General features: G+C 67.8%; 110 protein-coding genes and 2 pseudogenes. 61 read left to right on the top strand and 51 right to left on the bottom strand.

Annotation, left to right across the window (positions count from 1 at the left end):
- Positions 1-70: 70 nt before the first annotated feature.
- Positions 71-1,180 (bottom strand): lycopene cyclase family protein, encoded by a 1,110-nt coding sequence (locus ACFXHA_RS33050; RefSeq protein WP_379363088.1) that lies wholly within the window; start codon positions 1,178-1,180, stop codon positions 71-73.
- 92 nt (positions 1,181-1,272) lie between these two features.
- Here ACFXHA_RS33050 and ACFXHA_RS33045 point away from each other — a divergent pair, with 92 nt between their 5' ends.
- Positions 1,273-2,214 (top strand): hypothetical protein, encoded by a 942-nt coding sequence (locus ACFXHA_RS33045; RefSeq protein WP_379363086.1) that lies wholly within the window; start codon positions 1,273-1,275, stop codon positions 2,212-2,214.
- Positions 2,215-2,297: 83 nt separating this feature from the next.
- Here the strand turns inward: ACFXHA_RS33045 and ACFXHA_RS33040 are convergent, their stop codons facing one another.
- Positions 2,298-3,062, bottom strand: a complete 765-nt coding sequence (locus ACFXHA_RS33040) for an SDR family oxidoreductase (protein WP_379363084.1) — start codon at positions 3,060-3,062, stop codon at positions 2,298-2,300.
- Positions 3,063-3,276: 214 nt separating this feature from the next.
- Between ACFXHA_RS33040 and ACFXHA_RS33035 the strand changes: the two genes are divergently transcribed.
- Both ACFXHA_RS33035 and ACFXHA_RS33030 read left to right on the top strand, forming a co-directional pair.
- On the top strand, positions 3,277-4,755 hold the full coding sequence (locus tag ACFXHA_RS33035; protein ID WP_379363082.1) for a radical SAM protein: 1,479 nt from the start codon (positions 3,277-3,279) through the stop codon (positions 4,753-4,755).
- 6 nt (positions 4,756-4,761) lie between these two features.
- Positions 4,762-6,174 carry a hypothetical protein gene (locus tag ACFXHA_RS33030; RefSeq protein ID WP_379363080.1) on the top strand — a complete coding sequence of 471 codons (1,413 nt, stop codon included), beginning with the start codon at positions 4,762-4,764 and terminating at the stop codon, positions 6,172-6,174.
- 38 nt (positions 6,175-6,212) lie between these two features.
- On the opposite strand, the gene ACFXHA_RS33025 is transcribed toward ACFXHA_RS33030, so the two are convergent.
- From ACFXHA_RS33025 to ACFXHA_RS32985, 9 genes are all read right to left on the bottom strand, one after another.
- On the bottom strand, positions 6,213-6,836 hold the full coding sequence (locus ACFXHA_RS33025; RefSeq protein ID WP_379363078.1) for a hypothetical protein: 624 nt from the start codon (positions 6,834-6,836) through the stop codon (positions 6,213-6,215).
- 123 nt (positions 6,837-6,959) lie between these two features.
- Entirely contained in the window at positions 6,960-7,637 is a 678-nt protein-coding gene (locus ACFXHA_RS33020; protein WP_379363076.1) for a tRNA-dependent cyclodipeptide synthase, read from the bottom strand.
- Between the two features lie 16 nt (positions 7,638-7,653).
- The gene (locus ACFXHA_RS33015; protein ID WP_379363074.1) at positions 7,654-8,472 is read right to left on the bottom strand and encodes a bifunctional allantoicase/(S)-ureidoglycine aminohydrolase; all 819 of its coding nucleotides are present in this window, start codon (positions 8,470-8,472) and stop codon (positions 7,654-7,656) included.
- Positions 8,473-8,581: 109 nt separating this feature from the next.
- The gene (locus tag ACFXHA_RS33010; protein ID WP_379363072.1) at positions 8,582-8,983 is read right to left on the bottom strand and encodes a VOC family protein; all 402 of its coding nucleotides are present in this window, start codon (positions 8,981-8,983) and stop codon (positions 8,582-8,584) included.
- A gap of 95 nt (positions 8,984-9,078) precedes the next feature.
- On the bottom strand, positions 9,079-10,275 hold the full coding sequence (locus ACFXHA_RS33005) for a lipase family protein (protein WP_379363070.1): 1,197 nt from the start codon (positions 10,273-10,275) through the stop codon (positions 9,079-9,081).
- A 243-nt stretch (positions 10,276-10,518) separates the two neighbouring features.
- Positions 10,519-11,496 (bottom strand): helix-turn-helix domain-containing protein, encoded by a 978-nt coding sequence (locus ACFXHA_RS33000; RefSeq protein WP_379363068.1) that lies wholly within the window; start codon positions 11,494-11,496, stop codon positions 10,519-10,521.
- Positions 11,497-11,581: 85 nt separating this feature from the next.
- Positions 11,582-11,863 (bottom strand): hypothetical protein, encoded by a 282-nt coding sequence (locus tag ACFXHA_RS32995; protein ID WP_379363067.1) that lies wholly within the window; start codon positions 11,861-11,863, stop codon positions 11,582-11,584.
- 11 nt (positions 11,864-11,874) lie between these two features.
- A complete protein-coding gene (locus ACFXHA_RS32990) occupies positions 11,875-12,102 on the bottom strand; it encodes a hypothetical protein (protein ID WP_379363065.1) in 228 nt (75 codons plus the stop codon).
- A gap of 95 nt (positions 12,103-12,197) precedes the next feature.
- The gene (locus ACFXHA_RS32985) at positions 12,198-13,757 is read right to left on the bottom strand and encodes a GMC oxidoreductase (RefSeq protein ID WP_379363063.1); all 1,560 of its coding nucleotides are present in this window, start codon (positions 13,755-13,757) and stop codon (positions 12,198-12,200) included.
- Between the two features lie 302 nt (positions 13,758-14,059).
- Between ACFXHA_RS32985 and ACFXHA_RS32980 the strand changes: the two are divergent.
- From ACFXHA_RS32980 to ACFXHA_RS32890, 19 genes and pseudogenes are all read left to right on the top strand, one after another.
- Positions 14,060-14,827: pseudogene (locus ACFXHA_RS32980) on the top strand (DUF1932 domain-containing protein); the annotation flags it as partial.
- A gap of 27 nt (positions 14,828-14,854) precedes the next feature.
- A pseudogene (locus tag ACFXHA_RS32975) lies at positions 14,855-15,241 on the top strand (winged helix-turn-helix domain-containing protein); the annotation flags it as partial.
- A 36-nt stretch (positions 15,242-15,277) separates the two neighbouring features.
- On the top strand, positions 15,278-15,652 hold the full coding sequence (locus ACFXHA_RS32970; protein WP_379363061.1) for a hydrogenase maturation nickel metallochaperone HypA: 375 nt from the start codon (positions 15,278-15,280) through the stop codon (positions 15,650-15,652).
- Positions 15,610-16,425 (top strand): hydrogenase nickel incorporation protein HypB, encoded by an 816-nt coding sequence (gene hypB / locus ACFXHA_RS32965; RefSeq protein ID WP_379363060.1) that lies wholly within the window; start codon positions 15,610-15,612, stop codon positions 16,423-16,425. The genes ACFXHA_RS32970 and hypB overlap by 43 nt, the downstream gene beginning before the upstream one ends.
- Before the next feature lie 117 nt (positions 16,426-16,542).
- The gene (locus ACFXHA_RS32960; RefSeq protein WP_379363455.1) at positions 16,543-17,598 is read left to right on the top strand and encodes a hydrogenase expression protein HypE; all 1,056 of its coding nucleotides are present in this window, start codon (positions 16,543-16,545) and stop codon (positions 17,596-17,598) included.
- A gap of 13 nt (positions 17,599-17,611) precedes the next feature.
- Complete coding sequence (locus ACFXHA_RS32955; RefSeq protein WP_379363058.1) at positions 17,612-19,408, top strand: nickel-dependent hydrogenase large subunit; 1,797 nt, start codon at positions 17,612-17,614, stop codon at positions 19,406-19,408.
- Between the two features lie 26 nt (positions 19,409-19,434).
- Positions 19,435-20,364 carry a NifU family protein gene (locus tag ACFXHA_RS32950; RefSeq protein WP_379363057.1) on the top strand — a complete coding sequence of 310 codons (930 nt, stop codon included), beginning with the start codon at positions 19,435-19,437 and terminating at the stop codon, positions 20,362-20,364.
- On the top strand, positions 20,361-20,996 hold the full coding sequence (locus ACFXHA_RS32945; protein WP_379363055.1) for a DUF5947 family protein: 636 nt from the start codon (positions 20,361-20,363) through the stop codon (positions 20,994-20,996). Before ACFXHA_RS32950 ends, ACFXHA_RS32945 begins: the two co-directional genes overlap by 4 nt.
- Positions 20,993-21,643 carry a DUF6084 family protein gene (locus ACFXHA_RS32940; RefSeq protein WP_379363053.1) on the top strand — a complete coding sequence of 217 codons (651 nt, stop codon included), beginning with the start codon at positions 20,993-20,995 and terminating at the stop codon, positions 21,641-21,643. Before ACFXHA_RS32945 ends, ACFXHA_RS32940 begins: the two co-directional genes overlap by 4 nt.
- Positions 21,643-22,968, top strand: coding sequence for a hypothetical protein (locus ACFXHA_RS32935; RefSeq protein WP_379363051.1), 1,326 nt, complete (start codon positions 21,643-21,645; stop codon positions 22,966-22,968). The genes ACFXHA_RS32940 and ACFXHA_RS32935 overlap by 1 nt, the downstream gene beginning before the upstream one ends.
- A 15-nt stretch (positions 22,969-22,983) precedes the next feature.
- The gene (locus ACFXHA_RS32930; RefSeq protein ID WP_379363050.1) at positions 22,984-23,103 is read left to right on the top strand and encodes a DUF6893 family small protein; all 120 of its coding nucleotides are present in this window, start codon (positions 22,984-22,986) and stop codon (positions 23,101-23,103) included.
- 21 nt (positions 23,104-23,124) lie between these two features.
- Positions 23,125-23,583: a hydrogenase maturation protease gene (locus tag ACFXHA_RS32925; RefSeq protein WP_379363048.1), complete on the top strand. Its 459-nt coding sequence runs from the start codon at positions 23,125-23,127 to the stop codon at positions 23,581-23,583.
- A gap of 3 nt (positions 23,584-23,586) precedes the next feature.
- On the top strand, positions 23,587-23,829 hold the full coding sequence (locus ACFXHA_RS32920) for a HypC/HybG/HupF family hydrogenase formation chaperone (RefSeq protein ID WP_379363046.1): 243 nt from the start codon (positions 23,587-23,589) through the stop codon (positions 23,827-23,829).
- 59 nt (positions 23,830-23,888) lie between these two features.
- A complete protein-coding gene (gene hypF, locus ACFXHA_RS32915) occupies positions 23,889-26,138 on the top strand; it encodes a carbamoyltransferase HypF (protein ID WP_379363453.1) in 2,250 nt (749 codons plus the stop codon).
- 16 nt (positions 26,139-26,154) lie between these two features.
- Positions 26,155-26,496: a HypC/HybG/HupF family hydrogenase formation chaperone gene (locus ACFXHA_RS32910; RefSeq protein WP_379363045.1), complete on the top strand. Its 342-nt coding sequence runs from the start codon at positions 26,155-26,157 to the stop codon at positions 26,494-26,496.
- Positions 26,493-27,605: a hydrogenase formation protein HypD gene (gene hypD, locus ACFXHA_RS32905; RefSeq protein WP_379363043.1), complete on the top strand. Its 1,113-nt coding sequence runs from the start codon at positions 26,493-26,495 to the stop codon at positions 27,603-27,605. Before ACFXHA_RS32910 ends, hypD begins: the two co-directional genes overlap by 4 nt.
- Positions 27,598-28,668, top strand: coding sequence for a hydrogenase expression/formation protein HypE (hypE, locus tag ACFXHA_RS32900; protein WP_379363041.1), 1,071 nt, complete (start codon positions 27,598-27,600; stop codon positions 28,666-28,668). The genes hypD and hypE overlap by 8 nt, the downstream gene beginning before the upstream one ends.
- An 85-nt stretch (positions 28,669-28,753) precedes the next feature.
- Positions 28,754-29,458, top strand: coding sequence for a DUF6390 family protein (locus tag ACFXHA_RS32895; RefSeq protein ID WP_379363039.1), 705 nt, complete (start codon positions 28,754-28,756; stop codon positions 29,456-29,458).
- Positions 29,455-30,585, top strand: a complete 1,131-nt coding sequence (locus tag ACFXHA_RS32890) for a HoxN/HupN/NixA family nickel/cobalt transporter (protein ID WP_379363038.1) — start codon at positions 29,455-29,457, stop codon at positions 30,583-30,585. Before ACFXHA_RS32895 ends, ACFXHA_RS32890 begins: the two co-directional genes overlap by 4 nt.
- Here ACFXHA_RS32890 and ACFXHA_RS32885 read toward each other — a convergent pair.
- The 3 genes from ACFXHA_RS32885 to ACFXHA_RS32875 are packed head-to-tail and all read right to left on the bottom strand — an operon-like array spanning position 30,524 to position 34,668.
- Complete coding sequence (locus ACFXHA_RS32885) at positions 30,524-31,963, bottom strand: serine/threonine-protein kinase (protein WP_379363036.1); 1,440 nt, start codon at positions 31,961-31,963, stop codon at positions 30,524-30,526. The genes ACFXHA_RS32890 and ACFXHA_RS32885 overlap by 62 nt on opposite strands.
- Before the next feature lie 4 nt (positions 31,964-31,967).
- Complete coding sequence (locus tag ACFXHA_RS32880; RefSeq protein ID WP_379363034.1) at positions 31,968-33,200, bottom strand: hypothetical protein; 1,233 nt, start codon at positions 33,198-33,200, stop codon at positions 31,968-31,970.
- Positions 33,187-34,668 carry a serine/threonine-protein kinase gene (locus ACFXHA_RS32875; RefSeq protein WP_379363032.1) on the bottom strand — a complete coding sequence of 494 codons (1,482 nt, stop codon included), beginning with the start codon at positions 34,666-34,668 and terminating at the stop codon, positions 33,187-33,189. Before ACFXHA_RS32875 ends, ACFXHA_RS32880 begins: the two co-directional genes overlap by 14 nt.
- A 215-nt stretch (positions 34,669-34,883) precedes the next feature.
- Here ACFXHA_RS32875 and ACFXHA_RS32870 point away from each other — a divergent pair, with 215 nt between their 5' ends.
- The 3 genes from ACFXHA_RS32870 to ACFXHA_RS32860 are packed head-to-tail and all read left to right on the top strand — an operon-like array spanning position 34,884 to position 37,567.
- Entirely contained in the window at positions 34,884-36,272 is a 1,389-nt protein-coding gene (locus ACFXHA_RS32870) for an MDR family MFS transporter (RefSeq protein WP_379363030.1), read from the top strand.
- Entirely contained in the window at positions 36,269-36,859 is a 591-nt protein-coding gene (locus tag ACFXHA_RS32865) for a TetR/AcrR family transcriptional regulator (protein ID WP_379363028.1), read from the top strand. Before ACFXHA_RS32870 ends, ACFXHA_RS32865 begins: the two co-directional genes overlap by 4 nt.
- A gap of 18 nt (positions 36,860-36,877) precedes the next feature.
- Complete coding sequence (locus ACFXHA_RS32860) at positions 36,878-37,567, top strand: sensor histidine kinase (RefSeq protein WP_379363026.1); 690 nt, start codon at positions 36,878-36,880, stop codon at positions 37,565-37,567.
- Positions 37,568-37,687: 120 nt separating this feature from the next.
- Here the strand turns inward: ACFXHA_RS32860 and ACFXHA_RS32855 are convergent, their stop codons facing one another.
- Entirely contained in the window at positions 37,688-37,918 is a 231-nt protein-coding gene (locus ACFXHA_RS32855; protein ID WP_379363025.1) for a hypothetical protein, read from the bottom strand.
- A gap of 196 nt (positions 37,919-38,114) precedes the next feature.
- Between ACFXHA_RS32855 and ACFXHA_RS32850 the strand changes: the two genes are divergently transcribed.
- From ACFXHA_RS32850 to ACFXHA_RS32840, 3 genes are read left to right on the top strand one after another with little or no spacing between them, the layout of a single operon-like run.
- A complete protein-coding gene (locus tag ACFXHA_RS32850; RefSeq protein ID WP_379363023.1) occupies positions 38,115-39,353 on the top strand; it encodes a hypothetical protein in 1,239 nt (412 codons plus the stop codon).
- A 55-nt stretch (positions 39,354-39,408) separates the two neighbouring features.
- Positions 39,409-40,065 carry a hypothetical protein gene (locus tag ACFXHA_RS32845; RefSeq protein ID WP_379363021.1) on the top strand — a complete coding sequence of 219 codons (657 nt, stop codon included), beginning with the start codon at positions 39,409-39,411 and terminating at the stop codon, positions 40,063-40,065.
- Between the two features lie 3 nt (positions 40,066-40,068).
- Positions 40,069-40,413 (top strand): hypothetical protein, encoded by a 345-nt coding sequence (locus ACFXHA_RS32840; RefSeq protein ID WP_379363019.1) that lies wholly within the window; start codon positions 40,069-40,071, stop codon positions 40,411-40,413.
- Here the strand turns inward: ACFXHA_RS32840 and ACFXHA_RS32835 are convergent.
- From ACFXHA_RS32835 to ACFXHA_RS32820, 4 genes are all read right to left on the bottom strand, one after another.
- Entirely contained in the window at positions 40,404-42,347 is a 1,944-nt protein-coding gene (locus ACFXHA_RS32835; RefSeq protein WP_379363017.1) for a hypothetical protein, read from the bottom strand. The two genes, ACFXHA_RS32840 and ACFXHA_RS32835, sit on opposite strands and share 10 nt — an antisense overlap.
- Positions 42,329-43,336: a protein phosphatase 2C domain-containing protein gene (locus tag ACFXHA_RS32830; protein WP_379363015.1), complete on the bottom strand. Its 1,008-nt coding sequence runs from the start codon at positions 43,334-43,336 to the stop codon at positions 42,329-42,331. Before ACFXHA_RS32830 ends, ACFXHA_RS32835 begins: the two co-directional genes overlap by 19 nt.
- A gap of 8 nt (positions 43,337-43,344) precedes the next feature.
- A complete protein-coding gene (locus ACFXHA_RS32825) occupies positions 43,345-44,016 on the bottom strand; it encodes a VWA domain-containing protein (protein WP_379363013.1) in 672 nt (223 codons plus the stop codon).
- 156 nt (positions 44,017-44,172) lie between these two features.
- Positions 44,173-44,502 (bottom strand): response regulator transcription factor, encoded by a 330-nt coding sequence (locus ACFXHA_RS32820; RefSeq protein ID WP_379363011.1) that lies wholly within the window; start codon positions 44,500-44,502, stop codon positions 44,173-44,175.
- Positions 44,503-44,651: 149 nt separating this feature from the next.
- On the opposite strand from ACFXHA_RS32820, the gene ACFXHA_RS32815 reads away from it, so the two are divergent.
- The 3 genes from ACFXHA_RS32815 to ACFXHA_RS32805 all read left to right on the top strand — a co-directional run bounded on the left by ACFXHA_RS32815 (position 44,652) and on the right by ACFXHA_RS32805 (position 48,030).
- Positions 44,652-45,395, top strand: a complete 744-nt coding sequence (locus ACFXHA_RS32815) for a response regulator (protein WP_379363009.1) — start codon at positions 44,652-44,654, stop codon at positions 45,393-45,395.
- Between the two features lie 65 nt (positions 45,396-45,460).
- Positions 45,461-46,903, top strand: coding sequence for a phenylacetate--CoA ligase family protein (locus ACFXHA_RS32810; RefSeq protein ID WP_379363007.1), 1,443 nt, complete (start codon positions 45,461-45,463; stop codon positions 46,901-46,903).
- On the top strand, positions 46,900-48,030 hold the full coding sequence (locus ACFXHA_RS32805) for a ThiF family adenylyltransferase (protein WP_379363005.1): 1,131 nt from the start codon (positions 46,900-46,902) through the stop codon (positions 48,028-48,030). The genes ACFXHA_RS32810 and ACFXHA_RS32805 overlap by 4 nt, the downstream gene beginning before the upstream one ends.
- 74 nt (positions 48,031-48,104) lie before the next feature.
- Here ACFXHA_RS32805 and ACFXHA_RS32800 read toward each other — a convergent pair whose 3' ends face one another.
- A complete protein-coding gene (locus ACFXHA_RS32800) occupies positions 48,105-48,512 on the bottom strand; it encodes a hypothetical protein (protein ID WP_379363003.1) in 408 nt (135 codons plus the stop codon).
- A 193-nt stretch (positions 48,513-48,705) separates the two neighbouring features.
- On the opposite strand from ACFXHA_RS32800, the gene ACFXHA_RS32795 reads away from it, so the two are divergent.
- The 13 genes from ACFXHA_RS32795 (at position 48,706) to ACFXHA_RS32735 (ending at position 63,403) form a co-directional block, all read left to right on the top strand.
- The gene (locus tag ACFXHA_RS32795) at positions 48,706-48,861 is read left to right on the top strand and encodes a hypothetical protein (protein WP_379363002.1); all 156 of its coding nucleotides are present in this window, start codon (positions 48,706-48,708) and stop codon (positions 48,859-48,861) included.
- A gap of 61 nt (positions 48,862-48,922) precedes the next feature.
- Positions 48,923-51,553, top strand: coding sequence for a hypothetical protein (locus ACFXHA_RS32790; protein ID WP_379363000.1), 2,631 nt, complete (start codon positions 48,923-48,925; stop codon positions 51,551-51,553).
- The gene (locus ACFXHA_RS32785; protein ID WP_379362998.1) at positions 51,550-52,866 is read left to right on the top strand and encodes a hypothetical protein; all 1,317 of its coding nucleotides are present in this window, start codon (positions 51,550-51,552) and stop codon (positions 52,864-52,866) included. The genes ACFXHA_RS32790 and ACFXHA_RS32785 overlap by 4 nt, the downstream gene beginning before the upstream one ends.
- Positions 52,863-54,326 (top strand): hypothetical protein, encoded by a 1,464-nt coding sequence (locus ACFXHA_RS32780; RefSeq protein WP_379362996.1) that lies wholly within the window; start codon positions 52,863-52,865, stop codon positions 54,324-54,326. Before ACFXHA_RS32785 ends, ACFXHA_RS32780 begins: the two co-directional genes overlap by 4 nt.
- Positions 54,323-55,729: a CHAT domain-containing protein gene (locus ACFXHA_RS32775; protein WP_379362994.1), complete on the top strand. Its 1,407-nt coding sequence runs from the start codon at positions 54,323-54,325 to the stop codon at positions 55,727-55,729. Before ACFXHA_RS32780 ends, ACFXHA_RS32775 begins: the two co-directional genes overlap by 4 nt.
- 226 nt (positions 55,730-55,955) lie before the next feature.
- On the top strand, positions 55,956-56,528 hold the full coding sequence (locus ACFXHA_RS32770; RefSeq protein WP_379362992.1) for a hypothetical protein: 573 nt from the start codon (positions 55,956-55,958) through the stop codon (positions 56,526-56,528).
- 3 nt (positions 56,529-56,531) lie between these two features.
- The gene (locus ACFXHA_RS32765) at positions 56,532-57,686 is read left to right on the top strand and encodes a hypothetical protein (RefSeq protein ID WP_379362990.1); all 1,155 of its coding nucleotides are present in this window, start codon (positions 56,532-56,534) and stop codon (positions 57,684-57,686) included.
- Positions 57,683-59,521: an AAA family ATPase gene (locus ACFXHA_RS32760; RefSeq protein ID WP_379362988.1), complete on the top strand. Its 1,839-nt coding sequence runs from the start codon at positions 57,683-57,685 to the stop codon at positions 59,519-59,521. Before ACFXHA_RS32765 ends, ACFXHA_RS32760 begins: the two co-directional genes overlap by 4 nt.
- Positions 59,518-60,177, top strand: a complete 660-nt coding sequence (locus ACFXHA_RS32755; protein WP_379362986.1) for a 4Fe-4S cluster-binding domain-containing protein — start codon at positions 59,518-59,520, stop codon at positions 60,175-60,177. The genes ACFXHA_RS32760 and ACFXHA_RS32755 overlap by 4 nt, the downstream gene beginning before the upstream one ends.
- Before the next feature lie 17 nt (positions 60,178-60,194).
- Positions 60,195-60,665, top strand: a complete 471-nt coding sequence (locus tag ACFXHA_RS32750; protein ID WP_379362984.1) for an FHA domain-containing protein — start codon at positions 60,195-60,197, stop codon at positions 60,663-60,665.
- Positions 60,665-61,420 carry a PP2C family protein-serine/threonine phosphatase gene (locus tag ACFXHA_RS32745; RefSeq protein WP_379363451.1) on the top strand — a complete coding sequence of 252 codons (756 nt, stop codon included), beginning with the start codon at positions 60,665-60,667 and terminating at the stop codon, positions 61,418-61,420. Before ACFXHA_RS32750 ends, ACFXHA_RS32745 begins: the two co-directional genes overlap by 1 nt.
- On the top strand, positions 61,413-63,173 hold the full coding sequence (locus tag ACFXHA_RS32740; RefSeq protein ID WP_379362982.1) for a serine/threonine protein kinase: 1,761 nt from the start codon (positions 61,413-61,415) through the stop codon (positions 63,171-63,173). Before ACFXHA_RS32745 ends, ACFXHA_RS32740 begins: the two co-directional genes overlap by 8 nt.
- A 95-nt stretch (positions 63,174-63,268) precedes the next feature.
- The gene (locus ACFXHA_RS32735) at positions 63,269-63,403 is read left to right on the top strand and encodes a hypothetical protein (protein WP_379362980.1); all 135 of its coding nucleotides are present in this window, start codon (positions 63,269-63,271) and stop codon (positions 63,401-63,403) included.
- Here the strand turns inward: ACFXHA_RS32735 and ACFXHA_RS32730 are convergent.
- A complete protein-coding gene (locus ACFXHA_RS32730) occupies positions 63,393-63,860 on the bottom strand; it encodes a DUF4383 domain-containing protein (protein ID WP_379362978.1) in 468 nt (155 codons plus the stop codon). The two genes, ACFXHA_RS32735 and ACFXHA_RS32730, sit on opposite strands and share 11 nt — an antisense overlap.
- A 101-nt stretch (positions 63,861-63,961) precedes the next feature.
- Here ACFXHA_RS32730 and ACFXHA_RS32725 point away from each other — a divergent pair, with 101 nt between their 5' ends.
- Positions 63,962-64,522, top strand: coding sequence for a TetR/AcrR family transcriptional regulator (locus ACFXHA_RS32725; protein WP_379362976.1), 561 nt, complete (start codon positions 63,962-63,964; stop codon positions 64,520-64,522).
- Here the strand turns inward: ACFXHA_RS32725 and ACFXHA_RS32720 are convergent.
- From ACFXHA_RS32720 to ACFXHA_RS32660, 13 genes are read right to left on the bottom strand one after another with little or no spacing between them, the layout of a single operon-like run.
- Positions 64,442-65,434 (bottom strand): hypothetical protein, encoded by a 993-nt coding sequence (locus ACFXHA_RS32720; protein ID WP_379362974.1) that lies wholly within the window; start codon positions 65,432-65,434, stop codon positions 64,442-64,444. The genes ACFXHA_RS32725 and ACFXHA_RS32720 overlap by 81 nt on opposite strands.
- Positions 65,419-66,681 carry a TetR/AcrR family transcriptional regulator gene (locus tag ACFXHA_RS32715; RefSeq protein ID WP_379362972.1) on the bottom strand — a complete coding sequence of 421 codons (1,263 nt, stop codon included), beginning with the start codon at positions 66,679-66,681 and terminating at the stop codon, positions 65,419-65,421. The genes ACFXHA_RS32720 and ACFXHA_RS32715 overlap by 16 nt, the downstream gene beginning before the upstream one ends.
- Entirely contained in the window at positions 66,678-67,556 is an 879-nt protein-coding gene (locus ACFXHA_RS32710; protein WP_379362970.1) for a hypothetical protein, read from the bottom strand. Before ACFXHA_RS32710 ends, ACFXHA_RS32715 begins: the two co-directional genes overlap by 4 nt.
- Before the next feature lie 29 nt (positions 67,557-67,585).
- Entirely contained in the window at positions 67,586-68,761 is a 1,176-nt protein-coding gene (locus tag ACFXHA_RS32705) for an MCE family protein (protein WP_379362968.1), read from the bottom strand.
- Complete coding sequence (locus ACFXHA_RS32700) at positions 68,758-69,882, bottom strand: MCE family protein (protein ID WP_379362966.1); 1,125 nt, start codon at positions 69,880-69,882, stop codon at positions 68,758-68,760. The genes ACFXHA_RS32705 and ACFXHA_RS32700 overlap by 4 nt, the downstream gene beginning before the upstream one ends.
- Positions 69,879-70,982, bottom strand: coding sequence for an MCE family protein (locus tag ACFXHA_RS32695; RefSeq protein ID WP_379362964.1), 1,104 nt, complete (start codon positions 70,980-70,982; stop codon positions 69,879-69,881). The genes ACFXHA_RS32700 and ACFXHA_RS32695 overlap by 4 nt, the downstream gene beginning before the upstream one ends.
- Entirely contained in the window at positions 70,982-71,995 is a 1,014-nt protein-coding gene (locus tag ACFXHA_RS32690; RefSeq protein ID WP_379362962.1) for an MlaD family protein, read from the bottom strand. The genes ACFXHA_RS32695 and ACFXHA_RS32690 overlap by 1 nt, the downstream gene beginning before the upstream one ends.
- Complete coding sequence (locus ACFXHA_RS32685) at positions 71,992-73,014, bottom strand: MCE family protein (RefSeq protein WP_379362960.1); 1,023 nt, start codon at positions 73,012-73,014, stop codon at positions 71,992-71,994. Before ACFXHA_RS32685 ends, ACFXHA_RS32690 begins: the two co-directional genes overlap by 4 nt.
- Positions 73,011-74,411 (bottom strand): MCE family protein, encoded by a 1,401-nt coding sequence (locus ACFXHA_RS32680; protein ID WP_379362958.1) that lies wholly within the window; start codon positions 74,409-74,411, stop codon positions 73,011-73,013. Before ACFXHA_RS32680 ends, ACFXHA_RS32685 begins: the two co-directional genes overlap by 4 nt.
- 8 nt (positions 74,412-74,419) lie before the next feature.
- Positions 74,420-75,283, bottom strand: coding sequence for an ABC transporter permease (locus tag ACFXHA_RS32675; RefSeq protein WP_379362956.1), 864 nt, complete (start codon positions 75,281-75,283; stop codon positions 74,420-74,422).
- Position 75,284: 1 nt separating this feature from the next.
- Positions 75,285-76,154: an MlaE family ABC transporter permease gene (locus ACFXHA_RS32670; RefSeq protein WP_379362954.1), complete on the bottom strand. Its 870-nt coding sequence runs from the start codon at positions 76,152-76,154 to the stop codon at positions 75,285-75,287.
- On the bottom strand, positions 76,154-76,342 hold the full coding sequence (locus ACFXHA_RS32665) for a hypothetical protein (protein WP_379362952.1): 189 nt from the start codon (positions 76,340-76,342) through the stop codon (positions 76,154-76,156). The genes ACFXHA_RS32670 and ACFXHA_RS32665 overlap by 1 nt, the downstream gene beginning before the upstream one ends.
- On the bottom strand, positions 76,343-76,567 hold the full coding sequence (locus tag ACFXHA_RS32660; protein WP_379362950.1) for a hypothetical protein: 225 nt from the start codon (positions 76,565-76,567) through the stop codon (positions 76,343-76,345).
- Between the two features lie 215 nt (positions 76,568-76,782).
- Here ACFXHA_RS32660 and ACFXHA_RS32655 point away from each other — a divergent pair, with 215 nt between their 5' ends.
- A complete protein-coding gene (locus ACFXHA_RS32655; protein WP_379362948.1) occupies positions 76,783-77,685 on the top strand; it encodes an oxygenase MpaB family protein in 903 nt (300 codons plus the stop codon).
- 1 nt (position 77,686) lies between these two features.
- Here the strand turns inward: ACFXHA_RS32655 and ACFXHA_RS32650 are convergent, their stop codons facing one another.
- Positions 77,687-78,259 carry a helix-turn-helix domain-containing protein gene (locus tag ACFXHA_RS32650; protein WP_379362946.1) on the bottom strand — a complete coding sequence of 191 codons (573 nt, stop codon included), beginning with the start codon at positions 78,257-78,259 and terminating at the stop codon, positions 77,687-77,689.
- Between the two features lie 112 nt (positions 78,260-78,371).
- Here ACFXHA_RS32650 and ACFXHA_RS32645 point away from each other — a divergent pair, with 112 nt between their 5' ends.
- Positions 78,372-79,190, top strand: a complete 819-nt coding sequence (locus tag ACFXHA_RS32645; RefSeq protein ID WP_379362944.1) for an MBL fold metallo-hydrolase — start codon at positions 78,372-78,374, stop codon at positions 79,188-79,190.
- 11 nt (positions 79,191-79,201) lie between these two features.
- Here ACFXHA_RS32645 and ACFXHA_RS32640 read toward each other — a convergent pair whose 3' ends face one another.
- Both ACFXHA_RS32640 and ACFXHA_RS32635 read right to left on the bottom strand, forming a co-directional pair.
- Entirely contained in the window at positions 79,202-79,834 is a 633-nt protein-coding gene (locus ACFXHA_RS32640) for a DUF47 domain-containing protein (protein ID WP_379362942.1), read from the bottom strand.
- Positions 79,831-81,900 (bottom strand): glycosyltransferase family 39 protein, encoded by a 2,070-nt coding sequence (locus ACFXHA_RS32635; protein WP_379362940.1) that lies wholly within the window; start codon positions 81,898-81,900, stop codon positions 79,831-79,833. Before ACFXHA_RS32635 ends, ACFXHA_RS32640 begins: the two co-directional genes overlap by 4 nt.
- Positions 81,901-82,108: 208 nt before the next feature.
- Here ACFXHA_RS32635 and ACFXHA_RS32630 point away from each other — a divergent pair, with 208 nt between their 5' ends.
- Entirely contained in the window at positions 82,109-83,620 is a 1,512-nt protein-coding gene (locus ACFXHA_RS32630) for a sensor histidine kinase (RefSeq protein WP_379362938.1), read from the top strand.
- A gap of 89 nt (positions 83,621-83,709) precedes the next feature.
- Positions 83,710-84,417, top strand: coding sequence for a response regulator transcription factor (locus tag ACFXHA_RS32625; RefSeq protein WP_379362936.1), 708 nt, complete (start codon positions 83,710-83,712; stop codon positions 84,415-84,417).
- Here the strand turns inward: ACFXHA_RS32625 and ACFXHA_RS32620 are convergent.
- Positions 84,393-85,523 carry a hypothetical protein gene (locus ACFXHA_RS32620; RefSeq protein WP_379362934.1) on the bottom strand — a complete coding sequence of 377 codons (1,131 nt, stop codon included), beginning with the start codon at positions 85,521-85,523 and terminating at the stop codon, positions 84,393-84,395. The two genes, ACFXHA_RS32625 and ACFXHA_RS32620, sit on opposite strands and share 25 nt — an antisense overlap.
- 135 nt (positions 85,524-85,658) lie before the next feature.
- Between ACFXHA_RS32620 and ACFXHA_RS32615 the strand changes: the two genes are divergently transcribed.
- From ACFXHA_RS32615 to ACFXHA_RS32580, 8 genes are all read left to right on the top strand, one after another.
- Complete coding sequence (locus tag ACFXHA_RS32615; protein ID WP_379362932.1) at positions 85,659-87,230, top strand: hypothetical protein; 1,572 nt, start codon at positions 85,659-85,661, stop codon at positions 87,228-87,230.
- Between the two features lie 89 nt (positions 87,231-87,319).
- Positions 87,320-88,300, top strand: a complete 981-nt coding sequence (locus ACFXHA_RS32610; RefSeq protein WP_379362930.1) for an AraC family transcriptional regulator — start codon at positions 87,320-87,322, stop codon at positions 88,298-88,300.
- Positions 88,301-88,411: 111 nt separating this feature from the next.
- Complete coding sequence (locus ACFXHA_RS32605; RefSeq protein WP_379362928.1) at positions 88,412-89,182, top strand: 2-phosphosulfolactate phosphatase; 771 nt, start codon at positions 88,412-88,414, stop codon at positions 89,180-89,182.
- 39 nt (positions 89,183-89,221) lie between these two features.
- On the top strand, positions 89,222-90,181 hold the full coding sequence (locus ACFXHA_RS32600) for a LysR family transcriptional regulator (protein ID WP_379362926.1): 960 nt from the start codon (positions 89,222-89,224) through the stop codon (positions 90,179-90,181).
- A 164-nt stretch (positions 90,182-90,345) separates the two neighbouring features.
- Complete coding sequence (locus ACFXHA_RS32595; RefSeq protein WP_379362924.1) at positions 90,346-91,119, top strand: AzlC family ABC transporter permease; 774 nt, start codon at positions 90,346-90,348, stop codon at positions 91,117-91,119.
- Positions 91,116-91,451, top strand: coding sequence for an AzlD domain-containing protein (locus tag ACFXHA_RS32590; RefSeq protein ID WP_379362922.1), 336 nt, complete (start codon positions 91,116-91,118; stop codon positions 91,449-91,451). Before ACFXHA_RS32595 ends, ACFXHA_RS32590 begins: the two co-directional genes overlap by 4 nt.
- 48 nt (positions 91,452-91,499) lie before the next feature.
- Positions 91,500-92,627 carry a PLP-dependent cysteine synthase family protein gene (locus tag ACFXHA_RS32585; RefSeq protein ID WP_379362920.1) on the top strand — a complete coding sequence of 376 codons (1,128 nt, stop codon included), beginning with the start codon at positions 91,500-91,502 and terminating at the stop codon, positions 92,625-92,627.
- Positions 92,628-92,780: 153 nt separating this feature from the next.
- Entirely contained in the window at positions 92,781-92,939 is a 159-nt protein-coding gene (locus ACFXHA_RS32580; RefSeq protein ID WP_379362918.1) for a hypothetical protein, read from the top strand.
- A 23-nt stretch (positions 92,940-92,962) separates the two neighbouring features.
- Here the strand turns inward: ACFXHA_RS32580 and ACFXHA_RS32575 are convergent, their stop codons facing one another.
- Positions 92,963-93,364, bottom strand: a complete 402-nt coding sequence (locus ACFXHA_RS32575; protein WP_379362917.1) for a nuclear transport factor 2 family protein — start codon at positions 93,362-93,364, stop codon at positions 92,963-92,965.
- 78 nt (positions 93,365-93,442) lie between these two features.
- Between ACFXHA_RS32575 and ACFXHA_RS32570 the strand changes: the two genes are divergently transcribed.
- On the top strand, positions 93,443-94,279 hold the full coding sequence (locus ACFXHA_RS32570) for a hypothetical protein (protein ID WP_379362915.1): 837 nt from the start codon (positions 93,443-93,445) through the stop codon (positions 94,277-94,279).
- Between the two features lie 273 nt (positions 94,280-94,552).
- Here the strand turns inward: ACFXHA_RS32570 and ACFXHA_RS32565 are convergent, their stop codons facing one another.
- Entirely contained in the window at positions 94,553-96,292 is a 1,740-nt protein-coding gene (locus ACFXHA_RS32565) for a GAF domain-containing sensor histidine kinase (protein ID WP_379362913.1), read from the bottom strand.
- Between the two features lie 65 nt (positions 96,293-96,357).
- Complete coding sequence (locus ACFXHA_RS32560; protein WP_379362911.1) at positions 96,358-96,936, bottom strand: TetR/AcrR family transcriptional regulator; 579 nt, start codon at positions 96,934-96,936, stop codon at positions 96,358-96,360.
- Positions 96,937-96,978: 42 nt separating this feature from the next.
- Here ACFXHA_RS32560 and ACFXHA_RS32555 point away from each other — a divergent pair, with 42 nt between their 5' ends.
- Positions 96,979-97,833 carry a phytanoyl-CoA dioxygenase family protein gene (locus ACFXHA_RS32555; protein WP_379362909.1) on the top strand — a complete coding sequence of 285 codons (855 nt, stop codon included), beginning with the start codon at positions 96,979-96,981 and terminating at the stop codon, positions 97,831-97,833.
- Positions 97,834-97,836: 3 nt separating this feature from the next.
- Here the strand turns inward: ACFXHA_RS32555 and ACFXHA_RS32550 are convergent, their stop codons facing one another.
- The 7 genes from ACFXHA_RS32550 to ACFXHA_RS32520 all read right to left on the bottom strand — a co-directional run bounded on the left by ACFXHA_RS32550 (position 97,837) and on the right by ACFXHA_RS32520 (position 108,455).
- Entirely contained in the window at positions 97,837-98,001 is a 165-nt protein-coding gene (locus ACFXHA_RS32550; RefSeq protein ID WP_379362907.1) for a hypothetical protein, read from the bottom strand.
- Positions 98,002-98,206: 205 nt separating this feature from the next.
- Entirely contained in the window at positions 98,207-99,910 is a 1,704-nt protein-coding gene (locus tag ACFXHA_RS32545) for a DEAD/DEAH box helicase (protein WP_379362905.1), read from the bottom strand.
- Positions 99,911-100,128: 218 nt separating this feature from the next.
- Complete coding sequence (locus ACFXHA_RS32540) at positions 100,129-101,484, bottom strand: M1 family metallopeptidase (RefSeq protein WP_379362903.1); 1,356 nt, start codon at positions 101,482-101,484, stop codon at positions 100,129-100,131.
- On the bottom strand, positions 101,484-105,383 hold the full coding sequence (locus ACFXHA_RS32535; protein ID WP_379362901.1) for a Pls/PosA family non-ribosomal peptide synthetase: 3,900 nt from the start codon (positions 105,381-105,383) through the stop codon (positions 101,484-101,486). Before ACFXHA_RS32535 ends, ACFXHA_RS32540 begins: the two co-directional genes overlap by 1 nt.
- Positions 105,384-105,523: 140 nt before the next feature.
- Complete coding sequence (locus tag ACFXHA_RS32530) at positions 105,524-106,468, bottom strand: alpha/beta hydrolase family esterase (protein ID WP_379362899.1); 945 nt, start codon at positions 106,466-106,468, stop codon at positions 105,524-105,526.
- Between the two features lie 47 nt (positions 106,469-106,515).
- Positions 106,516-107,049, bottom strand: a complete 534-nt coding sequence (locus ACFXHA_RS32525) for a gluconokinase (protein WP_379362898.1) — start codon at positions 107,047-107,049, stop codon at positions 106,516-106,518.
- Positions 107,050-107,051: 2 nt separating this feature from the next.
- Positions 107,052-108,455: a GntP family permease gene (locus ACFXHA_RS32520; protein ID WP_379362896.1), complete on the bottom strand. Its 1,404-nt coding sequence runs from the start codon at positions 108,453-108,455 to the stop codon at positions 107,052-107,054.
- A 142-nt stretch (positions 108,456-108,597) separates the two neighbouring features.
- Between ACFXHA_RS32520 and ACFXHA_RS32515 the strand changes: the two genes are divergently transcribed.
- Entirely contained in the window at positions 108,598-109,311 is a 714-nt protein-coding gene (locus ACFXHA_RS32515) for a FadR/GntR family transcriptional regulator (protein WP_379362894.1), read from the top strand.
- 4 nt (positions 109,312-109,315) lie between these two features.
- Here the strand turns inward: ACFXHA_RS32515 and ACFXHA_RS32510 are convergent, their stop codons facing one another.
- Positions 109,316-109,963 (bottom strand): response regulator, encoded by a 648-nt coding sequence (locus tag ACFXHA_RS32510; RefSeq protein ID WP_379362892.1) that lies wholly within the window; start codon positions 109,961-109,963, stop codon positions 109,316-109,318.
- Positions 109,960-111,135, bottom strand: a complete 1,176-nt coding sequence (locus ACFXHA_RS32505; RefSeq protein ID WP_379362891.1) for a sensor histidine kinase — start codon at positions 111,133-111,135, stop codon at positions 109,960-109,962. Before ACFXHA_RS32505 ends, ACFXHA_RS32510 begins: the two co-directional genes overlap by 4 nt.
- Before the next feature lie 128 nt (positions 111,136-111,263).
- Here ACFXHA_RS32505 and ACFXHA_RS32500 point away from each other — a divergent pair, with 128 nt between their 5' ends.
- Positions 111,264-112,223: an SDR family NAD(P)-dependent oxidoreductase gene (locus ACFXHA_RS32500; RefSeq protein ID WP_379362889.1), complete on the top strand. Its 960-nt coding sequence runs from the start codon at positions 111,264-111,266 to the stop codon at positions 112,221-112,223.
- 15 nt (positions 112,224-112,238) lie between these two features.
- On the opposite strand, the gene ACFXHA_RS32495 is transcribed toward ACFXHA_RS32500, so the two are convergent.
- A complete protein-coding gene (locus ACFXHA_RS32495; protein WP_379362887.1) occupies positions 112,239-112,682 on the bottom strand; it encodes a hypothetical protein in 444 nt (147 codons plus the stop codon).
- Between the last annotated feature and the right edge of the window lie 32 nt (positions 112,683-112,714).

Here is a 112,714-nt window from a genome sequence, read left to right as displayed (position 1 = left end):
GGATGTCCGGGCCGCACAGGTTGTTTCGCGGCCCGGGGAACAGTCCACCAATCGGGGTGTTTGTGGGGCGCTAGGGAATTGAGGGGAGGGTGACGGCGGCGGCCAGTCGGCGGCGTAGTCGCCAGGGCAGGGCGAGGAAGAGTTTCGTCATCGCCGACGTGGTGCCGGGCAGGTCGTCGTGGCCGGAGAGATACGCGCGCTGGGCAGCGGGCGGGAGGGCGAAGAAGGCGTCGAAGAAGACCGGGATATCGGTGGGCGGCAGGGCCAGCAGGGCACGTAATCCGGCCTGGCGCAACAAACGTACGGCGCGTGCCGAACCCGGCCAGGTCGGATCGCCCGCGACGGTGGCGTCCGCCAGACGCAGGGCGGTCGCCACGCTGTAGCCGGTGGCGGGATGGGTGAGTGCGCCAGCCGCGCCGAACGCGGAGCTGGTCGCACGGCCGCCGTGGAGTGGGAAACGCACCCGCTCGACGGGTTCCTCGCCGGTGAGACCGATGCCACGGGAACGCAGTCGGTGGTGGAGGCGGTCGCGCAGCAGGTCGGGGGAGAGCGCGGGACGGCCGGCGAGGCAGGTCTCCTCCAAGAGGACTCGGTCGTCTCCGAGGGGTACCGCGTACAGGAACGAGCGGGGCTCGTCCGCTGCCGCGCCGTTGTCGTCGCGCCAGTCCATGAAGTAGGTGTCCGCGTCCGGCCACTGCGCACGCTCGACGATCACCCCGAATGCGGTCTGTTCGGCCAGCTCTGCCGAACGGCCGATTCCCCGGGCGTCGATGATGCGCGCCCCCGGCAGGACTTGGCCCGAAGCCAGCCGGACCGACGGCAGATCGAGGCCGTGCGCGGTGTGGCGGGCGGCGGGGGTGATCTCGGTGACCCGATCCGCGAGCAGCCGCGCACCCGATACGTCCAGCGAGTCCTGTAGCGCCGCGGTATCGAAGACGACATAGCGTCGATCCAGTTCGAGCCGCCGGTGCGTCCAGGCGACGGGCCGGTCCACGGTGGCGGCGATCGCCTCGGGCGCGACCCAGTCCGGCAGCTCGTCGGCCCAGGCCGCGTAGGTGGGCGTCCAGCGCCGCTCGGGCCGCGGATCGATCAGCGTGACCGTGAGCCCGTGCGCGATCGCACGGTGGGCGAGGGCCCGCCCTGCGGGGCCCGCACCGCAGATGAGCAGATCGTCGGTCACCGGGTGATTGGATCATGCCGTGTGGTCCGCATACGCTTCGGGAAGGTGTGCCGGGCCGGGGAGGGTCCGTTTGGGTCGCGAAAGGTGAGCAGATGACGTATCCGCCCGGTGTCGGTGGCAGTTCGAATGTTCCGGGGCAGGAACCGAATCCGGACTGGTGGGATCAGCCCACGCAGCAGTCCGGGGAGGCGGCGCCGGTCGATCAGGGCTGGCAGCAGACGCAGGTCAATTGGACTGCGCAACAAGGGTATCCGCAGGATGCCGGGTACGTTCCACAGCCCGGGTATGCGCAGGCCCCGATGCCCGCACAGCCGCCGGGCTTCCCGCCCGGCGCGGGCTATGGGCAGCCGCAGGGATTTCCGCCGCCCGGGCCGCCGAAATCGAAGACCGGATTGATCGTCGGCGTGGTGGTGGCCGCGATCGTCGTGCTGGCCATCGCGGTCGGCGGGATCGTGCTGGTTTCGAAGGGGGACAACGGTTCTCAGACCGCCGCCCCCTCGACGACCGAGGCGACCTCGACCACCTCCGCGCCACTCACCACCCGTACCGGCGCGCCGACGACCAGTAAGGCCGCGCCCGCCGGCAAGCGTTTCAGCTACACCGAATACGGCCAGGACTGGAACTTCAAACTGGGCGGAGTGGCCCTGCAGGCCAGCTACGTCTCCGGCCGCGACTACGACTCGTGCGCGCAGATCGAGAAGGCGGGCAAGCTGACCGGACTGGGCTGCCGGGCCGCCTCGGAGATGGCGTGGAAGGCCGAGAACGGTGAGCTCATGCTGACCCAGCTGGTGCTCACCATGTCCGACGCCGACAAGGCGTCCGCGGCCAGCGGCAATTACGACGACACCGATGTGGTGATGCCCAAGGGCAGCTATATCGCCGACTTCGAAACCGGCAAGTGGATCGACGGCGACCAGGGCACGTTCCTGGTGATCACCGAGGCCACCGCCACCGCCTCGGTGGATGAGGCGACCGTCACCAAGTACCTGAAGTACCGGAGCTCGGACACGATCGACGCCCTGGCCTTCCGCTGAGCCGCCAGTGCCTTCCGCACGGAAATGCCGCGTGCCCGGCACCGAATCCCGGTGCCGGGCACGTGCATTCGAGCCGGAGCCGCTCAGATGCCGCCGGTGGCCAACAGTCCACCGTCCACGCGCACGGTGGTGCCGGTGATCCACGCGGACTCGCCGGAGGCGAGGAACCCGATCAGCGCCGCCACATCCTCCGGCGTGCCCAGCCGCTTCATCGGGTACACCCCGGCCGCGGCCTCCTCATCCGCCGAGTACAACGCATCGGCGAACTTCGTCTTGATCACGCCCGGCGCCACCGCATTGACGCGGATCTTCGGCCCCAACTGCCAGGCCAGTTCCTCGGTGAGCCGAATCAGCGCCGCCTTGGACGCCCCATACGCGGCGATGACCCCGGTGGACCGCAGCCCCGCAACGCTGGCCACGTTCACCACCGCGCCGCCGTGCTCACCCATCCACGCCTTGTACGCTTCCTGTACATAGCCGAGCGCCGCAACGACATTCACGTCGAAGATCTTGCGCACGGCCTCCAGATCGGCCTCCATCAGCGCGCCGTACACCGGGTTGATGCCGGTGTTGTTGATCAGCACATCCAGCGATCCGAACTGCTCGACGGCCGTCCGCACCTGCTCGGCCCGTGCCGCCGCATCCCCGGAATTACCGGCGACCGCGACCACCTTGCCGGGATACCCGAGCCCCCGAAGCCGCTCCGCGGCCTCCTCGAGCGCCTCCACCTTCCGCGCCGAGATCACCACATTGGCCCCGCGTCGAAGCAGCTCGCTCGCCACCCCGAACCCGATCCCGCGGCTGGCCCCGGTCACCAACGCACTCTTGCCCACCAAGTCGTCACTCATGTGCAGGCACGTTACTTCAGTCCTTTCCTGTGTCGGGCCGGAGGATGGGGTTGGCCGATGATGGCCGCGAGTGCCCGGCCCCCGCGACGGCGCAGCAGAACTCCCACTCCGCGAAAGTGAGTGTGGTGTAACGGATCCAGTGCCTGTAAACGGAAATGCGTTGCGCCCCTTGTTTGATAGGATTACTCCGGGATCCGATGCTCAGGGGGCTGCGGTGACGGAGACGGGCGACTTCAAGGTTTCCAGTCATAGGCGTGCTGCCGCGCTGGCCACACTCGGTGTTCTCGACAGTGGTTATCCGGTTCCGGAAGTGGTTGACCTGCTGCGTGATCCGCTCAATGAGCGGCTGTTGGATTATGTGTACGAAGAGGCGTTCACTCACGTCTTCCCGGGCGACGATATCGCGTATCCGACGGAGCGGTTTCTTGCCGACTTCAACCGTGAACTTGCCCGGGGCGAGCCGCTGCATCTGTGGACGATCATTCCACTGTGCCGATATCGGTGCCATTTCTGTCAGTTTCCGATCATGGTGCTGCCCACGGGGGAATCGCGGCAGGTAGCCAAGGCAACGGAGTGGGTGGACGCGAATCTGGCCGAGGCCGCCCTATGGTTGGAGGCAGTGCCCGAGTTGGGGCGAGTGCCGGTCGGACAGTTCTGTCTTTTCGGCGGAACCCCGACGGCGGTACCGATGCCGGAGATCGAACGGCTACTGAGCTTCTATCGCCAGAATTTCAATTTCACCGGCGAGACATTGCTGCAGGCCGAGGGCAGTCCGGATTCACTGACCCGCGAGGTGATCGGTGGCCTCGCAGCGCTGGGCTTCCACGAACTGACATACGGCATGCAGACATTCGACGATCGCCTACTCGGCATCGCCCATCGCCGGCATACCGGGGCCGACGCCCGGCGAGTGGTCCGGCAGGCCCGGGAACTGGGTTTCGAACGAATCGACGGTGATCTGCTGTACGGGATTCCCGGGCAGACGGTGGACGGTTTCCTCGCCGATATCCGGACGATGATCGAATTGGATTTCGATACCGTGGTGGCGATCAAGCTCCATCTGCGGTCGTTCCACGAGGTGAATACGGCTGTGGGACACGAGAGTCCGGCCGCCTGGGAGAATCCGGCGGTGCGCCGCGAGGTCGCCGAGCAGGGATTCCGGTGGCCGTCGCTGGGTGAACAGTTTCAGATGCGGGAACAGTTCGATCGGTTGCTTGCCGCGTCCGGCTACGTCGAGTATCCGGCGACCTATTTTCCGAAGCGTTCGGTGGGGCCCGAGTACTGGCGGTCCCTGAATCTGGATCAGGACAGGCAGTTTCCGCAACTCGGGATCGGTCTGGGTGCCTACGCCTGGAGCAACCTCTCCGAAGCCAACACTCACCACGCGCCCCGCGACTATCTCGCCGCCCTCGCGGCGGGCCGGCTGCCGCTCCGGTCGGCTACCCGGATCAGCGCACCCGAACGGGAAGTGCGGGCCGTCCGGATGGCGCTGTCGACCTGCCAGCCTTTGCGGGACGAGCTGCATCGGAGCCGATTCGCGGGCGCGTCCCTGTTCGACGAGCATTGGGGTTCGATCTTCGGGGGACTGGCCGACCGCGGTCTGGTCACGGTCGACGCCACCGCGGCCACCGTCACCCTGACCGATCCGGGCCGCACGCTGGTCGAGGCGATCATGGCCACCGATATCGTCTGAGGTTGTATGCGAATAGGTTTGGTGTCCGGCGACGGGCTACCGGTATCCGGGCTGTTGACCGTGTTTCGCAATGTCCTCGACCTCGGCCGCGAGTTGGGTGTCGTCGACGGCCCGGTGCCGGCCGACCTCGGATACTCGTGGCGGCCGGACAAGAAGCGCTTCTTTCCGGCCGGTTCGCCCGGTGCGGTGGTGCCGCCGTGGCTGACCGTGGCCGCCAATCCCGCTGTCGCGCACCTCGATCCGATCTGGCTGGCCGCGGAGATCGACGAGATCCGCCGCGCGGTGGTGCGTTTCGACACCTTGGAATCGTCGGTGCGCGACACCGTGCTGGCTCGCTCGGCTGCCCTGGAGAAGCTCTACACCGAACACTTCGCCGGTTGGTTCGCGCAGCATCGCCCCGACTGGGTGTTCGCCCTGAACACCACACTCTCGGACGCGGTATTCGTGACCAGCGCTCTCTACTCCGCCGCGGCGGAGTATTACCGCGAACGTCCGGGCGGCCTGGTGATCTGGGACCACGACCTGTTCGGCTCGTGCGCGGTCTGGGATGCCGACGCCGGGCAACGGCATTATCCGGGCGCACCGAACGCGGCGACCCCGGTTCCACCCGATGCCGAGCACATCCGGTGGATCGTGGTCTCGGAGGCGCTGGCTCGGGAGGCTGCTGGGTACGGCACCGAACTGATTCCCCGGGTCGCACCGAATATCCTTCCCGCGGTACCGGATTCGATCGAAATCCGGCATCGCGAGGCCGCCGCACAGCTCGGCCTGGATCTCGACCGGCCGATCCTGCTCGACCCGGTGCGGGTCTTCCGGGTCAAGGGCGTGGACGTGGCGTTGCGCTTCCATCACGCCGTGATCGCCCGCTGCGTGCGCCGGCGACACCCGATTCCGTACTTGTTGATCTTCGGCAGCCTCGACGAAGATCCCGACTACGCCACCGAAGTCCGGATGCTCGCCGAGGATCTCGGAATCGGCAGTCACGTCCGGTTTCTCGATGGTGTGCCGCTCGGAACCACTCGCGATCGGACGGGGCGCTGGCATCTGGACGAGATCGATCTGCTCCGGCTCGCCCGTGTCACCGGGGGTGGAGTCCTGTTCACTCCGTCCGTGCCCGATGTGGAGACCGTCGGCCTCGGGCCGGCTCTGGCCGCCTGCGCCCGAATACCCTGTGCCGCCACCGAATATGCGGCCTTCGCCGAGTTCTACGGCACTACCTTCACCTGCGCCCGCTTCGCCACCACCGGCGCGGACCTCGCCGCGGCCGCGGACATGTTCGTTGATCTACTCGTTCGATCGGCCCACGCCGATTCCTCGTGCACCACTGCGCTTCATGCCAATGCGCTGCTCGTCGAGGACCGGTTCTCCCGGCGGGCGTGGCAGGACATCTTGCTCGATCTCGCCCGTCGAATTCGGTGAGAGGCGGCGCTGTCGCGGCAGCGCCGCCCCGTTGCGGGTCACACCAATTCGGGCACGCGCAGATGTGCGAGGGCCAGTTCGAATTCGCTGACTTCGGTCACTTCGACACCGGCTTGCCCGGTGGCGGCGTTGCGGATATCTGTGGCCTGGTCCCGGTTGCGGGCCATGGCCTCGCCACTGTCGAACGAGCCACACGACGCGCAGCGGCCGGTTGCGCGGTCGATCAGGAGGCTGGCGCTGCAGAACCCGTCGAGGTCCTCCATGCGTGGCAGGGCACCGTCTCGGAAGCCGCTGATCGCGGCGTCGAGGCGATCCGGGGTGGTTCGGGCCCAGGTGACGCGTGCGCAGGCGCCCTCGGTGGCGGGATGGTCGCGGTGCAGGACGGCGATCTCCCATTCTTCGACCTGTGCGCCGGTACTGCCGAACAGTGCGGCGGCGCGGTCGCGAATCGGGACGACCTGGTTCGCGCTGTCGTGCAGCGCCTGTTCGGATTCCCATGCCGTGGTCACGATGCATCGGCCGGAGTACCGGTCGACCAGCAGCGACAGACCGATCCATCCGGGCAGGTCGGCCAAATCGGACATCACTTGATCGCGCATGTACTCGATCCCGGCATCGATAGAGGACAGTCGCGCCTGAATCGTGCTGGAGCGTGCGAACACGTTCGATCCACCTCCTCGTTTGCGGGGGTGGCGCCTCGGTGACGCCACCGATGCACTTCAGCCTGCTCCGGCATGATCGCGGAGGCAATAGCCCGCCTCGCATTGCTCGCGTTATGTTCCCTCTCAGGCGATTTCGCCGATGATCAGGTAGCCCTGGGTGGGGTGCGGGCGCAGCGGGAGTTCGCGGTTGTAGAGGGCCTCGATAAAAGGAATCGCGCGGTGATAGGCGTAGAGGGATGAGGTGACGCCGACGATGGCCGGGGTGTCGATCAGCAGCGGTATGTCGGCGATGAAGTATTCGACCGCGATGTCGCATTGCCGTCGATCCGGTTCCACACCGTCGGGGAGGCGGTGTCGCAGCACGTCTCGCGTGGTGTCCAGGCACAGGGCGCGGAACACCGGATCGGTGTCGAAGAGATAGTGCGTCCGCTTGTGCAAGTCGAGAAACGCGGGGTTGGTACTCAGGTACTTCCAATCGAGGACCCGTGCGTCCAGGCCGTCCAACCCGGCCGAGTCGAGGGCATCGCGAATGCGATTGCGCATCTTCGAGCCGTTCTCGTGCGCGCGCCGCCTCGCCTTTTCCGCCGGGAATCCTATTGCCTGCAGCGTGTATTCGGAGGGCACATCCGGCACATGGAACTGAACCCGGTGGAATTCATCCGCGGCCCACCGGGTCAATTCCGCTATCCGCGCGCGCTTGAAGTAGCTGTTGAAAGGGCTGATGCCCAGGCAGAGGTGGCCCCGCCCCTCGAAGATGTGTGCACAGTTCGCGGTCAGCGGCTGAACAGCCCGGTCATCCACCGCGACATGCTAGCAATCAGGTCAGCTTGATCTGGCGGTTGACGTCCTTGTAGAGCAGGTAGCGGAACTTGCCCGGGCCGCCGGCGTAGCAGGCCTGCGGGCAGAAGGCGCGCAGCCACATGAAGTCGCCCGCCTCGACCTCGACCCAGTCGTCGTTGAGACGGTAGACCGCCTTGCCTTCGAGGACGTAGATGCCGTGCTCCATCACATGCGTCTCGGCGAAGGGGATCACCGCGCCGGGCTCGAAGGTGACGATGTTGACGTGCATGTCGTGGGCGAGATCGTTGGGGTCGACGAATCGGGTGGTGGCCCAGGCGCCGTTGGTGCCGGGCATCGGCGTCGGCTCGACGTCCTGCTCCTGCACCGCGAAGGCGCGCGGTGTGTAGCCCGCGAGCGGCTCGTAGGCCTTGCGGACCCATTGGAAGGTCGCGACGTCGGTGGAATCGTTTGCCACGGACCAGGTTTCGCCGGCGGGCAGGTAGGCGTAGCCGCCCGCGGTGAGGGTGTGCTTGTCGCCGTCGATGATGACGTTCAGGGTCCCGGACAGCAGGAACAACACCGACTCGACGCCGCGCTCGGGCTCCGGCTCGGCACTGCCGCCGCCGGGCGAGACCTCGACGATGTACTGCGCGAAGGTGGTGGCGAATCCGGCGATGGGCCGCGCGAGGATCCAGGTCCGGGTGTTGGTCCAGCCGGGCAGATTGCTGGTCACGATGTCGCGAAGCACCCCGCGCGGGATGACCGTATAGGCCTCCTTGACCACGGCCCGGCCGGTCAGCAACTCGGTCTGTGCCGGTAGACCGCCAGCGGGTGCGTAGTAAGTCGGCTCACTCATGGGGATCACCGTATGCACCGATGCTCGGTGGACACAATCGTGCGAACCGACATGCCTGACCCCGCGTAGCGGGATCCGGCATGTCCTTTTACCCGGGCTCGGCGGGCTGCTACCAGCCGACCGTCTGGTGGAGAGCCAGGAGGTTGCCGTCGGGTGCTCGGACGACGGCCAGGCGGCTGCCGGGCATGTCGACGATGCCGGTGGCGGGGTCGCCGTTGGTGATCGGTGCGGTGCCCAGTTCCGCGAGGGAACCGTCGGCGATCTCACCCAAAGCTGTTGCGCCCGTGGCGAGCAATGCCTTGTGAGCAGCCGCGAGGTCGTCCACGGTCCAGAACGGCAGCGGATGGTTGACCCAGGGCTTGGAGGAGAGGGCGAGACCGATGGCGAACATGGCGTAGTCGCCGGTGCGGAAGATCGGCTCGGCGCCGAGCAGTGCGGTGAAGCTTGCGACGCTCGCATCGAGATCGGTTACCGGGTAGACGGCATTGGCGAAACCGGTGGGGCTGGTCACGGGAACTCCTCTGTGGCTGAGCTGTTTTCCATCGTGGCGGACCAGGTCCGCCACGGTGGTAACTGACCGGGACGACGGTTGGTTCCCGCGCTCGGTCAGGACAGCGCGCATCCGGGGGTGAGGGGTTCTCCGGCGAATCGGTTGGCCAGGTAGGTCATTCCGCCGGGTGCTTCGGCGATGGCTGTCCCGTTGTGGCCGACCGCGCCGGAATGGTGGGCCACCACGGTGGATCCAGGGGTGCAGTAGCGGTGGAGGAGGGTGTCGAAGCCCTCGACGGGGACCACTTCGTCGTTGGTGCCGTGGTAGAGGTACAGGGGGATGTCGGGGATGGTGTTGCCGAGGTCCTGGCGGTGTGCGGCGGCCAGGAACGAGGGGTGGGACAGCAGATCGGGGGTTTGGGAGAAATCGTCGAGGTGAGTGGCGGAGTAGCGCGACATCATGTCGATGCCGCAGCTGGCGGCCTCGGAAATCATTGCGGCTCGGCCGCGTTCGTTGAGCAGGGCCGTCAGGTCGGAGGCCGGGTTGGTGCGGAGCAATGCCAGCAGGATCAGCATGCTCAGGCCGGCTTGCGGGCCGCCGTCGGCATTGCGGGCGATGGTGGCGAGGTCGGTCGGGATGCCGCCCGCGGTGATGCCGGCGATGGGTAGTTCGGGGGCGTAAGTGCGGTGTAACTGGGCGGCCCACATGGTGGCGAACGCGCCGCCGGAGTAGCCCCAGGCGCCGATCGGGCTGGCGGTGCTCAGGCCGGCGGGGGAGAAGGCGCGCGCGGCGCGGAGGCCGTCGAGGACGGCGCGGCCGGAGTTCACGCCGTCGAGGAAGCGCGATTCGGGGCCCTCGTAGTCGGGGACGACCACGGCCCAGCCGCGCCGCAGGGCGTCGATCACGAAGGGGGTGTCGATCACCGTGCTCGAGATCGACGAGTCCCGGCCACCGTGCAGGGCGAAGGAGGGGGCGCAGCGGGTGCCGAGGCTGTCCTCGGCGACTTGATACGACAGCAGTGGTCGCGCGCCGGGACCGGGCCACGGAGAGGCGGCGGCGAGCACGGTGGCGACGGCGGCGACCGGCCGGTTGTCGGGGCCGGTGGTCCGGTATTGGAGTTGCCAGGTCGACACCCGCAGCGGCAGACCGAACATCGAGATCTCACGGCGGTTGAGGATCGAGCCCGGCGCGTGCGCGGCGAGATCGGCGGGGGCCGCGTAGAACGGGTCGTCGGCGGGCTGGACGGGTTCGGGCCGGGCCGGACCGACTCCCGTGCCCAGCGCCGCCAGCAGCACCACGCTACCCAGCAGCACCCAATGCCCGGTTCGTCCGAATATTGTTGAGACGTCAGAGAACATGCCGTGGTACATCGCGCCTCTCCGTTGTGCAGCAGTTGTCCAGCAGAGGGAAAGATTCACGAGTTCGTTTACGCGCCATGGTCTTCCGGCACGATGCGGTCACAACTCGCACAGCGCCGGTCGAATCGGACCGGACAGTAGAGTATCGGAACGGACCGCTCGCCGGATGGGACCTGGAGCGCGTGTTTTCCACAGCGCTCAGTGGCGCAGTTCGTGCCTAGGGGAACGGCCGAAGGCCTGCTTGTAGACCTGCGAGAAGCGGCCGGGATTGGTGAAGCCCCAGCGGGCGGCCACGCCCGCGACCGTATCGCCGTCGCTGGGTTCGGAGGCCTGCAGGTCCGCGCGGGCGCGATCGAGACGGACCAGGCGCAGATATTCCAACGGGGTCATGTCGTGCTGGGTGCGGAACGCGTTCTGCAATGCGCGGACGCTGGTTCCGGCGTGGGTCGCGAGTTCGACCACGGTGATCGGGGAGGCGGGATTGGCGTGGATGTAGTCGACGGCGCGCTGGATCGCGGAGGTCGGCACCGTGCCCGGACCCGGTTGCAGATGCAGGTCCATGGTGGTGTTGGGGAAGACCGCCAGGGCCGCGGCGGCCAGGGTGCGGGTGAGATTCTGGACCACCAGTTCGGTCAGCACCGGGGAATCCTGGTCGGTCAGCTCGTGGTGGGTCAGGTCGAACAATCGGCCCCAGAATCGTTGGCTGCGTACATCTCTGGGTTCGAGCGAGGTGAAACGGAAGGCGGCGGGCTCGATTCCGGACTGGGCGGCCAGATCGGTGAGCATCGGGTAGGGGATGTGCAGCAGGTTGACGTCGTGGCTGTCGCAGTCGGCGATGATCGGCACCCCGACCGGAAACACCACCAGATCGTTGCGGTGTTGTTGAAAGTCGTTGCCGCCGCCCCGCAATCGGGCTCGCCCGCGCAGTGACCGCTCGAAGTAGACGTGGTCGTGCAGCGGTGCGATGTGGCAGGTGTAGCCGATCGTGCTGCGGATCTCGGTGGCGATGACGTCGCCCCACATCACGGCGCTGGTGCGAACGCGGCACTGCGGCGGGGCATTCCAGAACCGCAGTGCGTTGTCCGAGTACATCTGGGTCACGAAGGCAACGGCCTCGTCGGCGTCCCGGGACGAAAGCTCTTCCCGGCGTGCCTCGATCATCCCGTGCACGGTCATGCAGAACCTCTTCAGGTAGAAGCTGATACTGCGTGGCAAACGTGCTCGAATGTACCGCCCACGGGGGGATCGGTGCGGGGGGTTGTTACTCCGTGCTGGTCGTAGCTGTCGTCGAGGATGGTTGACAGGTCACGTCCGACTCGCCGCTGATGCTGACGGCCGAGCCGGTGGCGAGGCACTTGTGGGACGAACCGGTGGACGAGCCCGCGGCGACACCGAAGGGTGACACCGCCGACCCGACGTCCCATCCGTCGGCGACGATCGCCGGGCGACCGTCGAGTGTCGAGGCCACGGCGACAGCGATGAGACCGGCCAACGCGGCAGCACCTCGGGCGAACGTCATCTGCGTGGCAGTCGGAATCGGCACGATGCTTCTCCCTACGCCGGGCACTGCGGCGGTTGCCCCTGCGGCGGCTGACCTTGTGGCGGTTGGCCCTGCGGCGGTTGGCCCTGCGAGTCCGCGGGCGGCGGGCACTGCTGTGCGGGGACGGGACCGCCGGGCTGATCGGGTGCCGGATCGGCGCTCGCGATACCCGCTGCGGCACCGAGCAATCCGAAGGCGACCGCGCCGGTGGCGGCGATTCGCGCGAACTTCGAGTGGGTCATGGATGTTCTCCTATCGTCAGCGAGAATCCTTGTGGTGCAACGTCAGCGCGAGATTGGCGCGACTTAGGAGCGAGCTGTGAGCCGCTCGGCGGCGCTCAGAAGGAGTCGTTGGCGATGATCTGCTCGATATTGCGCTCGGCGAGCGCGGTAATGGTGAGGAAGGGATTGACGCCGAGACTGCCCGGTACGAGGGATCCATCCATCACGTAGAGCCCCGAATAGCCGGTCAGCCTGCCGTAATTGTCGGTGGCACTGTTCAATACGCAGCCGCCGAGCGGGTGGTAGACGAAGTCGTCGCCCCAGGTCTTGTCGGTGCCGAACAGATCCGACCGGTAGACGGTGGTCGCCTTGGCATTGATCACATCGAACATCGCCTTGGCCGCGGCGATCGACGGCGCGGTGTAGGACGCCAGCCAGGACAGATCGCAGCCGCCGGTGGTGGAGTTGTAGGTGAAGGCGGCCCGATTCGCGTTCTTCGTGATGGCCAGATACAGATTGACCCCGTTCTCGGTGTTCGTCGGGAAGGGCGCGATTTCGGCGTAGACGGGTCCGGTGCTGCTCGACCAATTGTCGATCCCCACTACGGGAATCGTGGATTGCAGTGATCCGGTCAGATCCAAGCCGGCGCGCCCGACCATCACATTGCCGTTGTTGCCCCAGCCGGTGCCGACCGCGTCTGCGAGATCCGGCAGTTTGCCCAGGGCTTTCATGGTGACCAGCAGCTTGCTGGTGCCGACACTGCCCGCAGCGAATATCACCTTGGCGGCCGTGACGGTCTTGGTGGCCACCGTGTTTCCCGCGGTGTCGAGTTGCGTCATGGTGACCGAGTAACCGCTTGTCGCAGGAGCGACGGTAGTGACCTTGTGGAGTGCGGAGATCGACAGATTGCCGGTCGCGGCGGCGGTCGCGAGATAGGTCTTGTCGAGCGACTGTTTGCCGTAATTGTTTCCGTAGATGCATTCGGTGTCGAGCGCCGACCGTGTCGCGGTATTCGCCTGCTCCTTCTTCATGTACGCGAAGTCGTACACATTGGGCAGGAACGCCGTCGAGAATCCCGCGTTCTTCGCGGTCGTGACACTGACCCGGCTGTATTTGTAGCAGTCGGCCGAGCCGTACCAGGTCTGATCGATGTCGTTGACGCCCAGGCTGGTCCGGGCGCGCGGATAGTAGGTGGAGTACATCGCGGTCGCGTCGACCGAGGGCAGTACCGCTTCGAAATAGGTCTGTTTGGGCTCGATCGCGATCCCGCCGTTGACCAGGGATCCGCCGCCGACACCCCGGCCCTGGTAGATGCGCGTCGCCGCGAAATGCTCGGAGTCCAGCGCACCGGCGTAGGCGGGGCTGATGGCGCTGTTGGCCGAGACGCCGAGGAAATAGCCGACGGGCTGATCGGTCTCCGTCCGGAACCAATACGACCGCTTGTCCGGAGAGATCATGTTGGAGAAGATCTTTCCGTCCGATCCGGCGGTGGTCCAGCTCTGGCCCATCTCGACCATCGCCACCTTCTTCCCGGCCTGGGTGAGCCGCAGGGCCGCGACCGCACCGCCGTAGCCGCTGCCGATGATGAGAATCGGGACGGTATCGCCGTCGCTGATGGTCGCGGCCGCCTTGGCCAGCCACGCCGCCGGTCCCAGCGCGAGTGCGCCGATCGCCACTCCGGTTCCGGCGAGAAAGCGTCGCCGCGAAACTCCCCGAGGCTGCGTTCCCGCTCGGCTCGATCGACGAAAAACGCTGCTGCGCATGACAAATCCCTTCGTACCCGCCGACCCCGAGTCGGCGTGCGCGGAACTCTATCCACGGCGGTCGATCAGTCGATCGGTTCGCGGCTATGAATTCGATATGAGAACACCGCTGTGCGAGCGGCGATTTCTATGTGCCGGCTGTGAATAGCGTTCTGTTGGCCACCGTTTCGATTCCGCGGCTTAGGGTGAGCGCCCTGGAGTTCGAAGGAGGCAGCATGCGGGAGAATTTCGCGGCAGTCTGTGGGAGCACACCCCGGGTGGCAGTGCTCGGATTCGGTGAGACCGGCACGCGATTCGCCCTCGATCTCGTCGCCCTGGGTGCGGATGTTCGCGGCTTCGATCCGAATGTCGCCGCACCACGCGGAGTTTCACAGCGGCGCGACGATGCGGACGCGGTGTCGGACGCGGAGCTGGTATTCAGCCTGACCACCGGCGCACGGGCCTTGGAAGCGGCGCGGGCCGCCCTGCCCGCGCTGCGCCCCGGAACCCTGTGGGCCGAAGCCAATACCGCGACACCGGCCTTGAAGGTCCAGTTGGCCGCGCTGGTCGAGAGCGCCGGTGGCGTACTGGTCGACGTGGCGATCATGGCCCCGGTGCTCGGCACCGGTCCGCGCGCTCCGATGGCGGCTTCCGGCCCCGCCGCGGCGCTCTTCGTCGACACGATGACCGATCTCGGCCTCACGGTGGAGGAGGTCGATGGACCGATCGGGGCGGCCAGCACGCGAAAGCTGTTGTGCGGCATCGTCTACAAGGCGTTGGCCGCGGCGGTGGTCGAGGCGATGGCGGGTGCCCACGCCGCCGGATGTGCCGAGTGGTTCCGGCAGCGTCTGACCACAGAATTCTTGGACCTCGACGCCAACCTGATCGAAGGGCTGATCGTCGGCAGTCACCGGCACGCGGTCCGCCGGATCGATGAAATAGAGTCCGCCGCACTGCAATTGGTCGAACTGGGCGTGACCCCGCACATCGCGGCGGCCACCCGCGACGCGCTGCGCGTCCTGGCGGAAACTCGCACCGGGGTGGTATCGGGCGTGATGTCCCGCGCGCGGTGCCCAGTGATTCACGGTGACCGACTCGTGGTCGGTGAGCTCGTTCTGGATGAGGACACGCGCGAGGTCACCCGTGCCGGGCAGTCGATCATGCTGACCTCCACCGAGTTCGAGCTGCTGCGCTGCTTCATGCGCGACCCGAACCGAGTGTTGAGCAGACCCCAGATCCTGGACCGCGTCTGGAGCTACGACTTCGGCGGCCGCTCCAACGTCGTCGAACTGTATGTGTCGTATCTGCGCAAGAAGATCGACCTCGGCCGCGAGCCCATGATCCACACCGTGCGCGGCGTTGGATACATGCTGAGGCCCGCGCCTGATCCGGGTGCGGGGTGGTGCGGTGGGGCGTAGCTTGGGAGAAGTTCTTCTCGACGAGACGAGATCGCTGTGCACGAGATGGCGATTACTCAGAGTGTTGTCGATGCCGTCGGCGAGGTTGCGGCCGGTCGCACCGTCCATAGCGTCACGCTCGACGTCGGTGCCCTGTGTGCGGTGGTACCCGACGCGATGCGATTCTGCTTCGAGCTCGCCGCCGAGGGGACCGTCGCGCAGGGCGCGAGTCTCGAGATCCACCTTGTTCCCGGCACCGCGCGGTGCCGAACCTGCGGTTCCGCCTTCCCGCTGCCCGACCTGATCCTGCTGTGCGCCTGCGGCAGTGCCGATGTCGAGGTCACCGGGGGACAGGAGCTGCGAATCCGATCGATGGAGGTGAGCGAGCCATGTGCGCAACCTGCGGATGTGGGGGCGATTCGGCGGGACTGATCACCATCCCGCACGAACATCTACCCGGTGCCGAACACGATCACGGTCATGCCCACCACGACCACGATCATGACCATGCGCACGGAGCCGATCACGTGCACCTGCCGGTCACCGATACGATCTCGCTCGAACAGAAGGTGCTGGCCAAGAACGATCTACTGGCACAGAAGAATCGGGCCTGGCTCGAGGCGCGCGACATGCTCGCGATCAATATGACGAGTTCGCCGGGCGCGGGTAAGACGACCTTGCTGGTGCGGACGATCCAGGAGCTCGCGGGGGTGCCGGTCGCGGTCATCGAGGGCGATCAGGAGACGTTGCTGGATGCCGAGCGGATCATGGCCACGGGTTGCAAAGTGGCCCAGATCAATACCGGCGCGGGCTGCCATCTGGACGCGACCATGACCCGGCGCGCCCTCGACCTGCTCGATCCCGCGCCCGGCAGCCTGCTGTTCATCGAGAATGTCGGCAATCTGGTGTGTCCGGCGCTGTTCGATCTCGGCGAGTACGGCAAAGTCGTGGTGATCTCGGTGACCGAGGGCGCCGACAAACCGCTGAAGTATCCGCACATGTTCTCGGTGGCGAGCCTGGTGCTGGTCAACAAGATCGATCTGCTGCCGTACGTCGATTTCGACCTCGATCGTTTCACCGGATACGCGCGGCAGGTGAACCCGGCGGTGGAAATTCTGGCGGTCTCGGCAACCACCGGTGCTGGTGTGACGCAATGGTACGACTGGCTCTCGGCGCACCGTTCGCAGGATGTGAAGCGCCCTTGAAGGTGTCCTTGCAGCGGGCCTAGACTGACGTGATCAGGCTCACATCTAGATCGGTTGTTTTCGAGGACACGGCGATGACCGGCATCTTGTGAACCGCTTCCGAAGGGTGGCATGAGTATGCCTACTAAAGAAGCAGTCAACGCCGAGCAAACGTTGATCCACGTCCTCTGGATCAACGCCGGACTCAGTTGCGATGGCGATTCGGTGGCCCTGACTGCCGCCACCCAACCCAGCATCGAAGAGATCGCTCTCGGATCCCTGCCTGGCTTGCCCAAAATCGCTGTGCATTGGCCGCTCATCGATTTCGAGTGCGGCCCGACCGGGGGAGCCGACGACTTCCTCGAATGGTTCTTCAAGGCCGACCGCGGCGAACTCGAACCGTTCGTGCTGGTCGTGGAGGGCTCGATTCCGAACGAGTCCCTGCACGACGAAGGCTACTGGTGTGGGTTCGGCAATAACCCGGCAACCGGACAGCCGATGACCACCAGCGAGTGGCTGGATCGTTTGGCCCCCAAGGCGACCGCGGTCGTCGCGGTCGGCACCTGCGCGACGTACGGCGGCATGCATGCCATGGCCGGCAATCCGACCGGCGCGATGGGCGTCCCCGACTATCTCGGCTGGGAGTGGAAATCCAAGGCGGGCGTACCGATCGTGTGCGTGCCCGGCTGCCCGATCCATCCGGACAACCTTTCCGAGACCCTGACCTACTTGCTCTACATGGCCACCGGTCAGGCCCCGATGATCCCCCTCGACGAGGCGTTGCGCCCCAAGTGGCTCTTCGGCGCGACCGTGCACGAGGGTTGCGACCGTGCGGGCTATTACGAGCAGGGCGATTTCGCCACCGAATACGGTTCGCCGAAATGCATCGTGAAACTGGGCTGCTGGGGTCCGGTCGTGAAATGCAATGTGCCCAAACGCGGTTGGATCAACGGCGTGGGCGGCTGCCCGAATGTGGGCGGCATCTGCATCGGCTGCACCATGCCCGGCTTCCCGGACAAGTTCATGCCGTTCATGGACGAGCCGCCCGGCGGCAAGCTGTCCTCGACGGCGTCGGGGTTGTACGGCTCGGTGATTCGCAGTCTGCGCCACATCACCGGTCGCACCGTGGACAAGGAGCCGAGCTGGCGGCACAAGGGCGACAAGCTGGAGTCCGGCGCGGTCCGGACCTGGTAGGGAAGGCAATCCGATGACCGAGATCATTCCCCAACCGTCGCACCGCAAGATCGAACCGGACGCTCTCGTCGAGATGGCGTGGGATCCGATCACCCGCATCGTCGGCAGTCTGGGCATCTACACGAAGATCGACTTCGCGAATCGGGAGGTGGTGGAGTGCCACAGCACCTCTTCGATCTTCCGCGGCTACTCGATTTTCATGCGCGGCAAGGATCCTCGTGACGCGCACTTCATCACCAGCCGCATCTGCGGCATCTGCGGTGACAACCACGCCACCTGTTCGTGCTACTGCCAGAACATGGCCTACGGGGTGAAGCCGCCGCATCTGGGCGAGTGGATCGTTAATCTGGGCGAGGCCGCCGAGTACATGTTCGACCACAACATCTTCCAGGAGAACCTGGTCGGGGTGGACTTCTGCGAGAAGATGGTCGCCGAGACCAACCCGAGCGTGCTGGCCATGGCCGAGAAGACCGAGGCGCCGCACATGCAGGCGCACGGCTACCGCACCATCGCCGACATCATGCGTGCGCTCAATCCCTTCACCGGCGAGTTCTATCGCGAGGCCCTGCAGGTCAGCCGGTACACGCGAGAGATGTTCTGTCTCATGGAGGGCCGCCACGTGCATCCCTCGACGCTGTACCCCGGCGGGGTGGGCACGGTCGCCACCATCCAATTGATGACCGACTACATGTCGCGCCTGATGCGCTACGTCGAGTTCATGAAGAAGGTCGTGCCGATGCACGACGACCTGTTCGACTTCTTCTACGAGGCGCTGCCCGGCTACGACAAGGTCGGCCTGCGCCGCACCCTGCTGGGCTGCTGGGGCTCCTTCCAGGACCCGGAGGTGTGCAACTTCGCCTACAAGGACATGGAGAACTGGGGTAACAAGATGTTCGTGACCCCCGGCGTCGTGGTGGACGGCAAACTCGTCACCCACTCGCTGGTCGACATCAACCTGGGTATCCGAATCCTTTTGGGCAGTTCGTATTACGACGACTGGACCGACCAGGAAATGTTCGTCACGCACGATCCGCTGGGCAATCCGGTGGACCGTCGTCACCCCTGGAACCAGCACACCAACCCCAAGCCGCAGAAACGCGACCTCGAGGACAAGTACAGCTGGGTGATGTCGCCACGCTGGTTCGACGGCAAGGACCATCTGGCCCTCGACACCGGCGGCGGACCGCTGGCACGGCTGTGGTCGACGGCCCTGGCCGGGCTGGTCGATATCGGCTACGTGAAGTCCACCGGGCACAGCGTGCAGATCAACCTGCCCAAGACCGCGCTCAAGGGTCCGGTCGAATTCGAATGGAAGATACCGGCTTTCGGTAGCAACACCATCGAACGCAATCGGGCGCGCACCTACTTCCAGGCGTACGCGGCGGCCTGCGCCCTGCACTTCGCCGAGCAGGCGCTGGCCGAGATCCGGGCCGGGCGTACGAAGACGTGGGAGCCGTTCGAGGTACCCGACGAAGGCATCGGGTGCGGTTTCACCGAGGCGGTTCGCGGGGTGCTGTCGCATCACATGGTGATTCGCGACGGCAAGATCGCCAACTACCACCCGTATCCACCCACCCCCTGGAACGCCAACCCGCGTGACAGCTTCGGTACGCCGGGGCCGTACGAGGACGCGGTGCAGGGGCAGCCGATCTTCGAGGAGAACGATCGCGAGCACTTCAAGGGCATCGACATCATGCGCACCGTGCGCAGCTTCGATCCCTGTCTGCCGTGCGGCGTCCACATGTATCTGGGCGGTGGAAAGTCCTTGCAGCTGCTGCACTCACCCACCCAGGCACTGACCGCCGAATAGCGGCCGGGCGACGGGAGGCGAGCGCGGTGAATCAGCGACCCGACGACCACGAGGCTCCGGAGACGGATCACTGGCGCGGCGCCGGTGAGCGGATCGACACCCTGCTGGGTGCGAGTTCCGCCGCCGGGGCCGTCGCGCGCGAACGGGCCGAACAGTTGGTCGGCGAGGTCGTCGGCCTGTACGGCGCTGGGCTGGAACGGATTATGCGACTGCTCGACCCGGACGCGGTCGAGCAGTTGGCCCGCGACGAACTCGTGGCCAGCCTGCTGCTGGTGCACGGCCTGCATCCGCACGACGCGGTCACCCGGGTGCGCACCGCCCTGGACGGGGTGCGCCCGTACCTCGGCTCGCACGGCGGCGACGTGGACGTGCTGGAGGTGACGGACGGTGTGGTGCGGCTGGCTTTCAGCGGCAGCTGCCGTACGTGTCCGTCGTCGTCGGTCACCCTGGAATTGGCGGTCGAAGATGCGGTGCGAGCCGCCGCACCCGAGATCGAGACCATCGAAGTGGTGGCGACCGAATCGGATTCGAGTCCCAAGCTGATTCCGGCCGACTCGCTGCTGGCCCGCGTGCACGGCAACGGCAATGGCAACGGTAACGGCCATCACGGCGGCACCTGGATCGGTGCACCGGAACTGGCGCAACTGGGCACCGGCGAGGTCGGTGGTTTCGCCCTGGCCGGTACCGCGGTGCTGGCCTGCCGGGTCGGTGACGAACTGTTCGTCTACCGCGATCACTGCCCGTCCTGCGGGAATTCGATGGCCGGGGCGGTCCTGCACCGGCGGCCCGGGCACGCGATCGGCGATGCCGTGCTGCGCTGTCCGGTATGCCGGGCGCACTTCGACGCCGTGCACGCGGGCGCACGCCTCGACGGCGACGGACACCTCGAACCGCTGCCCGTGCTGATGCGTTCGGGCACACCGGAAGTCGCGGTCCCCGTGGAGGCCGCCGGATGAACCCGACCTTCGGCGTGCTGCGCAGGCTCGCGAACACCCGGCCCGCTCCGAGTCCGGCCGGTGAGCGCTGCGAGATGTGCGCGGAACCGATCACCGACGCGCACAGCCATGTGGTGAACATCGAAGGCCGACAGCTCATGTGCGTCTGCCGGCCCTGCTATCTGCTGTTCACCGATCGCGACGCGGCGTTGCGCTATCGCGCGGTCCCCGACCGTGTGCTCACCTTCCCGGACGTGCGGATCGGGCCGGGCGAGTGGGACGCCCTGCAGATTCCGGTGGGCCTGGCCTTCTTCTTCCAGAATTCGGCGCTCGAGCGGACGGTGGCCTTCTACCCCGGCCCGGCCGGGGCCACCGAATCCGAACTGCCGCTACAGCAGTGGAGCGAGATTCTGGCGCGGCACCCGCAACTCGCGCAGGCCGCCCCCGATGTGGAGGCGCTGCTCATCCGGATGCCCGCGCGCGGTGGTGACCCGACCTGCCTGCTGCTGCCCATCGACGCCTGTTACGAGTTCGTCGGGCGCATGCGGTTGCTGTGGCGCGGTTTCGACGGCGGCCAGGACGCCCGGCGCTACATCGAGGAATTCCTCGCCGCCATGACCGCCCGCGCCCGTACCTCCGGGAGCGCGCCGTGAGCCCGGCCTACTCGATCACCTTCGCGGTCATGGGCATCCGGCCCGAACCGTACGCGGTAACCCCGACGCTGACCGCGCGGGTCGGGATCGCGGCGCTGGTCGAGGAGCCGGTGCACGCGATCGCGCTGCGCGCCCAGGTGCGCATCGACCCGAACCGCCGCTCCTACACCGACGCCGAGGGCGCGGGCCTGACCGACCTGTTCGGCCCCCGTGATCGCTGGTACGACACCCAGCGGTCGTTCCTCTGGATGCATTGCACCACCCTGGTTCCCGGGTTCAACGGCGGCGGCACCGAGGTGGATCTGCCGATGCCGTGCACCTATGACCTCGAGGTCGCCGGTTCGAAGTATCTGCACGCCCTGCGCGACGGCACCGTGCCGTTGTCGTTCCTGTTCAGCGGAACCGTATTCATCAGGGGTGAAACGGGTTTCGCGGTCCAGCAGGTGCCGTGGGATCGCGACGACAAGTTCGACATGCCGGTGTCGGTGTGGCGCGAACTGATGGCCGCGCACTACCCGCACGCGGGCTGGGTGCGGCTGTCGCAGGAAACCCTGAACGCGTTGACCGCGTTCAAGACCAGCCGCGGGCTGCTCGACTACGACGAGGCAGTGCGCGTCGTGCTGGCCGCCGCCCCGGGGAGTCCGTGATGAGCGCCGACACGGCCCGGGCGGCGGCGCGCGCGGTCGCCGACGCGGTGCTCTACGAGGGCTACCTGCTCTACCCCTACCGTGCCAGCGCACGAAAGAACGTGTGCCGCTGGCAGTTCGGGGTGCTCGGCCCGCCGGGCGCAGCCACCGCCGGGCTGGGGGAGGACTCGACGCTGGCGGCCGAATTCCCCGTGGACGCCCCGGCGACCGCGCGGATCAGCTTCGCCATCCGGTTCCTGCACCTGCAGTGCCGCACGGTCGAGAATGCCGCCGGTGTCCCCGTCGCCGAACTCCACGCCGCAGGACGCTCCTGGCTGAGCTGGGACGAAGCCGCCGAATGCGAGCTCGACACCGGACCGATGCCCTTGGCGGACAGCGTGTTTCCCTTCGCCGTGGCCGGTTCCCGTGAGGTCGAGACGCTCCATGACGAGACCGGCGGCCAGGTGGGTCGGCTGGTGCGCACCAGGCGGTCGCTGAGCGGCGAACTCGAGGTGTCGGTGCAGGAGATCGACGGCTACCGACGGGTGAGTGTCGTCCTGCGCAACACCGGTCCGGCCGCCTCCGGTAAGGACGACGCGGTGGCGCGCTCACTGCTGGGCGCGCACCTGATCGCCGAACTCGACGACGGCGACTTCCTGTCGCTCACCGATCCACCCCCGGACGCGATCCGGGTCGCCGACGGTTGCGTGCAGCACCGCTGTTTCCCGGTGCTCGCGGGCCCCGAGGGCCACACCGGCCTGCTGCTGATCTCCCCGATCATCCTCTACGACCACCCGGAGATCGCCACCCAGAGCGAGGGCCCGCTCTTCGACTCCACCGAGATCGACGAGATCCTCGCGCTGCGGGTGCTGACCATGACCGATGAGGAGAAGCGGGAGGCCCGCGCCACCGACCCGCTCGCCGCCGAGATCATCGACCGCTGTGAGGGTCTGGATGCCGGGCGTTTGACGAACTTGCACGGCGTGCTGCACGAACCCGCGCCGTCACCCCGCCTGCTGCCCGAGGTGCCGGACGGCGTCGACTGGTGGGATCCGCTCGCCGACAACGCTGTCCGACCCGACTCCGACGCGGTACCGATCGGCGGAACGCTGGTTCGGAAGGGCAGCCGGGTGCGGCTACGGCCCGCGCGCCGCGCCGACGCCCAGGACCTGTTCTACGCGGGCCGCACCGCCCGCGTCGTCACCGTGCACGAGGACGTGGACGGCGAGGTGCACATCGGGGTGGTCGCCGAGGACGACCCCGCGGCCGAACTGCACGAATGGTACGGCCGCTACCTGTATTTCGCCCCCGACGAGATCGAGCCGCTCGACGGCTCGCCCGAATGAAAGGAAGGGCCGGACATGGCCACGGTAGGAATCATCGCGACGGTGATCGTCGGCGTGATCGCGGCGTTCGCGGTCGTCGTCGGCATGCTGTCCATTCCGGATATCCGCAGGTACTTCCGGATCCGGCACATGTGAGCGGGTGATCGCACGACACGGGTGCTGGTCGCCGGGATCGGCAATATCTTTCTCGGCGACGACGGGTTCGGACCGGAGGTGGTGCGGCGGCTGCCGCCCACCCGGCCCGAGGGCGTGCGCGTCACCGACTACGGGATCCGCGGCATGCACCTGGCCTACGACCTGCTCGACGACTGGGACGCGCTGGTGCTGGTCGACGCGATCCCCGATCGCGGCGCACCCGGCCGGGTCGAGATCCTGCGCGCCGAACCCGACTCCGGCGCGGCCGGATTCGACGGGCACGCCATGACCCCGGAAGCGGTCTTCCGGACCGTGCGGGCCCTGGGCGGGACGGTGCCGCCCACCGTCGTGGTGGGCTGCCAGGTCGGGTCCGTGGCCGAGGCCATGGGGTTGACCGAGCCGGTCGCCGCCGCCGTGCCCACCGCGGTCGCCGCGGTGGGCCGGGTGCTGACCGAACTGCTCGACCGGCAGGAGGTCTGAACCATGTGCCTCGGCATACCCGGACTCGTCGTCGAGATCCTCGACGGCTACCACGATCAGATCGCGCTGGTGGACGTGTCCGGTGAGCAGCGCAAGGTGAATATCGGCCTGCTGGAGGAGAGTCCGGCGCGACCCGGCGACTGGGTGATCATCCACATGGGCCTGGCCGTGGAGAAGACCGATGCCGCCGGTGCGGCCGCCGCCCTCGACGGGCTGCGACTGCTGCGCGACGGGGGCGCGCCGTGAACCCCCGGCTCGGGCCCGCGACGGCCCGGCGTGAACGCCGGCGAGTGGTGGTACGCGGGGTGGTGCAGGGGGTCGGGTTCCGGCCCTTCGTCTACACGACCGCCGCCGAACTCTCGCTCACCGGCGCGGTCTCGAACGACAGCGGCGGCGTGATCATCGAAATCGAGGGCGCGCCGGCCGATCTCGACGAGTTCGTGCAGCGGGTCAGGACCCGGCCGCCACCGTTGGCGGTGGTGGAAGCCATCGAATGCGCACCGCTGCCGGTGCGCGGCGGTACCGGCTTCCACATCGCCGCGACCACGCGCGGCGGCGCGGGCCGCACCCTCGCCTCGCCCGATGTGGCCATCTGCGCCGAATGCGCTGCGGACCTGCGTGATCCGGGTAACCGGCGCTACCGGCACCCGTTCGTGAACTGCACCAATTGCGGACCGCGCTTCACCATCATCGCGAGCCTGCCCTACGACCGCGATCGCACCAGCATGGCGGGATTCCCGATGTGTGCGCGCTGCGCGGCCGAATACGCCGATCCGGCCGATCGTCGCTTCCACGCCCAGCCCATCGCCTGCCCGGACTGTGGTCCGCGCCTGTCGTATTCCGGTCCCGGCGGCGGTGATCCGATCACCGCGGCGCGGGATCTGTTGCGCGCCGGGGGAATTCTCGCGGTCAAGGGCATCGGCGGCTATCATCTCGCCTGCGACGCCGCCGACGAATCCGCCGTGGCCGAGCTGCGCCGCCGGAAACATCGCGGCGACAAGCCTTTCGCGGTGATGACCCCGGACCTGGCCACCGCCCGCCGGATCGCCGTCATCGACGAGACCGCCGAGGCGCTACTGATCAGCCCCGCCCGCCCTATCGTGCTACTGCCCCGAGTCGACGCACCCGCCCTGACGGCCGCGTCCGTCGCGCCGGGCAATCCGGATCTGGGCGTCATGATCGCCTACACGCCACTGCATCTGCTGCTGTTCGGGCTGCCCGGCGACGAGCCGGGGCCGCAGGTGCTCGTCATGACGTCGGGCAATCTGGGCGGTGAACCGATCTGCTACGACGACGAGGACGCGCGGACGCGGCTCACCGGGCTGGCAGACGCCTGGCTGGCCCATGATCGGCCGATTCTCGTACCCTGCGACGACTCCGTGGTCAGGGTGGTGGACGGAATCGAGTTGCCGCTGCGTCGCTCTCGTGGGTACGCGCCGTTGCCGCTGGCGTTGCCGTGGCCGGTGCAGCCCACGCTCGCGGTGGGCGCGGATCTCAAGAACACCTGCGCGGTCGGGGACGGGCGGTACGCCTGGCTGAGTCAGCACATCGGTGATATGGACGATGTGGCGACCTTGCGGGCGTTCACCGATGCCGAGCGCCACCTGGAGGAACTGACCGGGGTGCGCCCGGTGGCCTTGGCCGCCGACGCGCATCCGCGCTATCGCTCCACCGCGTGGGCGCGCGAGCATGCGGGGGAGCGGCCGGTGCGTGTGGTGCAGCACCATCACGCGCATATCGCCGCGGTGATGGGTGAGCACGGGATCGATCCGGCGGTGACCGTGCTCGGAATCGCGTTCGACGGCACCGGATTCGGGCCCGACGGTGCGATCTGGGGCGGCGAGGTGCTCAGCGCCGGATACAAGGGTTACCGGCGGTTGGCGCACCTGCGGTACGTGCCGCTGGCCGGCGGCGATGTGAGCGTGCGCCGCCCGTACCGGATGGCCCTCGCGCACCTGCACGCTGCCGGAATCGAGTGGGACGAGGACATTCCGGCGGTGCGAGCTTGCCCGCCCGCCGAACGTTCGGTGCTCGCACACCAGTTGGAAACCGGTCTGGGTGCCGCCCCCACATCGAGCATGGGGCGGCTGTTCGACGCGGTCGCCGCGCTGGCCGGGGTGCGGTTCGAGGTCGACTACGAGGCGCAGGCGGCCATCGAACTGGAATGGCGGGCGCGCGGCGTGGATCCGGGGGATGGGCGCTATCGCTTCCCGGTACCGGCTCGGGGGTCCGACGGCGACGCACCGGGCGGGATCGACCCCGCCCCGGTGGTCGCCGCCGTGGTTGCCGATGTGCGCCACCACGTTCCGGTGGCTGTGATCGCGGCCCGCTTCCACGAGGCGGTGGCGCGGCTGGTCCTCGACCTGGCATTCACTTACGCCGCACCCGCCACGCCGATCGCGCTGACCGGCGGTGTCTTCCAGAACGCGCTACTGCTGTCCAGGGCACGGGCGCTGTTGCTGGACAACGAGTTTCAAGTCTTCACCGCACATCGGCTGCCGCCCAATGACGGCGGCCTGGCATTCGGACAACTACTCGCCGCCGAGGCGGGTTGAGTGAAGGGAGCAGCGAATGTGCCTGGCAGTCCCGGGAAAGGTACTCAGCCTGCAGGAACGCAACGGCACGCTGATGTCGATCGTGGACTTCGGCGGCGTGCAGAAGGACGTCTGCCTGCAATACATCCCCGACGCGGCGGTCGGCGACTACGTCGTGGTCCACGTCGGCTTCGCGATTCAGCGGCTCGACGAGGAATCGGCGATCCGCACCCTCGCCGAGTTCGAGCATCTCGGCGTCCTGAAGGAGGAATTCGGTGACGGATTCGCGCTCGCGGCCAGACAGGCCGGGCTGGCGAATCCCGAAGCGGCATCACAGCCGACAGCGCAACAATCGGACGAACCGGAGGTGAGGTCGTGAAGTACCTCGACGAATTCAGCAACCCGGAGCTGGCCGGGATACTTCTCGACCGCATCCGGGCCAGTGCCACCCGCCGCTGGTCGATCATGGAAGTCTGTGGCGGACAGACGCATTCGATCATCCGGCACGGCATCGATCAATTGCTGCCCGACACCATCGAGATGATCCACGGTCCCGGCTGCCCGGTGTGCGTCACCCCGCTCGGGATGATCGACAAGGCCCTGGACATCGCCGCGCAGCCCGGCGTGATCTTCTGCTCCTTCGGCGACATGCTGCGGGTGCCGGGCAGCAGCAAGGACCTGTTCCGGGTCAAGAGCGAGGGCGGCGACGTCCGGGTGGTGTACTCACCGCTGGACGCCCTGGAACTGGCGCGCGCCAATCCGGATCGGCAGGTGGTGTTCTTCGGCATCGGCTTCGAGACCACCGCACCCGCCAATGCCATGACCGTCTATCAGGCGAAACGGCTCGGCGTGCACAACTTCTCGCTGCTGGTCTCGCATGTGCTGGTGCCGCCGGCCATCGCCGCGATCATGGAATCCCCGTCGTGCCGGGTGCAGGCGTTCCTGGCCGCCGGGCACGTGTGCACGGTGATGGGCACCGGTGAATACCCGCCCTTGGCCGAGAAGTATCGGGTTCCGGTGGTGGTCACCGGATTCGAGCCGCTCGACATCCTCGAAGGCATCCGGCGCACGGTGTTGCAGCTGGAGTCCGGACGTCACGAGGTCGAGAACGCCTACCCGCGAGCCGTTGCGCCGGAGGGTAATCCGGTCGCCAAAACCATGCTCGAGGATGTCTTCGACGTCACCGATCGGGCCTGGCGGGGGATCGGCGTGATCCCGCAGAGCGGGTGGCGGCTCTCCCAGCGGTACCGCGAATTCGACGCCGAACAGCGCTTCGCGGTCGCCGATATGCAGACCGCCGAATCGTCGATCTGCCGCTCCGGCGAGGTGCTGCAGGGATTGATCAAACCGCACGAGTGTGCGGCGTTCGGCAAAGAATGCACGCCACGAAATCCGTTGGGCGCCACCATGGTGTCCTCGGAGGGCGCGTGCGCCGCCTACTACCTGTACCGGCGGCTGGACCTGCCCGCGGAGGTGGCTCATGCGTGAGGAGATCTCGGTCCCGGTGGACCTGGCGAATTGGGTGTGCCCCATGCCGTTACGGGATTCCCCGAATATCGTCATGGGGCACGGTGGCGGCGGTGCCATGTCGGGTGAGCTGGTCGAGCACCTGTTCCTGCCCGCCTTCGGCGCGGCCGGGCAGGCGGGGATGGGTGATTCGGCGGTGCTCACCGTCGGCACGGCCCGCCTCGCGTTCAGCACCGACTCCTTCGTGGTGAAACCGATGGTGTTCCCCGGTGGTTCGATCGGGGAGCTCGCCGTCAACGGCACCGTCAACGACCTGGCCATGTCGGGGGCGCGGCCGCTGGCCCTGTCGACGGCGTTCATTCTCGAGGAAGGCACCCCGCTGGCCGAGATCGCCCAGATCGCCGCGGCGATGGGCACCGCGGCGCTGGCGGCGGGCGTCAGCCTCGTCACCGGCGACACCAAGGTGGTCGACGCCGGGCACGGTGATCGGGTGTACATCAACACCGCCGGGATCGGGGTGATCGACGACGGTGTCGACATCCGGCCCCAGCGTGCGAGTGTCGGCGATGTGGTGATCGTCAGCGGTGACATCGGACTGCACGGGGTGGCCGTGCTCAGCTGCCGTCAGGGACTGGAATTCGGGACCGCCGTGTGCAGCGACACCGCACCCCTGCACGGCCTGGTCGCCGCCATGATCGCCACCGGGGCCGACCTGCACGTGCTGCGCGACCCCACCCGCGGCGGCCTGGCCGCCTCGCTCAACGAGATCGCGCACACCGCGAAAGTCGGTGTGGCACTGGATGAGCGGACCATTCCCATCCCGGCCGAGATCCGCGACGCGTGCGGCCTGCTCGGGCTCGACCCGATGTATGTCGCCAACGAGGGCAAGCTGGTCGCCTTCGTCGCGCCCAAGGACGCCGAACGCGTCCTGGCCGCCATGCACGCCCATCCGCTCGGGGCCCGGGCCGCCGTCATCGGCGTCTGCGTTCCCGAACATCCCGGCATGGTGGTGGCCCGCACCGCGCTCGGCGGCACCCGCGTGGTGGACCTGCCCGCCGGGGAACAGCTACCCAGGATCTGCTGAGACGGAAGGAGATCGACTCACTGCCGCGAGAACTGGAGGTGATGGCATCGTCGGGCTGGACCCGGTCCGCATCGACGGGACCGACATGTTCGCGCGTTACGCCTACGCGCCCAATGCGCTCGGCTACTGCGGACCGAACGACGACGCGCTGCGCTCGGGGTCGAGCGCGGCGGTGCGGGCGGCCGCGCCCCGATTCTCCGGAGCGTGGCCGTATCTGCGCGTGATGGCCGCGCTCACCGGTGTCGAGGATCCGCTCGACGCGCGGCTGGTCGAATCGTATTGGCTCGGTGGGGGAGTCGGGGCGGGACTCGATCCGGCGGAGTTCGCTGCCGCGCTGCTGACCCTCATTGGGCCGAGCGTGGGCCACTACTGGTCGCACCTGACGCCGGATCTGGCTGCCGAGGCCGCCCCGAACCACAGCTTCCACGTGCTCGGCGTGTACCCGTGGACGCGGCTGCTCGGCGCGGGCAGCGACCAGGCCCTGCGGATTCTCGACAGCTGCCGGATCACCCGGGCGGCGGTCGTCGACCGTGACGAGGCCGACGTGGTGGTCCGCTGTCGCCGATTGACCTGGGACGGGCGGACTCTGGGGCTGTCCATGCCCGGGAACCGGCGCATCCCGATCCGCCACGACGGCTACTCCGCGTTGCCCGATGTGGCGATCGGTGATGTCGTCGCGCTGCATTGGGATCGGTTGTGCGGGCGCTTGCGACCCGCGCAGGCCGCGACGCTCACCGCCTCGACCGAACGTCAGATCGCGGTCACGAACGTACGGTTGGCCGGGCCGTGAGCGCGACCGTTCACGACCCCCGACTCGGCTCGCCGCCTGCCCCGGCCCGCGGCCGGTTCGCACACATCGCCGCCCTGACGGCAGCCATCGTGGGTCTGCACGTGCTGGGGTGGGTGACGCTGATCGGCTTCGTCGCGCCACAACATCTCGCCGTCGGGGATCGAGCCTTCGGGATCGGCCTCGGTCTGACCGCGTACACCCTGGGCCTGCGGCATGCCTTCGACGCCGATCACATCACCGCGATCGACAACACCACCCGCAAGCTGATGAACGACGGGCAACGACCGTTGTCGGTGGGATTCTTCTTCTCCCTCGGGCATTCGACCGTGGTCTTCGGCCTGGCGCTGGCCCTGTCATCCGGGGTTCGCGCCATTGCCGGTCCGGTACAGAACGATTCGTCGGCCCTGCACCGCTACGCCGGACCGATCGGCGCGGCCGTCTCCGGCGGGTTCCTCTATCTCCTCGCGGCCATCAATGTCACCGTCCTCGTGGGCCTGCTGCGGGCGCGCCGTCGCAGGCGCACCGACGGCACCCCGGCCATCGACGATGCCACGCTCGAGCATCATCTCGCCCGGCGAGGCCTGCTCAACCGGATCCTCGCGCCGGTATTGAAGTCGATCACCCGCCCGTGGCAGATGTACCCGGTTGGACTGCTGTTCGGCCTGGGCTTCGACACCGCCACCGAGGTAGCACTGCTGATCCTCGCCGGAGCCGGTGGCGCGGCAGGCCTACCCTGGTACGCGATCCTCTGTCTCCCAGTACTTTTCGCCGCCGGCATGACCCTCCTCGACACGCTCGACGGTGCCGTGATGACGTATGCCTACGGGTGGGCGTTCACCGAACCGAACCGCAGAATCACCTACAACCTCACGGTCACCGCCTTGTCGGTGGTGGTCGCCCTCCTCGTCGGAACCCTCGAACTGTTCTCCCAGCTGGCCGGACCGCTGGGTTGGACAGGCCCGGGCTGGAATTGGCTCACCCACCCGGACTTCACCCGCCTCGGTCTGTTCATCGCGGCCACGCTGCTCGCGACGTGGGTAACAGCGCTGTTCGTATCCGCCAGAGTCAGATCGGGGCGGTCGGCCACCAGGCGTCGAAAAGTGCTCGTCCCGACTCGCCGCCTATGACGGCCAGTACGCAGGATGCCCGGGGCGGGTCGTCGAAACGGATCACCAGCTGTCCGATCGGATGCCCGTTCATGGTGGCGGTACTCCAGGCCAGGGATCCCGAAGCGGTGCCGCGAGTCCAGGTTTGCTCGGTCCAGGAGTCGCCGGGGTTGGTGTTGTCCGCGGCGGTGGGTTTCGTGCCGTCGGCCAGGCAGTGGACCTGGAGGTTGGCGACCGGGTGGCCGTCGCCGGTGCAGGTGAGGACAGCGTCCGTGCCGAGTGGCTGGTTCGACGGCACCGTGTGCTGGCCGACATCCGTTGCCGCGCAACGAAGATTCTCGAAGCCGGAGGCGCTGGGGGAAGGTGGCAGCAGTCGGGGGAACTTTGCCACGATCGGCGCATAGGAACCCCAGCCGGGGTTCGGGGCAGAGGCGGGAGATGCGGTCGAAGTCGAGGACGCACCGGGGTGCACCACCAGCGTCACTGCCGCGAAAGCCAGAGCCGCTACGGTGATGAAAAGACCTGCGAGCAGGCTCTTCCGGTGATGCCACGGCCGCGCCGGGTGCGATTCGAGGGCGGTGGCCGCTGCGGCGGCCAGTGCGCCGCAGCTGTCGTACCGTTGCCCGGGGTCCTTGGCGAGTGCCCGTGCGATCACGGCGTCCATCGCCGCCGGGATCGCACGGTTGAGGCGGCTCGGACGGGGCGGCGGCGCGGCCAGATGGGCGTGCACGGTCGCGGCGGGCAGCTCGCGCGGGTAGGGCACCGACCCGGTCAGCAGCTGAAACAGTGTGCAGCCCAACGCGTAGACATCGGCGGGTGGGCCTGCCTGCTCGCCGCGGAACTGTTCGGGTGCGGTGTAGGCCAAGGTGCCGATTATCGATGCGGTCCCGGTCGGCTCGAACGGTTCCGTTGCGGTGCGGGCGATTCCGAAATCCGAGACCAGGGTGTGCTCGCCGGTCCCGGCCTCGATCAGCAGATTCGACGGTTTGACGTCGCGATGGATCACCCCGGCGCGGTGGGCGGCGTCGAGGCCCTGCGCGGCCTGCGCCGTGATGGCCAGCGCACGCTGCGGTGGCACTCCGCCGGGGTGCTGTTCGATCAGCCGCGCGGCGTCGTATCCGTCCACGAATCGCATAGCGATCCACAGCAATTCGCCCGACGTTCCGCAATCGTAGACGGCCACGATATGCGGATGATCCAGTCGTGCGGCCAATTGCGCCTCCCGCAGGAAACGGTCCCGCAGGATGGGGCGCGCGGCACTCGGATCGAAGACCTTCAGCGCATCCTGGCGCGGCAGTCGCGGATGGTGGGCGAGGTACACCGTCCCGCTCGCGCCGGAGCCGAGCCGACGCTCGACCCGATAGCCCGCCACCTCCGCGCCGGGACGCAGTTCGACCATCGCCCTACTCGCTGTTGACGAGCAGCGCGTACTGCGCCGCGGCCTTCTGATGGACGGCGGTCTCGTCGGCTCCGTGCACGTTCGCCACGTAGCGACCGTCCATCACCCAGCAGACGTAGCCCAGTTCACGCTGCGCGTCGGTGGTGACGGCGGCGTTGCGGTAACAGCCCGCGTCGGGTACGCCGGGCGGCGGTGACACCGCGTCGTAGCCCGCGCCCACCAGCCGGGCGCGCAGTTTGCGCAGCGCCTTCGTGGCGGAGACGGCATCGGGGAGTCGGATCAGGTCGTCCCAGTCGACGATGGCCAGCCGCTCCACCGGGATCGAGTCGCCCTCACCCGGCGGGTTGAGCCAGCCGTCGGCGACCGGTTCTCCGTAGACCAGCCCCGTCGAGCGCCGGTAGCCTCCCCACCCGGCGACCTTGCCTATCGCCTGCTGATAAGCACTGGGGTAGGGCCACTTTCGCGGTGCGACAGGGAGCGTGCGCTGCAAGATGCCGTCGCGATCCAGGGGCAGCGACGTCAACGTGTCGGCCGGGGTGGGCACGAAGGCGTCGAGCCGCCCGAGTTGCGCGGCGAACGTCGCCGCGGCGAGGTCGGCCATGGCCGTCGAATCCGGTGTCGGATGCGCGATGAAGAGGGTGACGACGAATGCTCCGTGCGCCACCGTCGCGGCCATCGTCGGCACCTGCGGTCGCCAATGCGCGTGTGCGTCGGGATAATTCGGGATCCCGATCGACCGGTTGTCGGGATTCACCGCGAAGTCGTCGGTATCGATGTCCGCGGCGGCCGCGCGTGCGGCGGTGGCGTCGCGCATCCGCAGGATGGTGATGCGCAGGGCGGTCGACACGCCGATCTGCGGTTCGCCCTGCGCATCCGGATGGTCGAGTCCGCCGAAGCTGAAGCCGGCCAGCATGCCGTCCGCGAGAAGCGCGGGGCGGACCGAGTCGGCGAGTATGCCGACGGTCAGGTTGGGCGTCGGCACCGGCGCGGTCGAGAAATCGGTGAGCCCCGTTTGCAGGCTGCCCGGATTGATCACCACGTCCGAGAGCCGGGCCGATTCGACCAGCCGACTGTATCCATTGTCATTGTCGGGCGGTACGGCCAGCGGACGGGTGTCGTATGCGCCGACGTCGAGCTGCGGCTCGGCCCGGCCGGAAATCGTGCCGCATCCGGCCAGCAGCACGGTGAGGGCGGCGAGCACTCCGGTGCAGGCGCGCCTGCGGTCAGATCGGGGCATGCTGCCACCAGGTGTCGTGCAGCTCCTGGGGTGAGGACAGATCGCTGAGTGCTTCCAGGACACAGGAATTGCGTGCGGGATCGTCGAAATTGACGATCAATTTGCCTTCCGGGCCGGTGGAGGTGTTCATCAACCCCCACTTCACCTCGCCGGAGCCGGACTGCCGATGCCACGGCTCGTCACCGGAGGTCGTGGTCAAGTCGTAGGTGACACCCTGACGCTGCATCGGTACGCCCTTGGCATTGCAGGAGATGGTCAGCTCCGAGAGCGGGTCGCGGTCGCCCGAGCAGGTCAGCAGCGCGAAGTCGCCCGGGAGTCGGGACAGGGAGCCGGCGAGGGCCTGCCCGGTGGAATCGAGTATCAGGCAACGGATTCCACGGTAACCGGTGTCGACCGGCGTGGGCGGCAGCAGATCCGGGAAGCGATCGACCACGAAACCGTAGACACCCCAGGGGCCGGAGCTGCCGCTGGTCGTCGGCGTTACCGTCGCGGGCGATATCGCCGTCGCCGTGGAGTGGCCCCGATTCCATTGCCACACGGCAACTCCGGAGGCGGACGCGAGTGCGAGCGTCAGTACCGCGGCGACGGCCCACACCCGGCGACCGCGCCGGGCCGGTGGATTCGTGGTGCCGGTGTCCATCCCGGCCGCCGCGGCGGCCAGTTCCCCGCAACTGGCGAACCGGTCTGCGGGATTCTTGGCCATCGCGCGTGCCACGACGGCGTCGAGCCACTCCGGCAGGGCGGGATCGGCCCGGCTGGGACGCGGTGGTGGTTCGTGGAGGTGGGCGTAGATCACCTCGGCGACCGTGCGGCGAGCGAACGGCACCGCACCCGTCACCAGGTGAAACAGCGTGCAGCCGAGGGCATAGACGTCGGCGCGGGCATCGACGCGCTCGCCGGAGAGCTGTTCGGGGGCTGCGTAATTGATCGTCGCCAGCACCTGGCCCTCGCGGGTCAGTCCATGGGATTCTGCGGCCGCCCTGGCGATTCCAAAGTCGGCAACCATCACCCGCTCGGTGCCCTCGGTGCCTTCGGTGTCGGCGGCGACCAGGATATTGGCGGGCTTCACATCGCGATGCAGCAGGCCCGCGGCGTGCGCCGCGTCGAGTCCGCGCGCCGCCTGCTCGACAATGCGCAGCGCCTGTTGGAGTGGTAGCGGACCGCCGGTGTCGCGGAGTAGGCGCGCGGCGTCCTTTCCCGGCACGTACTGCATGGCGATCCACAGTCGCCCCTCGAATTCGCCGCGGTCATAGATGGTCACCACATTCGGATGCCGTAGCCGCGCAGCCAATTCGGCCTCGCGTAGGAATCGCCCGCGGAACTCGTCGTCGACTCCGTTGGCGGACAACACTTTCAAGGCATCCAGCCGTGGCAGCCGAGGGTGCCGTGCGAGATATACCTCGCCCATGCCACCCGTACCGAGTTCACCGACTATGCGGTACCCGGCAAAAACCTCTCCCCGCCGCATGCACGCGAGTATGCGACCGCTTGTCGCCCACGTCAACGGCATGACGCGCAGGGAATGCCCTGCGCCCCGGGGGAATTCGTCGCCGACGCCTGTCGAGTGCGGGTCGGTGTCGTGTGACCCAGGTCGCTTGGTCGAGCACTGGCTATCGCCTTAAGTGTACGATACCGTTTCGTACGGAACGAGGGTTCATCGACCGGACAGAAGGGATCATCGCCATGCATGTGCCCTACAAATGGCTGGTAGCGACGGCGTTCGTATTCGGGCTGTTCATGGAACTGCTGGATATGACGGTGCTCAATACCGCGTTGCCGGCGCTCGGACGGGAGTTCGGGGTCGATGCCAGCGGACTGCAGTGGCTGGTGTCGGGGTATCTGATCAGCCTGGCGATCTTCATACCGGCATCCGGCTGGATCGCCGACAGATTCGGGGCCCGGCGCGCCTTCGGGTTCGCGGTCGCGGTGTTCACCGGGGCCTCGCTGCTCGCGGCCTCGGCAGGCTCGCTGGAGGTGCTGACGGCGGCACGGTTCCTGCAGGGAATCGGCGGCGGGCTGCTCACACCGGTGGGCACGGCCATGCTGTTCCGGGCCTTCCCGCCCGAGGAGCGCGCGAAAGCGTCTGCGGTACTGGCGATTCCGTCCGCACTCGCGCCCACGCTGGGGCCGGTGCTCGGCGGTTGGCTGGTCGACGCGGTGTCGTGGCGGTGGATCTTCTACCTCAACCTGCCCGTCGGCATCGCCGCGCTGCTGTTCGTGGTCTTCGCGCTGCGCGACGACGATGAACCGGGAGTGGCCGGGCGCTTCGATGCCGCCGGGTTCGTGCTCGCCGGCGTGTCCCTCACCGGGCTGCTCTACGGTCTCGATCGCGGGCCGAGTGCGGGGTGGACCGATCCGCTCGTGCTGATCTGTGTGCTCGGCGGGCTGGTCCTGGGCGCACTGCTGGTGGTGATCGAGTTGCGCAAGGAAGCGCCACTCATCGATCTGCGGCTGCTCCGCGACCGATCGTTCCGGCTGGGCAACCTCATCATGGCCACGGCGACCGGCGCGATGATGGGCGGGATGTTCCTGGTGCCGCTGCTGTTGCAGCAGCAACTCGGCATGAGCGCGACCGCGTCCGGTCTCGTGACCGCCTGCCAAGCGCTGGGCATGGCCGCGGTGATGCCATTGGCGAACTGGCTCTACAACCGGGTCGGCCCGCGGCCGATGCTGATCGTCGGCATCCTCGGTGCGGGGCTCGGCAATCTCGCCTTCTTGACCGTGGACGCGGATTCGTCGGTGTGGCTGCTACGTCTGATCATGTTCGGGATCGGAACAGCCATGGGGCTGAACATGATTCCGCTGCAGGCGTCCACCTTCGCGACTATCTCGGCGGAGGCCACCGCCCGCGCCTCCTCGTTGTTCAGCACGTCCCGGCAGATCGCCTCGGCCGCCGGAGTTGCGGTGGTGGCCTCGCTGCTCAGCGCGCAGGGCGCGAACCTCGCGGGCTTCCACCACACCTTCCTCGTTACGGCGGGGATCGCTGTGATCGGGATACTGTTCGCCTGGCGGGTGCGTCGGGACGATGTCGCTGTCACGGCTCGGCCGAAGTCATTGGAGGAGGCGGTGTGACCGAGCGGAAGAGCGTGGCGACCCGGAGCCGGATGACCCCGGAACGGCTGGGCGAACTCTACGACGCGGTGCTGCGGCTGCTCGCCGAGGTCGGCTACGAGGCCCTCACCCTGGACGCGGTCGCAGCGCGCGCGAAGACCAGCAAGGCCACCCTGTATCGACAATGGAACGGCAAGACCGAACTGGTCGCCGCTGCCCTGCGACATGCCGGGCCGCCGCCCGGCACCGATTCGGACACCGGCACCCTGCGCGGCGACCTGATCGCGCTCGCCGCCCGCAGTACCGACGGACCGCAGGACGCGAGCGTCTTCCAGGCGATCAACAATGCGGCCCGCCGCGAACCGGTCCTGCACCAGGTGCTGAGCGAAATTGTCTTCGAACCCACCATGCGCGCATTCGAAGCGGCAATCGAAAGGGCAGTGGCGCGTGCCGAACTCGGCCCGGACGTACCCGCGATCGAATTCGTGGTCCACATGGTGATGGGCGGAACAATGACCCAGGCAACCATCGAAAGCCGTTTCCCCGACCGCGATTTCGTCATCCGCTACATCGACGCGGTCGTGCTCCCCGCGCTCCGGGTGCGCTGATGGAGAGAGGTGAGAATGATGGAACTTCAAGATTCTCAGGAGGATTCCCGGCTCGGCTCCGATGAGCGGATGCGGCGATTTCTGGCCGACGCGAGCAGCGAGCTACGTCCGTCGCCGGCGGCCATCCAACTGCTCACCGAGCTCTACCGCCGCGATGAGGGCATGGACGTGGCCGCCGCGATGGCCAGTATGGATGCGGAATCACGGCGCATGTCCCGCATCCTCGACGAGCTGGTGATGCACGCGCGGATGGACAGCGAATTTCCGCTGGAACACCAGCCGGTGGACCTCCGCGAATTGCTCGAGGACGTTGTCCGCGCGGTGCATGCCGACACTCCGCAGCGCGCTGTCCGGCTGCTGGACTCGCTGGATGGTCCCTGCGTGGTCCTCGGTGATCGGATCCGGTTGCGGCAGGCGTTGTCCACGCTCCTTCGCGAGGTGACGCCCGGTGCCCGGCCCGAAGCCGTGACCACCGTTCACTTGCTGTCTCGCGTCGATCGGATGCGAATCGAGGTGTCGTCCCGGAGGTTCGCTTCTCCGCTGCTGACCGAGAGTCCGTGCGGCGCAGCGGGATTGCGTCTCACCATGGTGCGTTCGATCATCGCCGGGCACGCGGGCCTGATGTCGGAGGACCTAGCGCCGAACGGCGATCTCACCCTGGTCGTCGAGTTGCCGCAGAATGCGGACTCGGGCCCCTCAGCCGGGTAGTGGGCCGTCGTCCGCCGGCAATTCCTCGACAGTCTCCGGCGGGATTCGCAGCGCGGTATCGATCAGGGTAGAGCGGGCGTATTGCGGCCACGATTTCCGCGTCGGTTATCTCGCGCATGGTTACGTGGTGAGATAGAGGTCGTAGTTGCGGGTGCTGCCGGAATCGCGGGCGTCGCAGCGGAAGTGGACCCAGCCGGGGTGGGCGTCCATATTCGCGCCTTCGGCTTCGCAGGATGTCAGGGTCGGGTAGTTACCGATGAAGACCTGGTCGTAGGCTGCGGCGACGCTTGTGGTGCCGAGAAGTCCGGCGAGGGCGATCAATGTCAGTGTGCCGGTCTTGAAGATGGTCATCTCAGTTCTCCTTCTCGTTGGATCGATCTGGATGATCTGCGGCCGATTTCCGTTCCTGCTACCCGAAAAGCAAATCATGAGTGGAAGTGGGGGTTCCATTGATCAATGCGAGAATCCCGGTGCGGCCGGTTGTGCAGTTTGTCAGGAGCCGCGTTCTCAGCGTCGTCACAGCGGGGGTTCGCTACCGTCGCCAGCCGTGACGGAGATGGTGAATTCGGCGGTCGGTACGGGTCGGCGCACGCTCAGCAAGGTGCCCGAGGTCACCGTGTGGTTCTGGGTGATCAAGGTGCTGTGCACGACGGTGGGGGAGACGTTCGCGGACTGGATCAACAGCACCTTGGGTGTCGGGCTGGATCTCACGGCCGTGGTGTTCACGGTCGTGCTGGCCGCGGTGCTCGGATGGCAGTTGCGCCTGGATCGGTATGTGCCGTTCGTGTACTGGCTGACCGTTGTGGTCGTGAGCGTGACGGGGACGCTGTACACCGACATCCTGACCGATGATCTGGGTGTTCCACTGGCAGTGAGCACTTCGGTGTTCGCGGTCATGCTGGCCGTGGTGTTCGGTGTGTGGTTCGCACGCGAGCGGACCCTCTCCATTCACAGCATCGTGACGCTGCCTCGCGAATTGTGGTACTGGCTGGCCGTTCTGGTGACCTTCGCGCTCGGCACCGCGGTGGGCGACTGGACGCTGCAAGTGACCGGGTGGGGGCCGGGGACCTCGGTGCTGTTGCCCGCCGGTCTGATCGTCGCGATCGCGCTCGGGTGGCGTTTCGGTGCGAACGCGGTGCTGTCGTTCTGGCTGGCCTACATCCTGACCCGCCCGCTGGGTGCGAATCTCGGCGACTGGCTGGCCTCGCCGACCGCCGATCACGGCCTCGGCCTCGGCACCGCGGTCACCAGCGTCGTGTTTCTCGTCGCGATCCTGGCCGTTGTCGTGTTCCTGTCCCGCACCCGCAGCGATGTCCTCGATGATCAGCGGCGGCAGCTCGCGGACCCGAATCCGGTCCGGGAGCGAATCATGCTGGGCTACTACGTGATTGTCGCGGTGCTCGCCGGTTCGCTGCTGGTCTGGGCGGCCGCACAACCGCATGCCGATCGGACCGGTGACGACGAATCCCCGGCCGCGTCGGCGTCAGCGACGTCAGGTCAGGTCACCGCGCACTTCCCGGCCGCCCAGATCGGAACCTTCCGCACCATCACCCAGGACACCCTGGCGAAGGTGCAGGCCGGCGAGCAGGATGCGGCCAAGACGCGGATCAAGGACCTCGAAACTGCCTGGGATCAGGACGAATCCACCCTGAAGCCGCTCGACGGCTCGGCGTGGACCGTGCTGGACGGCCAGATAGACGAGGCGCTGCACGCCGTGCGAGCGCGAAAGCCCGACCAGCCCACCGAAATCCGCACCCTCACGACCCTGCTGTCGACCCTCGGCTGAGTCGCCGCCGCGTGTAGGGCGGCGCGATCCGCGCGTCGCCCCTAGCATTCGGGGTGTGCGCCCAGGCCTATGGTTTCGAATCGTCGTCTGCCTGGCCGTCGTGGGCAGTGTCAGTGGATGCATCGGCGCGGTGGATCGCGCGGAATTCGAGGACCGGATCCGGAGTCGTGGCGGCGGGTTGGTGAGTGCGCTGCCGCTGTCCGCCGTCTCCGCGGTCGAGAAGCGCACTGGGGCCACCGACCTCGAGGTGAACCTCATCCTGCTCACCCCACCGAACTCGACCCAGTTCCGGTTGGTCCTCAACGACCAGCCCGCCCAGGTGACGCGGTTTCTTTCCGGAGGCGACGACATGACCGCCCGCGAACCCACCGTCCGCCTGCGGGTCCGGCCACCCGACCGATCCCGGCAGCTCGACGACTACTCCTTCACCCTGGGCGACCTCAGTTCGCCTAAACCGGTGCGGGTTTCGGCCGCCGACGATCTCGACGGCGAGGACTTCACCGTCAGCGAAGTGCCCGGACTCTCGCACCTCGAAGAGATTGTCGACGCTGCCATGAGCCGGAGTGGACTACCCGACGGTGAGGTCACCGTCCTGGTGGTCAGCCGGTTCGGCCGCGACATCCGCATCGTGGCCAATGTCGCGTCGCCCCGGTCGGAACTGGTGGTCGAATTCGATCGCACCGGCGCATTCCTACGAATGGAACAGGGCTAGCCGATGCCGCGTCCACTGGTGGCAGCCGTCTCGGCCGGTCTCAGCGCCGGCCTTCTCACCACCGTCATTCCCGTCGCCATCTGGCCCGGCGAAGCGGAACTGACTGCGCCCCTGTTCTGTTCGCCACCGACCACCGAAGCCATGGTCGTCTCGGACACCTTCCACGATTCCGAGGGAACCTCGACCAATTACACGCTGTACTGCGTAGGCAGTCGCGGAGCCCTCACCGACGAAGGCTTCGCGCTCCCCATGCTGGTGCTGTTCATCGCCCACTTCCTGATCTTGACAGTCCTGCTACTGCTGGCCGGCCTGGCCCGCCGCGCCGGGCGTTCGTTCCGTCACGATTGATAGCGGGTGCTGCCGTCGATCGGGTGGGTGGTGCTGACCAGCTTCGCGTAACAGTGGTCGCGGTCGAATCCGTTGGCGGCACACCAGCCGATCGCACCGTCGGAGGTCGGGAACGCGACTCCGGCGACGGTGATCCAGAAGTCCGGGGCGCTGAAGGTCGACCATGCCCCGGACCACAGCAGCCGCGCGGTCGGGAAGCGCCGCCGCAACTCCAGGTGTTCGCGGAGGATGTCCGCGTGGTGCCAGGTGATGCCTTCGGCGAAGATGTCGAGTCGTTTCGAGCTGAGTTGGGGCACCCAGCGATCCGCGATATCCCGCAGTACCGTGGGCCGATCCGCGGCTGCGGTCGCCTGCAGTCCGGCCAGGGCCATCGCCTCGGGATCGGTGGCTTCCGCCGACACCGGTGCGGCCGTCACGACCGCGCCGGTCGCGGTGACCGCCGTGTTGGCCCCGCCCGTGCTGCCCGAGCGGTCGATGTCGACGCGCAAATCCGTTGGACTGGAGAGAGTTTCGGCCGGTTGCCAGAACTGCCCGGCCGGGAATCGAAAGACCCGGCGCGCCGAAGCCGGCGGGGAAGGCACCGTCGTGGGTGAGGTCGACAGGTCGAAGATCGCGGATGCGACCGTGCCGGCGGACGTTGACACGGTGATATGAGTTCGACTGGCGGACAGCACGTCTCCGTCGGGACAGGCCGACACGATATCCATGGCCAGATCGAGTGCATCGCCGGCAGGAGTCGCTCCGGCGACCGAGAGTTTCGGCGGGTTCGCACAGGTAGAGGCCGGGTGCGAGCCGGCGATGACCGGCGTCGAGTGGCCGCCGGACCCGCCACGGTCGAACCACAGGAAGCACCCGGCCGCCACGGCGACCACGACGGCCACCACCCCCAGCCGGCCCCACCGGGTTCTCGGCGTCTTGGGCGCGGCGGTGCGCGGCACTGGGAAGGGCGTGGGCGGCATCGGGTAGGGCATGGGCGGCGGGGTGGGCCGACCGGGTGCCGGCTGCACAATGGTTGTCTGCCACAGGGTTTGGGTCGTGGTGGTCGCGGACTGCGGCGGGTGGGTCGATGCGGTCCGGGTGGCATCGGCCAATGCGGGCAACCAGTCGGCGGGAGTGGGCCGCTGCGCCGGTGCCGCGGAGAGCGCGGCCTCGGTGAGTCGTCGCAGCGCGGACGGCACATACGCGGGCAGATGGTCGGGATCCCGGGTGGTCTGGTCACCCGCGAACAGCCGCAGCGCGAGCAATCCGAACTTGTACGCGTCGGACTGCGGGGTGGCGAGCGTTTCACCCGGGTTGGCCGTATGCACTTCCCAATCGGGTGTTTCGACCTGGGTGCTGACGCTGCGCGAGCCCAGCCGCATGGCGTCACAGTCGATGATGTACGTCCTGCGGTGCGGATGCAGGGAGAAGAGCAGATTCATCGGCGACAGGTCCCCGATCGCGATCTGCCTGCGATGCAGGACGGTCAGCGATTCCGCGGCGTGGCTGAGCAATTCGTAGCGATGGCGGTCGGTCAGCGGGATATTGCGCCGGACGAGAACGGAGTCGTCGTTGAGTAGATGTTGGAATTGCGCGGTAGCGGATTTGAGGCCCGATGATACGGTCATACCGATGAAGAACTCGCCCGGAATGGCGGGCATGACGAATCCGATGACCGTGCTCGAGGTGTCGTCCTCAACCAGCCGGCAGGGCCACGCTGCCCGCGAGAGCAGGTCGAATCCATCGGAGAAGGGCAGTGATTCGAGGTAGTCGGGCATCGCCTCCAAGGCCGCCACATCGAGGCTGGGTAGTACATTCGGCTTGTACTCCTTGTAGACCAGCGAATTCGCGTACTGCATGGAGGCATTCGGCGCGTGATAGACGACGCCTTGTCCGCCCTCCGCCAGCCGTTGCAGCATGCCGAGTTGCGAGCGCTTCAATCGCTGCTGTGCCATGGTTGTTCGCTCCCGCCCCGGCTCGGCCAGACTGCGACCAGCGTGCGGTCGTCGTCGAAGGTCTCGCGTGAGAAATCCAATAGGTGCGCGAATTCGAGCGGGCTGGGTATCCGCCCGGTGAACGCGTCTCGGAACAGTCCGCCGACGCTGCCGGTGCCGCCGCCGAGGGGGTCGCCGAAACCGTCCGTGCCGATGAGCAATACATCACCGGGCCAGACGATGAGCTCTGCCGGTTCCACCGTGTGCGGGACCTGTGGCAGGCCGCTCACCGCCGATGAGGTGAGTCCCGCCTCGCTCGCCTCTTTGCCGCCCCAGACCCGGGCGAAATTGCCGCCGGAGAGCAGCCACGCGCCGGAGTCGCCGACGCCGGCGATCACGACCGACAGGGTGGCGTCGTTGTTCGGTTCACACACAGCGCATGTCAGGGTGGTGGCGAGCGCGAGTTCGGCCCGCGCAGCGTCGACCTCCGGCATCGACAGCGTGGTCACGGCGACCTCGTTGAGCTTCCACGCGGTGCTCTCGAACAGCGACCGCCAGGCGATATCCCCCAGATTGCCGGCGTCCTCGGTGACCAGCCATTGCGATGCGTAGCGCACCGCGGTGGTCGAGCCGATATGCGATTGCCCGGCGGCGGACACCCCGTCGGCGACCGCGACGATCAGCCGCTCACGCTGATCGGGGATGGCGATGGCCAGATCATCCTGGCGGGGCGCGCCATTGAATCGATGCAGGTGGCCCCGCATCGACGCGGCGCGAATCGTGAACCCGCCGTGCGACCACCCGTCGATCACGGTGTCGGGGCGATACGGCGCCCGCTGATACTCGTATCCGATTGCCCTGGGCTCGAATTCGAGCGTCGGGTCGCCGATGATGATCGGCCTGCTCGACGGCCATCCGCCCACCTCCGGTGAGTGGTCCTCGGTCGCGGTGGCGGCCGGCTCGTCGCCGGTCCCGGTAGGGGGCGGAACTCGTCTGTCCCGCTTGGGCATCGACCACATCAGACGATGTCCACCGCGAGCGAAACGAAATTGTCCGGCTTCTGGATCTGCAAGGACGCGTTGCCGGAGGCGAGCGCCTGGCCGGAGTTGATCACCGACTGCGTCAGCGCGGTGATGAAGGTCGAGATCGCCAGTCCGGTATCGGTTCCCGCCGCCGTGATGAACGCGTACCGGGTATCGGTGGCCACCTGCTTGATCACTTCGGCATTGGCGTTGCCGATCCCGAAGGCGAGGATGTTCGGTCGCGCGGCGAATCCGGTGAGCCGGGCGTGCTCGGCTTGCCACGGGTCACCGGAATTGGGCGCGCCGTCGGTCAGGAAGAACACCGCGGGCCGGTTGACCAGGTAGCCATCGGCTTTGAGCGCGGCGATGTCGACGGGTATGCGATCGGTGAGCGCGGCGAACGCGGCGGCGAAGGACGTCGACCCGCGCGCGGCGAGCCGCGGCATGATGTCGAGATGCCGCAGATCGGTGGGTTCGAGATGGCATACCGCGGTATCGGAGAACCCGACGACACAGAATCGGACCTTTGCCGCGGCCATCGATGCCAATTGCAATGCGTCGACCAGACTAGCCAGTCCGGAATTCAGATCACCGATGTCATCGGACATCGAATAGGACTCATCCGCCACAAAATAGACCGGTAGGACTGTGGCTTTCGGTTCGGTCATCGTGCGACCACCTTTCTTCCGAAATCGTGAACGTCAAGTGAAACGCGTGCGCTGCGGTGAGTGCGGCCGCAGAATGAGTGATGAGTCGGCAGCGTGGCGATCGAATTTGAGGGCTGAAATAGTGAGCGAAGCTAGGAATTCCCCGTGACGCCGACCTCACCATTCGTCCAAATCGAGGATCTGGTCCTGAACGGCCCTGGCGAACAACGCCGCCTTGGTGGCGGCGCCGCGCCCGGCGGCCACGTACTTGGCGCGAATACGCGCGATGTGTGTACTGACCGTCGCGACCGACAGATAGAGCTCTTGTGCGGCCGCCTCTTTCGAATCACAGCGCAGCCAGGTCAACAGCACTTCGATTTCGCGCGGACTCAGGGCGGGACGGGTATGCGGCGGCGAATAGGTGATTGGCACGGACATCGGTGTTCCTTCCCCGAACCGTCCACCGGCCCCCGCGGCGGCGAACGGATGATCTGCCGGCGGCGTCACGGGAACGTCCTTACCGGTGCGATCAACGATCCTCGGGAACCGATCCGGAAACAGCGGGGCAAATCGCACGCTTGCGGCGAAAGCCGGGCCGAAACCCGTACTCGCACCGGCACGCCGGCAACATCTTGCTCGATGGGGGGTCATTCGTCATGACCGCGACCATGGACTATCGCATTCTGGTGGCGTCGCCGCTGGGCAAGGTCGTGGAACCGGCGTTCGCGGCGCTCTTCCCGCGCTCGACCATTGCCATCGCCGTGGACCGGGAGGCGGTGCGGCGCAACATCATGGACAATGTCCGCTTCGACGTGGTTCTCACCGATCTGGTGTGGAATCGGCCGGAGCTTGCGCTGGAACTCTCCTTCGACGGACTCGACGTGCTGCGGTTGATGCACGAGGCAGATCGGGTCGCGCCGGTGATCCTGGCGGCGCAGGGGCACAGTCTGGAGCGTGAGCATCTGGAGGAGGCCCGCAGGCGCACGGAAGTCGCTGCGGTCTACGAGAAGTCGACCGGTCTCGAGCCGCTGTGCGCCGCGATCCGGGCGGTCGCCCATGGTCGCCGTGAACCGCTGGCCGGGTCGAACCATCCGCGACCGCTGTGCGAACTGTTCGAGGGCCGCCGGGGCGCGACCGCGGCCCGGCTGGCCGGTGCCATCGCCTCGGGACGAGCGGTCGACCTCACCTCGCTCGCCGAGGTCGCCGGCGTCGGCGCGAACACCGCCAGCAAGGTGACCAATCACTATCTGGGACCAATCATTCGCGAACGGGCCGAACACGATCCCGAACAGCCGATGACACTGCCGGTGGTGGCCCGCTGGTGCGGGCTGCACATGCGCTACATCGTGAGCTGGTGCCGGCGGCACGGCAACGGGGATGTCGTGCAGCCCTACGGCTAGCACCGGGGGATCGGTCCAGTTGCAGTCGAGACAACCAGTCTCGCTGCAACGAAAGGACCGCAGCGATGTCTGCACCCACCCCACCACTGGAAGGCCGGGGCTTCATCCACGCCCGAGATCTCCTGCACCGCGCCGCACGACCGGCACCGGCCGGAGTACCGGCGTACGAGCACTTCCTCTCCGCCCACGGCATCGATGCCGAGGCCGTGCGGACGGCGGCGGATTTCGCCCTGGTAACGCCGACCGACAAGGCGGAGTACCTGTCCCGCTACGAGTTGCCCGAATTGATGTGGTCCGGGCGGATTTACCGGGCAGCCATGTGGTCGGCCGGCTCGGGGCAATCCGGCTGCCCGACCTACTTCCCGCGCGGGCGTCGTGCGGCGGTCGAGGCGACCACGATGTTCACCCGCACCGTGCGCAAGCCCTTCCGGGCCGGTACCCGATCGACCCTGCTGGTGGTCGGTTTCGCGGGCGGTGACTGGATCGCGAACACCTACACCGTGGCGGCCGGTATCGGCATGCACGAGCGCGGCGCGCGCGTGTCGGTGGTCGCGCCCGGCATCGATATCGAGGCGATCCTGCACGACATCGCGGTGCTGGGACCGCATTACGACCAGGTCGTGCTGGCCGCCTATCCGCTCTTCGCCAAGGATGTGCTCGATCGCGCCGGTGACGAGGTCCTGCGCCAGGACGTCAAACTCGTACTCGCCGGGGAGATCGTGAGCGAGGGCTTGCGCGATTACCTGCTCGAGCGGCTCGGCAAGCCGGATCGTCCCGGTGATATCCGCCTGATTTACGGCACCGCCGAGGCGGGCGTACTGGGCCACGAGACCGACACTTCGATCACGGTGCGCAGGCTCGCGGGCACCGATGCGGCCCTGTCGCACAGGCTGTTCGGTGATACCGCCGTGATCCCGACGCTGGTCGAGTACGACCCCGAGTACCGGTACTTCGAGACCGACGGCCACGGCCGGTTGCTGTTCACCGTGGATAACGAACTGCCGCTGATCCGCTACCGGATCGGTGACGTGGGCCGGGTGCTGACGGCGGGGGACGTCGAGGAGGCGTTGCGCGAGTGCGGCTACCGGGTGCCGGTGACCACCTCGGCGGCGGGCTGCGGCTTCGTGACCGTGGCGGGTCGCCCCGATGTCGCGACCACGTTCTACTCGGTGAAAATGTACCCGGACGGAGTGCGCACCGCGCTCGCCGACCCGCGCCTGTCCGCGATGGTGAGCGGAAAGTGCGTGTTGGACAGCATGATTGCCCCGGACCATTCGCAGACCTTGACGCTGCAGGTGGAACTCGCACTCGGCGCGCACCCGGAGGCGGGCCTCCCGGAGACGTTGCGCGAGGTCGTCGTTGCCGCACTCGAGCACACCAGCACCGAGTACCGCCGCCTCCGCGAAACCATCGGTGGCCGTGCGGAACCGGTGATCACCGTGCACCCGCACGGTTCCCCGCAGTTTCGCTACACCACCAAGCATCGCTGGACGGGAGGACGGCGATGATCGAGATCCTGGATCCCGCAGCCGATTCCGCGGCCATCGAGGCGGTTTTGGCACCGGAGGCCGGATACCGCTTCGTCGACGGCTGGGCCACCGCGTTGCCGGAGATGGCCGCGCTGGATCGGCAGACCGCCGCCGGACGAGCGCTCGATCCCGAAGGCTACGTCGCCGCGGTGTGGTCGCCGCAGCTGCTCGAGCGGTCGAGCCGATACATCGTCTACCCCTGGCGGCGTTCGGTCGTGAAACTGCCGGAGCGGCACTATTTCCGATGGCTGCGCACCGCGCGCAACCGCTATCTGATCGATGCCGACGAACAATCGGCCTGGGCCGGTGCGCTCGTCGGCATTGCCGGTCTGAGTGTGGGCGCCTCGGTGCTGACGGCGTGTGCGCTGACCGGGGCCGGGCGGTTCCGGTTGGCGGACGTCGATACTCTCGGACCGACCAATCTCAACCGGCTGCCCGCCTCCGTCTGTGATCTCGGCATGTCGAAACTCGAACTGGCACAGCGTCGTACCCTCGAGCTGGACCCGTACACCGAGATCGACCCGTTCCCGCACGGGTACACGCCCGACTGCGCGGCGCGGTTCCTGGGCCTGGGCGCGGGCCGTGAGCCGCTGGCGGTGCTGCTGGAGGAGATGGACGACATCGCTATGAAGGTGGACATTCGCCTGCGCGCGCGGCAGGCCCGGATCCCGGTGCTGATGGTGACCGACAACGGGGACAACGCGATCCTCGACGTCGAGCGCTACGACCTGGACCCGGACTATCCGCTGTTCCACGGCCGGGCAAACGATCTCGGCGAGTTGACCACCGCGCGGCTGGCGGATCCGCGCATCCGCGTCCGGTTGGCCAACCTCCTGGTGGGCTCCGAGGTGACACCGCGTACGCGGTACTCGCTCACCCAGGTCGGGCGGAGTCTGCCGTCGTGGCCACAGCTGGGCACGGCCGCGACCGCCGCGGGCGCGCTCGGTGCGTTGGCGGCCCGGCTGGTGGTCACGCGGGCCGAGTTGCCTTCCGGCCGTTACCGTTTGCGCCTCGACGAGGCGATTCTCGGTGACGCGGCGCACGGCAGTGGCAGGTGGAACGAACTGTCGGAGGAGGAGTTCGCCGCGCTGATGTCGCGGTACTGAGCGAGACCGGCTGCGCGCACCAGGTCATCGGGCGCGCAGCCGGATCACGTTGGCGGAGTGGTTGATCCGGCGATCTACTGCCAGGGTGAGTCGATCCCTTCGGCCGACAGCGCGGCCCGTGTCGCGGTGGCCAGGAAGTCGGCGAGCGAGGCCGCCCGCAGGGCGGCGGTGCCGTTGCCCGCACCGGCGAAGAACGCCCGCGCATCGTCGGCGGCGAGGACGAAGACGATATGGACGGTCACGCAGCGCTGAGCGACGACGGCCATGGCGACGATGATCCGGCCGCAACCGCCGTAGCGCCTGCGGGCGAACGCCGGGTCGAGGTCCCGTGCCCGCAGGCGGTCGATGCCGACCACATTGCCGTAGTGCCACTTCGGGCCGGATCGCGCCCCTGCCCGACGCACCGCGGCGTGTACGGCGTCGATGAGCGAGCCGAGCCGACCGGCCGGAACGCTGACCTCGTAGGGCTGGCGGTCACTCACCACCTCCAGTGTGCGCCCGCGCCCCGCACCGGCGGCAGTCGACGATTCGACCGACAGCGTCGGCTGCCGATGCGGTGACCCGGCAACGATTCTCCGGCATTTCATCTGTTCGGCGGATACTGCGGAATCCGGCTCGACCGTATCGTTCTCGCCATTCACCTGGATCGATGCGAATCGAGAACGGAACAAGGAAATGAGTCACTGCGAGAAATGCTTCAAGCACCTCAACGATTGTCAGTCGTGCAAGGGCAAGGGCGGTAGTAGCGGTCTGGCGGGCCCCCTGCACTGCTCGACCTGCAAGAGCACCGGGCTGGTGTGCAATACGCACGGCGGCCTCTGGAAGAAGTGACCGATTCCCATGAATCCCTGGGAATCCTGTCGATGAATCCGCGCTGCGGTCAGGGGAGAACATGAGCGAGTCGCCATGGCCGAGCGCCCTACTGCAGCACGGTCTCGCACTGCTGGAGGAGGGCGCACCCGCCGATGCGCTGCCGGCGCTGCGGGCCGCACTGGCCGAATGCGAAGCCGGCGACCGGACCGATGACCCGGATCTGACCGAACACACTGCCGAGTGCCTGTATTGGATCGGGGCCGTGCACGGGACCGAGGAGGACTTCGACACCGCGACCGCCGCCTACCGCCGGGCGGCGGATCTGCTCGCGGACGCGCCGCTGGCCGAATTGCCCACGGTGTGCGCGGAAATGGCGGGCCGCGGACTCGTGCTGCTCGAACGTCCGATGGAGGCGCTGCCCTATCTGCGGCGTGCCGCACTGGGATTGGAGCGGTTCGCTGAGACGGAGGAACAGGCCGAATTCGGTGAGCTGTTCGGCGACGCGCTCGCTGCGCTGGAACGCTACGACGAGGCGGTGATTGCGCTGCGGCTGGCGGCGGACCGCTACCTGGCCGTCGATCGGATTCTCGATGCGGCCGATTGCCGCGAATCCTGTGGTGACGTGGCCATCGAACAGGACGATGCGGAGCGCGTCCGCGACGAACATCTCGCCGCTCGTGAGCTTTTCGAGCGCGCGGGTGAGTCCGAGAGCGTCGCGCGCTGCTCCTTCGTCATCGCCCGGGCCAGCAAGGAGCTGGGTGACACCGCGACCGCGGAACGGGAATTCTTGCGTGCCAGAGCGGAGGCGACCGCCGAGGGCGGCGGCCCGCGGGTCGCGAACTGCGATGAGGAACTCGCCGAGCTGTATGTAGCCGATGGTCGTGCCGCCGAAGGGTCGGCCGCACTGAGCGCCGCGGCAGCGGTGTACAGCGCGGCCGGGGACTTCGAGAACGCGGCGTCGAGCCGTTGGCAGGCAGGCCATCTGCTGCTAGGGGCCGGACGACACGACGCGGGCATCGCGGCGTGCACCGTCGCTGCGGAGGAATTGCTACAGGCCGGGCATCCCGAATTGTCGGCCAGGAGCTGGCTCGCGATCGGGGTCGTGCTGCAGAACTGTAGTCGCGTGCCGGAGGCGCGGGCAGCGTATGCGCGGGCCCGCGACTATTACGCATCCCACGCGATGTCCCTGGAGACGGCCGAGTGCGATCTGGAGTTGGCGACGATCTTGATCAGCGAGGATCGCCACGCGGCGGCCGAGGCGCTGCTGCGCACTGTCACCGTCGTCTTCGAGGAGCATCGCGAGGATCCCCGGTACTCGCGATGCCTACTCTATTCCGCTGTCCTGCAGGGCCTTCGTGGTCGAGTGACCCAGGCGCGAGCCCTCCTCCTCGAGGCTCGGCGGGCCGCGTCGGCGGCGGGATCGGACGATCAGGTCCGGGCGTGCCTTATCGAGGAGATCAGGCTGATCGTGAACAGCGGAGGCGATCTGCCCGCGGCCTACCCGATGCTGGAGGAGGCCCGCCGCAGCGCCGAGCAGGGACAGGAATGGGCGATCGCCGCGCAGTGCGTGGAATTCACCGGCCTGTGTCAGCTTCTGCAAGATCGGTATGCCGAAGCGGAGACGACGTTGACGCAGGCGCGTGCCGCCTACCGGCTGCTTGGGTTGACGGTCCAGGCCGCCCAGATCGATCTGCATCTGGGGCGTCTGTATTCCCTGACCGGGCGCATAGCCGAAGCCGAAGCGGCGGTGGCGGGCGGCAGCGCCGTACTCGAGGAGGTATTCGGGGCCGACCGCTATCTCGCTATCGCCGAGAACATGATCGGCAGTGTCCATTTGAAAGCCGGTCGATATCCGCTCGCCGCGGCGGCGTTCCGCACGGCCGAGGCCGCATTGGAGCGATCCGGACTGCCGTTGCAGGCAGCGGTCGCCCGGTTGAACGTCGGCTCCGCCGTGATGTTGCAGCAGGACTTCACGACCGGTATCGCGCTGATGACCTCCGCCATCGATGTTTTGAACGCCGAGCCCTTCTATCACCTGTATCGGGCGATGGGGCTGGGGAACATCGGAGGCACCGAGATACACCTGGGGCGTTTCGAGGAGGCCAACTCGCACCTCAACCAGGCGCGAGCGCTCTACACCGAACTGGGCATGGTGGTGGCGGTCGCGAAAATCGATCTGCTGATTGCGACCGCGGCTTCGATGCCGGGTGGGCCGCGGGCGTGGCGTGCGGCTCTAGAGCGCGGCGTGCCTGCGGTGGTGTTCATCGACGCCCAGCGCTTCGGGTTCGAGGCCGCGCACACGCGGATCTCGTGGGGCGCGCTGCACGCGGTAGCACAGACAGCGCTGTTCGATTGGGCCCACCAGCTCGGCGACACGGCCCTGCTGGCCGACCTGGTCGAGACCGCCATCAATTCGGGAACCCATGTGCCGGAACAGGCCCCGCGTGCCACCGACGAGAGCGACCTCCAGGTGACGTTGGCGGCATTGGCGGCCTCGGACGCCGACGGCACGGAAACCGCCGCGTCCCAGCAGCTCTCGGCCTCCGGACTCAGTGGCGCGGCGGCCTTGATCTCCGGCGCCATCCTGCCCATGCGCCCGCCGCCACGCCTGCTCATGCCGGATGGTCACGTGGCGCTCGCCGACCACCTCGCCGCCGCCGATGCCCGGTACCAGCCGATCGCCCGTCCCGGGGAGGTGCGGGTGTGGTGACCGAATTGTCGGTGGCCGAAACGGAATCCGAGCCGGCCGATACCCGGAGCGCGTTCGTCGGCTCCTGGGTGCGCGCGTCGGCTCGCCGCGCGCCGATCGACAGCAAATGCCTCACCCATCAGGTGAACGCGTGGTCACTGGACCTGTCGAGAACCGGGTGGGTGGCGAAAAGATATGGACCACAGGCAATTGCGTGCGCGGGTGCGCCGCCGGGCATACCGCTGCGCGGCTGGGAGGGCGTCGCCGAGATGTACCGCGACTTCGCCGATCCACTCGCGCGGTACGTGGTCTCGTACTATTACGAGACGTGGGCCCTGCGTCCCAGCGGCATCCCCTATCGTCTGCGGGACCCCATCCGCGAGCAGGCGCGATCGACAGCGTGCACGGCGGTCCATCACCGTCTGCTGCACGGCTCGGCACAGGAGGACGCCGTGCTCGTGACGGAACCGATCGCCGGGTCGTTCGTGGCCGATCTCGCTGCCGATACGGTGAAACACCGTGTCGCGCATCGTGCCGCGGCGGTGCTGGCCTTCGCCGACGGCGTGTTGGACCAGGCCCGGCTGCTCGATCGCGATCACGTCGCGGTGGCCCGAGGCGGCGGAGTGCCGATCGCGGCCGTGGCGCCGCTGGTGGCCCGATTGATCGACACCGCCGACCGGCTGATCGAGGATTACGGCGGAGATCTGCCGGACGAGCCCGCGGCGGTCGCGGCCGCCGATGAGCTGCTGGCGTTCGCCAGGACCGAGTACGAACGTGTCGCCGAGGCGATCCGGCAGCACACTCTGCTCGACGAGGATGCGCCTGCGGCGCTCGAACGTCGTTCGCAGCACCTCGGGGAGGTATGGGGCAGGACCCATCGCGCACTCACCCGCATGATTCGCCGTGGTAGCGCCATGACCGAGGAGGATGCGCGGCGGATGTTCTACGGGCGGCTGGGATGGCTGACCCGGCGCGACCAGATGCGTCCGGTGTCGCGGATCGATGTCGCGGATGTGGCCGCGCCCCGGGCGGATCCGGGCGGCGTGCACGATCTGCTCGGCCAGCTGCGCGGGCACCTGCTGCGGGATGCGGGTGAGATCCCGCTGGGCCTGGGCGGGTCCGCGGAGTACGAGCTGACGCTTCGGCTGCTGGGACTGCCACGGCTGGAAGCCGAAATCCTGCTGCGCGACCCCGAATTGCTGAGCGAATGGTGCGCCGCGGCCTGGGCCGGGCAGCGCCCTGAGCGCGCGATCGCCATGGATGGAACCGCCGCCGCCGATCTCGTCGGGCATCTGGTCCGATGGGCCGCCGAACGAGCGGGGTACCGGCCATGACCGAACCGACCGGACCGAGCCGCCGCGACGGCGATCCGCTGCCGATCGTCCTCGGTGGCATCGAAATGCGCCGCGGCCCGAGGGGATTGGTGTGGCGATCGGAGACCGCCGCGGCGGTCGCGGAGATCCAGGTCCCCGTGGGCCCGGGAGTCTCGGTGACGGTCGACGCCGCTGATCCCGCCACCGTGCTCGCCTTCGACCTGGACCCCACCGTCGACCCTGCGCCCCTGGCGGCCGCATGTACCGAGGACGTGTCCGCACTCGTGGAGGCGGTGCGGTCCGCAACCCGGACGCCCGCCACACAGCCACTGCGGCTACGTCCCCACTGGGCCCGGCACGCACTCGTGGTCGCTGTCTCCCAACGGTTCCCGGAACCCATCCACGAGGGGGCGCTACTGCTCGATACAGCGGCAGCGGATCAGGGCGTCGGCGACACCGCGTCGGCGTCGGCGATGGTGAGCTGGGTGATTCCCGTGCTGAGCGAGCTCGCCTCGGACTGCCTGAACGATCGCCTCACCGGGGCGGCCGCGGCCACCTTGACCGAGGTGGCGCGGCGCTGCGCCGAGGCCGTCGCCGGGCTGGACCGGGGTCCGGAGGTGGCCGAAATCGCCGAACTCCTCGCCGCCAGACAGGCTGTCGTGGACGACGGGTTACTGCGCGAGATTCTCGAATATCTCGCGCGCGCAGGCGATTCGGGGCTTGCGTACAACCTCGGCGACTCGCCCGACGATACCGGGACAGCGGTCGAGGACGAGGCGGAAGTGGACCTGCTGGCGGTTCCACCGCGCATCCTGCGGTGGAACGGCGCGCGGGAGCCGGAGATCCGGGTCGAGCGGGTGTCCCCGGACTCGGTGGACATGCGCGTTCGGCTCGCCTCGGAGGTGGATCCACGCTGCCGTGAGGTCGGCACGCTGCGGGCCTACGCGGCCGATGGGCGCGACGGCAGCCTGCTGGCCACCGCCGTCGTGCGTCCCGACGGTCGAAGCCTGCTCGGCCACTTGAGATTCGGTGGAAAGCGAGGGCTGGAACCGGTGTACGGGTTGTTCTCCGCCGATCTCGGCCCGGGGGTGATCCGTGCCGATCCGACCGGGCAGGCCCTGCGGGCGATCGATCGTCTGATGATCGGTGCCTGGAGTGCGCACCGGATGGCGATCTGCACGGCGGCCGGTGTCGACCCCCGGTCCGCGGCCGACCTGCGTGAGCAGTTCGCGCTGTCCGCACAGGGCATGGTCGTGCGTGCTCGATCGCTGGCGTCGGCCGCCGCGGATCGGCTGGATGCGCTGGCCGGGCACATCGCGGTCGAGGACCCGGGGCTCGGTGATCGGCTGGTGGCCCGGCGAGCGGCGGTCGAGAGCTACCTCGCGGTGCTCGACGGTCCCGCGCTCCACGTCGCGCCCGGCGCGGAACCGCTACTGGCGGAACAGATCCCCGCCGACCATCAGGAAGGGGAGCCGGGATGAGCGGGACGCAACGAGTGAGCGAGCTGCTGGTGCGCGCCGCCGACGCCGGCGACACCTACCTGTCGTGGACCTGGTTGGACGGCGCGCCCGCAGCGCAGGTGGCACGACTGAATTCGCCGGAGCTGAACGCGGCGCTGACCACTCTGCGGACCGCGATGGTGCATCCGCAGCGGATCGAAGGCCCGGGCCCCAACGGTATGGAATCCGATGAGCAGGCGGCGATTCGCGCGTTCGCCGACGGGGCCTTCGCGTCGCGGGCGGGGGAGGCGGAACTGGCCGCCCGGCTGGCGGACGCGGTGCTCCCGCCACAACTGCGCGCCGAATTGGTGACCCGGGCGGCGGCGGGGCCGGTACGGATACGGGTCACCCCGAGTCCTCGTCTGGCGCAGGTGCCGTGGGAACTGCTCTGTGTCGACGCCGACCGGCGGCTGCTCGACCTCGCCGTCGTCACCCACGACCCGCCCGCGACCCTCTATGTCGCGCGCAGCAGGCGGCCGGATCCGTGGGAGCAGGTGCGCGGGCTGCCGCCCGCACACATCATCGACCCGATCCTGCCCGCGAGCGCGCGCCACCGGATGCGCAATGTGTACGTGGAATTCGCCGACCACGCCGCGATCGCCGAGATCCGCGGTCGCGTGGACGCCGGTGACGGCGGCGCGGCCCGAACACTCGCAGACCCGAACACCGGCCGGACCGTCACCCTTACCCCCATCCAAGGGGAGATCACCCGGGTGCAGCTCGCGGCGGCGCTGTCGGGTGGCTGTTCCCGGCTGTTCTACTTCGGACACGTCTCCGCGGTCGCGAACGAACCCGGTTCGGCGGCAATCCATCTCAACGATGTCACCGGGCCGCCGGGGGAGGGTGCCTGGGGGCTGGCCGCGCCGTGGGTGTGCGCGGGCGCGGCATCCGGCGCCGTCCCACGCGGCACTCATCTGCCATTGTGTGCGCTGGATCTGCTGCTGGGTACGAGCGGCGCACAGGACCCGCGGGTGTGGGCGCGCTACGGCGCGGTGGAAGCGCAACCCGGACATGAGATCTGGCGGATGCCGACACGGGTGGCGATCATCGCGTGCGAGGGCGGCATCGATTTCCGCTCCGCGGAGACCTTCGGCCTGATCATGGCCGCGCTCGACGCAGGCGCCGAAGTGGTGACCACCACCCGCTGGGTGCTGCCCACTGACGCCGCCTTCCGCCGATTCACCGCACTACCCCCGGCGAGACACCCGACCACCGAGCTCGCGCTGCGCGTCGACGCCGCGCACGGCGGCACGGATCCGATTGCCGCGCTGACCGATTGGCAGCGCGGACAACTGCGCGCCTGGCGCGACACCGGGGACCTCGGATGCACGCCGCTGCTGTGGGCCTCGCTCACCACGACGCTCGCGCCGGCCGACCGGGCCTGACCGGATACCGGCCGGAAAACGACACTGCCCGGCGGTTGCGGATAGCCGTTTGTCGTCCGATCGCACGACTGCCGGTGGCGGTGGGGGAGCGGGAGAATCGACGGCGAAGACCCGTCACGTCCCCTCGTAGCCGCCGAAAGGCACAGCTGTGCATACCTTTTCCACTCTCCGACACCTCGCCGGCGCGGCCGCCGACCGCCCCGCCGCGATCGCGCGGTAGCCCGCCATGCTCTCGAACCGAATGCTGGCCGCGGTATTGCTGGTGGACGCGACGGTCGACGCCGCGCGGGACGCGGCGACGGCCGAGCACGACCGTCGCCGCGCCGAAGCCGAGCAGCAGATCAGGAATCAGCAGCAGGAGGAAGACCGGCGGCGCCGGCGCATCCTGACGCAGTCGGGTCAACTCGCCCTCGCAGCGGTCGCGGCCGCCTTCGCCACGGCACTGTTCGGGGCGATGTGTGCCGCATTCTCTCCGAACATCGCGCACACGGTCTGGTTTGCCGCCGCCGACGTCCACAAGGTGACAATGGGCAACTTCGTGGGACTGTGGATCTACATCAGCATCACGCTGCTGTTCGCGGTCGTGGTGCTGGCGGTGCTCGGGTCCGTACTGCCCTATCCCTTCCAGTCCGAAGTCGTATCCACCTCCGCGCGATGGGGTTTCGGCATCGGCATCGTCCTGTTCCTCATCCAGGCCGTCCAGGGCGCGGGCGCCGGAGTGTGGTGGTTGCCCGCGGTGTTCGCCGTGTTCGGCCATGCCGGATACGGGCTCGTGCGGCGCGCACGCGAGGACGGGTAGCCGATGAGCAGCGCTGGGATCAGCTACCGGGTGGTGTCCGAACCGGTACTGCGCGAACAGGCCGAGCAGCGGCTCCGGCTGCTGTCGGCCCGCGTGGGACGCATGTCGCAGCGATGCGTCGCGGCCGGGCTGCCCGCCCTCGCGAGCGCCGACCCACGCTCACTGTCGAACTCGGCGGCGATCAGCGCGGAATGCGCACGACTGGAAAGCTTGCTCGGCGACACCGAGCCGGCGGTGCAGGCGGCGCAGATTCGTCGGCGGGCCCAGCAGATCGATCGAGATCTCGCCGCGACGCTGGCCGACCTGAGCCGCAGGGAGAACTCCGCCGCTCACTCTCGGAGTCAGCGCGCCGAGACCACGATGGACGCTGTCGTCGCCGACCGGCGGCAACGGCTGGCGGCACGGGTGGAACGCCTGCTCGCCACCCTGCTCGAACCGTCCTCCGAGCTGCAGCAGGCCGGGATAGCCGTGTGCGGCAGCGCCGATCCGGCCCGAGGCGAACTGCTGCTGAGCGGTCTCGACTCCCGCATCGCTGCGGCCAACGCCGCCACCCGACAGCTGCGCGAGGGACGCGAACTGCTGGCCGAACTTCGCGACGCCGCAACGGAACTCGGCGACAACGGCGGCGCCGCCGCCATGCTGGACCGTGCCGAGCAGACCCTCGATCGGGCCGGTGACGCCGGCGAGGATCTGCGGCGGGCACGCGAGCTCATCGAATCCCGGTCGGTGCTCGAGAACAACGCCCGACAGCGCCGTTTCGTGCTGACCGCCGTCGAGGAGGCACTGGCCGAAATGGGTTATGCCGCAACGCCGGTCGCCATGGACACCGCCGGATCGATCGTGCTCGCCGCACCGGGCTCGACGATCCTGGGAGTGCGGGCCCGAATCGTCGACGGCGAGATCGATATCCGCACCGTGCGAACCACCGCCGCGGCGGCACAGGACACGACCGCGGCGGAGTCGGCGATCTGCGCGGACCTGCGCGGACTGCCGGACGGTTTGCGCGCGCGAGGTGTGCTGCCCGAGCGGGTCCGGTATTCCGCCGCCGGCCTGGTGACCGTCCAGACGCTCGCCACCGAACACCTGGCTGCGGATGGGACCGCGCCGGGTGCCCGGGTGGCTCGAAAAGCCGTGCGAGAGGGGAGATCCGAAGCATGAGTTCGCCGTTCATCGATGCGCTGCCGGCGTGGCTGCGGGAAATCGACGTGGCGTTGGCCGCGAACCCGCAGATCATGGTGACGGGGGCATTGCGCGACCTGGTCCTGCTTCCCACGGTGGGCGGTGCGGCGAGCCGGTTGGTGACCGTGCCGGAAGCGCTGCGGATGCTACTGGCCGAGGCCGGGCACCGATCGGTGATCGTCGTCGATCCGGTGCACGGGGCGAGCGTGCTGATGGACACCGACGGCGTGGCGGCCGGCCTGATCCGGGCGGCGCAGCCGGGCAATGCGGCGGCGGCCGCGGGGCCGCTGCGCCTGCTGCCGCGTTTGCTGCACGAGGTCGTGCACTCCGACCGCCCGTGCTGCCTGATCCTCGACTCGGCGTCCCGGTTCGTCCCGGCCGCCGATTTCGCCGATCCCGAACTGCACCGGATGCTGGTCACCGCCGAACGGCTGATGGCCGTCGCACCGCGCCGCCAGGTCGCCGGGCCGCATCTGACCTCGCTCTACAACACCGTGTTCTGGTTGCTGGACGGCGAGAACGATCTCCCGCACTGGATGGTCGGCGGCCAACTGGCCCGGGTGATCTCCATCCCGGCGCCCGGGCTGGCCCAACGCCGTGCCGTGGTCTCGCTGCTGGTCTCCTCGCTCCCCGAAGCGCCCGAGGATGATTCGGCGGAATTCCACACCCTCGTCGACCGCTATGCCGCGCAAACCAGCGGACTCACCCTGCGCTCCATCATGGAGGTCAACCGGCTGGCGATCGACCGGCGGATTCCGGCGGCCCGGATCGAGGACGCGGTGCGCACCTTCCGGGTCGGCATTCCCGACAACCCCTGGCAGGATCCCGCGCTGCGCGAGCGCATCGGGTCGGGCGCGCGACTGCTGGGTTCGAAGGTGCTCGGACAGCCGGTGGCGGTACGGAAGTCGGTGGACATCCTGATTCGCTCGGCCATGGGACTCAGCGGCGCGCACACCGCCGGAGTCGCGACGCGCCCGCAAGGTGTGTTGTTCTTCGCGGGCCCCACGGGCGTGGGCAAGACCGAATTGGCCAAGGCCATCGCGGAACTGGTCTTCGGGCGTGCCGACGCGTTCGTCCGCTTCGACATGAGCGAGTTCTCCGCCGAGCACAACGAGGCCCGGCTGATCGGCGCGCCACCGGGCTACTCCGGCCACCACAGCGGCGGCGAGCTGACGAATGCGGTACGGCAGCAACCCTTCCGGCTGATCCTCTTCGACGAGATCGAGAAGGCCGCGCCGCGCATTCTGGACAAGTTCCTGCAGATCCTCGGCGACGGCCGGCTCACCGATGGCAGCGGCTCGACGGTCTACTTCTCCGAGACGCTGATCGTGTTCACCTCGAATCTGGGCGTCTATCGCACCGACGACAGCGGCCGCCGGGTGCCGGTGGTGGCGCGCGGAACACCGTACGGCACCGTCGAATCGACGATCCGGGCCGCGATCGGGGAGTTCTTCACCAAGGAGATCGGCCGACCGGAGCTGTTGCGCCGCATCGGCGAGGACGTCGTCGTGTTCGACTTCATCTCCGAAGAGACCGCGGCGGAGCTGGTTCCGCTGTTCGTGGGCAATGTCGTGGCACGGGTCCGGGCGGGCACCGGTATCACGGTGACCATCGAGGAGACGGTCCACAAGCAACTGCTCGACATCGCGTTGACCCGCCTCGACTTCGGCGGCGGCGGAGTGGCCGCCACCGTGGAGGCGATGCTGGTGAATCCGCTGGCGCGCGCCCTGTTCGAACTGCCGGCGGGCACCCGTGCCACGACCGTGGTGGGCCTGACGGAATCCGGAGAAGGCTGGACGGTGATGCTGGGATGACGCCCCCGTCGATGCTGTTGTCGCGCTTGCACTATCCGGTCGGCAATCTCGGCTACGGAGTGCGCGCGGGCGTGTGGTTCCAGGGCTGCACCGTCGGATGCCGGGGCTGCCTGGCCCGTGATACCTGGCCGGCGGACGAGCGCACCCGGTGCGATGTGGAGCGGGTGCTGTCCTGGCTGCGCGGTATCGACGGCCCGCTGGACGGCGTGACCGTCTCCGGGGGTGAGCCGACCGATCAGCCGACGGCATTGCGGGCACTGCTGGAGGGGATCCGACGCACGGATCATCCCCTGCCCCTGGACATTCTGCTGTACTCCGGCCGGTCCCGGCAGCGGCTCGAGGAACGCTTCGACTGGCTGACCGGCCTGGTCGATGTCCTGGTCAGCGAACCCTTCGTCGCGGCCCGCGCCGGTGCCGACGCCCTGCGCGGCTCCTCGAATCAGCGTGTGCACGTGCTCAGCGAGCTCGGCGCACAGCGCTACCACGAGGCGGCGCTGCGGACGACCTTCGCCGCGCAGCGCCGCGAACTCGGTGTGCACGTGGACGGCGAATGCGTTCGGCTGGTGGGCATTCCGCTGCCCGGCGCGACAGATGCGCTGGGCCGGGCGCTGACCGCGCGCGGCGTCGAAGTCCGCGACGCCTCATGGCTGGCCTGACGGGAAGGGAGCCTCGCATGATGCCGCTATCGAACGCCTCCGACGACGATGGCATCGACTGCCCGAATTGCGGTCGGCGCGTGCCACACACGCTGCAATGCCGACTCTGCGGCGGGGACCTGATCGCGCCGCTACCGCCGTCACCGCCACCGCCGCCCGAACCCGATCGGCAGGAGCGGCCCGCCGCGGCGGTGGAGCTGGTGGTGAGCTCGGGCGCGCGGTTGCGCATCCTCGCCGGACAGACCATCGGCATCGGGCGTCACGAAGACTATGTCGCCGCAACGGTTTTCGGTACCTACACCAATGTCTCGCGACTGCACGGCAAGCTGCGCTACGACGGCGACCTCCTGTACGTCACCGATACCTCGATCAACGGAACCTTCGTGAACGACATGCGCATCCCACGGGACGAGGAACGGGCCGTTGGTCGCGACGACACGCTCAGACTCGCCGCCGATGTTCCCATCACCATCGAATGGGGGCCGTGATGCGACTGCGGATCAACGCGGTGTCCCACCGGGGCCACGCACGTGCACACAATGAGGACGCGCTGGGCTGGGGTGGCTGGTCGTTGCAGGGTGATACACCCGTCAGCGTGACCACCGACGTCGAGGTCACCGGACCCACCACCATTGTGGTGTGCGACGGTCTGGGCGGGCATGCCGGGGGCGCGACGGCCAGCCGGGTGGCCTGCGAAAGCCTCACCGCGCCGGACGCGATCGCGGACATCACCGACGGTGATCACCTGCGCGTCGTGATCGGCAAACTGCTGCAACAGATTTCGGATGGCCTCAACGATCTGGGTGAGCAGCGGCCGGAGTTGCACGCCATGGGCTGCACCGTCGTGGGCGTGACGGTGCTGCCCGACGCCTCGGTGCTGGTGTTCAATGTCGGCGATTCCCGGGCCTATCGGCTCGAGGGGAACTATCTGGCGCAGCTGTCGCTCGATCACCGTGCGCTGGGATCGAATCTGCTGCAGCAGGCGCTGGGCGCCGGGCGGCGAGTGCTCCTGGAACCCGCGTTCTTCGACTGCCGAATGCCGTCGGGGCCGGGGATCCTGCTGTGCACCGACGGCCTCGACGACTACGCCGACCCCGAGGCGATCGAACGCCTGATCCGCGCCGCGCCCGCCGAACTGCCGGTCCTGCTGCGGGATCTGGCGCTGGCGGGCGGCGGCGGCGACAACGTGACCGTGGTCCAGGTGCGCCGCTGTCCCGACAACGAAGGAATCGAACATGGCTGACCGCACACGGATGGATGGTCCTGACTCCGGCCGGACACCGGCCGGTGAAACCCGGATGGACGCCCGTGGCCGCGGTGCGCCGCAGACCCGGATGGACGCCGGCGTTGCGCCCGAGCCATCACACCCGGGTGTGGGGCCGCGCCCGCCCGCGCCCGAGACCCGGATCGACGGTGCGGCACCCGAACGATTCCAGCCGCTGCCCTCGACTCTCGCGGCGCGGTTCACCATGGAACGCAAGCTCGGGCAGGGCGGTGAGGCCACGGTGTGGCTGTGTCGGGCCACCAACGGCCACCCGTATGCGATCAAGCTCTTCCACAACGTGCCGGGATACCGTATCGACCTCGATTCGCCCGAGTACCGCGACAGCTTCCGTGACGAGTACACCGTCCACGTGTTCGAACGCGGCAGCGATAACGACATCCACTACGAGGTCATGGAGTTTTGCCGATTCGGTTCGCTCGGAAGCTTTCTCCTCGACCGTGATCCGGCGGGTTCCTCACACGACCTCGCAGTCGAGATCCTGCGACAGGTGGTGACGAAACTGCATGCCATCCAGCATCCGAACCACACCACACTCGTGCACGGCGATGTGAATCCACGCAATATTCTGGTGCGCACCGACACACCGTTGGAATTGGTCTTCGCCGACTTCGGGCTGCTGGTCGATCTTGCCGGCCGTTCGAAGATCACCAACATGGGCAATGGCACAGCCGCCTACAGCGCCCCCGGCGCGCCCCAGCGCTGGCGGGTCGAAGACGACTGGTGGAGCGTCGGAATGGTGATGCTGCGGGTTCTGATGGGGCACGGCTACTTCGAGGACGATCAGGGCACGCAGTTGCCCAACAGCGTCGTCGATGCCGAGCTGAACACCCGCGATATCTCCCTGACGGCGGTCGAGGCCCTGCCGATGCCATCGTTCCTCCGTGGTCGATGGACGCTGCTGCTGAGCGGGTTGCTGACCCGCGATCCCCAGTTGCGCTGGGGGTTCGACGAGGTCGAGGCCTGGCTGGCGGGTCAGTCTCCGGCGGTGCGCCGCGGCGACCCGACACCCGCTCTGACACCGGAATCGACCGCCGCATCGGAATCGACCGCGGGTCGGCGCGCTTCGACGCCCTTCGCCCTGCCCGGAGTCGGCACTTTTCACGACAGTGCCGAACTGGGCGTGGCGATGTCGACTCATCCCGAGGCGGCGGCCCGTGCGCTGACCGGCAGAGGTCGTGCGGCACTGCTGAATTGGCTCACCGACGATGTCCGCACGGGCAATTCGTATTCGGAGTTGAAGTCCTACGGGGACGGTTGGGGACCTGAAGAGCTCGCGACCTATTTCACGGCCAAACTGGCTCCCTCGGCAGCACTGACCTACCGCGGCTACCCCGTCGGCTCGGTGGCCGATCTGCGCAGTCTCGTGACCACCGATGGTGCCGGGGACACGATCGGCGTGCTGTACGAACGACAACTGCTGGGCAGCCTGGTCGGTGAGGACCGGCCGAATTACACCATCATCGACGCGGACTGGCACGACATTGTTCTGCACGCGGATGATCTGGGCCAACGGCACGGCTTCAATATCACGTTCGGCCATCAACCACAGCGCACGCATGTACTCCGTTACGCATTGCTACTGGCCGCGGGCGATGAATCGGTCGCCGATGCCTACGTCGCCGGTGTCCGCCGCCGACTGACGGATCCGAATCTGGCGCTCGCCAACGAGATCACCTGGTTCGCCGCGCTCCGGCAGGAGGCCCGACTCTGATGCCGCGCGACCGCTGCGTGGAGGATGCCGCGGGGGCCGGCCGGGTGACTGTGATATAGATGCTCGTTCGAACATCCGAACGAGAGGAGTCCACTGTGTGTCAACCTGTCCCCTGTGAGTCCTGTGGCAAGACCACCTGGGCCGGCTGCGGCGAGCACATCGCCGAGGTCAAGGCCGTGGTGCCTGCCGAGCAGTGGTGCGATGGGCCCGAGGCCCACGTCAAGCGATAGCTGCGCGGCCCCGTAGCGAGGCGAGGGCACCGGCTGCGAGCAGCGCGGTGCCCTCGACGGTGTGCACGATATTGCCGAAGGTGTCGACGGCCATCAGGTGCAGGACCTGGTCGCCGCCGAGGAATCCGAGGATCGCGACCAGCAGGTAGTAGGGCGCGAAAATCAGGGCGAACAACTCGGCCCGATTGCGGCGGGTGGCGAGGGCCAGTCCGGCGATGCCGCTGATGAGGTGGAACAGCGCGTGCCAGCCGTTCACGGTGACGGGGATGAAACCGAGGAATTGGATGGTGCAGGAACGCATTTCGCCGCCGAACGCCATATCGGGGTAGATGCCGAAGGCGATGATGCCGTTGGCGGTGAACCAGGCCCCGGCCAGGAACGCGAACAGTTGCAGCGGCGTCTCGAAGATCGCCGTGACGTAGCGCAGCGTGTAGGTGCGGAGAGTATCCAGCAGCACGGTGGTGGGCCCCCTTGTCGGTTCTAAGCCAGGTGTCCTAGAAATCGATGCGAGTATGTTCTAGGACTACTGTCTTAGTCAACCGCTGTGAGGGAGGTTCGGTGGCCCGCGACACTCGCATGCGCATGATTCGCCAGGCCGCGCTGCTGTTTCGTGCCCGGGGCTACGCCGCCACCGGTTTCCGCGAGATCGTGGAGCAGGCGGGCACCCATCGCGGTGTCATCTACCACCACTTCCCACGCGGCAAGGCCGAGCTGGCCGAGGAAGTCGTGCGCCTCGTGGACGGCGCCGCGGGCCCGGCCATCGAGGCGGTGTGCGCGAATCAGGATCCGGTCTCGGCCATGCGCGCCATCCTGGCGGCCGCGAAGATGGTGATGACCGGCGGCGGCTATCCGGCCGGGTGCCCGATCGCGGCGGTCGCCCTCGGCGCGGGCCCCGAGGACGCCGAATTGGTCACCGCCGCACGCGATGTCTTCCGCCGCTGGCAGGGCTTCTTCCGGGAGTGCTTGCAGCGCAATGGGATACCGGAACCCGATGCGACCAACCTGGCTACTCTGCTGATCGCGGGGTTGGAAGGTGCGTTAGTGCTGTGCCGTACCGAGGACAGTACCGAGCCCCTCGATCGGGTCGCAGACGGGCTCGAGCGGGCCTTGCGGACATAGTTCCGCAGTCCCCGGATCGTCGCCGGCAGCGGACAGGAAATCGTCGGTCCAGCGGGTGGTGAGTTGCTTCAATGCCGACACATTGGCCGATTGCGGCATGCCGCAAGCCAATTCGCCGACCATGTCGGAGCTCGCGCCTTCGGCGTCGGTGTGCTCGCCGAAGGGCAGACGAACCCCGAGGAAGCGTCGATGCAGCAGGGCCTGCAGCGCCGTGGTGCCGCTGCCGAAGTTATTGCACAGGCCGGGCGGGCCGGAGATGGTGAGGATCGGCAGCCCGGTCGGGTCGAGGTCGGTCAGGGCCGCGTCGGTGTTGTTGCCCAGGAAGGACTTCACCGGGTCGAGCAGGATCAATCCGCGCAGGTTCGGCCACGCATCCGGGTGGCCGGCGTGCAATCGGTGCGCGACGTATTCGACAGCCTCGGCTCCTGCCGAGTGGCCGATGAAGACCGCCGCCGGTGGGATCGCGGGTGGCGGGTGGCCGGTGCCCGCCGAGGCCGCGGCGAGGCTTGCGGCCAGGACGCTATCGGGATCGGTTGCCGTCGAGAACAGTTCGGCGATGTGATCCAGGAACGCGGTGTTGTCGCCCAGGTTCTGCAGCGTGCACCCGGCGGGATCGAAGAACGGCAGGCTCGGCGCGAAGACGAGATAGCCCGCGCCGGACAAGGTGTGGGCGAGGTCCGCGACCTTGCCGCCGTCGCGGGCGAACCCGTGCTGCAACCAGATCAGGGCACGCGGCGTCCCGTCCGGCAGATACCAGTCGGCGTTCTGGTGCAGGGTGGCCGCCGCGCACGGGATGTCGATCGAGCCGGGCAGACGCACGGAATCGGCTGCGGCGGTAGGCATGGCGACGGCGGGCAGCACGAGAACGGTGGCGGCGAGGGCCGTCAGTGCGGCGCTCAGGGTGAAGTGCATGCGTTCAGACTGGCGGACGGACCGGGTGCGGGTGGGCCGAACAGCACCGCTTCCATGAGGCGGATCACCCACTGGCGCGGGCAGATTCGCTCGGTGTCGCCGAACACGCGACCGTAGTCGACGACCAGCCCGAGGGCGGCGTGCACCAGAATGTGCCCGGCAGCGGTGGTGAGGCCGGGGCGGACCTGGGCCAGCAGACCCGCCCACTCGGCGACGACGAGGCGCTGGACCACGCGCAGGGTGGCGCGTTCGTCGTCGGGGACATGGCCGAATTCGGCGAAGTAGACGTAGATCAGTTCGCGTTCGTCGAAGGCTCCGGCCACGTACATGTCGACGAGCTTGGTCAATGCCTCTGCCGGAGTGCCGGATTCGGCGAGGGTCGGTCCGATGACGGCGGTCATGCGGTCGGCGGCGCGGCGGAAGGCGGCATTGAGCAGGTCGCCCTTGCCCCGGTAGTAGCGGTATACCGCCGACACAGAGGGCAGTCCCGCGGCGGCGGCGATGTCCTCGACGCCGACATTCGGGTAGCCGCGCTCGTAGAACAGCCGGACCGCATGCTGCAGCAGCAGTTCGTGTTTGAGCGTGTGCGGTATCTCCACGGCACGCGGGGGCGGTGACTGCGCCGAGACGGGGAGATCCGTTTCGACCAGTGCCCAGCAGGCCTGATTCAGCAGCACAGCAAGGGGTTTCGCGGCGAGGGCGACTCGATGGTCGCCGAGGCAGCTCACCGCGCTGAACACGCCGACGGCCCGGATCCGTCGCTCGTGCTCGGGCAACTCCGGTCGCACCGCCCCGATCAGTGCGCTCAGTTCGGTGAGGGCGGTGGCGAAATGCTCGTCCACCGTGCGCTTGTCGGGCTCTTCGAGGTAGCGATGCTCCCACCGCGCCAGTCCGACGGTGGTCCGGTTGAAGATGGTTTCGGCGATGATGCCGTCGATGGCGTAGCCGAGCCGTCGTCGTGCCGGCCAGTCGGCGGCCACCTCGGGCAGGCTCACCGCCGCCACCGTCACTTCGCCCAGCCGCAGCAGTTCCCCGGCGAAGAGCGCGTATTTGCTCGGGTAGTGCCGATAGAGCGCGGTGGAGCTGATGCCGAGCCGGGTCGCGATGTCCTCCATGCTGACCCGGTGATAGCCCAGCGCCGCGAATTCGGCCGCCGATACCGCGGCGATCTGTGCCCGCCGGTTCTTCGGGCGTCGGCGGACGGCCCGCGCACCCGGATCGGGGGCGGGCATGGCGGCGGGCGTCACTGCTGCGGCTGCTGCGCCAGCGGCGAATTCACCTTGTTCACCAGCCAGCGGTCGCCGGAGCGTTCGAGCCGCATCACCATCGACAGCTGACCGGGTGCGGGCTTGCCCTGCGTGCCCAGGCTGGTGATGGTCTGGCCGATCACCACGATGGCCTCGGCGGAATTGCGGTCGGCATTGCGGACCGCGCACTGCACATCGGTGGCCTTGGAGACCACCTGACCCTGGCTCAGCACCTCGCGCAAATCCTTGCTGGTGGAATCGAACTGCTTGCGCCAGTCCCCGGTCGCGCCATCGAGCACGGAGCTGAAATAGGCGTCGAGATTCTTGGCGTCGTAGGTCGCCAGTAGCGGAGCGTACTTGCAGGCGGCGGCCTGCGCCTGCTGCTGGGCGTCGAGCAGCTCCTTGGAGTGGGCGTCGTGCTGGTAGAACACGATGCTCGCACCGATCGACACCGCCAGCGCCAGCACACCCGCCGCACGCGCCACGATCCGGCCACGTCTGCCGAGGGCGGGCAGCGACCGGCGTGCGAGGAGTGACTTCCGGACGCGCGCAACAACTGTCGATCCATCGCTGCGTGGCGGCGTCGCGCCAGGGTCATCGGCCGTCGCCGTGTCGGGGGCAGCGTCGATGGTCGCGCGGTCGCGCTGGTCGTCGTGCGCTGACTCATCGGCGGGGGAACTACCTCCGGTGGGGATGAGGACAGCGGGAGCCTGGCTGCTGTCTAGAGCGGCGGGGACCGCGGCGGCAGAAGCTTCGGAGTCGTCCACGCCGGCGAGGACGGGGGCAGCGGCGGGTGAGCTGCCGACTGCTGGGTCGGTGGTGGCGGGGGTCTCGGTGATGTCTTCGTCAGCGGGCTGAATCGTGGTGTCGCTCAAGGGAAGTCTCCTGGGGTGCAGCGGCAGGGCTAGCGGGGGATGGGCTGGGACAGTTCGTTGCCGGTGGCCCCCGGCGGCGCGGTCGCCCCGTTGTCGGGCACGTCGGGCCGGGGCGCGTCGGCCGAACCGCGAATCTGCAGAGCCGGATTGGAGGTGACGCAGTAGTTGTAGAGGCGGACCCGGTTGTCGACCTGGATATCGGTGGGCACTACCGGGATGGTGTCGTAGTCGCAGCTCGGACGCGGCCACGGATCCACGAGGGTGTTGTAGGCCCCGTCGTGTGCGGGCACCCCGAGCGCTTGTGAGCCGATCCGCAAGGCCGGGAACAGTGCAGCGATCGCCGGCGCGCGCAGCTTGGCGGCCTTGGTGACGGCCACGAAGTTCGTCACCAGATTGGTGATGGGGTCCTGGGTTTCGGTGATGAAGCCGTTGAGCGTCTCCAGCTGGCCCGGTCCTTGCGCGAGCAGTTTGCGCAGTTCTTGGTCGGCGGAGGCGAATTGGTCGAACAGCACGCTGCCCGCCTTGGTGAGGGTGCCCAGGTCGGGTTGCGCGTGCTGGGTGGTGTCGGCGATGACCTCGAGATTCTCGAGCAGCTGCCGGGTCTGCGGCAGCAGTCCGTCCAGCCCGGACATGGCCCGGCTGATGCCGGAGATCATGTTGCGCAAGCGGTCCGGCCCTCCGGCGAGTGCCTTGTCGAGTTCGTCGATGATCACATTGAGCCGGTCGGGGTTCATGCCGCCGATGAGGTCGCTGAGGTTGGCGAACACCGCCTGGATCTGCACCGGGATGTTCGTGCGCGCCCGCTCGACCCGCGCGCCGTCGTGCAGGTAGGGCCCGGTGTCGGAGTCGGGCCGGAAGTCCAGGTATTGCTCCCCAGCGGCCGAGAGCCGCCCGACCGCGACGGTGCCGCCGACGGGAATGTGTGCGCTGTCGTCGATTTCGGCGACGGCCGCGACGCCGTCCCCGGCGACGTGCACGTCGGCGACCTTGCCGATGCGGCTGCCCCGGAAGGTGACGTCATTGCCGGGCAGCAGCCCGCCGGAAGACGTCAGCTCGACCGTCACCCGGTAGGTGTGCGGAATCGGGTTGAACCGCAGCACATACCCGCCGATGTATCCCGACCCGAGGACCAGCACCACGATCAGCCCGATATTCGCGATGGCGATGCGATGCCGCAGCACCCAGTGCCACAGTGGCGGATTCATCGATCTCCTCCCTGCTGGCCGGGCTGGGTGTCGGGTTGCTGCGGCGGACTGGTGACCCGCCCGAATACCTTCTCCAGCACCTGCGCCAGACTGCCGATGAACTGCCCCACATCCCCGAGCTCGGGCCAGCGACTGCCGCTGGGATCGGTGAGCGCGCCGACGCTCAGATACGACACGGTCGCCGCGACCGCCAGCGCCGGACCGCGCAGACTTGCCATGAGCGAGGGATAGATCTGGTGCAGCCCGTCGAGTGTTCCGGTGAGCTGATCACTCTGCGCGAACCCCGACATCAGCGCTTGAATGCTGTTGAACAGACCCACGAAGTCCCCGCCGGTGGTGGTGGCGAAGTCGCCGAGCGCGTCGGTGGTGGTGGCCACCTTGGCCAGCAGGTCCACGATCTGCTGATTGTTCTCGGTGAGCAGCCCGATGAGCGCGGGGAAGGTGTCGGCCGCCTGACCGAGTTCGGCCTTGCGCCGGGCCAACTCGCCCGAGAGCGAATTCATCCCGCCCAGCACCTGATCGATATCCCCGGTGCGGGCATTGAGCGCGCCGATGGCCGCGGTCATCTCGGTGATGAGATGCGACAGCTCCGGCGCGCGCCCCGCGAACATGGAGTCCAGCTGCCCGGTGATCTTGGCGGCCTGATTGATGCCACCACCGTTGAGCAGCAACGAGATCGACATCATCAGCTGCTCAACCGACGCGCCCGCCGCCGTGTGATCCACGCCGATGGTGTCGCCGTCGCGCAGCGGATCACCGGCGTCCTGCGCCGAGGGCAGTGTCATGGCCACGAACATGTCGCCGAGCGGGGTGCCCTGGCGCAGTTCGACGGTGGTGCCCTTGGGCAGCTGGATGTCCTGGCGGATCAACATCTGCACGTCGGCGAGGAAATTGGTCGTCTTGATCTTGGTGACCACGCCGATATCCGAGCCGCCGATCTTGACATGTGCGTGGTCGGGCAGATTCAGCGCGTCGGCGAAGGCCGCGTGCACGGTGTAACCGGGTGCGCCCAGACCGGGTTTGGGCATGGGCAGGGTGTCCACCGTGACCGCGCAGCCGCAGGTGGCCAGCAGGGTCGTGGCGGTGAGCAGGCCGCCGAGAGCCGTTGTGCGTAGTCTCATTTCAGGTTCGCGATTCCCAAGAGTGCTGCGGTGAGCCCGAAGTCGGGGCCGAAATCCTGCACCTTGCCGGTGCGGCAACCGTCCAGGCGCATGGCGATGCGCTGGCAGAAGGTCGAGAGGATCTCGCCGTCGAGCAGCGACTTGTCCAACAGTCCGTGCAGACGCAGGGCCTGATGTTCGACGCTGGTGGCATTGGCCAGGTTCTGGAACATGAGCGGGCCGACGTCCACGATCTCGGTGAGTCCGCGGGCATTGGCGCGCATCTGATCGGTGATGCCGACGAAGCGGGTCAGCGCCCCGGCCAGCTGATCCTTGTTCTGCCCCACCAGGGTCGACGTATTGGTAACGAAGTCGTCGAGCTGCTTCAACACCGCCTCGATCCCGGGGGCCTGCTCGCCCAGCAGGTTGACCAGGTCGGTGAGCCGCCCGCTGAAATCGCGCACGGTCTGGTCGTTGGAGGCGATCACCTGGGTGATGTCGTTGAGTTTGATGATGGTGTTGGAGATCTGGTCCTTGTTGGCGAAGGTGACCTCGAAGGCCGACGACAAGGCATCGAGGGTGTCGCGCAACTTGTCGCCATTGCCGTTGAGCAGCGGGAACAGCACCCGGCTGGCCATCGGCCCGGACTGGTTGTCGCCCTTGAGCGCCGCGCCGAGCTGGGAGAAAGTGGCCAGGATACGGTCGAGCTCGACCGGAACCCGGGTGTGCTCCAACGGAATATAGGCCCCGTCCTTCAGGGTCGGGCCGTCGCCGGTGTAGGCCGGTGCCAACTCCACGTGACGATTCGTGATGAGCTGTGGATTGACCAGCGCGGCAACGGCATCGACGGGAATCTTGACATCGCTGTCCAGCGACATGGTGACCTGGACGTAACTGCCCTTGGGTGTGACGGTTTCGACGGTGCCGATCGGAACACCCAGTACCGCAACATCATTGCCCGCGTACAAGCCCGCGACATTCTCGAAATCGGCGGTGATCTTCATCCGTGCGCCGAGATACTCCTTCGGCAGCGAGCTCAGCGAACCGGGCAGCATCCCGCACGCCGAGGTGAGCAGCAGCGCACCGCACACGGCGGCGAGTTTCAGTCTGCGAAATGTCATCACTTGCACCCCTGCACGGCCTGCGCGAGGCACAGCCAGTTGTCCGGGAACAGCCATGGCGCGTACACGTTTCCGTACGGGCCGTCGCCGAGCACATTGTTGAACTGCCGCAAGGTCACCGGCATGATCTGATACAGCTGGTCGAGGTTGCCCTTGTTCTTCTCCAGGCCCTGCGACATGGTGTTCAGGTCGGTGATGAGCGGTCCGAGCTGGTTGTTGTTCTCCAGACCCATCTGCTGCAGCAGGCTCGACAGCGAAGCGACATTGTCGAGCAGCTGCTTCAACAGCGTCTGCCGCTGCTGCACCGCGCTGCCGATCTGCTCGCCGCGAGTGAGCAGGAGCAACACACTGTTCTGATTGTCGGAGGCCAGCTGCGAGACGGTGTCCATGCCCTTGAGCAGCGTGTCCACCTCGTCGCGGCGATCATTGACGACCTTGGCCAGCGCACCCACGCTGTCGAGGGCCTGCACGGTCAGCTCGGGCGAGTTGCCCATCTGCTGATCCACCAGATCCAGTGCCTGCCTCAGCTTCTGCGGATCCAGCTGCTCGACGCGCTCGAAGGAGTTCTTGTACTGCGGATCCTGCACCACCTTGCCCAGGTTGTAGGGCACCGAGGTGTGATCCAGCTTGATCCGGTCCCCGGCCATCGACTTGCCTTTGCCGGGCGTCAGATCCACGTGCAGCCGGCCGAGGATGGTCGACATCTTGATCGCGGCGCGCGCCTCGTCGGTGAGCTTGACGTCGTCGTGCACCCGCATGTCCACCAGCACCTTGCCGTTGTCCAGCTTGACCGCGCTGACCTGCCCGACCTCGATGCCCGACACATCCACCGTCGCGCCCGGCCGTAGCCCGGCCGCCTGGGCGAACTCGGCGTGAATCGTCTTGTCGCCCAGCTGCGCCTGCTCGAGCACGCTGGATCCGATCAGCAGTGCCACCACGAATCCGGATGCGTACAAACCCAGCCGCAGCGGGCGGTTGCGCAGGAAGCCGGGGTAGCGAAGTCGCCGCGTCATCGGCACACCTCCGAATGGGATTGGCCGCCGATCTGATTGAACAGACCGGGCGGGAGCAGCACGCCCCACAGCGAGACGTCGAGGCTGCACAGGTAGGCATTGCCGTACGCGCCGTAACTGCTGAACCGCGCGACACCATTGAGGACGTCGGGCAATTCGACGGCCGCCTTGTCCAGGGACGCGCCGTTGAGCAGCAGCAGCGCGACACCGGCCGAGGCATCCGTTTGCGCGCGGGCGGCACCGGGTTTCACCGCGGCGATAATGTTCACCAGCGAATCCGTCGCCGTCGCAACGCGTTCCACCGACGACTTCAAGGTGGTGCCCTGCGAATACAGTGCCTCGGTCAGCGCCCGCGCCTGAGTGAGCAGCGTTTCCAGGTCATTGCTGCGATGCGCGAGCCCGGAGATCACGCTGGAGAGATTGCCGACCACCTGGCCCAGGATCTCGTCGCGCTGCCCGAACGTGCTCGCCAACTGCGCGGCCTGCGTCACCAGTGCGCTCAGCGATACCCCATTGCCTTGCAACGCTTGAATCAGCGTCTCCGACAACGAGTTCACCTGATCCGGCTGCAGGACGCTGAACAGCGGCTCGAATCCCGACAGCAGTGCGGAGACATCGAAGGACGGCTCGGTGCGTTCGATCGGAATCTGATCGCCCGCGGCCATCGGCGCACCGGCGTCCTTACCGGGCATCAGCGCGATATAGCGCTGCCCGATGAGGTTCTGATAGCGCACCAGCGCCTTGGTCGTGGTGGTCGGATGCTGGTCGTCCTGGATGCGGAAGTCCACCCGCGCTCGGTAATCGTCGGCGAAGGCGATCTTGTCGACCCGCCCGACGCGCACCCCGGCCATGCGGATGTCGTCGCCGACCCGCAGACCGAGGACGTCGGAGAACACCGCCGAATAGTTGTGCGTGCCGCCGGGCACCGAGCGCTGCAGCGTCGACCAGATGGTGTAGGTCAACACCACCGCCACCACGGCGAAGAGGCTGAAGCCCGCCAGGGCCTTTCCGGATTTCACGAGGCGCCTCCGTCGGCGGGAACCAGGGAGCCGCCCGCCAGGATGGGCGTGAGCAGCAGCACCTGCGCCGCATTCGGCTTGCCGCCGACCAATGCCGCGATGGCGTCGGTGCCGCGCAAACCGGCCGGAGTCGCCTCGGCCGCGGGCGGGGTGGTGCCCGTGGACGCGGGGGCGGTGAGGCCAGGGATCGCGGGGATTCCGGGGATCGCCGGGAGACCGGGAATCGCAGGCAGATTCGGCTGACCCGGGGATGCGACGACGGGCGCGGGACCGGCGGAGTCGAGCCACTTGGGTGTCAGCTGTTGCGGAAACTCCTGCACGGGAGCGGCTTGCGGCACGGTCGACCCGCCGCAGCGCGGTCCGGCCAGATCGCCGTAATGCGGGCAGTCCTGCGCCGTGTACTGCTGGAACGGCGTGAAGGTCACGTCCATCTTCCAGACCATCTGCTTCTTGGGCCCGAAGGTGAACGTGCCCTGCAACCGTTGCAGCGCGGTATTGAGATTCGCGATGGCATAGGGAATCGCCTGCGGATCCTGGGCCAGGCTGCCGAAGAGCTGGTTGAGCCCCGAGACCAGGAACTTGCCGGAATCCGGATTGCGGGCGAACAAGCCGTTGACCGTGTCGACCGCACTGCCGCCGCTGGTGAGCAGGCTCATCAGCGCGGCCCGCTGCTCGGTCAGTGTCCGCGCGGTCGTCACCGACTTCGCCAGGGTCCCCACCAGATCCGGGGCAGACACGCTCAGCGCGGAAGCCGCGCGTCCCAGATTGCCGAGCAGATCACCGATTCCGTCGATGCCGCGCACCTCGGTGATCCAGTGATCCAGCCGCTCGATGGTGGAGCCGGGCACGCGCGCGGCCGGATCCAGGGCGGCCGACAGCGTGGACAGCACCCGCCCGAGCTTCTCGGGCTGAATATTGTTCAGTACGGTGCGCAGCACATTCAGCGTGGTCTGCAACTGTACGGTCGCGGCACTGGTGTCCTCGGGAATGGTTGCCCCGGCCCGCAGCCCCGCGCCGGTGGGCGTGGTGTCGACCAGTTCGACAGCAGTCACCCCGAAGATATTGTTGGGGATCACCCGGGCCGCCACCGTCGCCGGAATCGTCCCCGCCACTTGGGGTTTCAAGGCCAGCGCGGCCCGCTGCCGCTCACCCTTGGCCACCACCGTCACGTCCTCGACACGGCCGACGACCATGCCGCGGAACTTCACGTCGGCGTGCGCGGGCAGCCCGTCGCCGGTACTGGTGAGTTCCGCGGTCACCGCCACCTTGTCCTCGAAGCGGCCGTTGTAGCGCAGCATCAGCAGATACACCAGCAGCGTCACCGTGGCGATCAGCGCGAGTCCGGCCAGCGTGAGCTGCCGGGCCGTGGGGCCCCGCCCGCTGGGATCGAGAATCATCGAAACACCTATCCCGAGATGCGGAAGCCGGGGTCGATACCCCAGATCGCAAGGGTCAGAAAGAGATTGACGAAGACCATGACGACGATGACCATCTTGATGGCCCGCCCGGCCGCCACCCCGACGCCTTCGGGCCCGCCGGTGGCGACGTAGCCGTAATAGCACTGGATGAACGTCGAGATCATCACGAACACCATGACCTTGAGCAGCGACCAGAACACGTCCGGTCCCAGCAGGAACTGGAAGAAGTAGTGGTCGTAGGTCCCGGCGGTGGTGCCGCCGAGGAACAGCACCGACAGCTTGGTCGTCAGATACGCCGTGGCCAGGCCCACGCTGTAGAGCGGGATGATGGTCAGCGTGGAGGCGATCATACGGGTGCTGATCAGATACGGAAGCGGCCGGATGGCAATGGATTCCAGTGCGTCGATCTCCTCGGAGATGCGCATGGACCCCAGCTGCGCGGTGAACCGGCAGCCCGCCTGAATCGCGAACGCCAGGGTGGCGATGATCGGGGCGAGCTCGCGAGTGGTGGCGAACCCGGAGATGGCCCCGGTCAGCGGCGACATGGTCAGCAGGTTCAACGCCGTGAACGACTCCATGCCGACGGTGATGCCGCCGAACCCGCACAGTGCGATCACCACGCCGATGGTGCCGCCGCCCACCACCAGCGAGCCGTTGCCCCAGCCGACATCGGCGGTCAGGCGCAGCACCTCCTTGCGATAGTGCTTCAGCACGAACGGAATCGCGATCAGGGCCTGGAAGAAGGTGATGACCTGATGGCCCAGGCGCTGATTGGCCTGCACCGGCATCGAGACCACATTCGCGGCCATCCGCACCGGTTTGAGCGCCGGGGGCGTGTAGGTGGAGCCCATCTCACACCACCTTCGACGGGAGCAGCGTGTTGTAGAGCTGGGTGAGCACGATATTGGAGGCGAACAGCATCAGCGCCGAGCTCACCACCGCCGAGTTCACCGCATTGGCCACCCCGCCCGGACCGCCGTGCGCGTGCAAGCCGATATCGCAGGCGATGACCGCGGTCAGCAACCCGAAGATGGCGGCCTTGAGAATCGCGATCACCAGATCGTTGGCGACCGCGAAGGAGGCGAACGAGCCGATGAACGAACCCGGCGTCCCCGACTGCGCGTAGACGTTGAACAGGTAAGCCGTAGCGAAGCCGACGAAGACGATGAACCCGCACAGCAGCATGCTCACCAGCACCGCCGCCGCGATCCGCGGGGCGACCAGCCGGCGGACCGGATCCACGCCCATCACCATCATGGCGTCGATCTCCTCCCGGATGGTCCGGGAACCCAGATCGGCGGTAATGGCCGACCCGACCGCACCCGCGATCATCAGCGAGGTGACCAGCGGCGCGCCCTGGCGGATGATGCCGAGCCCGGCCACCGCGCCGATGAAGGTCGTCGCGCCGACCTGATTCACCAACGCGCCCACCTGAATCGAGACCACGACCGCGATCGGAATGGCCACCAGCACCGTCGGCGCGGCCGAGACGCTCGTCATGAACGCGCACTGCTTGATGAATTCCCGATAGGGGAAGCGCCGCCGCAGGATCGAGACGACCAGTTGCCGCAGCGCGTCACGACCCAGATCGACCTGCCGGCCCAGGGTTTCCAGCGAGCGTTGCGGATGCCTCCGCCACAGGCCGCGCAGGCTCTGCCCGATCCGATCCAGCTCGGACGGATCCGGCTCCGCTGTGGCCGAGGGCTTTTCGAGTGTCGTCATCACGCCGTCCCCACCAGATAGTGCTGCAGCGCGAACAGGCCGATCCCGACCGCCGCGAGTCCCGCGACCACACCGCACAGCACGGCCACCCACAGGCCCACGCGCAGTACGGGATTGACCTTCATTCGCCCACCGAGGATCTTGATGCCGATCACCAGGATGTCGATGAGCCAGACCAGCGCCATCATCTAGGTCATGCACACATTCGAGAAGGTGAGCACCGGCCAGCACACGATGGCTCCCAGGAACGAGATGATCACATCGATGCCGTGCAGCTGCTTCAGATGCGAGGTGTGCGTGAGGGTCCACACCACCCCCACCAGTCCGTAGGGAATGCCGAGAATGATCAGGGTTCCGAGGAACTCGGACACCTTCATCTCGTAGCTGAGTATGCGATCCAAGCGTTTCAGCATGCCGCGAACGTCCTTTCGGTCCCTGTCCGTGCCTCTGTGCACGAACGGCCGCAGCGACGTATGTTACTCATCATTCTTCGCTTTGGAAGCGGTTCCGGAGATCTTATTTTCGACCTATAATGGTGCATTATCGACGGAGACGGCCGACTCTGGTCGTGTGCGCTGCACCTAAGTTAGTATCCGTTCATCGTGATATTCACCCGGAAGGGGAACCCATGACACTCGCGGCAGTGCCGCCGTCCGGCGAGCCGGCCCTCACCCTCGAACAGACCCGCATCCACATCCCCGGCGTGCATCGGCCCGATGGCAAGCGGGCGCCGAAACTCGAAGACGCCCTGGACTTCTGGCAGTTCTCCGGCGCGGCGGCCAATGTCGCCATGCAGATGGCGCGGCCCGGCGTCGGGCACGGCGTGGCCGACAGCAAGGTCGAATCCGGGGCGCTCATGGTGCATCCGTGGAAACGGTTGCGCACCACCGCCTCCTACCTCGCAGTCGCCATCCTGGGCACGGCGGAGGAGAAGATCGCCATGCGCGAGGCGATCAATGTGGCGCATCGGCAGGTGAAGTCCGAACCCGGAGCGGCGGTGCGCTACAACGCCTTCGACCGCAACCTGCAGATGTGGGTGGCCGCCTGCCTCTACATCGGGTTCGAGGACTCCTACCAGCTGCTCAACGGGAAGATGAGTCCCGAACAGGCCGAGGCGTTCTATTCCACGTCGGCGCCGCTGGGCACCACCCTGCAGGTCACCGATGAGATGTGGCCGTCCACGCGAGCCGAGTTCGACGAATACTGGGTGGTGGCCTGCGAACAGGTGGCCGCCGACGACAAGATCCGCGCCTTCATCGACGACCTACTGCACCTGCGCATGATCCACTGGTATTTGCGCGTCCTGTTCGGCGGTCTGCTGCGCTTCCTCACCGTCGGCTATCTGCCGCCCTACTTCCGTGAACAGCTCGGCGTCGACTGGACCGCCGCCGATCAACGCCGCTTCGAACACCTCTTCCTGTTCGTCGGCTTCGTGAATCGCTTCATCCCCAAGTTCATTCGCACCATGGGCACGCGCACCATGATGTCGAACGTGCGCCACCGGCTGAAGCGGCACAAGGAACTGATCTAGATCAGCCTCGGCGCGAGATGAACATCAGGTACTCGCAGGGGGTGTTCGTTCGGTTGTCGAAACCGTGGTCCAGGTCGGCCAGGAAGAACATCGAGTCCCCGGCGTCCAAGGTCTCGGTGATGCCGCCGATCACCACGGTGACGGTACCTTTCAGCACCACGACCTGCTTTTCCGTACCCGGCGGAAGTGCGGGCAGCAGGCCCATGGAGACCTGCGCGGGGAGGTAGTGGGCGACCATCTCGGCGCCGCCCGCGCCCGGGGCCGCCGACACCAGGTGTCGCTCGAAACCGGTTTCCGGGTCACGGAATACGGGACGCTCGCTCTTGCGCAGCACAACGGCGACACTTGAGTCGGCGGCCGCGGGTCCGCCGATCAGGTCCGACAGCGACACCTCGAGCGCGTGCGCGATCTTGGACGCGACACCGATCGTCGGGCTCTTCTCGCCGCGTTCGACCTTCGACAGCATTGCCCGGCTGACCGCCGACTGTGTCGAAAGCTGTTCGAGCGTAAGGCCCGCCTCCTCGCGGCGTCGCCGCACATTCGTGCCGAACGCGCCCGCGTCTTGCTCGATCACCGTGCTCCTCGATCGATGGGTAACTCGCTGCCCGAGTGTACGTTTCTCCTAAAGAAGATACAGTCTTCTATCGGAGACGCGTGATATGCGCGCCCGAAACGATGGAGGATCCATGCGTTTGATCTCGAGTGGCAAGCACCACGCCACCTTCGAATTCGGTGAGCTGCAAGTGATCTCGCTGCGAGACGGGTACATCGACATGCCGCCGACGCGGCTGCGCGACGAGCAGGGACGTGTGCTGCCGGTGGTGCCGGTCGCCGTGCCGCTGGTCGGCGGCAATCTGCGGCTGGCGGTCAACGCCTTCTACGTCACCGACGGCACCCGGTCGGTGCTCATCGACACCGGCGCGTCCGACAACTGGCACGACCCGACCATGGGATTGATCTACGAGGCGCTCGAGGAGGCGGGCGTCGATCGCGGGCAGATCACCGATGCGGCCATCACCCACCGGCACGAAGACCATGTCAGCGGACTGATCGCACCGGACGGGTCCGAGGCGTTCGGCAAACTCGAGCGCGTCTGGATCGGCGCGGGCGACGCCTCGGTGTTCACCGGTCGACTCGAGTCCCTGCGTGACCGGGTCGTCCCGGTCTCGGAGCCGGTCGCGATCAACGACTGGACCACCGCGATCCCGGCACCGGGCCACACCCCCGGCCACACCGTCTACGAAATCCGCAGCAGCGGTGGGCATCTGATCGTCTGGGGTGACACCGTGCACGTTCCCACCCTGCAGTTCGAGCAGCCGAAGGTGTCGTGGGAGTTCGACGGCGACCAGTCGCAGGCCCGCGCCGCGCGCGCGACTCTGCTCGAACAGCTGTCCCGCCCACACCATTTCGTCGCCGGTGCCCATCTGGACTCACCCGGGATCGCCCGGGTGACCCCGTCGGGCACCGGCTACGCACTGGAGTACCTGGCACCGTCGATCGGCTGATCGATGCCCGATCACTCGATGCGCGTCCACCGCTCGACCACGCCCCGCATGGTGCGGGACGAGGTGTCGAGTAGGTGGGCGACCTCGGCGATTTCGGTGCTGACGTCACGCAGGGCGGCGGTGCCGACGGGGCAGTCGGTGCCGAAATGGCGGGCGTAGAGCTTGCGCAGGGTCTGGTCTGCCTCGTCGGAAATGCGGTGCAGATCCAGCCAGTACGGGGGCATGGCCTCCGGGGAGCGGACCCGGGCGATGCCCTGCGCGGTACTCCACGCCGCGTCGGCGGCCAGTCGGATCAGGTGCAATAGTTCGTCGGGAAATACGGTGAGGCAGTGGATCTCGATCATTCGCCCCACCGATTCGAGATGATCGACGGCGTAGTCGATGCGGCTGCCCGCCCGGTAAAGCTCGGTGCGGTCGGGGACGGCGAACTGTTCGGCCACCAGCAGCCGTACCAGCTGTTCGGTGAGTTGATGGCTGACCCGTTCGAAGGCCGAGAGTCGAACGCGCACGGCGCGCGGATCCGCACCCTCGAGGCGGATCTCCTCGAGGGTGCGAGCCGCGGCGACGAGATTGTTTGCGGCGGAGGTGAAATAGAGTTCCACCGCGGGACCCGGTCGCGGCCCGCGCAGCTGCTCGATGCTCATGCGGTGTGCGGCTGGGACAGGTCGTAGACGGTGGTACCGCCGACGGTTTCCGCGGTGAAGTTCGCCTTGACCCAAGCGGTGATCTTGGAGCCGCTGGAATCATTGCCGCCGAAACCCATACCGCCGGCGACGAAGTAGCGGACCTGGCCGCTGGCGACGTAGTACTGGAACTGCGCGAGGGTTGGGGAGTCGTCGCCACCGGTGAATCCACCGATCGCCATGACCGACTTGCCGGAATTCAAGGCCAGTGTCGCGGAAGTACCCGCACCGACGCTCGCGGCCGCCCAACGGTCGTTGGTCTGCTTCAGGAGCGAGACGAGTTCGGTGTTGCTCGCCGACGAGGTCGAACCGTGCTCGCCCCCTGGGGCGTCATCGGCCGCGTCGCCCGTAATCCCCTCGGGCACTTGGCTGGACGTACCGCTCGGCGGAGTGGACGGGCTGGAGCCGCCGCCCGAGCCGGGGCCGCCGCTGGGCATGCCGCCGCCTGGGCCGAAGCTCTGGCTGGTCGGGCCGGAGGTGGGATTGCCGCCGCTGTGCGCCTGGGTCGCGGTCGCGACCGCCCATGCGCTCGCGCCGCCGAGTCCGAAGAGCGCGCCCGCCAGCGCGAGCGTGACCGCGTAGCGGCGTGACTGCCGGGTACCGGCGATCACGGCCAGCGCCACCAGGATCGACCCGACCAGCACGGCCCAACGCAGCCAGGGCAGCCAATCCGGGGTGCGGTCCAGCAGGACGAACGACCACACGCCGGTACCCGCCGCCATCACGGCCAAGGTCAGGCGGGCGGCCGGACGGGTTTTGCGCGACCACAATTCACGCACGCCGAGTGCGACGAGTGCGCCGATTGCCGGGGCCAGGGCCACGGTGTAGTAGGGGTGCACGGTGCCGCTCATGTAGGAGAACGTCAATCCGGTGATCAGCAGCCAACCGCCCCAGAGCACGAAGGCGGCGCGGGTCGGGTCGGTGCGCGGTGCACGACGGGTCAGCCACAGCCCGGCGACCAGACCGATCAACGCGGCCGGGAGCAGCCACGAGATCTCGGCACCCATCTGCGCGTTGAAAAGGCGTGTGATGCCGGAGGTTCCGCTGAATCCGGCGAAGCCGTGCATGCCCTCGGGTGCGTCGACGCCGCTCGGGGCGCTGCCGCCCATATTGCCGTTCCCGCCGAAGATGCGGCCGAGGCCGTTGTACCCGACCGCCAGCTGCCACAGACTGTTGTCCGTCGAGCCACCGATGTACGGCCTCGAGTCTGCGGGCCACAGCTCCACCAGGGCGATGAACCACCCGGCCGATGCCACGACCGCGACCATGGCCAGGGCCAAGGCGGAGATTCGCTGCCGCAGTGGACCGTTCGCCGCGATCAGGAACGCGAGACCGAGCCCCGGCAGGATCAGGAACGCCTGCATCATCTTGGTGAGGAAGCCGAACCCGACTGCCACCCCGGCCAACACCAGCCACCCGGTCGACGCGGACCACACCCGATCACCCGTGGCCTGGATGGCCCGCACCGTGCAATAGGCGGCCGCGACGAGCAGCAGCACCAGCAGTGCGTCCGGATTGTCGAACCGGAAGATCAACACTGCCACCGGCGTCAGCGCCGCGACGGCCCCGGCCAGCAGTCCGGCCCCCGGCCCGCTCAACCGCCGCACCGTGGCCGCCAGCAGCCCCACCGACGCGACACCCATCAGCGCCTGCGGCAACAGGATCGACCACTGGTTGAACCCGAAGACCTTGCCGGACAACCCCATCACCCACAGCGCCGCAGGCGGCTTGTCGACAGTGATCGCATTGCCGGCGTCGAGTGACCCGAACAGCAACGCCTTCCAGCTCTGCGACCCGGCCTGCGCGGCCGCCGAGTAATACTCGTTGGCCCACCCGGAGCTGCTGAGATCCCACACGTACAACATTGCCGTGAGTGCGAGCAGCGCAAGCAGTCCCGGCCGCGCCCAGCGCGGTTGGTCCGCCGACCCGAACAGCACCCGGTCCCTGGTGGTCCGGCGGTCGCCGGTGTCCTCGGCGGGTCGTCGGTGCGCGCCGGTCACCTCCGGCCGTGGCACAGTCGATGTCATCACGTCGTCCTTCCTCCACCGCGCCCGATCGTCCGGTGCGGTCATCGAAGGCGATCCTGGCCGCCACGCCTCGGGGGAATGTCGTGCGAACCTGTGAGCCCGCTGGCAATGCTGACACGCCACCATGGCGGGCGGTTCTCGAGTTCACCAGAGGTTGGCCGCCTACTGTCGGCGCGACGGGCGGTGCGTCGAAGGGAGATATCGCCAGGTGACGGGGAAAAGGTTGCGGCGGCTGCGGCGATGGACTTTGCGGACGCGGTTGCTGGTGACCGTGGTCGCGGTCACGGCCATCGGATTGACGGCATTCGGCTTGTTGAGCACTTCGATGCTGGCGCGCTCCGAGCTGGCGCGCATCGATGCACAGCTCAACGGTTCGGCCGCCGATGTGTCGACGTCGAATCATCCACCGCCGCCGCCGAAACCGGACAACGAGGTGTCGGGGCTGCCGTCGACGTTCCAGATTCTGTTCTTCGATACCGCGGGTACGCAGGTCGGGCGGATCGGTGTGGGGAACACGACCATCGATCTGCCTCCCATGGATGGCGCTTCGGTTGCGGCGCGCGGTAGCCGGATCTTCGAGGTCGGGGAGATCGGCGGCAGTTCGCGATGGCGGGTGCGGACCGTCGTGCAACCCGCCACCGAGGTGCAGCCGCAGGGCGGGACGGCCGCGGTCGTGATGCCGTTGGACGGGTACTACGCGACCGCGCGGGAACTGCGCACGATCGAGATCGCGGCGGGCGTGGCATTGCTGCTCGTGCTGGCCGGGGTCGCGGCGTGGCTGGTGCGCGTGGGGCTGATCCCGCTCTCGCGGATCGAGCACACCGCCGAGGCCATCACCGCGGGGGACCTGGATCGGCGGGTGCCCGACGCCGATGAACACACCGAGGTCGGGCGGTTGGGGACGGCGTTCAATGTGATGCTCGGGCGGCTGTCCACCAGCATGCGGCAGTTGGAGGAATCCGAGTCGCGCATGCGGCTTTTCGTCGCGGACGCCTCCCATGAGTTGCGCACGCCGCTGACCTCGATTCGCGGGTACGCCGAGCTGTACCGGCTCGGCGGTGGGACCGATCCGGGGCAGGTCGCGACCATGATGCGGCGGATCGAGGACGAGGCCGCGCGGATGGGGGTGCTGGTGGACGATCTGCTGCTGCTGGCCCGGCTCGACGAGCAGCGCCCGCTGGACCTGGCCGAGGTCGACGTGGCCACCCTCGCCGACGAGGTGGTCCTCGACGCTCTGGTGCGGCAGCCGGAACGCGTTGTACGACTTGATCTTCCGGACGAGCCGGTGCGGGTGGTGGGCGACGCCAACCGGCTGCGGCAGGTGCTGACGAACCTGGTCGGCAACGGCCTCGTGCACACCTCCGCCGCCACCGAGATCGACGTACGGGTCGCGGCCGGGCGGGTGCCGCCCGATACGCGGGTGGTGGCCACGGCCGGGGTGGAGTTGCCTGTGGGCGGTCCCGCCGTGCTGGTCGAAGTATCCGACAACGGCCCGGGGATTCCCCTGGCCAAGGCCCAGCACGTCTTCGACCGGTTCTATCGCGTCGATGAATCCCGGTCGCGAGCGGGCGGTTCCGGACTGGGGCTGGCGATCGTGGCGGCCGTTCTCACCGCGCACGGCGCGCGCATCCAACTGCTCACCGCCCCGTGTGTCGGGACGACTTTCCGGATCGTCTTTCCGGTCGGCAGCGCGGATCATTCACAGGAACCGCCCAGCTGACACCGAGGTTGCGCCGTGGTCGCCGAAACCAGGATGTTCGGTATGGGCAATCAACGGTCGAGCGTGTTCGCGCGCCTAGGGTGGCTGTCGTGACCGATCGCATCGCGGCGGACGCGGCGACCGTGCTGGTGGTCGACGACGAGCCCAACATTCTGGACCTGCTGTGCTCGGCGCTGCGGCTGAGCGGATTCGACGTCACCGGGGCCGACAGCGGACGCGCCGCGCTCGAGGCCGCGACCCGCCGCCCGCCGGATGTCATCGTGCTCGACGTGATGCTGCCCGATCTGGACGGCTTCACCGTCGCACGGCGATTGCGAGCCCAGGGCAGCGAGGTTCCGGTGCTGTTCCTCACCGCGCGCGACGCCGTCGAGGACCGGATCGCGGGACTCAGTGCGGGCGGCGACGACTACGTGAGCAAGCCGTTCAGCCTCGAGGAGGTCGTACTGCGCCTGCACGCGATCCTGCGCCGCACCAAGCCCAGCGAGGACGACGGCCCGCAACGACTGCGGTTCGCCGACCTCGAACTCGACGCGGCCACCCACACCGTCTACCGCTCCGGTGCGCAGATCTGGTTGTCGGCCACCGAGTTCAAGCTGCTGTACTATCTGATGGTCAACGCGGGCAAGGTGGTCAGCAAGCGGCAGATCCTCGACCGGGTGTGGCAGGCCGAGGAGGGCCGCGCCGACCGGGTCGTGGAGACCTTCGTCAGCCAGTTGCGGCGCAAGGTCGACACCGGCCACGCGCCGCTGATCCACACCGTGCGCGGCGTCGGCTACACCCTCCGCGAATCCGCCTGAGCCGCCCGGCCGATCGCCGAACTGTCCAGGAACCCGTTGTTGTAGTCGATATTCCGGGTGTCGCCCAGCTCCGCGTCGGGCGTGAAGCGCACGGTGTCGGTGCGATCCCACACTTCCATTCCGGCCATGGCGGATTGGCAGTCGCGAATGCAGCGGCGCACGCCGTTACGAATTCTCGGCGGCAGATGCAAGGCGTCCATCTCGGCGGTAATGGATTGTGCGGCGGCCTGACAATCGGCGATTCTGACATCGATCAGACGGCGCACCTCCGCCACCGACTCCGACAAATCCATTCCCCGATGATCTCGGAGCGTGGTCACCATATTGATGGTGTCCTCGGCATCGTATTCGACTGCCAGAGAATGCAGATCATTGGTCCAGCACATAATATCGGCGGTCGTGGCGATGATCTCCTGATAAGAAGGACCGAAGTAAAGCGCATCGGGCAGTTCGGTGTGTTCGATGATTTCCGCCAGATCGACCGTCGGCAATACCGTGGAAGCGTCGCGGCGTAGTCGCGGATATTCCTCGGGACTCGGGGAGCGACCCGCCTGACGGAACGAATTCTCGCGGGCATGGCCGATGAGCCACAACTCGAGATTCAATTCGAAACGGCGTTGCCAGGCAGCGGAATTGCGAGGGAAGGTCCGCGTGCAGAGATTGGACAGCGCCGCGATGACCGGTGGCACCGGTCCGGAGCAGCCACGTTCGTGCACGACCTGCAGCGCGGTGTGGCGCAGCCGGTCGTAGTCCTCGGGCCGGCCGGTGGTGATCGCCTGGTTCTGTAAATCATCGAAAATAAAGAATACGGTGATCCATTCGGCGACCAGGAGCATGTCGGCGAAAGACGCGGTGGGACACCAGTATGCGGAGAAGCGCGCATATCCGAGAGAGTCGAACCGGCGGGCCGCGGCGTCGTCGGCGAGTAATCCGAAACGAGTTGCCCAGATCTGAACTCTTTCCTGTGCTCGATCGCTCATGGAATGCCGCTGCGGGGCGAACGGAAGGGGGATCTCCAGTTGCCGCAGATCGTGTTCATTCATTTGGTAACACTCGGGTTCACTCGGCCGGAGGCGGAATCTCTCCACCGCCAGGATAACCGACAATTAGGACGGATATTACCGGATTCGCAAGATCTGCAGCGCGGCAAGCTATTTGGCTTTGCAGGGCGGCGGTCACACGCCTGGTGGCGGGGTATCGTGAAGGAGTTCCCGTCTCGTCCGCAACCCCTGCGAGCATCCGTGAACGAGGAATCGATCGGCGCGCTGCGCAGGCGTGCCCTGATGTCGTTGTGGCAGTTGATCAGGCTGGTCGACGAGGATCCCGACGGCATGCTGACCGGGTCGGCCTATGCCACCGCCGGGGTGCTCGGGCGGCTCTGGCAAACCCCTCGGCTACTGCCCGATTCGCTGGCGCGGCTGGGGCTGAACGCCTTGGCGCGCAGCCAGAATCGCGACGGCAGCTGGGGGAGTCCGCATGCGCCGCGTGGGTATCGGGTGGTGCCGACGCTGGCGGTGGTGTGCGCCCTGCGGGAGCTGCCGCACGACGCGCCGATCGATCGGGACCGGGCGTGGACCGCGGCGCGGCGCGGGACGGAGTTCCTGTTCTCGGATCCGGAAGTCTTTGTGCCGGACCGACTGCCCAGTCTGGAGGCGGTCGACTGCACGGTGCCGATGCTGCTGGAACGACTCCTCACCCAGCCGGATTTCGACGGCGCACGCTACGGAATCGCGGCGAGCCGGGCCCGAAACGCCCAGCGGGGCAATGTCGACGGGTGCGCGCGGCGACACGCGCGGGCGGTGGCCGGCCGGCGGGTGGAATGGCGGACGTTCCCGCTGGAGCTGTTGGACTCACCGCCGCTGGGCTGGCGCGCCGAGGATCAGCTGCACGCGGGGTCGATCTGGTGCGCACCGGCGCTGACCGCCAGCGCGATTCGCTGGCACGGCGGCGAATTGGACGGCGCGCAGCGCTATCTGCGCCGCGAGGCCGTCCGCCACCACGGGTTGTGGCCGATGCTGGCGCCCGTGACCAACTTCGAACGGGCTGTGGCGGCAGCGCTTTTCGTGCGTCTCGGGTTTCCGCTGCCGCCCGGATTCGTCGCGTCGCTGAGTGCCTCGCTGCGATCGGCCCTGGGCACAGAGGGGATGGCCTTCGCACCCGGACTGCCGCCGGATGCCGATGACACGGCACTCGCGGTCTTCGTACTGAACTCCTGGGATGATCCCGTGGATCCCCGCTGCCTGCTGCGTTTTCCGAGCCCGGCGGCACCCGGGGTGCTGCAGGCGGCGCATGTCCTGGAGGCGTGGACGACCGTCCCGCGAGCGGTGGCATGGCATCGGGAGCGCGAATCCGCCACTGTGCGTGCGCTGGTGGAAGCGCAGCGCTCGGACGGCCACTGGGACGACCGGTCGGTCGCTTCCCCATATCCGCCGACCGCCGCCGCGGCGATGGCGCTGGTCCGGGCCCTCGAAGTCGAGTTCTCCGCCGACGCCCTGCTCGCCGTCTCGCGCGCACTCGCGTGGCTGCTCGCCACCCAGCGACGTGACGGTTCCTGGGGCATCTGGCATTCCACCACCGAGGAGACCGCGTGCGCGGTGCACGCGCTGGGCAGTTGCACGAATCCCGCGGCGGAGCGGGTGGTGGCCGCCGCGTTGCGGCGGGCACACATTTTTCTTGCCGATTCCTTCGACAGTGCGGTGACCGATTCCGTGCGAACTCCACTGTGGCACTACAAAGATCTGGGATCGCCGCTCCGAATCGAGCGTCTGTATACATTGACAGCGCTGCTGATGAGCGGTTCGCCCGTTCCGTGAGGTCACGGTCGTGGCCTTCACCGCGAACCGAATAGAGATCTCACGCGAAACGTGGTTGCTGAACGATATGTGGTGGGAAGATTACCCGCGTGGAGCAAGCCGTATTCGGCGCTGTCGAGATCTCATCGTCCTCGACCCTTTCGCCACGTCAGGCGTTCGAGCAGTGGGAAGCCCTGATGTCGGACGCGGTCGCCCCGACGGTGATCGAGCCATTGCGCCAAGGTCACTGGCACGGTCAAATCACCACCACCCAATTCGATGGATTCGCGGTGTCGCGCATGCAGGCCAGCGCGCAACGGGCATTGCGGACAAAGAAGATGGTGGCGCAGTCGACCGGTGAGTTCCTGCTGGTGAATATCGTGCTGGAAGGGACGAATTGGACAGAGCAGGGTGGGCAGGTGGCCGAATGCAAGCCCGGCACCATCACCTTCTTCGACAGCGGCCTGCCGCTCGAGAGCCGCACCACCGACAATTGCCTGTCCACGCTGGTGCGGGCCCCGTTGCAACTGGTGCTCGAACACTCCGGGCTCACCCGTGAGCAGTTGCCCACCGCGACGTCCGTTCCCACCACCGGCGCGCTCGGCGTGGTCACCAATTTCTTTCGTGGCCTAGCCGATCTCGGACCCGATGACCTGGCGCGGGCCGTCACAGTCTTCGGCACCGACGCCGCCGGCATGATGGCCTCCGCGCTCCTGCTGGCCACCGGCGAATCCTCGCCCGCCCCCACCGATTCGCTCTACACCCGCCAGCAGGTGCTGGCCTACATCCGCAAGAACTTCACCAACCCCGACCTCACCGTCGACGAGATCGCCCACGCCTGCCTCATCTCCCGCCGCACCCTCTACCGAGTCTGCGAAGGCTTCGGCGAACCCGGCGCCATCGTCCGCCGCACCCGCATCGCCCACGCCCGCCGCCTCATCCGAGCCGACACCTCCCGCTCCCTCGCCGCCGTAGCCGCAGCCTCCGGCTTCGCCACCGACCGCCACTTCTACCGCGCCTTCCGCGAAGAAACCGGCGTCACCCCCGGCCAATTCCGAGACCAACTCGGCCCCCGCCCCCGAACCCGCTGACCCGCACCAAGATCAGGGAGTTGTCAGCGCGGAGATTTGTCCGAATCCCCGCGGTGGCGACTCCCTGATCTTGATGAAAGGGTGGAGGGCTACGCGGAGAGGGGTATTGCGGTGGCGGAACGGCCGGAGTGGGCGCGGCAGGTTGGGGCCGGGGTGCGGTTCGAGTGGGGGTTGACGGGGGCTCGGGTGCTGGGGCCCGAGTGTGCGGCGATCGTGGTGGTGGATGTGTTGTCGTTCACCACGGCGGTGTCGGTGGCGATCGATGCGGGGACACGGGTGTTTCCCTATCCCGCAAGGGATCACACGGCGGGGGAGTTCGCGCTCGCGCAGGACGCTCGGCTGGCCGTCGGGCGTAGGGCCGTGACCGCCGAGCATCCCTGGTCGCTGTCACCCGCGGCCTTGCGGAGTGCGCCCGTGCCCGAGCGGCTGGTGCTGCCCTCGCCGAACGGGTCGGCGATCGCGGCGGCGGTGGGTGGGGTGCCGGTCATTGCGGCTTGCCTGCGCAATGCGACCGCGGTGGGGCAGTGGATTGTGAAGCAGGGGTGGGGGACTGCGGAACGGCCGGTGGGAGTGATTGCGGCGGGGGAACATTGGCCGGGGCGTGAGGTATTGCGGCCCGCGATCGAGGATCTGCTCGGGGCGGCGGCCGTCATCGACGCGATGGTCGCGCAGGGTGTGGGTCCGCTGTCGGCCGAAGCGCGGAGTGCGCGCAACGCCTACCTCGGTGAGCGGGATGTGGCCGCGACCGTCACCGACTGTGCGTCCGGGCGCGAACTCGCCGCGATCGGGTTCGGCGCCGATGTCGCCGCCGCCGTCGAGATCGACTCGAGCAGCTCGGTTCCGGTTCTCGCCGACGGTGCCTTCGCCGATGCGACGGCTTAGGTAGCTGGGTGTTGCCCACGGCTGTTTAGGATGGTCTGCATGCTGGAGGTCAGACAGCTGAAGATTTTCCGGGCGGTAGCGCGGACGGGTTCGTATTCCGCCGCCGCCCGGCATCTCGGCTATACGCAACCCGCGATCAGTCAGCAGATCAAGGCCATGGAGCGGCAGCTCGGGACCGGGCTCATCACGCGGTCGGGGCATCAGTTGCAGCTCACCGAGGCCGGAGAGGCATTGTGTCGGCATGCGGCGACCGTGCTCGGCAGCCTCGACGCGGCCGAGGCGGAGATTCGGGCGCTGACCGAATTGCGGGCGGGGAAGGTGCGGCTGGCGGCGTTCCCCAGCGCGTGCTCGCTGCTGGTGCCCAAGACCATCGCCCGCAGCCAGGCCGCCGAACCCAATCTCAAGATCGCGTTGATCGAGGCCGAACCGCCGGAGGCGGTGGTCATGCTCAAGTCCGGGGAATGCGAGATCGCGCTCGTCTTCGACTATCCGGACGGCCGGGTACCCGACAGCGAAAGCTCTTGTGACGCAGGCAGTCCGGACCTGTCCGAACTGAGCGTGCGGCCCCTGTTCATCGACCGGTTGCGGGTGCTGCTGCCGCCCGGGCACCGGCTGGCCGGTACCGCGCGGACCACTCCGCTGCAGCTGTCGGAACTGGCGGGGGAGAAGTGGATCGCCGGATGTCCGCAGTGCCGCGGACACCTCATCGATGTGTGCGCCGAGGCCGGATTCCACCCCGACATCGCCTTCGCCACCGAGAACCTCGGCGCGGTCGTAGGGCTGGTCGCCGAGGGACTGGGCGTCGCGTTGGCCACCGAGCTCGCCTTGTCAGGGGTCCCGGCCATCGGCTCGGTGCGTTCGGTCCCGGTCGAGCCCGCCATGACCCGGCGCATCCTCGCCGTCACCCTGCCCAAGCTCGAGACCGTGCCCGCGGTGCGCGCGGTCATCGACGAATTGCAGGCGACGGCACCGCTCGTGGAGAGCGCCGTCACAGCGTGAATTCCGGTGTCGCCTGGAACACCTGATTTCGGGGCCGACCATTATCGGAAGTTTCACCCCCTATTACTAATGGTTGGGATTTATTCGCCCAGGTCAGTGCCTAAAAACGATTTGCTCGACTAGCGTCGAAGGAGAAATCAGGAACCGACGAAGAGGTTGGAGCCATGGCACAGGCAATCGGATCGAGAACGTCGCAAGCCGTCGTCGCGGACGATGCTCCGCCGGGTGGCTGCTGGCGCGCCGCCGTCTCCGCCGCAGGGCCGGTCATGCTCGGATACCTGCCTGTCTCTTTCGCTTTCGGCGTACTGGCCCCCACCTTCGGCGTCCCGGCCTGGGCCGCGATCGCCATGTCGGCCTTCGTCTTCGCCGGCTCCTCACAATTCGCGGCACTCGGCCCGCTATCGACCGGCATTTCGCCGATGTCCATTGTTTTCACCACTTTCCTGGTGAATTTGCGGCACGCGCTGTACTCGCTCACCGAGGCCCCGAACCTGGCCGGCTGGAGTCGCCACGACAAGATGGGTTTCGCCTGGCAGCTCACCGATGAGGCGTTCGCGGTGCATTCCACCGAATTCGCCAAACGGCATCGCTCGGCCACCGAATGCCGCATCTTCAATTTCCTCATCCACTTCGCCTGGGCCGGTTCCACCGCGCTGGGCTGCGTGGCCGCCGAACTGATCCCCGACAGCAAGGCACTGGGCCTGGACTTCGCGCAGACCGCGATGTTCCTGGCACTGCTGGTGATGATGGTCAAGGGCAGCCGCGAAGTGAAGGTCGCGCTGCTGGCCGGTGTGCTGGCCGTCGCCCTCACCGCCGCCGGACTGCCGCTGTGGGCCGTCGTGGTGCCGACCGTCGTCGGGGCCACCGCCGGACTGCTGCTCGAGCGCCGCGCCGCCGCGGATACCGCCCCGGCCACTGCCGAAGAGAGCCTGTCATGAGCACCACCACCCTGCTCGTCGTCCTGGTCGGCATGACCGCCGTCACCTACGGAATCCGTTCCCTGCCACTGCTGCTCGCCGATCGCTTCACCATCTCGGAATCGGTGCTGCACTGGATGGCCTACATTCCGCCGGCCGTGCTCGCCGCGTTGATCGCGCCGTCGGTGTTCGTCCCGGACACCGCATCCCACGCCCTGAACCTGGATGTGGCCAACCCCCTGCTGCTCTCCGCCCTGCCGACGCTGCTGGTCGCGTGGCGGACCAAGAACATGTACGCCACCGTCGGCACCGGTGTCGTCGTCCTAGCCCTGCTCCGGCTTGCCGGTCTGTAAGCAACCAGCCTCGCGGCCTGTAACCGGGCCTCTACCAAAGGAATTGTGATGACCACCGTTACCCCCGGCACCACCACCGTCGAGGAAACCGACATCAACCGCTACGACATCGACTACCGCACCTGGCTGCGCGAGTCCGTGCGCAAGGTGCAGGCCGACGGCAACCGTTCCGCCGACACCCACCTGCTCACCATCCCGCTGCCCACCGAATGGGGCATCGACCTCTACCTCAAGGACGAATCCACCCATCCCACCGGCAGTCTCAAGCATCGGCTGGCGCGCTCGCTGTTCCTGTACGCGCTGTGCAACGGGTGGATGCGGCCGGGCGCACCGGTGATCGAGGCGTCCAGCGGTTCGACCGCGGTGTCGGAGGCGTACTTCGCCAAGCTGATCGGGGTCCCGTTCATCGCCGTGATGGCGCGCTCCACGGTGCGCTCGAAGATCGATCTCATCGAATTCCACGGCGGCACCTGCCATCTGGTCGACAACCCGGGTGAGGTGTACGAGGTCGCCGCGCGGTTGGCCGAGGAGACCGGCGGGCACTACATGGACCAGTTCACCTACGCCGAACGCGCCACCGACTGGCGGGGCAACAACAATATCGCCGAGTCGATCTTCCGCCAGCTCGAGCAGGAGCGGTACCCGGAGCCGAGCTGGATCGTCGCCACCGCGGGCACCGGCGGCACCTCGGCCACCTTGGCCCGCTACGTCCACTACACCCAGCGCGACACCGGCATCTGCGTCGCCGACCCGGAGAACTCCACCTTCCTCGAAGGCTGGCGCACCCTGGACCGGAATGTCACCTCCGACAAGGGTTCCCGCATCGAAGGCATCGGCCGCCAGCGCGTCGAACCCAGTTTCATGCCGCACGCCATCGACCGCATGATGCGCGTCCCCGACGCCGCCAGCGTCGCCACCGTCCACCTGCTCGAGCGCCTGCTCGGCCGCCGCTGCGGCGGCTCCACCGGCACCGGCGTCTGGGCATCCTTCCAGGTCATCTCCGACATGCTCGCCCGCGGCGAAAAGGGCAGCGTAGTAACGCTTCTCTGTGACCCGGGCGAACGCTACCTCGACAAGTACTACTCCGAGACCTGGCTGATCGAGCAGGGCATCGTGACCGCCCCCTACACCGGCCGTCTCGAGCATTTCCTGCTGACAGGCAACCTCTCCGCCTGATCCGCACGTTATGAGAATCACTGCGGCGCAGCCACTCCCGATGCTGGGAGTGGTTGCGGTGGCGTCGATCGAGAGTGATGATGGCGTGGGGATCGCGGACGCGATCCCGTGAATACGGCAACCGAACCGATTGCCGCTCTGGGGGGAGATGAAATGATCACCGGACTTGTGCTCGTAGTCATGATGGCCGCACTCGCGGCGTTGACATGGCGGACAGTCTCCGCCGCCAAAACCGAACAGCCACAACAGTCGAACCACGAAGATGCCGCCGCAACCACTCCGCACACCTGGGTATGGAGCTGGATTCGCTGATCGCGGATGTTGCGGACTGCGTTCTAGGGGGTGAGGGGTTTGCGGCGGGGGATTATGCGGCGGTGGGTGATGCGCCAGCCGCCGGGGGTGCGTTGGACGGTGTCGTCGTAGGTGACGCTGCCGGTGGTGCCGTCGAGGTTGACTGCCAAGCCCTTGGACAGTGCGCGGGCGGTGTCGGGGGTGGTGGGGGAGATGACGATATTGGTGACGTGGTGGGCCAGGGGGTTGCGGTCGCCGAGTTGGAGAGCCATGTCGCGCAGGGCGTTCAGGCCCGTGACCACTCCTGCGTTGTAGGCGGTGAGGTCGTAGCGGACGTCGTCGGTGAAGACCTCGGTGAAGCGGTCGAAGTCGCCGCTGTCGCTGAGATGACCGTGCAGGGCCAGCAGTTCGTGAATGGCCAGCCGGTCGGCCGGGGAGATCGACATGGGTAACATCGTGCACCGAGGTCGGCGGCGGTGCGGGGTGAGGGTGGGATGGGCTGCAGCAGAGGAATGTTCGGCTCGATGGCGTTGGCGCTCGGGCTGGTACTGACCGGGTGTGGATCCGGGGCCCCGAGCGGCCCGGTGTCCGCGACACCCTCGGCGACGGAATCGGTTCCGGTCTCCGATTTCGGTGATCCGCGCTCGCCGGGAACCTACGTATTCACCACGGCCGATGGGAAGTTCCGGTGCATGCTGGTGACCAGTGCGCATCAGGCCGCCGAGGTCACCTGCGGGCCCGATCCGCAGAACGGTGGGGCGTTTCCCGCTGATCTGCCCGCGGTGATCGACCGCGATCCTGGCCGGACGCGGACTGTCACACCGAATCTCATCGATCTGCTTGCCGGTGAGCCGCCCGCTCTGCTGCACAGCAGGCTGTCACCGGTGCTCGATGTGAACGCGACGTTCGGGGTGCTGCCCTATGGCAAGACCCTCAGCGCGGGCACTCTCAGCTGCGATGTCGACGAGCACACCGGTGTCGGCTGCCGCGACGAGAGCGGCCACAGCTTCCGGATCTCCTCCGACGCCGCCACTTTGCAGCCCACCGGCCCGATGCCGACCGAGATTGTCATCGACGGCCTCGGGATCAGCGCGCAGGGCGCACTCACCTACCGAGACACGACGCCCGACAGCCCGAACCTATCGGCACCCTTGGCCGCGGAAGCAACCATCATGTCGATCGGCGCGGGCCCGATGTGCCAACAGCCCGCCGATCACCTTGTCGTCCTCCCCAACGGCCATGCCGACGAGCCCTGCACCGTCGACCGCATGCGTACCGCCCCCGGATTGAGCACCGCCCTCGCGACGCTCCGCCTGATCGACGGCCGCGTGGTCGCGCTCTGGGAGCTCCACCGGGGCTGAGGGTCCCTTCGCGGGCGGTGCGGGCCGTCTGGGCATGCCGATCTACCCGGCTGGTTGGGGCCGGAGTGGCGGCTGGGCAGTGACTTTCGGCCGTGCCGGAGCTCGCGTGTGCACGGCATGCTCTAGAGCACCGATCGGGACAGTCGAGTACCAGCGCCCCCTGGGAAGGAGGTGGTCGAGGGAACGGAAGCGACCCATACGGTGACCCATGCCCCCGCCGGAGCACCCCCGAAAGTGCTGAGACACCCGCCGGCGGGGGCATTCGCGTGATGCTCAGGGCAGTGGCACGGTCCAATGCACGTGCGTCCCACCGGATTCGCCGACATCGATGCCGAAGGCGCCGCCCCGTCGCCGCGCCCGGACCTCCAGATTCGCCAATCCGCTGCGCCGCGCCGCGTTCTGATCCAGGCCCACACCGTTGTCGGTGACCTCGACGCTCACATCGTCGGCCACGGTCAGCGCGATGGTGATGGTGTCGGCCCCGGCATGGCGCACCACATTGCTGAGCGACTCGACCAGCACCGCCTCCACATCCTCGGCCAGCGCCAGCGGCAGCACCGACAGCGGGCCGGAGACGTGAACGGTGGTGCGCAGCTTGGTTTCCGCGGTCATCTCCGCGACCAGATCGTGCAGGCTCTGATGCAACGGGGCCTGGCCGATGGACCGGCCGTGCAGGTCGAAAATGGACTGCCGGATGTCCTGCACGATGGACTGCAGGTCATCGAGGCTCTCGTGCAGGCGATCCCGGATCTCCTGCGACCGGATGCGTTGCGCGGTGCCCTGCAGCACCAGCCCGGTCGCGAAGAGCCGCTGGATCACCCGGTCGTGCAGATTGCGGGCGATGCGGTCGCGTTCGGAGAGCACATCCAGTTCACGCATGCGGGACTGGTTGTCGGCCAGCCGCAATGCCAGCGCCGCCTGACCCGCGAAGACCGTCATCATGGCGATGGCGGACGCGTCGAAATCCGGTTCCCCCGGCGACCGCAGCACCCCGAGCACACCGAGCATGGAGCGCCGCGCCCGCAGCGGCAGCAACAGCACCGGCCCGAATTCGGTGTGCAACTCCGGGAACGGGTTGTGCGCCAAGCCCTCGGTGACCATGCAGTCCGCGGTGCGGAAGACGGTGCCGGTGTGCGACCCGTCGATGGGGATGCGGCGCGCGAGCAGCGCGGGAGCGGGCACGCCCGCGCCGGCGGCGATGATCAGTTCGGTGACCGCGTCGTCGGCGAGCTCCAGATCCTCGGGCAGGGCGACGAACGTGCACACCGAATCCGTCAGGGCCAGAGCGCGATCGGCGATCAGTTCGATCACCTCCGTCGGATCGCCGCCACCGAGCAGCTCGGTGGCGACATCGCGAATCGACTCCAGCCAGAGCTGCCGCAACTGTGATTGCGCGTAGAGCCGGGAATTCGCCACCGCGATACCGGCCGCGGCGGCCAGCGCACGCACCACGACCTCGTCGTCCTCGGTGAACTCGAGGCCGTTCACCTTCTCGGTGAGGTAGAGGCTGCCGAACACCTCGTCGCGCACCTTGACCGGCACACCCAGGAAGCTGTGCATCGGCGGATGATGGTCGGGGAAGCCGATCGAGGCGGGATGATTGGAAAGATCCTTGAGCCGCAACGGTTTCGGTTCCTCGATGAGCAGCCCCAGCACCCCGCAACCGTGCGGCAGATCGCCGATCAGCACCCGGGTGCGCTCGTCGATGCCCTCGTACACGAACTGCGAGAGATTGTCGCCGCTGTTGCGGGTCTCGCGCACGCCCAGCGCACCGTAGCGGGCGTCGACGAGTTCGATGGCGGTGTGCACGATGGTCCGCAGCGTCTCATCGAGATCCAGCCCGGAGGTGATGACCAGCATGGCGTCGATGAGCCGGTCCATCCGGTTGTGCACATCGGCGACCTGCACGATGCGCTCCTGCACCTCCGCGAGGAGTTCGCGCAGCCGCCACTGTGACAGTGCCTCCACCATCGGAGTTCTGTCACCGGTACTGGGCATCGAACCGCCCGACATGCGGCAGATTCTTCCACCCCGGCGAATTCGCGCGCGACCGAAGCGCAAACATCCCGCGCAGTTCGTCAGGGCAGTTGCAGCGCCGCCGCGGTGAGCCGCCAAAGGCGTTCGGCGGCAAGCTCGACGGGCGGTAGTGGCTCGGTGCGCAATTGCTGGGCGATGCCGTGGCGCAGACCGCCGATGACGAACGCGCCCGCACTGTCGGCATCGAGATCGGCGGGGATCTCGCCGGTGGCCTGGCCGCGACGGATATTGGTGGCCGCCGCGTCGGCGAGGTTGCGGATGTAGTTGGCCTGGATCTCGCTGAGACCGGGATCGGGGGCGGCGCGGTCGAGCAACAGCGTGGAGAGCGGATGCGCGAAGTGGAAGGCCACGAAACTGTGGGTGCGGGCCCGTTCACGGGTGGCCCAGTCGCCGTCGGCGGGAACGCGATCGTCAGCGATGGACTCGCTCAGACCTTCGTAGAAGTCGTCCCAGATCGCGGCCAGCAGACCGATTTTGGACCCGAAATGGTGGTAGAGCGCGCCCGTGCTCAGACCCGTGCGGCGGGTCAGGGCGCTGAGCTCGAGGATCCCGTTCGCGTGGACCAGTTCGTCGCGGGTCGCGTCGAGAAGTTGTTGACGTCCGATCGGTGCGCGTGCCACAGTCGCAGGATAACAGAACTCAGTTATGTTAAAGGAGACGGCATGAGCGGGAAAGTGACGTCGCTGCGCGACCTCGACGGCGATCTGGCGGGCACCTATCAGCGCACCGCGAGCAGCGGCGCGGAGGTGGACGCGGCGGTCGCCGAGGCGGATCTGGCCGCGGTGGCGCGCGACGGATACGTGATCCTGCCGGACCTGCTCTCGCCGGCCGAACTGGACGAGATCCGCGAGAGCGTCGCGCCGCTGCTGGAACTCAAGGGCCGCAACAACTTCGAGGGCCACTCGACACAGCGCATCTACAGCGTGCTGAACAAGACCCGCGCGTGTGACCGGATCGCCGATCATCCCCGGGTACTTGCCCTACTGGATCGGCTGTTCCTGCCGAACTATCTGCTCTCGATGCTGCAGGTGATCAATATCCTGCCCGGCGAGCAGGCGCAGATGCTGCACACCGACGACGGCTTCTATCCGCTGCCGCGTCCGCGAAAGGGGTTGGGGGCGGCCACCATCTGGGCCATCGACGACTTCACCGCGGAGAACGGGGCGACCGATATCATTCCCGGCAGCCACCTCTGGGGCGATCGCCTGCCCGATGGCGAGACCAGGGAACCGGTCGTAATGCGTGCCGGTAGCTGCGTATTCTTTGTCGGAACTCTGTGGCACGGTGGCGGCGCGAATCGGTCGGAGAATTCGCGGCTGGCGCTCACCGCCCAATATTGCGAACCGTGGCTGCGCCCGCAGGAAGCGTTCACGCTCTCGATGACTCGCGATACGGTCCGCGCTGTCTCGGAGGATATTCGCCGGATGCTGGGCTACAGCATTCACCCGCCGTTTATCGGCCAGGTCGACGGTATGCATCCGAAACGGCTGCTGGAACCGGGCGCACAGTCGCTGTAGTGCTCAGTTGGCGAGTTCCTGGGCGAGTTCGAAGGCGGCCTTCATGTCCGGCGCGTAACCGATGCGCCAGGCCAGCCGGTCGACCGGTGACACCGAGACCTTGTAGCGGCCCTCGACTCGTTCGTATTTGACGATCGCCCGCTCGCTGAGTGGTGCATGATTCTTCATGACTTCCTCTCTGGACCCTGTCTATGAGCGTCCGAGACCACTTGACAGATATTCGAATCACAAAGCGGGCAGCTGCTTGCTATCTGTTAACTGTATGAAATGGGAAGTCAGGTAGATACGGGCAATTGTCCCATTTTCTGACCGGAAAACGCCGACGGGCGCGCGGCCGAAGCCGCGCGCCCGTGGACGTGGATCGAAAGTCGGATCAGCCGTTGCGACGGCGGCGCGGCGACGCCGCACCGGAGCGCGAGAACCCGGCGAGACCGCCGGTGCTCCCGGCAGCGGCCGCAGCACCACCGCGGCCACCCTGTCGCGCGGCACCGGTGCTGCCACCTTCGGCGCGCTGGCGGGCCCGCGGATTGCCGTTGCCCTCCGCACGCGCCGGACGACCGTTCGCGGAATCGGCTGCGCCACGCGCCTGCTGCCGTCCGCCGCTACGCGCCCCGGCGAACGACTGATCGTGGTCGGCGCGACCACCGCGCGGCTCGGACTTGGCCCCGCGCCGGGCGCCCGTGGCCGGACGCCCACTCGGGCGACCGCCCGTCGGGTCCTCGGCATACCGGGCGTGGGGACGACCGGCAGTGCCGGTGTCGCCCGCCTCACGCGCCGGGCGGCCACGACGACGGCCACGCGGAGCGCCCGTGCCCTCGTCGCGGCGGCCGCCACCCGAACGTCGTTCGGACCGCTCCGAATTCGCGGCGGGGGCCGCGGCCCGCTCCGAGAACGCGACGAGCGGGGCAATGTCCCCGACGAGCTCGGCGACCACGGGGGAGTTCGCGGTCACCCGCTGCGGCGTGACGTCGATCTTGGCCTTGCGCATGAGCGCGGCCAGGTCGCCACGCTGATCCGGCATCACCAGGGTGATGACGTCACCGGCATTCCCGGCGCGCGCGGTGCGGCCCGAGCGGTGCAGGTAGGCCTTGTGCTCGGCGGGCGGATCCACGTGCACGACCAGCTCGACGCCGTCGACGTGCACGCCACGCGCCGCCACATCGGTGGCGACCAGAACCTTGGCGTCACCGGCGGCGAAGGTCGCGAGGTTGCGGTCACGGGCGGGCTGCGACAGATTGCCGTGCAGGTCGACGGCCGGGATTCCGGCGACGGAGAGCTGCTTGGCCAGCTTGCGGGCCTGATGCTTGGTGCGGGTGAACAGGATTCGGCGTTCGGTGCCCGACGCCAGCTGCTGCACGACCAGCCGCTTGGTCTCGGCGCTGGACACCTCGAACACATGGTGGGTCATGGCGGCGACCGGCGAATTGGCCTCGTCGACAGAGTGTTTCACCGCGTCCGGCAGGAACCGGTTGACCAGCTTGTTGACCCCGTTGTCGAGGGTCGCCGAGAACAGCAGGCGCTGACCGGTTTCGGGGGTGGCGGCCAGGATGCGGGTCACGCCGGGCAGGAAGCCGAGGTCGGCCATGTGGTCGGCCTCGTCGATGATGGTGATCTCGACGGCGTCGAGCTTGATCAGACCCTGCTTCATGAGGTCTTCGAGGCGGCCCGGGCAGGCGATCACGATATCGACGCCACGCTTCTGCGCCTGCACCTGACGATGCTGGGAGACGCCGCCGAAGATGGTGGTCACGGTCATCCGGTAGGCGGCGGCCAGGGGTTCCATGGCGGCCGCGATCTGGGTGGCGAGCTCACGGGTGGGGGCCAGCACCAGGCCTCGCGGCCGGTGCGGCATGGGACGGCCGGCGTCCTTGCCGAGCCGATCGACCATGGGGATGGAGAAGGCGAGGGTCTTGCCGCTGCCGGTCTTGCCGCGGCCGAGCACATTCCGGCCCTGCAGCGAATCGGGCAGGGTGTCGGCCTGGATCGGGAAGGGTTCGGTGATTCCGGCCTCGGTGAGCGCGCGCACCAGGGGTGCGCGGACGCCGAGCGCGGCAAAGGAAGTCTGGGGGTTGTTCATCGGTGTTGCGGTGCCTTTCGGGCATCGGGTTGCCCGAGCCGTGCTGCGGAACGATGTCCGCGCCGGGGGCACTGGGGTGGCGAGATTGCCGATGGGCAAAATCGATCGCCGTAAGGAAAGCTTGCCGCGCAGTGGGGGCTGCTCAGGAATGGTAGCGATCTACGACGCTTGATGTGACCGTGTCACATCCATGATCAACTGCTGTGTTCGCTGGCAGTCTACCCGGTCGAGGACTGTGCCCCGTACGCGGGGAGGGGCGGCAGGGCCGGGAGTGGCCGGGCATACAGCCAGGCATCCCAGAGCGGGCGCAGCGGGACCGGGCTGTAATGCCCGGCCAGATCGGTGAATTCGTCGGTCCGGATGGAGGCGTGCCGATACCGTGCGGTCCAGGCCCGCAACAGGTCGAAGAACGCGGTATCGCCCAAGGTCAGACGCAGGGCGTGCAGGGTGAGCGCGCCGCGTTTGTACACCCGATCGTCGAACATCCGCTCCGGCCCGGGGTCGGCCAGGGTCAGATCCTGCGGCAGCCGCGCGAGGTTGCGGTGCGCGGTGCGGGCCAGCTGATCGGCGCTCGGACCCCCCGCGGCCTGTGACCAAAGCCATTCCGCATAACAGGCGAAACCCTCGTGCAGCCAGATGTCACGCCACTGCGCGATGGTGAGGCTGTTGCCGAACCACTGGTGCGCCAATTCGTGCGCCACCAGGCGTTCGTGGCCGCGCCGCCCGTCGCAGTGGTTCGCGCCGAACACCGAGATGCCCTGGGCCTCAATCGGAATCTCGAGGTCGTCGTCGGCGACCACCACGGTGTACGCCTCGAACGGGTAGGGCCCGAACGCCTCGGTGAACACATCCATCATCTGCGGCTGCCGCGCGAAGTCGTGCTCGAACGCGGCCCGCACCCGCGGCGGCAGGATCGCCTGCATGGGCACCGTGCCGCGCGGGGCGTCGATGCGCTGACGACGGTATTGACCGATCTGAATGGTGGCCAGGTAGCTCGACATCGGTTCGGGCTGCTCGTAGACCCAGGTGGTCTGGCTCGCCTTGGTCTGCTTGCGCATCAGGGTGCCGTTGGCCAGCGCGTAATAAGGGGAGTCGGTGGTGATCGAAATGCGGTAGCTGGCCTTGGAACTGGGATGGTCGTCACACGGGAACCAGGAGGCCGCACCATTGGGCTGGCTGGCCACCAGCGCACCGTCGGTGAGCTCCTCCCAGCCGACCTCGCCCCACGGCCCGCGCACCGGTTTCGGCGGGCCCGCGTAGTGCACCGACAGGGCGAGCACGCCGCCCGCCGGAATCCGCTGCCGCGGCGTGATCACCAGCTTGCCGCGCTGGTGCACGAACTTCGCGGGCTTGGCGCCGTTCACGAAGACCTTCGACACCGCCAGCGACTGAGAAAGGTCCAGCGCGAACCGATCTCGCACCGTGGTGGTCACCGCGGTGATGTCGGCGCGGCCCGCCAAACGGTTGCTGGCCACCTTGTAGACGAGTTCGAGCTCATAACGAGAGACCCGGTAGCCGCGATTTCCGTTCTGCGGCAGATAGTCATCGATGGGCTCGTCGAACTGCCCTGGCATCACTTGCCCCCCTCCGGCCACGGCGCGATCGGGTTGCCCCACCACCGGCTCGACGGCGGCACACTGTCACCACGCATCACCAGTGACGCCGGTCCGATGGTCGCGCCCGCGCCGATCGCGGAGGCGGGCAACGCGACACAGTGCGGACCGAGCGTCGCGCCCGCACCGAGAGTCACGGTGTCCATGGCCATGATTCGATCGTGGAACAGGTGCGTCTGGACGACACAGCCCCGCTCCACCGTCGCACCATCACCGAGTGTCACCAGGTCAGCCTCCGGAAGCCAATAAGATTCGCACCATACCCCGCGGCCGATGGTCGCGCCGAGTCCGCGCAACCAGAGGTTCAGCACGGGCGTACCGGTCGCGGCGCGCGCGAACCACGGTGCGGCCACATGCTCGACGAAGGTGTCGGCGACCTCGTTGCGCCACACGAAGGAACTCCACAGCGGATGCTCTTCGTTCCGAATCCGGCCCACCAGCAGCCATTTCGCGATGACCGAGACGGTGCCCGCGAGCGCGCCCGCCGCGAGCAGCACCAGTCCGCTCAAGAGTGCGGCGGGCAGATGCCCGAGGTTGCGGGCCAGCCACGCCAGCGCGAACAGCACCCCGAGGCCGATGGCGAAGGTCACCAATACCGGGATCAACCGGCAGGTCTCGACCACCGCGCGGGCGACCCGCAGGCGCAGCGGCGGATCGAAAGTGCGCGCGGTGTCACCGGATTCGGCGGCGCGCCGCAGCCGCGTGGGCGGACTGCCCAGCCACGACGACCCGGCCTTGGACTTGGAGGGAGCCGCCGAAAGCACCGCGACCAGACCGTTCTTGGGGACGCGACGGCCCGGCGCGGTCATGCCGGAGTTGCCCAGGAACGCGCGCTTGCCGACCTTGGATTCGCCGATGCGCAGCCAGCCGCCGCCCAATTCGTAACTGGCGACCATGGTGTCGTCGGCCAGGAACGCGCCGTCGGCGACCACGGTGAACTTGGGCAGCAGCAGCACGGTCGAGATCTCCACGCGCTTGCCGACTTTCGCCCCGAGCAGCCGCAGCCAGACCGGGGTCAGCAGGCTGGCGTAGAGCGGGAACAGGAAGGTGCGCGCGGAATCCAGTAGTCGTTCGGTGGCCCAGGCCTGCCAGCCCGCGCGGCTGCGCACGGGGTGATGGCCCTCGTGCAGTCCGATGGCGAGCAGGCGCACGGCCACCACGGTGACTACCGCGTAGACGGCCAGGACCAGCAGCATGGCGACCGGCAGGATGGCGAAGGCGCGGCCGAAACCGGCTCCCAGGGTCTGTGTGTCGCGAATCCACCAGGCGATCAAGAGGCCGCCGCTGCCCAGTGCCGCGATCGGCACGGAGGCCAGCACCATGGAGGTGATGCCGAAGATGGCGACCCAGTGCGAGGCCCGCGCGGGCGTCTCGTCGGGCCAGCGGTGTTGTGCCTTACCGACCTTCACCGCCGGTGAGCCCGCCCATTCCTGTTCGGCCTTCACCTTGCCGGAGACGGCCGAACCGGGCGCGATCTCGGCATTGCGGCCGATCCTGGTGCCGGGCAGCAGCATCGAGCGCGATCCCACGACGGCCCCGGGGCCGATCTGGATCGGGCCGATGTGGACCACGTCGCCGTCGATCCAGTAGCCGGACAGATCCACTTCGGGTTCGACGCTGCAGCCGTCGCCGAGTTCGAGCATGCCGGTGACCGGCGGCAGCGTGTGCAGGTCGACGCCGCGGCCGACGCGCGCGCCCAGCGCTCGTGCGAACGGCACCATCCAGGGTGCGCCCGACAGGTTTTCCGCCCCGCTGGCCTCCGAGAGCCGAACGGTCATCCAGAGCCGCAGATGCGCCCAGCCGCCGCGCGGATAGCTGCCCGCCTCGATGCCGCTGAGTAGCAACCGGGAACCGGCCACGCACAGGGCCATTCGGCCCGGCGGGGAGATGAAGACCACGAACGCGGCCAGCGTCCACCACCACGACAGATGCGGCAGCCAGGGCAGCGAGCCCGACCAGGCGGCGATATTGCCGACGATGGCCAGCCAGGTCAGCCACTGCAGCCCGGTGAGGGTGGTCAGTGGAATGGTGGCCAGCACCTGGAACAGCTGCGCGGGCAGCGGAACCGGGCGCACGTGCCGCACCTCGACCGCCGCGACCGGTGCGGACCCGTCGAGGAACGCGGCCAGCGCACCCAGGCGCGGCTGATCGTAGAGGTCGGCGACGGCGACGTGCGGGTAGCGTTCCCGCAGCGCGGCGACGAGCTGGGCGGCCGCGAGCGAGCCGCCACCCAGGTCGAAGAAGTCGGCGGTGGGATCGGCGACTTCCGCACCCAGGAGCGAATCCCACAGTCCCGCAACCCACTGCTCGGTCTCGGACAGGCCGGCCTCCGCGGTGGCGGCGGTGGCCTTGGGCAGCGGCCACGGCAGCGCGTCGCGGTCCACCTTGCCCGAGGTCCGGGTGGGCAGTTCGGCAACGACCGCCAGACGCGGCACCAGCGGGGCCGGAAGCTGGTCGGCGAGAATGGTTCTCGCGGCGCTCAGGTCGTAGCCCGCGTCGGGTCCGGTGAGGTAGCCGACGAGGATCTTGTTGCCCGCCTTGGTGGTCCGGATCGCGGCGGCCGCGCCCGTGACGCCCGGCAGATGCTGCAGCGCGTTGTCGATCTCACCGAGTTCGATGCGACGCCCGCCCAGTTTGATCTGGTCGTCGGCGCGGCCCAGGAACACCAGGCCCGCGCGATCGTTGCGCACCAGATCGCCACTGCGGTAGGCGCGTTCCCAGCCGACCGACGGCAGCGGCGCGTACTTCTCGGCGTCCTTGGCCGGGTCCAGGTAGCGGGCCAGGCCGACGCCGCCGATCACCAGCTCACCGGATTCGCCCTCGCCCACCGGATTTCCGGCGGCGTCGATGACGGTGAGGTCCCAGCCGTCCAGCGGCAGGCCGATGCGGATCGGGAAGCCGCCGTCGAGCAGGGCCGCGCACGCCACCACGGTGGCCTCGGTGGGGCCGTAGGTGTTCCACACCTCGCGTTCGGAATCCTGGTTGCCCGCAAGCCGTTCGGCGAGCTCCGGCGGTACCGCCTCGCCGCCGAAGATGAGCAGCCGCACCGGGTCCAGCGCCTCGGCGGGCCAGGTGGCGGCCAGCGTCGGCACCGTGGAGACGATGCTGATCTCGCGGCGCACCAGCCACGGTCCCAGGTCAGCACCGGTGCGCACCAGGGCGCGCGGCGCGGGCACCAGGCAGGCGCCGTGCCGCCAGGCCAGCCACATCTCCTCGCAGGAGGCGTCGAAGGCGACCGACAACCCGGCCAGCACCCGGTCGCCGGGGGCGATCGGGGCGTCCTGCAGGAACAGCCGGGCCTCGGCGTCGACGAACGCGGCGGCGTTGCGATGGGTGACCGCAACACCTTTCGGGGTGCCGGTGGAGCCGGAGGTGAAGATGATCCAGGCGTCGTCGGTCGGCTCGGGCGCGCGCGTGGTTGTCGCCTCGGACTCGGATGTCCTTGCGGCCCCGGTCGTTTCGATACCCGAACCGGTCACGATCGCCGAGACCCGGGCCTCACCGAACACCAGTTTGGCGCGCTCGTCGGGGTCGTCGGCGTCCACCGGCACGTACGCCGCACCAGCGTGCAGCACCGCGAGGATCGTGATGTAGAGCCCCCGGGTGCCCGAGGGCATGCGCACGCCGACCCGGTCACCGGCGCGCACGCCGGCCGCGGCCAGGCGTTCGACGGCGACGGCGATCTCGGCGCTGAGCTCGGCGTAGCTGAGTTCTTCCTCGCCGTCGTCGAGCGCGGGTGCGTCGGGGTGCGCCGCGGTGGTCGCGGCGAGAATATCCACCAGGGTGCGGATCGGCGGCGCCGCAGCGGCCCGCAATAGGGGGTCGGCGTCGATCTCGGTCTCGGCCTGCGGTTGCGGCATCAGTCCGTGCTCACCTCTCGTGTCACCATCGGGCGCTTGCGCGTTGGTTGTTTCATACGAGAGTTACCGGCAGGCAAACTCTATGGCGGGCATCCGCTCACGGTACCGGTACGTCCTGGTTGTCCGGTGTTCGGCCAGGGCTAATTGTGGAACCGGGACATGAACTGCCAGATAACGTCGGTAGCGTCGAACTGGTGGCTGACCTTCCCGACCAGGGCCTGGGGCAGGTACTGCGGACCGTCGGGCCACGTGTGACCGCCACCGGCAATCGAATAGAGCTCTACCTGCGCGCCGCCGGAGCAGTCCGAGGAGGTGAGCGTCACGGTGGTGCCGTCGTCGGTATGGGTGGGCAGCGGTGTCGTGGTAGCCGCGTTGCAACCGTCCTGCTGCCGCCAGAACTGCTGGGTCGCGTCGACCGACAGCACCGGGCTCGAACCCGGCCCGTGATGGCCTGAAGTGACCCGCACCACGCCACCGCCGTAGGGGACGATGGGGTCGGAGGTGCCGTGGATCTCCAGCACCGGCATGGGATGGCTTGGGGTGCAGGAGGATTGGTCGGCCTGGGGGAGCGGGCCCGCTACCGGTGCGATGGCGGCCAGCTTGCCCGACAGGCGGCAGCCGAGGTCCTCGGTGAACATGCCGCCGTTGGAGATGCCGGTGGCGTAGACGCGTGCCGGGTCCACGTTGTCGCTCGCGACGATCCGATCGATCACGGCCGCAACGAATCCCACGTCGTCGATATTGGCGGCACTGGCATTGGTGTCGTCGCCGCGGCCGTCATTCCAGGACTTCTCGTAACCGTTGGGGTAGACGGCGATGAACCCGTCGGCATCGGCTTGTTTGTCGAAACCGAAGGCGGAGGCCGTGTTCTGCGCGGTGCCACCGCCGCCGTGGAAGACGAGGACGGCGGGTAGCGGGCCGGTGGGACGGTTGGCGGGGTAGTGGATGACGTACTGGCGTTGCAACCCGCCGAAGTCGATGGTGACGGTCGGATCCTCGGCGGCGCGCGCCAGCGGGTGCCCGCACCCGGCGGCCATCAGGACGGTGGAGAGCAGGACCGTGGCGGCGATTTTCGGTGCGTACACGCAGGTGATCGTAGAGATCCAGCCTGAAGCTGGGCTGAAGCTTCGAATCAGCTGTGAGCGCGGATGGCGGCCAGCGCCGCGGCGGCGACTTCGCTTGGCGGCGGGCCGATTTCGATGCCGACGATGTGCTCGTCGGGACCCGGATTCTCGAGGGTTTCGAGTTGCGAGTCCAGCAGTCCGGGCGGCATGAAGTGGTCCATGCGCGCGGTGAGGCGACGTTGCAGATCGGCTCGGGAACCGGTCAGGTGTAGGAAGGTCAGCACTGCGTCGGGATGGCCGATCATGCTGCGGCGCAGGATGTCCCGGTAGGAGCGTTTGAGCGCCGAGCAGGTGACGATGGCACTGCGGCCGGCTGTCACCTCCCGCGACATCCAGTCGGCGATGGCCTCGAGCCACGGTTCGCGGTCGGCGTCGGTGAGGGCATGGCCCGCGGCCATTTTCGCGATATTGGCGGGCGGGTGCAGGTCATCGCCTTCCAAGAGATCCCAGCCGAGGGTGCTCACCAGCATGCCTGCCACGGTCGACTTCCCGGAGCCGGAGACGCCCATCAGGATCACGATGTGGGGCTCGTCCGTCGCCATCGCTAGATCACCGCGCTCAGCGCGAGCACGCCCGCGAGGCCGGACAGCGAGATCACGCATTCCATGACGCTCCACGACTTCAGCGTCTGCACCACGTTCAGGCCCAGGTACTCCTTGACCATCCAGAATCCGGCGTCGTTGACGTGCGAGAGGAACAGCGAGCCCGACCCGATGGCCAGCACCATGAGCGAGACGTGAGAGTTGCTCAGCCCGGCCGCGACCGGGGCCAGAATGCCCGAGGCGGTCACGGTGGCGACCGTCGCCGAACCGGTGGCCACCCGGATGAGGGCCGCGACGAACCAGGCCAGCAGCAGCACCGGCAGGCTGGAATCGCGGATGGCGTCGGCGATGGTGGCGGCAATGCCGGTGTCGACGAGCACCTGTTTGAAACCGCCGCCCGCACCGACGATCAGCAGGATGCCCGCGATCGGCGGCAGCGCGCTGTTCATGGTGTCGGACAGGCGATCCCGGGTCATCCGCCCGCCGCGGCCGAGCACCAGCATGCCGACCAGCAGGGCGATGCCGAGCGCAACGACCGGGGTGCCGAGCACATCCAGGAGCTTCTTGACCGGGGAACCGGACTTGGGGGACACCACATCGAAGACGGCGCTACCGAGCATGAGCACGACCGGCAGCAGGATGGTGGCCAGCGTCGCGGCGAAGCTCGGTCGCGGCCCGCGCGCTTCCTCGGGCTGGGGTTCGGTGGTGGAGAACAGTTCGGGCACCGGCACATTCACCCAGCGGGCGGCGAGCTTGCCGAACAGCGGACCGGCCAGGATCACCGTTGGCACCGCGACCAGCACGCCGAGTCCCAGGGTCAGTCCCAGGTCCGCCTTCAACGCCGACACCGCGACGAGCGGTCCCGGATGCGGCGGCACCAGCCCGTGCATGGCCGAGAGTCCGGCCAGCGCCGGAATCGCCACCGACAGCAGCGGTAGTCGCGAGCGGGTGGCGACCAGCAGGATGACCGGCATCAGCAGTACCACGCCGATCTCGAAGAACATGGGCAGGCCGATGATCGCGCCGACCAGGCCCATCACCCACGGCAGTGCGCGCGGTCCGGCGCGGCGGACGAGGGTGTCGACGACCTGATCCGCGCCGCCGGAATCGGCGAGCAGTTTGCCGAACATGGCGCCGAAGCCGATCAGAATGCCGACGCTGCCCATGGTCGAGCCGAAGCCCTTGACGAAGGAGGCGACGGTGTCGGCGGCACCGAGGCGGGCGAGCAGCCCGACGGCGACCGCGCCGATGGCGAGCGCGAGGAAGGGATGCAGCTTCAGCCAGGTGATCAGCCCGACGATGAGGGCGACACCGATGAGGGCGGCGGTGATGAGCTGCGCGCTCCCGGCGTGCTGGGTGGCCGCGTCGGCCAGGCTCGGCAGGGCGAGCGAGTCAGGGTTGTGCATGACGCTTCTTCGAGTCGAGGTGGAGTGATCCAGGGCACAGGGACCTAATATGGAGGACTATATCAAGCCGATGCGCGAATAAGTACTACGTATTGCCTAACCATTGCCGATAGGTATGCCTCGGATGTGTGAGACTGAAGCCATGGTCGATCGGTCGGAATCACTGCCGCTGCACGAGACCGTGCTGGATCGACTGGGTTCCGACATCGCCTCCGGGGTGATCGCCCCCGGCGCGCGCATCTCCTCCGACGAGATCGCCACCCGATTCGACGTCTCCCGCACGGTCGCCCGCGAGGTGGTCCGCGTCCTGGAATCCCTCGGCATGGTCGATATCCGCCGCCGCGCGGGCATCACCGTCCTGGACCCGTCCGGGTGGCATGCCCTCGACCCCAAGCTGATTCGCTGGCAGCTGGCCGGTCCGCAGCGTTTCGCCCACCTGGCCTGGCTGGCCGAATTGCGTTCGGGCACCGAACCGCTCGCCGCCCGCCTGGCCGCGACCGCCGCCACGCCCACGCAGTGCGCTGATCTGACGGCCGCGGTGATGGGCATGTCGGCGACCGCGCGCTCGGCCAATACCGCGGCCTATCTGGAGCACGACGTCACCTTCCACGCCACGCTGCTCGCGGCGTCCGGCAATCCGCTGCTGGCGGTGTTCGCGCCCATCGTGCGCGAGGTGCTCACCGGCAGAACCGAACACGAACTCATGCCCACCCAGGCGAATCCGCAGGCCCTGCAGTTGCACGCCGCGGTCGCCGCGGCCGTCCAATCCGGTGACGGGGTCGCGGCCGAGGCGGCCATGCGCGACATCGTGACCGAATCCGCGACCGCCATCGCCTGTCTACGCCCGGCGACCTAGTGTGCTACCTCGGCTGATCGCGCATGCCGAGGACTGCGAGTCGAACCCGGTTGGTGGCACCGGTTTTCGCCATCAGGCTGGTTACGTGTGTTTTGACAGTGGTGATTCCGATGTTCAGGTGGTTCGCGATCTCGGCGTTGGACAGTCCCTCCGAGATCAGCGTGAGTACTTGATCCTCCCGGGCAGTAAGGCCGGGAAAGACGACGGGCGGCGCGTTTCGGCCGCGAGCTTGCGCTGCCACCGCCGAATCCACCACCCGGGCGAGCACATCCGGAGAGAAGGGGCGGTCGCCGGTAGCTGCGCGCCGGATGGCAGCCAGCAGATCGGCAGGCGAGGCATCTTTCAGCAGGAAACCGCACGCTCCGGCAGCCAGCGCGGGATAGAGGTGGTCATCATCGTCGAAGGTGGTCAGTGCCAGCACCCGGGTGGCCGGATGAGCGGCGAGAATCGCTGCGGTGGCGCGAATTCCGTCCATCTGGGGCATGCGCAGGTCCATCAGGACGACATCGGCACCGCCACGAGCCGCGAGGCGGACCGCTTCGGCACCACCGGACGCCTCTCCCACCACCTCGAGATCGCCCGCACTCTCGCAGAGCATGCGCAAACCCGCCCGGACCAGTTGCTGATCATCAACGATCAGTACGCGAATCACGAGGCCGCCTTCGTGGGCAGACGCGCCCCGAGCCGCCAGCCGGTGGCGGTCGGACCAGCGTCGAGGACGCCACCCAGCAGGGCAACTCGCTCCGACAGTCCCGTCAAGCCCAGCCCCGAGGTTTCCGACGTGCCGGGTGGCACCGAAACACCCATATCGCACAACAGAAAGTCCACGCCTTCGTCATACACGGTGATCGCGAGCTCGGCGACCGTGCCGGAGCCCGCGTGCTTGACCACGTTCGCCAGGCCCTCCTGTGTCAGACGCAGCAGCGTCAATGCCGACAGCGCGTCTACCCCGGCGACCTCGCCGATATCCGCTCGCACCCGCACACCCAGCTGACCGGCCCGCTGCACGGCGGCGTCGAGTGCGGCGGGCAGATCCGCCGGGGCGATGAAGGATTCGCCGGACGCTTGCGGGTCCCGCAGAATCACGACCAGTTTGCGCAGGTCGATCAGGGCTTGTTTGCCACTGGCGTGGATATCGTCGAGCACCTTGTCGACTGCCGGTGGAATATCGCGAATGGTGTGCTGTGCCACGCCGACCCGCAACACCGTGGACGAGACGTGATGGGCGATCAGGTCGTGCAATTCCCGGGCGATCGCCGTCCGCTCGGTAGCGCGAGCGGCCGCAACCACGGCGACGTGTCGGTGCTCGGCGTCGCGGGCCTCCTGTCGGACTCGCTCGGCATCCGTGCGCGCGGTGCGCAGCAGGGCGCCGATCGCCACCGGCAGCGCAGCCATGACTACCGCTCGGTAGCCGAGCGTCGCCACGCCACCTACCGGATGCAGCAGATAGGCACCTGCCAGCCCGCCCGCGCCGGCCCACAGGCGCCAATCACCGCGGCGCGCCGCGAGTTCCGCGAGCGCGACGCCCGCGGCCACCTTGGCGACTACCGGCCCGGTGTGCCCGAACTCGAAGCCGAGCGCCAGCACCGCCGTGGTCGCCAACGAGGTCCCCAACGGGAACCACGCACCGCCCGCGGTGAGCAGCACTGCGGTCAGTCCCAGCAGGCAATCGAGCCAACTCGGCGAATGTGCAAGGCACAACAGGTAACCCACCGCCAGCGCCAGCAGCACCCCCAGCCTTACCGCCAGCGAGCGGGGTGACAGCAGCCATTCGGTGCCGCGGACGACACCCGCCTCCGATCGCGGAACTGCCGGATTTCGCACCTGTTCATCATGGTCGGCGCGCCGTGATGACGCATCTCCTCCTCAGGTAGGAGATGCCTCCGACCTCAGGCCGATACTGCGGCCGCTGGAACGATCCGATGGGGGGTGTATTCGGCGAAGGTTGCCTTATGACCGAAGCCGAGAACGTCCGTGACGAACCCGAATCCACACCACCCCGCACGAGCCGTCGCAGACTGCTGGGTGCAATGGCCGCTTCCGGCGTGATTGCCGGCGCGGCCGGGCTCACCGCCGGGGCTGCACTGGGCACCAATGCCTCGCCACCGGCATTCCATCCGTCCGGACGGCGGCGCTTCGAAGACAAGGTGGTCTTGATCACCGGCGCTACTTCGGGCATCGGTGCCGCTGCCGCGCAGCAGTTCGCGGCGGAGGGGGCGAAGGTCGCATTCTGCGGTCGGCGCGTCGAGCGGGGGAAGGACGTGGAGCGGCGGATCCGCGCCGCCGGCGGTGAGGCCACCTACATCCGCGCCGATGTCCTGGTCGAGGACGATGTGCGCCGGTTCGTCGATGCGACTGTCTCGACCTACGGTGGCCTGGATGTGGCATTCAACAACGCGGGCATCACCATTCAGAAGAAGCTGCACGAATACTCCAGCGCGGAGTTCGACCAGGTGGTGAACACCAATCTGCGGGGCAACTTCCTCGCGCTGAAATACGAAGTGCCCCACATGGTCCAAAGAGGCGGCGGCACCATTGTCGTCACCTCGTCCAGTAATGCGCTCGCCACGGATACCGACCGCGCCGCGTACACGGCGAGCAAGCGCGGGGTGGTCGGGCTGGTCCAATCCGCCGCTCTCGACTACGCCGGCAACGGCATCCGGATCAACGCACTGGTGCCGGGCACCACCGACACGGAATTGGTGCGTAACTCCAGCCCGATCGGCAACCTGCCCGACGATGCCTATGAGATCGCCATGAAACAGTGGGCGAGCAGCCACGTTCCGGGCCTCGGCCGACTGGCCACGCCCGACGAGATCGCGGCGTTCGCCCTGGTACTCGCATCACCGGAGTACACCTACCTGACCGGTGCCCAGTTGGTGATCGACGGCGGGAAGACCGCCCACGCATAGCACCGGCCGAAACGGCTACCGCACCACCAGGTACCACTCGGCCCACGGACCCTGCAGCGGCCAGCTGTTGGCGAACAGCTTCGCCAGACCCATCCCCACCCACAGATCCGCCGTCTGGGTCTTTCCCGGAGTGTCGCTGCGCACGTACACCTCTCGCGATCCGAGACCGGCCGATCCGACCCAGCCCAGCACGATGTGGGTGCCGCAGGGCCCGCCGAGATAGCCGAGCGGAGTCACCCGGGCGGTCACGTGCCCGGGCATCCCCGGTGGCGACTCCAGCGCGACGGCGACCGCTCCCGCGCAGAAATTCGCATCCCCGCCGGTGAGGACCACCGACCCGAAGGGGGCGAGCTGGGGGAGCCAATCCGCCCGCGCGGGCGGCGTTCCCACGCCCGTCAGCCCCGCCGCGACCCCCGTCACCGCGATCAACCCCGCCAGTACCCGCCGCATCGTCATCATTCGATGTCCTTCCGGCCGAACGAAACTCGCGA

This window comes from Nocardia sp. NPDC059240, assembly GCF_042753865.1.
Lineage (GTDB): Bacteria > Actinomycetota > Actinomycetes > Mycobacteriales > Mycobacteriaceae > Nocardia.
This window is presented reverse-complemented; position numbering and strand designations above follow the sequence as displayed.

Excerpts from the sequence above, each read along its gene's own strand:
- ACFXHA_RS32805 (WP_379363005.1), top strand. The coding sequence starts at position 46,900 with ATGATCGAGATCCTGGATCCCGCAGCCGATTCCGCGGCCATCGAGGCG.
- ACFXHA_RS32885 (WP_379363036.1), bottom strand. The coding sequence starts at position 31,963 with ATGGTCGAACTGCGTCCCGGCGCGGAGGTGGCGGGCTATCGGGTCGAG.
- ACFXHA_RS32670 (WP_379362954.1), bottom strand. The coding sequence starts at position 76,154 with ATGACGACACTCGAAAAGCCCTCGGCCACAGCGGAGCCGGATCCGTCC.
- ACFXHA_RS32935 (WP_379363051.1), top strand. The coding sequence starts at position 21,643 with ATGAGCGCCGACACGGCCCGGGCGGCGGCGCGCGCGGTCGCCGACGCG.
- ACFXHA_RS32760 (WP_379362988.1), top strand. The coding sequence starts at position 57,683 with ATGAGTTCGCCGTTCATCGATGCGCTGCCGGCGTGGCTGCGGGAAATC.
- ACFXHA_RS32695 (WP_379362964.1), bottom strand. The coding sequence starts at position 70,982 with ATGACATTTCGCAGACTGAAACTCGCCGCCGTGTGCGGTGCGCTGCTG.
- hypE (WP_379363041.1), top strand. The coding sequence starts at position 27,598 with ATGCGTGAGGAGATCTCGGTCCCGGTGGACCTGGCGAATTGGGTGTGC.
- ACFXHA_RS32700 (WP_379362966.1), bottom strand. The coding sequence starts at position 69,882 with ATGAGACTACGCACAACGGCTCTCGGCGGCCTGCTCACCGCCACGACC.
- ACFXHA_RS32910 (WP_379363045.1), top strand. The coding sequence starts at position 26,155 with ATGTGCCTGGCAGTCCCGGGAAAGGTACTCAGCCTGCAGGAACGCAAC.
- ACFXHA_RS32815 (WP_379363009.1), top strand. The coding sequence starts at position 44,652 with ATGACCGCGACCATGGACTATCGCATTCTGGTGGCGTCGCCGCTGGGC.
- ACFXHA_RS32720 (WP_379362974.1), bottom strand. The coding sequence starts at position 65,434 with ATGCACTTCACCCTGAGCGCCGCACTGACGGCCCTCGCCGCCACCGTT.
- ACFXHA_RS32825 (WP_379363013.1), bottom strand. The coding sequence starts at position 44,016 with ATGACCGAACCGAAAGCCACAGTCCTACCGGTCTATTTTGTGGCGGAT.
- ACFXHA_RS32810 (WP_379363007.1), top strand. The coding sequence starts at position 45,461 with ATGTCTGCACCCACCCCACCACTGGAAGGCCGGGGCTTCATCCACGCC.
- ACFXHA_RS33015 (WP_379363074.1), bottom strand. The coding sequence starts at position 8,472 with ATGAGTGAGCCGACTTACTACGCACCCGCTGGCGGTCTACCGGCACAG.
- ACFXHA_RS32540 (WP_379362903.1), bottom strand. The coding sequence starts at position 101,484 with ATGCCAGGGCAGTTCGACGAGCCCATCGATGACTATCTGCCGCAGAAC.
- ACFXHA_RS32920 (WP_379363046.1), top strand. The coding sequence starts at position 23,587 with ATGTGCCTCGGCATACCCGGACTCGTCGTCGAGATCCTCGACGGCTAC.
- ACFXHA_RS32790 (WP_379363000.1), top strand. The coding sequence starts at position 48,923 with ATGAGCGAGTCGCCATGGCCGAGCGCCCTACTGCAGCACGGTCTCGCA.
- ACFXHA_RS33030 (WP_379363080.1), top strand. The coding sequence starts at position 4,762 with ATGCGAATAGGTTTGGTGTCCGGCGACGGGCTACCGGTATCCGGGCTG.
- ACFXHA_RS32775 (WP_379362994.1), top strand. The coding sequence starts at position 54,323 with ATGAGCGGGACGCAACGAGTGAGCGAGCTGCTGGTGCGCGCCGCCGAC.
- ACFXHA_RS33000 (WP_379363068.1), bottom strand. The coding sequence starts at position 11,496 with ATGACCGTGCACGGGATGATCGAGGCACGCCGGGAAGAGCTTTCGTCC.
- ACFXHA_RS32645 (WP_379362944.1), top strand. The coding sequence starts at position 78,372 with ATGCGTTTGATCTCGAGTGGCAAGCACCACGCCACCTTCGAATTCGGT.
- ACFXHA_RS32680 (WP_379362958.1), bottom strand. The coding sequence starts at position 74,411 with ATGATTCTCGATCCCAGCGGGCGGGGCCCCACGGCCCGGCAGCTCACG.
- ACFXHA_RS32585 (WP_379362920.1), top strand. The coding sequence starts at position 91,500 with ATGACCACCGTTACCCCCGGCACCACCACCGTCGAGGAAACCGACATC.
- ACFXHA_RS32795 (WP_379363002.1), top strand. The coding sequence starts at position 48,706 with ATGAGTCACTGCGAGAAATGCTTCAAGCACCTCAACGATTGTCAGTCG.
- ACFXHA_RS33045 (WP_379363086.1), top strand. The coding sequence starts at position 1,273 with ATGACGTATCCGCCCGGTGTCGGTGGCAGTTCGAATGTTCCGGGGCAG.
- ACFXHA_RS32535 (WP_379362901.1), bottom strand. The coding sequence starts at position 105,383 with ATGCCGCAACCGCAGGCCGAGACCGAGATCGACGCCGACCCCCTATTG.
- ACFXHA_RS32570 (WP_379362915.1), top strand. The coding sequence starts at position 93,443 with ATGGCGTTGGCGCTCGGGCTGGTACTGACCGGGTGTGGATCCGGGGCC.
- ACFXHA_RS32955 (WP_379363058.1), top strand. The coding sequence starts at position 17,612 with ATGACCGAGATCATTCCCCAACCGTCGCACCGCAAGATCGAACCGGAC.
- ACFXHA_RS32675 (WP_379362956.1), bottom strand. The coding sequence starts at position 75,283 with ATGGGCTCCACCTACACGCCCCCGGCGCTCAAACCGGTGCGGATGGCC.
- ACFXHA_RS32520 (WP_379362896.1), bottom strand. The coding sequence starts at position 108,455 with ATGCACAACCCTGACTCGCTCGCCCTGCCGAGCCTGGCCGACGCGGCC.
- ACFXHA_RS32525 (WP_379362898.1), bottom strand. The coding sequence starts at position 107,049 with ATGGCGACGGACGAGCCCCACATCGTGATCCTGATGGGCGTCTCCGGC.
- ACFXHA_RS32580 (WP_379362918.1), top strand. The coding sequence starts at position 92,781 with ATGATCACCGGACTTGTGCTCGTAGTCATGATGGCCGCACTCGCGGCG.
- ACFXHA_RS32750 (WP_379362984.1), top strand. The coding sequence starts at position 60,195 with ATGATGCCGCTATCGAACGCCTCCGACGACGATGGCATCGACTGCCCG.
- hypB (WP_379363060.1), top strand. The coding sequence starts at position 15,610 with ATGTGCGCAACCTGCGGATGTGGGGGCGATTCGGCGGGACTGATCACC.
- ACFXHA_RS32855 (WP_379363025.1), bottom strand. The coding sequence starts at position 37,918 with ATGACCATCTTCAAGACCGGCACACTGACATTGATCGCCCTCGCCGGA.
- ACFXHA_RS32860 (WP_379363026.1), top strand. The coding sequence starts at position 36,878 with ATGGAACTTCAAGATTCTCAGGAGGATTCCCGGCTCGGCTCCGATGAG.
- ACFXHA_RS32870 (WP_379363030.1), top strand. The coding sequence starts at position 34,884 with ATGCATGTGCCCTACAAATGGCTGGTAGCGACGGCGTTCGTATTCGGG.
- ACFXHA_RS32875 (WP_379363032.1), bottom strand. The coding sequence starts at position 34,668 with ATGCGGCGGGGAGAGGTTTTTGCCGGGTACCGCATAGTCGGTGAACTC.
- ACFXHA_RS32600 (WP_379362926.1), top strand. The coding sequence starts at position 89,222 with ATGCTGGAGGTCAGACAGCTGAAGATTTTCCGGGCGGTAGCGCGGACG.
- ACFXHA_RS32500 (WP_379362889.1), top strand. The coding sequence starts at position 111,264 with ATGACCGAAGCCGAGAACGTCCGTGACGAACCCGAATCCACACCACCC.
- ACFXHA_RS32835 (WP_379363017.1), bottom strand. The coding sequence starts at position 42,347 with ATGGCACAGCAGCGATTGAAGCGCTCGCAACTCGGCATGCTGCAACGG.
- ACFXHA_RS32555 (WP_379362909.1), top strand. The coding sequence starts at position 96,979 with ATGAGCGGGAAAGTGACGTCGCTGCGCGACCTCGACGGCGATCTGGCG.
- ACFXHA_RS32635 (WP_379362940.1), bottom strand. The coding sequence starts at position 81,900 with ATGACATCGACTGTGCCACGGCCGGAGGTGACCGGCGCGCACCGACGA.
- ACFXHA_RS32640 (WP_379362942.1), bottom strand. The coding sequence starts at position 79,834 with ATGAGCATCGAGCAGCTGCGCGGGCCGCGACCGGGTCCCGCGGTGGAA.
- ACFXHA_RS32515 (WP_379362894.1), top strand. The coding sequence starts at position 108,598 with ATGGTCGATCGGTCGGAATCACTGCCGCTGCACGAGACCGTGCTGGAT.
- ACFXHA_RS32945 (WP_379363055.1), top strand. The coding sequence starts at position 20,361 with ATGAACCCGACCTTCGGCGTGCTGCGCAGGCTCGCGAACACCCGGCCC.
- ACFXHA_RS32745 (WP_379363451.1), top strand. The coding sequence starts at position 60,665 with ATGCGACTGCGGATCAACGCGGTGTCCCACCGGGGCCACGCACGTGCA.
- ACFXHA_RS32655 (WP_379362948.1), top strand. The coding sequence starts at position 76,783 with ATGACACTCGCGGCAGTGCCGCCGTCCGGCGAGCCGGCCCTCACCCTC.
- ACFXHA_RS32705 (WP_379362968.1), bottom strand. The coding sequence starts at position 68,761 with ATGAATCCGCCACTGTGGCACTGGGTGCTGCGGCATCGCATCGCCATC.
- ACFXHA_RS32830 (WP_379363015.1), bottom strand. The coding sequence starts at position 43,336 with ATGCCCAAGCGGGACAGACGAGTTCCGCCCCCTACCGGGACCGGCGAC.
- ACFXHA_RS32960 (WP_379363455.1), top strand. The coding sequence starts at position 16,543 with ATGCCTACTAAAGAAGCAGTCAACGCCGAGCAAACGTTGATCCACGTC.
- ACFXHA_RS32595 (WP_379362924.1), top strand. The coding sequence starts at position 90,346 with ATGGCACAGGCAATCGGATCGAGAACGTCGCAAGCCGTCGTCGCGGAC.
- ACFXHA_RS32565 (WP_379362913.1), bottom strand. The coding sequence starts at position 96,292 with ATGTCGGGCGGTTCGATGCCCAGTACCGGTGACAGAACTCCGATGGTG.
- ACFXHA_RS33040 (WP_379363084.1), bottom strand. The coding sequence starts at position 3,062 with ATGAGTGACGACTTGGTGGGCAAGAGTGCGTTGGTGACCGGGGCCAGC.
- ACFXHA_RS32690 (WP_379362962.1), bottom strand. The coding sequence starts at position 71,995 with ATGACGCGGCGACTTCGCTACCCCGGCTTCCTGCGCAACCGCCCGCTG.
- ACFXHA_RS32930 (WP_379363050.1), top strand. The coding sequence starts at position 22,984 with ATGGCCACGGTAGGAATCATCGCGACGGTGATCGTCGGCGTGATCGCG.
- ACFXHA_RS32770 (WP_379362992.1), top strand. The coding sequence starts at position 55,956 with ATGCTCTCGAACCGAATGCTGGCCGCGGTATTGCTGGTGGACGCGACG.
- ACFXHA_RS32665 (WP_379362952.1), bottom strand. The coding sequence starts at position 76,342 with ATGATGGCGCTGGTCTGGCTCATCGACATCCTGGTGATCGGCATCAAG.
- ACFXHA_RS32660 (WP_379362950.1), bottom strand. The coding sequence starts at position 76,567 with ATGCTGAAACGCTTGGATCGCATACTCAGCTACGAGATGAAGGTGTCC.
- ACFXHA_RS32545 (WP_379362905.1), bottom strand. The coding sequence starts at position 99,910 with ATGAACAACCCCCAGACTTCCTTTGCCGCGCTCGGCGTCCGCGCACCC.
- ACFXHA_RS32780 (WP_379362996.1), top strand. The coding sequence starts at position 52,863 with ATGACCGAACCGACCGGACCGAGCCGCCGCGACGGCGATCCGCTGCCG.
- ACFXHA_RS32590 (WP_379362922.1), top strand. The coding sequence starts at position 91,116 with ATGAGCACCACCACCCTGCTCGTCGTCCTGGTCGGCATGACCGCCGTC.
- ACFXHA_RS32575 (WP_379362917.1), bottom strand. The coding sequence starts at position 93,364 with ATGTCGATCTCCCCGGCCGACCGGCTGGCCATTCACGAACTGCTGGCC.
- ACFXHA_RS32765 (WP_379362990.1), top strand. The coding sequence starts at position 56,532 with ATGAGCAGCGCTGGGATCAGCTACCGGGTGGTGTCCGAACCGGTACTG.
- ACFXHA_RS32495 (WP_379362887.1), bottom strand. The coding sequence starts at position 112,682 with ATGATGACGATGCGGCGGGTACTGGCGGGGTTGATCGCGGTGACGGGG.
- ACFXHA_RS32550 (WP_379362907.1), bottom strand. The coding sequence starts at position 98,001 with ATGAAGAATCATGCACCACTCAGCGAGCGGGCGATCGTCAAATACGAA.
- ACFXHA_RS32990 (WP_379363065.1), bottom strand. The coding sequence starts at position 12,102 with ATGACCCACTCGAAGTTCGCGCGAATCGCCGCCACCGGCGCGGTCGCC.
- ACFXHA_RS32740 (WP_379362982.1), top strand. The coding sequence starts at position 61,413 with ATGGCTGACCGCACACGGATGGATGGTCCTGACTCCGGCCGGACACCG.
- ACFXHA_RS32840 (WP_379363019.1), top strand. The coding sequence starts at position 40,069 with ATGCCGCGTCCACTGGTGGCAGCCGTCTCGGCCGGTCTCAGCGCCGGC.
- ACFXHA_RS32880 (WP_379363034.1), bottom strand. The coding sequence starts at position 33,200 with ATGCCCCGATCTGACCGCAGGCGCGCCTGCACCGGAGTGCTCGCCGCC.
- ACFXHA_RS32755 (WP_379362986.1), top strand. The coding sequence starts at position 59,518 with ATGACGCCCCCGTCGATGCTGTTGTCGCGCTTGCACTATCCGGTCGGC.
- ACFXHA_RS32895 (WP_379363039.1), top strand. The coding sequence starts at position 28,754 with ATGTTCGCGCGTTACGCCTACGCGCCCAATGCGCTCGGCTACTGCGGA.